Source organism: Pseudomonas sp. NFACC13-1, from assembly GCF_900104425.1.
Lineage (GTDB): Bacteria > Pseudomonadota > Gammaproteobacteria > Pseudomonadales > Pseudomonadaceae > Aquipseudomonas > Aquipseudomonas fluorescens_AA.
The window spans coordinates 51,548-138,615 of record NZ_FMXV01000018.1 but is presented as its reverse complement, the minus strand read 5'-3'; the positions used below and the strand labels follow the sequence as shown (position 1 = coordinate 138,615).

At 60.9% G+C, this 87,068-nt stretch carries 86 protein-coding genes and 1 pseudogene; 37 read left to right on the top strand and 50 right to left on the bottom strand.

The annotated features are described in order from the left end of the window. Positions 1 to 256 (bottom strand): helix-turn-helix domain-containing protein (locus tag BLQ55_RS21330; protein WP_143011763.1); only part of this gene is annotated, 256 nt, incomplete at its 3' end. A 209-nt stretch (positions 257 to 465) separates the two neighbouring features. After that, the gene (locus BLQ55_RS21325; RefSeq protein WP_092197096.1) at positions 466 to 900 is read right to left on the bottom strand and encodes a rhodanese-like domain-containing protein; all 435 of its coding nucleotides are present in this window, start codon (positions 898 to 900) and stop codon (positions 466 to 468) included. A gap of 103 nt (positions 901 to 1,003) precedes the next feature. On the opposite strand from BLQ55_RS21325, the gene ftrA reads away from it, so the two are divergent. After that, complete coding sequence (ftrA, locus tag BLQ55_RS21320) at positions 1,004 to 1,963, top strand: transcriptional regulator FtrA (protein ID WP_092197099.1); 960 nt, start codon at positions 1,004 to 1,006, stop codon at positions 1,961 to 1,963. A gap of 32 nt (positions 1,964 to 1,995) precedes the next feature. On the opposite strand, the gene cobF is transcribed toward ftrA, so the two are convergent. Beyond that, positions 1,996 to 2,754, bottom strand: coding sequence for a precorrin-6A synthase (deacetylating) (gene cobF, locus BLQ55_RS21315; protein ID WP_092256771.1), 759 nt, complete (start codon positions 2,752 to 2,754; stop codon positions 1,996 to 1,998). Beyond that, entirely contained in the window at positions 2,754 to 3,329 is a 576-nt protein-coding gene (locus tag BLQ55_RS21310) for a histidine phosphatase family protein (protein ID WP_092256768.1), read from the bottom strand. The genes cobF and BLQ55_RS21310 overlap by 1 nt, the downstream gene beginning before the upstream one ends. Positions 3,330 to 3,630: 301 nt before the next feature. On the opposite strand from BLQ55_RS21310, the gene BLQ55_RS21305 reads away from it, so the two are divergent. The 11 genes from BLQ55_RS21305 to BLQ55_RS21255 all read left to right on the top strand — a co-directional run bounded on the left by BLQ55_RS21305 (position 3,631) and on the right by BLQ55_RS21255 (position 13,764). Further along, positions 3,631 to 4,485, top strand: a complete 855-nt coding sequence (locus BLQ55_RS21305) for a MurR/RpiR family transcriptional regulator (RefSeq protein ID WP_092197109.1) — start codon at positions 3,631 to 3,633, stop codon at positions 4,483 to 4,485. Positions 4,486 to 4,487: 2 nt separating this feature from the next. Next, the gene (locus BLQ55_RS21300; protein ID WP_092256766.1) at positions 4,488 to 5,132 is read left to right on the top strand and encodes a cysteine hydrolase family protein; all 645 of its coding nucleotides are present in this window, start codon (positions 4,488 to 4,490) and stop codon (positions 5,130 to 5,132) included. Further along, entirely contained in the window at positions 5,129 to 6,481 is a 1,353-nt protein-coding gene (locus BLQ55_RS21295; RefSeq protein ID WP_092256763.1) for a type I glutamate--ammonia ligase, read from the top strand. The genes BLQ55_RS21300 and BLQ55_RS21295 overlap by 4 nt, the downstream gene beginning before the upstream one ends. After that, the gene (locus BLQ55_RS21290) at positions 6,465 to 7,217 is read left to right on the top strand and encodes an N-formylglutamate amidohydrolase (RefSeq protein ID WP_092197118.1); all 753 of its coding nucleotides are present in this window, start codon (positions 6,465 to 6,467) and stop codon (positions 7,215 to 7,217) included. The genes BLQ55_RS21295 and BLQ55_RS21290 overlap by 17 nt, the downstream gene beginning before the upstream one ends. Before the next feature lie 71 nt (positions 7,218 to 7,288). Then, complete coding sequence (locus BLQ55_RS21285) at positions 7,289 to 8,638, top strand: APC family permease (RefSeq protein ID WP_092256760.1); 1,350 nt, start codon at positions 7,289 to 7,291, stop codon at positions 8,636 to 8,638. 111 nt (positions 8,639 to 8,749) lie between these two features. Beyond that, complete coding sequence (locus BLQ55_RS21280) at positions 8,750 to 9,766, top strand: arginine N-succinyltransferase (protein ID WP_092256757.1); 1,017 nt, start codon at positions 8,750 to 8,752, stop codon at positions 9,764 to 9,766. Positions 9,767 to 9,827: 61 nt separating this feature from the next. Beyond that, entirely contained in the window at positions 9,828 to 10,862 is a 1,035-nt protein-coding gene (gene astA, locus BLQ55_RS21275; protein WP_092256752.1) for an arginine N-succinyltransferase, read from the top strand. 217 nt (positions 10,863 to 11,079) lie between these two features. After that, on the top strand, positions 11,080 to 11,853 hold the full coding sequence (locus BLQ55_RS21270) for a hypothetical protein (RefSeq protein WP_256326631.1): 774 nt from the start codon (positions 11,080 to 11,082) through the stop codon (positions 11,851 to 11,853). Next, a complete protein-coding gene (locus tag BLQ55_RS21265) occupies positions 11,850 to 12,491 on the top strand; it encodes a cupin domain-containing protein (protein WP_092256749.1) in 642 nt (213 codons plus the stop codon). The genes BLQ55_RS21270 and BLQ55_RS21265 overlap by 4 nt, the downstream gene beginning before the upstream one ends. 39 nt (positions 12,492 to 12,530) lie before the next feature. After that, entirely contained in the window at positions 12,531 to 12,713 is a 183-nt protein-coding gene (locus BLQ55_RS21260; RefSeq protein ID WP_092197133.1) for a hypothetical protein, read from the top strand. Between the two features lie 181 nt (positions 12,714 to 12,894). Further along, positions 12,895 to 13,764: an isocitrate lyase/PEP mutase family protein gene (locus BLQ55_RS21255; protein ID WP_092197136.1), complete on the top strand. Its 870-nt coding sequence runs from the start codon at positions 12,895 to 12,897 to the stop codon at positions 13,762 to 13,764. A gap of 218 nt (positions 13,765 to 13,982) precedes the next feature. Here the strand turns inward: BLQ55_RS21255 and BLQ55_RS21250 are convergent, their stop codons facing one another. Continuing rightward, positions 13,983 to 15,212 carry an acyl-CoA dehydrogenase gene (locus tag BLQ55_RS21250; RefSeq protein WP_053120907.1) on the bottom strand — a complete coding sequence of 410 codons (1,230 nt, stop codon included), beginning with the start codon at positions 15,210 to 15,212 and terminating at the stop codon, positions 13,983 to 13,985. 177 nt (positions 15,213 to 15,389) lie between these two features. On the opposite strand from BLQ55_RS21250, the gene BLQ55_RS21245 reads away from it, so the two are divergent. The 3 genes from BLQ55_RS21245 to BLQ55_RS21235 all read left to right on the top strand — a co-directional run bounded on the left by BLQ55_RS21245 (position 15,390) and on the right by BLQ55_RS21235 (position 17,965). Further along, complete coding sequence (locus tag BLQ55_RS21245; protein ID WP_060738293.1) at positions 15,390 to 16,319, top strand: LysR family transcriptional regulator; 930 nt, start codon at positions 15,390 to 15,392, stop codon at positions 16,317 to 16,319. A gap of 187 nt (positions 16,320 to 16,506) precedes the next feature. Continuing rightward, on the top strand, positions 16,507 to 16,908 hold the full coding sequence (locus BLQ55_RS21240; RefSeq protein ID WP_072405324.1) for a MerR family transcriptional regulator: 402 nt from the start codon (positions 16,507 to 16,509) through the stop codon (positions 16,906 to 16,908). 157 nt (positions 16,909 to 17,065) lie between these two features. Next, positions 17,066 to 17,965 (top strand): hydroxymethylglutaryl-CoA lyase, encoded by a 900-nt coding sequence (locus BLQ55_RS21235; RefSeq protein WP_092256746.1) that lies wholly within the window; start codon positions 17,066 to 17,068, stop codon positions 17,963 to 17,965. 652 nt (positions 17,966 to 18,617) lie between these two features. Here BLQ55_RS21235 and BLQ55_RS21230 read toward each other — a convergent pair. Then, entirely contained in the window at positions 18,618 to 20,315 is a 1,698-nt protein-coding gene (locus BLQ55_RS21230; protein WP_092256743.1) for an AMP-binding protein, read from the bottom strand. 196 nt (positions 20,316 to 20,511) lie between these two features. On the opposite strand from BLQ55_RS21230, the gene BLQ55_RS21225 reads away from it, so the two are divergent. The 4 genes from BLQ55_RS21225 to BLQ55_RS21210 are packed head-to-tail and all read left to right on the top strand — an operon-like array spanning position 20,512 to position 26,075. Beyond that, entirely contained in the window at positions 20,512 to 21,675 is a 1,164-nt protein-coding gene (locus BLQ55_RS21225; protein ID WP_092197146.1) for an isovaleryl-CoA dehydrogenase, read from the top strand. A gap of 11 nt (positions 21,676 to 21,686) precedes the next feature. Further along, on the top strand, positions 21,687 to 23,294 hold the full coding sequence (locus BLQ55_RS21220) for a carboxyl transferase domain-containing protein (protein ID WP_092256740.1): 1,608 nt from the start codon (positions 21,687 to 21,689) through the stop codon (positions 23,292 to 23,294). Between the two features lie 13 nt (positions 23,295 to 23,307). Continuing rightward, a complete protein-coding gene (locus BLQ55_RS21215) occupies positions 23,308 to 24,129 on the top strand; it encodes a gamma-carboxygeranoyl-CoA hydratase (protein WP_092197152.1) in 822 nt (273 codons plus the stop codon). Next, on the top strand, positions 24,126 to 26,075 hold the full coding sequence (locus BLQ55_RS21210; RefSeq protein ID WP_092256737.1) for an acetyl/propionyl/methylcrotonyl-CoA carboxylase subunit alpha: 1,950 nt from the start codon (positions 24,126 to 24,128) through the stop codon (positions 26,073 to 26,075). The genes BLQ55_RS21215 and BLQ55_RS21210 overlap by 4 nt, the downstream gene beginning before the upstream one ends. Before the next feature lie 29 nt (positions 26,076 to 26,104). On the opposite strand, the gene BLQ55_RS21205 is transcribed toward BLQ55_RS21210, so the two are convergent. Beyond that, positions 26,105 to 26,752 carry a LexA family protein gene (locus BLQ55_RS21205; RefSeq protein WP_092256734.1) on the bottom strand — a complete coding sequence of 216 codons (648 nt, stop codon included), beginning with the start codon at positions 26,750 to 26,752 and terminating at the stop codon, positions 26,105 to 26,107. 130 nt (positions 26,753 to 26,882) lie between these two features. Between BLQ55_RS21205 and BLQ55_RS21200 the strand changes: the two genes are divergently transcribed. Both BLQ55_RS21200 and BLQ55_RS21195 read left to right on the top strand, forming a co-directional pair. After that, positions 26,883 to 27,224 (top strand): DUF6124 family protein, encoded by a 342-nt coding sequence (locus BLQ55_RS21200; protein ID WP_092256731.1) that lies wholly within the window; start codon positions 26,883 to 26,885, stop codon positions 27,222 to 27,224. 495 nt (positions 27,225 to 27,719) lie between these two features. After that, entirely contained in the window at positions 27,720 to 28,871 is a 1,152-nt protein-coding gene (locus BLQ55_RS21195) for a M14 family metallopeptidase (RefSeq protein WP_092256728.1), read from the top strand. A 201-nt stretch (positions 28,872 to 29,072) separates the two neighbouring features. On the opposite strand, the gene BLQ55_RS21190 is transcribed toward BLQ55_RS21195, so the two are convergent. Together BLQ55_RS21190 and BLQ55_RS21185 are read right to left on the bottom strand one after the other, a co-directional pair. Continuing rightward, entirely contained in the window at positions 29,073 to 29,609 is a 537-nt protein-coding gene (locus BLQ55_RS21190; protein WP_092256724.1) for a cytochrome b, read from the bottom strand. After that, positions 29,606 to 30,688 carry a catalase family peroxidase gene (locus BLQ55_RS21185; protein WP_092256721.1) on the bottom strand — a complete coding sequence of 361 codons (1,083 nt, stop codon included), beginning with the start codon at positions 30,686 to 30,688 and terminating at the stop codon, positions 29,606 to 29,608. Before BLQ55_RS21185 ends, BLQ55_RS21190 begins: the two co-directional genes overlap by 4 nt. A gap of 167 nt (positions 30,689 to 30,855) precedes the next feature. Between BLQ55_RS21185 and BLQ55_RS21180 the strand changes: the two genes are divergently transcribed. Together BLQ55_RS21180 and BLQ55_RS21175 are read left to right on the top strand one after the other, a co-directional pair. Continuing rightward, positions 30,856 to 31,362, top strand: coding sequence for a sigma-70 family RNA polymerase sigma factor (locus tag BLQ55_RS21180; RefSeq protein ID WP_092197171.1), 507 nt, complete (start codon positions 30,856 to 30,858; stop codon positions 31,360 to 31,362). Then, positions 31,359 to 32,111, top strand: a complete 753-nt coding sequence (locus BLQ55_RS21175; RefSeq protein WP_092256718.1) for an anti-sigma factor family protein — start codon at positions 31,359 to 31,361, stop codon at positions 32,109 to 32,111. Before BLQ55_RS21180 ends, BLQ55_RS21175 begins: the two co-directional genes overlap by 4 nt. Before the next feature lie 134 nt (positions 32,112 to 32,245). Here BLQ55_RS21175 and BLQ55_RS21170 read toward each other — a convergent pair whose 3' ends face one another. Further along, positions 32,246 to 33,082 carry an IclR family transcriptional regulator gene (locus BLQ55_RS21170; protein WP_092256715.1) on the bottom strand — a complete coding sequence of 279 codons (837 nt, stop codon included), beginning with the start codon at positions 33,080 to 33,082 and terminating at the stop codon, positions 32,246 to 32,248. A gap of 247 nt (positions 33,083 to 33,329) precedes the next feature. Between BLQ55_RS21170 and BLQ55_RS21165 the strand changes: the two genes are divergently transcribed. From BLQ55_RS21165 to BLQ55_RS21130, 8 genes are all read left to right on the top strand, one after another. Further along, positions 33,330 to 34,355, top strand: coding sequence for an ABC transporter ATP-binding protein (locus tag BLQ55_RS21165; RefSeq protein ID WP_092256712.1), 1,026 nt, complete (start codon positions 33,330 to 33,332; stop codon positions 34,353 to 34,355). After that, complete coding sequence (locus BLQ55_RS21160) at positions 34,352 to 35,221, top strand: ABC transporter permease (protein ID WP_092256710.1); 870 nt, start codon at positions 34,352 to 34,354, stop codon at positions 35,219 to 35,221. The genes BLQ55_RS21165 and BLQ55_RS21160 overlap by 4 nt, the downstream gene beginning before the upstream one ends. A gap of 6 nt (positions 35,222 to 35,227) precedes the next feature. Continuing rightward, positions 35,228 to 36,022: an ABC transporter permease gene (locus tag BLQ55_RS21155; RefSeq protein ID WP_092256707.1), complete on the top strand. Its 795-nt coding sequence runs from the start codon at positions 35,228 to 35,230 to the stop codon at positions 36,020 to 36,022. Between the two features lie 7 nt (positions 36,023 to 36,029). Then, complete coding sequence (locus BLQ55_RS21150; RefSeq protein ID WP_092197190.1) at positions 36,030 to 36,320, top strand: (2Fe-2S)-binding protein; 291 nt, start codon at positions 36,030 to 36,032, stop codon at positions 36,318 to 36,320. Positions 36,321 to 36,486: 166 nt separating this feature from the next. Then, on the top strand, positions 36,487 to 37,842 hold the full coding sequence (locus tag BLQ55_RS21145) for an FAD/NAD(P)-dependent oxidoreductase (protein ID WP_092197193.1): 1,356 nt from the start codon (positions 36,487 to 36,489) through the stop codon (positions 37,840 to 37,842). Then, a complete protein-coding gene (locus BLQ55_RS21140) occupies positions 37,839 to 38,954 on the top strand; it encodes an NAD(P)/FAD-dependent oxidoreductase (RefSeq protein ID WP_092256704.1) in 1,116 nt (371 codons plus the stop codon). Before BLQ55_RS21145 ends, BLQ55_RS21140 begins: the two co-directional genes overlap by 4 nt. Before the next feature lie 18 nt (positions 38,955 to 38,972). Next, positions 38,973 to 40,034: an ABC transporter substrate-binding protein gene (locus tag BLQ55_RS21135; protein ID WP_092256700.1), complete on the top strand. Its 1,062-nt coding sequence runs from the start codon at positions 38,973 to 38,975 to the stop codon at positions 40,032 to 40,034. 271 nt (positions 40,035 to 40,305) lie between these two features. Further along, entirely contained in the window at positions 40,306 to 41,631 is a 1,326-nt protein-coding gene (locus tag BLQ55_RS21130; RefSeq protein ID WP_092256696.1) for a leucine-rich repeat-containing protein kinase family protein, read from the top strand. Positions 41,632 to 41,833: 202 nt separating this feature from the next. Here the strand turns inward: BLQ55_RS21130 and BLQ55_RS21125 are convergent, their stop codons facing one another. Further along, on the bottom strand, positions 41,834 to 42,538 hold the full coding sequence (locus BLQ55_RS21125; RefSeq protein ID WP_003183149.1) for a YebC/PmpR family DNA-binding transcriptional regulator: 705 nt from the start codon (positions 42,536 to 42,538) through the stop codon (positions 41,834 to 41,836). 219 nt (positions 42,539 to 42,757) lie between these two features. On the opposite strand from BLQ55_RS21125, the gene BLQ55_RS21120 reads away from it, so the two are divergent. Together BLQ55_RS21120 and BLQ55_RS21115 are read left to right on the top strand one after the other, a co-directional pair. After that, the gene (locus tag BLQ55_RS21120; RefSeq protein ID WP_092256693.1) at positions 42,758 to 44,164 is read left to right on the top strand and encodes a type VI secretion system Vgr family protein; all 1,407 of its coding nucleotides are present in this window, start codon (positions 42,758 to 42,760) and stop codon (positions 44,162 to 44,164) included. Between the two features lie 123 nt (positions 44,165 to 44,287). Beyond that, positions 44,288 to 44,836 carry a cytochrome b gene (locus tag BLQ55_RS21115; RefSeq protein ID WP_092256691.1) on the top strand — a complete coding sequence of 183 codons (549 nt, stop codon included), beginning with the start codon at positions 44,288 to 44,290 and terminating at the stop codon, positions 44,834 to 44,836. 7 nt (positions 44,837 to 44,843) lie between these two features. Here BLQ55_RS21115 and BLQ55_RS21110 read toward each other — a convergent pair whose 3' ends face one another. Beyond that, entirely contained in the window at positions 44,844 to 45,752 is a 909-nt protein-coding gene (locus BLQ55_RS21110) for a 1-aminocyclopropane-1-carboxylate deaminase/D-cysteine desulfhydrase (protein WP_092256688.1), read from the bottom strand. Between the two features lie 184 nt (positions 45,753 to 45,936). Further along, positions 45,937 to 47,976, bottom strand: a complete 2,040-nt coding sequence (locus tag BLQ55_RS21105; RefSeq protein WP_092256685.1) for an oxidoreductase — start codon at positions 47,974 to 47,976, stop codon at positions 45,937 to 45,939. A gap of 339 nt (positions 47,977 to 48,315) precedes the next feature. Here BLQ55_RS21105 and BLQ55_RS21100 point away from each other — a divergent pair, with 339 nt between their 5' ends. Together BLQ55_RS21100 and BLQ55_RS21095 are read left to right on the top strand one after the other, a co-directional pair. Beyond that, positions 48,316 to 49,446, top strand: a complete 1,131-nt coding sequence (locus BLQ55_RS21100; protein ID WP_092256681.1) for a carbon-nitrogen hydrolase family protein — start codon at positions 48,316 to 48,318, stop codon at positions 49,444 to 49,446. A gap of 2 nt (positions 49,447 to 49,448) precedes the next feature. After that, a complete protein-coding gene (locus BLQ55_RS21095; RefSeq protein ID WP_092197217.1) occupies positions 49,449 to 50,486 on the top strand; it encodes an AraC family transcriptional regulator in 1,038 nt (345 codons plus the stop codon). A gap of 280 nt (positions 50,487 to 50,766) precedes the next feature. On the opposite strand, the gene BLQ55_RS21090 is transcribed toward BLQ55_RS21095, so the two are convergent. The 7 genes from BLQ55_RS21090 to tig all read right to left on the bottom strand — a co-directional run bounded on the left by BLQ55_RS21090 (position 50,767) and on the right by tig (position 60,490). Beyond that, positions 50,767 to 51,636, bottom strand: a complete 870-nt coding sequence (locus tag BLQ55_RS21090) for a DUF2242 domain-containing protein (protein ID WP_092256678.1) — start codon at positions 51,634 to 51,636, stop codon at positions 50,767 to 50,769. Between the two features lie 340 nt (positions 51,637 to 51,976). Further along, complete coding sequence (locus BLQ55_RS21085) at positions 51,977 to 53,848, bottom strand: SurA N-terminal domain-containing protein (protein WP_092256675.1); 1,872 nt, start codon at positions 53,846 to 53,848, stop codon at positions 51,977 to 51,979. A 224-nt stretch (positions 53,849 to 54,072) separates the two neighbouring features. Continuing rightward, positions 54,073 to 54,345 carry an HU family DNA-binding protein gene (locus tag BLQ55_RS21075; RefSeq protein ID WP_003183171.1) on the bottom strand — a complete coding sequence of 91 codons (273 nt, stop codon included), beginning with the start codon at positions 54,343 to 54,345 and terminating at the stop codon, positions 54,073 to 54,075. 150 nt (positions 54,346 to 54,495) lie between these two features. Then, positions 54,496 to 56,892, bottom strand: a complete 2,397-nt coding sequence (gene lon, locus BLQ55_RS21070; protein WP_092256672.1) for an endopeptidase La — start codon at positions 56,890 to 56,892, stop codon at positions 54,496 to 54,498. A 161-nt stretch (positions 56,893 to 57,053) separates the two neighbouring features. Further along, on the bottom strand, positions 57,054 to 58,337 hold the full coding sequence (gene clpX, locus BLQ55_RS21065; protein WP_092256669.1) for an ATP-dependent Clp protease ATP-binding subunit ClpX: 1,284 nt from the start codon (positions 58,335 to 58,337) through the stop codon (positions 57,054 to 57,056). A gap of 107 nt (positions 58,338 to 58,444) precedes the next feature. After that, positions 58,445 to 59,086: an ATP-dependent Clp endopeptidase proteolytic subunit ClpP gene (clpP, locus tag BLQ55_RS21060; protein ID WP_003183177.1), complete on the bottom strand. Its 642-nt coding sequence runs from the start codon at positions 59,084 to 59,086 to the stop codon at positions 58,445 to 58,447. 93 nt (positions 59,087 to 59,179) lie between these two features. Beyond that, positions 59,180 to 60,490 carry a trigger factor gene (gene tig, locus BLQ55_RS21055; protein ID WP_092256666.1) on the bottom strand — a complete coding sequence of 437 codons (1,311 nt, stop codon included), beginning with the start codon at positions 60,488 to 60,490 and terminating at the stop codon, positions 59,180 to 59,182. 736 nt (positions 60,491 to 61,226) lie between these two features. On the opposite strand from tig, the gene BLQ55_RS21050 reads away from it, so the two are divergent. Together BLQ55_RS21050 and BLQ55_RS32225 are read left to right on the top strand one after the other, a co-directional pair. After that, on the top strand, positions 61,227 to 62,015 hold the full coding sequence (locus BLQ55_RS21050; RefSeq protein WP_176814234.1) for a hypothetical protein: 789 nt from the start codon (positions 61,227 to 61,229) through the stop codon (positions 62,013 to 62,015). Next, entirely contained in the window at positions 61,978 to 62,451 is a 474-nt protein-coding gene (locus BLQ55_RS32225) for a hypothetical protein (protein WP_176814233.1), read from the top strand. Before BLQ55_RS21050 ends, BLQ55_RS32225 begins: the two co-directional genes overlap by 38 nt. On the opposite strand, the gene BLQ55_RS21040 is transcribed toward BLQ55_RS32225, so the two are convergent. From BLQ55_RS21040 to BLQ55_RS20890, 30 genes and pseudogenes are all read right to left on the bottom strand, one after another. After that, on the bottom strand, positions 62,429 to 62,944 hold the full coding sequence (locus BLQ55_RS21040; RefSeq protein WP_092256663.1) for a lysis system i-spanin subunit Rz: 516 nt from the start codon (positions 62,942 to 62,944) through the stop codon (positions 62,429 to 62,431). The genes BLQ55_RS32225 and BLQ55_RS21040 overlap by 23 nt on opposite strands. Continuing rightward, a complete protein-coding gene (locus tag BLQ55_RS21035) occupies positions 62,941 to 63,366 on the bottom strand; it encodes a cell wall hydrolase (protein WP_092256660.1) in 426 nt (141 codons plus the stop codon). The genes BLQ55_RS21040 and BLQ55_RS21035 overlap by 4 nt, the downstream gene beginning before the upstream one ends. A gap of 301 nt (positions 63,367 to 63,667) precedes the next feature. Continuing rightward, complete coding sequence (locus BLQ55_RS32955) at positions 63,668 to 64,387, bottom strand: tail fiber assembly protein (RefSeq protein WP_371128547.1); 720 nt, start codon at positions 64,385 to 64,387, stop codon at positions 63,668 to 63,670. Further along, complete coding sequence (locus BLQ55_RS21020) at positions 64,384 to 65,490, bottom strand: hypothetical protein (protein ID WP_092256656.1); 1,107 nt, start codon at positions 65,488 to 65,490, stop codon at positions 64,384 to 64,386. Before BLQ55_RS21020 ends, BLQ55_RS32955 begins: the two co-directional genes overlap by 4 nt. A 19-nt stretch (positions 65,491 to 65,509) precedes the next feature. Beyond that, positions 65,510 to 66,187: a hypothetical protein gene (locus BLQ55_RS21015; RefSeq protein ID WP_092256653.1), complete on the bottom strand. Its 678-nt coding sequence runs from the start codon at positions 66,185 to 66,187 to the stop codon at positions 65,510 to 65,512. Continuing rightward, positions 66,184 to 66,498 (bottom strand): hypothetical protein, encoded by a 315-nt coding sequence (locus BLQ55_RS21010; RefSeq protein ID WP_092256784.1) that lies wholly within the window; start codon positions 66,496 to 66,498, stop codon positions 66,184 to 66,186. Before BLQ55_RS21010 ends, BLQ55_RS21015 begins: the two co-directional genes overlap by 4 nt. 8 nt (positions 66,499 to 66,506) lie before the next feature. Then, the gene (locus BLQ55_RS21005; RefSeq protein WP_092256650.1) at positions 66,507 to 70,109 is read right to left on the bottom strand and encodes a TipJ family phage tail tip protein; all 3,603 of its coding nucleotides are present in this window, start codon (positions 70,107 to 70,109) and stop codon (positions 66,507 to 66,509) included. A 55-nt stretch (positions 70,110 to 70,164) separates the two neighbouring features. After that, positions 70,165 to 70,752, bottom strand: coding sequence for a tail assembly protein (locus BLQ55_RS21000; RefSeq protein ID WP_092256647.1), 588 nt, complete (start codon positions 70,750 to 70,752; stop codon positions 70,165 to 70,167). Beyond that, a complete protein-coding gene (locus BLQ55_RS20995) occupies positions 70,749 to 71,531 on the bottom strand; it encodes a C40 family peptidase (protein WP_092256645.1) in 783 nt (260 codons plus the stop codon). The genes BLQ55_RS21000 and BLQ55_RS20995 overlap by 4 nt, the downstream gene beginning before the upstream one ends. A 2-nt stretch (positions 71,532 to 71,533) precedes the next feature. Further along, positions 71,534 to 72,235, bottom strand: coding sequence for a phage minor tail protein L (locus BLQ55_RS20990; protein ID WP_092256643.1), 702 nt, complete (start codon positions 72,233 to 72,235; stop codon positions 71,534 to 71,536). A gap of 54 nt (positions 72,236 to 72,289) precedes the next feature. Beyond that, on the bottom strand, positions 72,290 to 72,634 hold the full coding sequence (locus BLQ55_RS20985; protein ID WP_092256640.1) for a phage tail protein: 345 nt from the start codon (positions 72,632 to 72,634) through the stop codon (positions 72,290 to 72,292). Further along, a complete protein-coding gene (locus BLQ55_RS20980) occupies positions 72,634 to 75,207 on the bottom strand; it encodes a phage tail tape measure protein (protein WP_092256782.1) in 2,574 nt (857 codons plus the stop codon). Before BLQ55_RS20980 ends, BLQ55_RS20985 begins: the two co-directional genes overlap by 1 nt. A gap of 783 nt (positions 75,208 to 75,990) precedes the next feature. Continuing rightward, positions 75,991 to 76,416, bottom strand: coding sequence for a phage tail assembly chaperone family protein, TAC (locus tag BLQ55_RS20970; RefSeq protein ID WP_092256634.1), 426 nt, complete (start codon positions 76,414 to 76,416; stop codon positions 75,991 to 75,993). A 9-nt stretch (positions 76,417 to 76,425) separates the two neighbouring features. Next, complete coding sequence (locus tag BLQ55_RS32610) at positions 76,426 to 76,692, bottom strand: phage tail tube protein (RefSeq protein ID WP_256326632.1); 267 nt, start codon at positions 76,690 to 76,692, stop codon at positions 76,426 to 76,428. Between the two features lie 117 nt (positions 76,693 to 76,809). Next, positions 76,810 to 77,154: pseudogene (locus tag BLQ55_RS32605) on the bottom strand (phage tail tube protein); the annotation flags it as partial. A 62-nt stretch (positions 77,155 to 77,216) separates the two neighbouring features. Beyond that, a complete protein-coding gene (locus BLQ55_RS20960; protein WP_092256628.1) occupies positions 77,217 to 77,585 on the bottom strand; it encodes a tail completion protein gp17 in 369 nt (122 codons plus the stop codon). Next, the gene (locus BLQ55_RS20955) at positions 77,582 to 78,112 is read right to left on the bottom strand and encodes an HK97-gp10 family putative phage morphogenesis protein (protein WP_092256625.1); all 531 of its coding nucleotides are present in this window, start codon (positions 78,110 to 78,112) and stop codon (positions 77,582 to 77,584) included. Before BLQ55_RS20955 ends, BLQ55_RS20960 begins: the two co-directional genes overlap by 4 nt. Further along, complete coding sequence (locus tag BLQ55_RS20950) at positions 78,105 to 78,440, bottom strand: phage head closure protein (protein WP_092256622.1); 336 nt, start codon at positions 78,438 to 78,440, stop codon at positions 78,105 to 78,107. The genes BLQ55_RS20955 and BLQ55_RS20950 overlap by 8 nt, the downstream gene beginning before the upstream one ends. Then, positions 78,440 to 78,916 carry a head-tail connector protein gene (locus BLQ55_RS20945; protein WP_092256619.1) on the bottom strand — a complete coding sequence of 159 codons (477 nt, stop codon included), beginning with the start codon at positions 78,914 to 78,916 and terminating at the stop codon, positions 78,440 to 78,442. Before BLQ55_RS20945 ends, BLQ55_RS20950 begins: the two co-directional genes overlap by 1 nt. Before the next feature lie 2 nt (positions 78,917 to 78,918). Next, positions 78,919 to 79,176, bottom strand: a complete 258-nt coding sequence (locus BLQ55_RS20940; protein WP_092256616.1) for a hypothetical protein — start codon at positions 79,174 to 79,176, stop codon at positions 78,919 to 78,921. Positions 79,177 to 79,217: 41 nt separating this feature from the next. Next, the gene (locus BLQ55_RS20935; RefSeq protein WP_092256613.1) at positions 79,218 to 80,426 is read right to left on the bottom strand and encodes a phage major capsid protein; all 1,209 of its coding nucleotides are present in this window, start codon (positions 80,424 to 80,426) and stop codon (positions 79,218 to 79,220) included. A gap of 12 nt (positions 80,427 to 80,438) precedes the next feature. Beyond that, positions 80,439 to 81,311 carry a head maturation protease, ClpP-related gene (locus BLQ55_RS20930; RefSeq protein WP_092256610.1) on the bottom strand — a complete coding sequence of 291 codons (873 nt, stop codon included), beginning with the start codon at positions 81,309 to 81,311 and terminating at the stop codon, positions 80,439 to 80,441. Positions 81,312 to 81,314: 3 nt separating this feature from the next. After that, complete coding sequence (locus tag BLQ55_RS20925) at positions 81,315 to 82,613, bottom strand: phage portal protein (RefSeq protein WP_092256608.1); 1,299 nt, start codon at positions 82,611 to 82,613, stop codon at positions 81,315 to 81,317. Further along, positions 82,613 to 84,337, bottom strand: a complete 1,725-nt coding sequence (locus tag BLQ55_RS20920) for a terminase large subunit (RefSeq protein WP_092256605.1) — start codon at positions 84,335 to 84,337, stop codon at positions 82,613 to 82,615. Before BLQ55_RS20920 ends, BLQ55_RS20925 begins: the two co-directional genes overlap by 1 nt. Beyond that, on the bottom strand, positions 84,337 to 84,822 hold the full coding sequence (locus BLQ55_RS20915) for a phage terminase small subunit P27 family (protein ID WP_092177005.1): 486 nt from the start codon (positions 84,820 to 84,822) through the stop codon (positions 84,337 to 84,339). Before BLQ55_RS20915 ends, BLQ55_RS20920 begins: the two co-directional genes overlap by 1 nt. 160 nt (positions 84,823 to 84,982) lie before the next feature. Beyond that, positions 84,983 to 85,357, bottom strand: a complete 375-nt coding sequence (locus BLQ55_RS20910) for an HNH endonuclease signature motif containing protein (RefSeq protein WP_092176537.1) — start codon at positions 85,355 to 85,357, stop codon at positions 84,983 to 84,985. Further along, positions 85,348 to 85,533 (bottom strand): hypothetical protein, encoded by a 186-nt coding sequence (locus BLQ55_RS20905; protein ID WP_092256602.1) that lies wholly within the window; start codon positions 85,531 to 85,533, stop codon positions 85,348 to 85,350. The genes BLQ55_RS20910 and BLQ55_RS20905 overlap by 10 nt, the downstream gene beginning before the upstream one ends. Before the next feature lie 60 nt (positions 85,534 to 85,593). Further along, the gene (locus tag BLQ55_RS20900; protein WP_092256599.1) at positions 85,594 to 85,926 is read right to left on the bottom strand and encodes a phage holin, lambda family; all 333 of its coding nucleotides are present in this window, start codon (positions 85,924 to 85,926) and stop codon (positions 85,594 to 85,596) included. A gap of 199 nt (positions 85,927 to 86,125) precedes the next feature. Beyond that, a complete protein-coding gene (locus BLQ55_RS20895; RefSeq protein WP_092256596.1) occupies positions 86,126 to 86,689 on the bottom strand; it encodes a hypothetical protein in 564 nt (187 codons plus the stop codon). A 3-nt stretch (positions 86,690 to 86,692) separates the two neighbouring features. Then, on the bottom strand, positions 86,693 to 87,013 hold the full coding sequence (locus BLQ55_RS20890; RefSeq protein WP_092256593.1) for a hypothetical protein: 321 nt from the start codon (positions 87,011 to 87,013) through the stop codon (positions 86,693 to 86,695). Positions 87,014 to 87,068: the final 55 nt, after the last annotated feature.

The following is an 87,068-nucleotide window of genomic DNA, read 5'->3' as shown; positions in this document are numbered from 1 at the left end:
TTTCGCCAACAGAACGAAGCTCAATGATGGCCTGCCTCACAACCAGCGGTACCACATAGGTTTGGTTGTGCCGTCGGCGGCTACGTTCGTCGAGCCCACTGGGTCCCTCCAGCTCATAGCGCTCGACCCACTTGTAGCCAGTCTTTCGGCTGATCTGATAGTCCTGGCACAGCCGGCTAAAGCTGTGCTTTTCGGATAGATACTCAGCGATGAACATCACTTTGAGGTCCATAGGTTTCAGCTCTCTCCAGGGCATGGTCAGATCCTCGCGAAATCGACCCTGCCAGTTAAAAACTGTTACCTATGTGCGTGAACTGATTCGTAACCCATGTGGGTGAGTCATACCGGGGCAAAGACCTTTTGGTTACTTTTGGGGCGTTTGCCAAAAGTGACCCGCCGTAAGGGCGGAACCCTAAGTGGCCGTTACCGCAGCAACGGATATACACACAAACTATAAAAACCAAGTCAGCAGTCACAACGAATAGCCTGATCCGCCACACGCTCCACCGAGCCGGTCAGGCGAAAGCCTTCATCGAGCCAGCCCATGACGCCGCCGATCATTTCCTTGACCGGGTAACCCAAGGTTGCCAGGCGCACCGCCGCCTTGTTCGCGCCATTGCAATGGGGGCCGGCGCAATACACCACGAACAGGGTGGTCTTGGCATAGGCGGCCAATGCCTGGGCGGTGAGCGTGCGGGTTGGCAGGTTGATCGCCCCGGGTACGTGGCCGCGTTCGTAAGCCAGCGGTCCGCGTACATCCACCAGCACAAAGTCGACATTGCCGGCCTGTTGGCTGGCGTGAACATCGGAACAATCCGTTTCGAATGACAGGCGACGGCTGAAATGCTGTAGGGCGATATCGGAAGGGGCGGCAGGCACTTCGCGAACCAGGCTGGTCATGGGGGTGTACTCCAAGGGTAGATAAAGGCGTGAAGAGACTTTATCCCCCCCCGGCTTGCGGCTACAGTGGCGTACAAGACACTCTGTGGGAATTTTCCGACAAATGCAGCCTCTACCAGGTCTGGTCGCGATCCTCGCCTACGACGGCCTATGCACCTTTGAATTCGGCGTTGCCGTCGAGATCTTCGGATTGGAGCGGCCGGAATTCGATTTCCCCTGGTACGAGCATCGGATCGTCGCGGTCGATGACGGCCCGATGCGCGCCATGGGTGGCTTCCAGGTATTGGCCGATGGCGGCATGGAACTGCTCGAAACCGCCCGGACCATTGTCGTGCCAGGCTGGCGCAGCCGCAGCGAGCCACCTTCCGAGGCGTTGCTCGATGCACTACGCCGGGCCCACGCCCGTGGGGCGCGCCTACTTTCGATCTGCTCCGGGGCCTTCGTACTGGCCGCCGCCGGGCTGCTCGATGGCTTGGGCGCCACGACTCACTGGCGCTACACCGACGAACTGGCCGAGAGCTTTCCCGCCGTCCGGGTCGACCCGGATGTGCTGTACGTGGACTCGGGCCAGGTCATCACTTCGGCGGGCAGCGCCGCCGGCATCGATGCCTGCCTGCACCTGGTGGCACGGGATTATGGCGTCCAGGTCGCCAACACCGTGGCCCGCCGGTTGGTGATGTCACCGCAACGTACGGGCGGCCAGGCGCAGTTCATTCCCTCACCGGTCAGCCGTACGCCACGCAGCGACCTGTCGAGCGTCATGCAATGGGCCCGCGAGCGCCTGCACGCCCCCCTCGGTGTGCGCGAACTGGCCAGCCAGGCGGCCATGAGCGAACGCACCTTCCTGCGCCACTTCACCCAGGCCTGCGGCATGTCGCCCAAGGCCTGGCTGCAACACGAACGCCTGGCCCGGGCCCGCGAGCTGCTGGAAAGCACCGGCGACAACACCGACATTATCGCGCAACTGTGTGGCTACCGCTCGGTGGAGAGCTTTCGCGTGGCGTTTCGCAGCGTCGTGGGGTTGGCGCCGTCGGTGTATCGGGAGCGGTTTGGGCGGGGCTAAAAAGCCGGGGTTATGAAATCCTGTAGCAAGCCTCATTGAGGCTTACGCAACAAATACGTATCCATGATCCACCCATTGGCTTTTCGCGCGGCCTTGCGGGTGCGTTCGATGTCATCGGCCACATCCCCCAGCCGGCCGGCGATCAGGATTTCATCCGGCGTCCCCACATAGGCGCCCCAGTAAATCTGCGTATCGGGATCGCTCACCTGGCGATAGGCATCCTCGGCATCGAGCATCACCACCACGCTCGCCGCGTCGCCCATCTGCCCCGCTGCCAAGCGGCGTCCGGTGGTGATTTCCAGCGCACCACCAATGCTGTTCAACGGCACTTTGTGCCGGGCGGCCAGGGCCTGAACACTGGTGATGCCGGGGATCACCTCGAATTCGAAGGCGCAACGGCCCTCGTCGAGAATAGCCTGCAGGATGCGCACGGTACTGTCGTACAACGCCGGATCGCCCCACACCAGAAAACCGCCATGCTGCCCGTCGGACAGTTCTTCATCGATCAACCGTGCGAAGGTGGCCTGTTTCGCACGGTTCAGCGCTTCGACGCTGTCCGTGTAGCCCAGGTCGCCGCGTTGACGTTCCGGGCTGCAGGTTTCGACGAAACGGCAGGTGCGATCCACGATGTGGCGTCGACAGATTTCGCGCCGCAGGTCCAACAGTTTGTCCTTGGCCGGGCCCTTGTCCATGAGGAAGACCACGTCCAAACGGTTCAAGGCTTTCACGGCCTGCATCGTCAGGTGATCCGGATCGCCGGCCCCAATGCCAATGACTGACAACCTCTTCATCACGGCGACTCCTGGTCAGGTTCCTGGGTGCGCAAGCGCCATACGCCGTTGAAACGCAATTCCAGGGTGGACAACGGTTCAATGTCGATTCGATTGAAGGTGGCGGCCGGGCAGCCCAGGACGTTTATCAAGGCTGCGCGGATCACGAAGGGGTGGGTGACGGCCAGCAGATGCCCCGGTCGGGTTTCCAGGCTGGCCAGCCAATCCCCGACACGGCGACACAAGCGAGCGACGGATTCACCGCCATGGGGGGCCGCCTCGGCATCGTCGAGCCAGGTTTGCAGGGCCTGCGGTTCCACCTTGAGCAATTCATCGATGGATAACCCGCGCCAGCGTCCCAGATCGCAATCGGCCAGGGCCGGGTCCACCCGGGACTCGTCGCCGAACAACGCGGCCGTCTGGCGAGTGCGCAGTTCCGGCCCGCACAGCAGTTGCCGGACGTTTCGATAGCCATGCTCGACCTGCCCGCGTCGCCTCAGCCAGTCGGCGTCCAGCGCCTCATCCACGCTGAAGCGCGCCTGTTTCTGGGCAATGGTGCGGGCGTGGCAGATCAACGTCAGGCGAGTGGCTTGCACACTGGATTCTCGGGTAATCGAACGGGTCGCATGGAGGGGATATTCCCGGGTTTAGCTGTACAGCACCTTATACGAAATCAAATAAGTGAGACAAAAAGGCGTTATGTCCGACATGTCCAAGATGAAACGGCCGACATACTCATTCCACCTGGCCGAGACCAACTCCTACAAGGTTTTCGCACAACTTTGGAGCATTTTAAACGGAACGTAAAAACCGCTGGACATGTAGCACCAGCTACATAAATACTGTTTTCAGGAGTTATGAAAGAAATTCAACATTACATCCAGGCAAGGAGCACGGATGCCGCCCCTCAGAGACCTGATCACCGATCCCGGCCTGGTGTTGACGCCGTCGGAACGCAAGGTCGTCCGTGCCCTGCTCGATCACTACCCACGCAACGGCCTCGGGCCGATGTCACGCCTGGCGGACCATGCTGGCGTCAGCGACCCGACCATCGTACGGCTGGTGAAAAAACTCGGGTTTGGCGGTTATGCCGAATTCCAGGATGCGCTGCTCAGTGACATGGACCATCGCCTGCGCTCCCCTCGCACGCTGCTGCGACCCCGGGCCAAATTGCAGCAAGGCGATACCTGGAGCCAGTACCTGGCCGCCAGCCAACGCAACCTCGTCGACACCCAGGCCCTGACCCAACCCGAAGACGTGCGCATTCTCGTACAGTGGTTGCTCGACAGTCGCCACCAGGTGCATTGTTTCGGCGGGCGCTTCAGCAGCTTCCTGGCCCACTACCTGCTCAACCATTTGCGATTGCTGCGCGCCGGCTGCTTTGCCCTGGAAGACAACGCCCAACTGCCTGACCGCCTGTTCGACGTGCAGCGCCAGGACGTGGTGCTGATTTTCGATTACCGTCGCTACCAGGCCCAGGCCCTGCGCGTGGCCAGCGCGGCCAAGGCGCGGCACGCCCGGGTCGTCCTGTTCAGCGACGTCTATGCTTCGCCGTTGCGCGAGCTGGCCGACCTGATCATCAGCGCCCCGGTGGAATCGGCTTCGGCCTTCGACAGCCTGGTGCCGGCGCTGGCCCAGGTCGAAGCCCTGATCGCCTGCCTGACCCTGCAATGCCCCGAGCTGGCCGAACGCCTGGAAGGCATCGACGCCCTGCGCACCGAGTTCAACACGCACCTGCTGGAGGAAAAATAAGGATGTTCTCGCTCCCCCACCGCTCGCCCCGGGATTTGCCGTTCACCCGCCAGCACACGGCCCTGCTGTTGGTGGACATGCAACGCGCCTGGCTGGAACCGCAATTCGATGCTCACCTGCACAGCCCCGAGGCCGGGTATTTCCTCCAGCGGGCCCGCCAGCAGGTCATCCCCAACCAGCAGCGCTTGCTCGAGGCGATGCGCGCGGCACAGCACAACGTGTTGCACACCCACATCGAAAGCCTCACCGCCGATGGCCGCGACCGCTCCCTGGATCACAAGCTGTCGGACATGCACCTGCCCAAGGGCAGCCCCGAGGCGCAAATCATTGCCGAACTGGCGCCGCAGGAAAACGAAATCGTGCTGCCCAAGACCTCCTCCGGGGTGTTCAATTCCACCAACATCGATTACGTGCTGCGCAACCTGCAGACCCGGCACCTGATCGTCGCCGGAATCGTCACCGACCAGTGCGTCGACATGGCCGTGCGTGACGCCGCCGACCGCGGTTACCTGGTCACGCTGGTGGAAGACGCCTGCGCGACCTACACCGAACAACGGCACCTGGCGTGCCTGAACGCGATCAAGGGCTATTGCTGGATCACCGACACCGACACCGTACTCGCTCGTTTGCAGGAGATGCAGCCATGAGCCGTCTCGATGCCGCTGCCCTCCTCGCACCGCTGCCGGTCACGACCCTGGTGACCACCGACCTGATCGGCGTGACCCGCGGGCGCTCGTTCCCCAGCGATGAGTTGCCCCACTACGTCACCGCCGGTTGCGGCTGGGTGCCGGCCAACAGCGCGTTGACGCCCCAGGATGTCATCGCCTCGACCAACCCCTGGGGTGCCTATGGCGACCTGCGGCTGGTACCGGACCTGTCCAGCCGGGTGACCGTCAACAATGGCCCCGACGCCCAGGCACCGGCCCTGGACTTCATCCATTGCGATATCCGGGAGACCGACGGCCGGCCCTGGAGCGCCTGCCCGCGCACGCTGCTGCAGGACGAAGTGGAGCGTTATCGCAGCGAACTGGGCCTGCAGGTTTTCGCCGCGTTCGAACATGAATTCAACCTGTCTGCCACGCCTGCGCAGCCTGATCGCCTGGCCTTCAGCCTCCAGGCCCAGCGCCAGCAGGCCGGGTTCGCCGGGTGGCTGCTCAGTGCCCTGCGGGCCGGCGGCGTCGAGCCGGAAATGTTCCTGCCGGAATACGGCAAGCAGCAATACGAGATCACCTGCCGCCCGACCCTGGGCGTAGCCGCCGCCGATCGGGCGGTGAACGTACGGGAAATCACCCGCGAGATCGCCCGGCAGATGGGCCTGGACGTGAGTTTCGCCCCCAAGACCTCGGAAAATGCCGTGTGCAACGGCGTGCATCTGCATCTGAGCCTGCAAGACCTGAGCGCAGACCCGGTGCTGCATGACGCCGCCAGCAGCAATGGCTTGTCCAGCCTCGGCCAGCATTGGGCCGCGGGTGTGCTGCATTATCTGCCGGCGCTGTGCGCGCTGACCGCGCCGACGCCGTTGTCCTACGCACGCCTGCAACCTCATCATTGGAGCGCATCCTATGCATGCCTGGGACAGCGCAACCGCGAAGCGGCGCTGCGCATCTGCCCGACCGTGAGCCTGGGTGGCAAGCCGCTGGCGAACCAGTACAACCTGGAGTTCCGCGCCATGGACGCCACCGCCTCACCGCACCTGGCGATGGCCGCGCTGTTGATTGCCGGGCGGCTGGGCATCCAGCACCGATTGGCATTGAACGCTGTCACCGATGAAATACCCGATGAGCTGGATGAAACACAACGTCGCGCCCGTGGCATTATCGCCCTGCCGACAACCCTGGCCCAGGCACTGGACTGCCTGCGCCACAGCGGGGCGCTGCTCGAGGCCCTGCCCGGCCCGCTGGTCGAAACCTATTTCGCCTTGAAGGCCCAGGAGCAGGCCTTGACCCAGGCGCTCTCACCTGCCGAGCGTTGCGAGCACTATGCGCGAATCTATTGAATGTGCTGAATCAGGCCTCTACACCAGGCCGGCCTATCGACTGATCCGGGAGGAATCCGACCACCCGGTGCTGCTGGTGTGCGAACACGCCAGCCGTTTCATTCCCGTGGCGCTCAACGACCTGGGCCTGGATGAAACCGCGTCCCAGGAGCATATCGCCTGGGACATCGGCGCGCTGCTGCTGGCCGAACGCCTGTCCGAAACCCTCGGTGCGACCTTGCTGTCGGCCAATTACTCACGGCTGTTGATCGACCTCAACCGCCCGCTGCACGTGCCGGACAGCATTCCGGCCCAGAGCGAGATCTACCAGGTCCCGGGCAACCACGACCTGGACGAGGCCACGCGCGAGTATCGCCAGCAGTGCCTGTTCCATCCCTTTCATGATCGCTTGCGGGCACTGATCGACCGACGCCTGGCCGCCAACCGGCCGGTGCGCGTGGTGGGCATCCACAGTTTCACCCCGGTGTTCTATGGCCAGCCACGCGCCCTGGAAGCCGGCGTGCTGTTCGGCGAAGCCAAGGAGTACGCCCAGCGCATCGTCGACGGACTGAGCCGGCATTCGCTGCGGGCAGCGGGCAACCAGCCCTACAAGATCAACCCCCTGACCGACATGACGGTCCCGGTGCACGGCGATGGCCGCGGCCTGGATTCGGTGCTGATCGAAGTGCGCAACGACCAGTTGCGCAGCCCAGAAGGGGTACGGACCTGGAGCGCCTACCTGGCGCCCCTGCTGTAGCGGCAGCGGCAAGTTACCAGCGACAGACAGCAAGCAAGCGCCACCCACACAGCTGAAAAGGAAAACGGCTCATGAGCATTGAGGCATTTGGCTACAAGCAGGAATTGAAACGCGGCCTGTCGCTGACAGACCTGGTGGTATACGGGATGATTTTCATGATCCCCATCGCACCGTTCGGCGTGTATGGCTACGTCAACGCCGAAGCCCCAGGGATGGTGCCGCTGGCGTACATCATCGGCATGGTGGCGATGCTGTTTACCGCCTTGAGCTACGGCAGCATGGCCCGGGCCTTTCCGGTGGCAGGTTCGGTCTATTCCTACGCGCAACGAGGCCTTAACCCACACGTCGGGTTCATCGCTGGCTGGCTGATGCTGCTGGACTACCTGCTGATCCCGCCGCTGCTCTATGTCTACGCCGCCATGGCGCTGAACCATTTGTACCCGGACATTCCCAAGGTCGGTTTCATCCTGGCATTCCTGGTGAGCGCGACCTTCGTCAACCTGCGAGGTATCACGTTCACCGCACGGATGAACATCATTTTCCTGCTGGCACAGTTGGTGGTGCTGGGGATTTTCCTGTTCTACGCCTGGAATGCCCTGCACGGCGGGGCCGGACATGGCCAATTGACCCTGGCGCCGCTGTACAGCCCGGAACACTTCAACTTCGCCCTGCTGATGCAAGCCGTGTCCATCGCGGTCCTGTCGTTCCTGGGCTTCGACGCCATTTCCACCCTGGCCGAAGAAATCAAGGGCGACCCGGGCCGCAGCGTCGGCAAGGCCGCCTTGGTGACCTTGCTGGTGATGGGGGCGATTTTCGTGGTGCAGACCTGGATCGCCACCGATCTGGCAGCCGGCATGGGTTTCAAGTCCGCCGATACCGCCTTCTATGAAATCGCCGAATTGGCGGCCGGCGGTTGGCTGGCCACCTTGACCGCGGTGGCCACCGCCCTGGCCTGGGGTGTAGCGGTGGCGATCACCTCCCAGGCAGCGGTGTCGCGCCTGTTGTTCGGCATGGCCCGGGACGGCCAGTTGCCCAAGGTACTGGCCAAGGTCCATCCGAAACACAACACCCCCTACATGAGTATCTACCTGGTGGCGGTGCTGTCGTTGCTGATCTGCTACCTGTTCATCAACGCCGTGGACACCCTGACCTCCCTGGTCAACTTCGGCGCCCTGAGCGGCTTCATGTTGCTGCACATCACCGTCATCAACCATTACTGGCGCCGCCAGCGGTCCGGCCAATTGATTCGTCACTTGATCTGCCCACTGGTCGGCTTCGTGATCGTCGCGGCCATCATGTACAACATGGGCGTGGCCGCGCAGAAACTCGGCCTGATCTGGATCGCCGCGGGTGTGGTCTATTTGTGCCTGCTCAACAAATTCGGCAGTCGTACCGCCCTGCCCGATCCGGCGGGTCAATGAGAAATGGCGGTCGAAGGGTTCGGCCAGCCATGGTTGTAACGCGTGGACATCGACAGTGATCGTCAAGCCCGGTGCCGGTCACCGGGTTCTCTGGGAACAGGAGTGCAATCCATGCTGGCCTTACGTCCAGTTCAATTAGCCGATCTGCCGCAACTGCAACGACTGGCCCGTGACAGCCTGGTGGGCGTCACGTCGCTGCCGGACGATACCCGGCGGCTGGAGGAAAAAATCCTCGACTCGTGCGCCTCGTTCGCAGCCGAGGCGCACGGGCCGGGGGCAGAGAATTACTTTTTCGTCTTGCAGGACCTGGAATCCGGGCGCCTGGTCGGTTGTTCGGAAATCCTCTCCAGCACCGGTTGCAACGAACCGTTCTACAGCCTGCGCAACCGCCCGTTTTCCAGCGAATCCCGGGAGTTGAACATCCAGCACGGCGTACCTGCGTTGTCGCTGTGCCAGGACCTCAACGGGCAAACACTACTGCGTGGCTTCCACATCGATGCCGAACGGGTGCGCACGCCGGAATCAGAGCTGCTGTCCCGGGCCCGGCTGTTGTTCATCGCCGCCCACCCCCAGCGTTTTGCCGAATCGGTCATCACCGAAATCGTCGGTTTCAGCAGCGAAGACGGCCAGTCGCCCTTCTGGGACGCCATCGGCCAGCACTTCTTCGACCTGCCCTACGTCGAAGCCGAACGGTTGTGTGGCTTGCAAAGCCGGACCTTCCTCGCCGAGCTGATGCCGCAGTACCCAATCTACGTGCCCATGCTGCCGCCCGCAGCCCAGGCCTGCATCGGCCGGGTGCATCCCGACGGCCAGGAAGCCTTCGACATCCTCGAGCGCGAGGGTTTCGAAACCAACAGCTACGTCGACCTCTTCGACGGCGGGCCGACCTTGCATGCCCGTATCGCCAATATCCGTTCCATCGCCCACAGTCGCACCACTACGGCCTGGCAGAACTCGCAGATTGATGCACGGGGCCTGTACCTGGTGAGCAACGAGCACCTAGGCAACTACCGGGCCATCGTCGCCGAGCTGGACGTCCGCGCCGACGGCCCGGTGGCCCTGTCGCCCGCCATGCTGACGGCCCTGGACATCCGGGATGGCGCGCGGATCCGGGTGATTGCCCTATGAACCTCACGCGATGCCATGGCCTGCACCGACGTTTGGACCGACACGATGAAGGAGCTGCATCATGATTGTCCGTCCGGTGGCCATCACCGATCTGCCTGCCTTGCTGGACCTGGCCCGTTGCGCGGGCCCGGGGTTTACCAGCCTGCCGGCCAACGAAGAGCGCCTGGCCCACCGCATTCGCTGGGCCCAGCGGACCTTCGCCGGGCAAGTCGAACGTGCCGACGCCGACTACCTGTTCGTGCTCGAAGACGATGACCGGCAGGTGGTAGGTATCAGCGCCCTGACCGGGGCGGTGGGGCTGCGTGAGCCCTGGTACAACTATCGGGTCGGGGTCACGGTCAGCTCGGCGCCGGAGTTGGGAATCCAGCGGCAGATCCCTACGCTGTTTCTCAACAACGAGATGTCCGGGCAATCGGAAATCTGCTCGTTGTTCCTGCACCCCGAACAACGTCACGGGCACAACGGGCGCCTGCTGTCCCTGGCGCGCCTGCTGTTCGTGGCCGAGTTTTCCCAGCTGTTCGGCGAAAAACTTATTGCCGAGCTGCGGGGCCATGCCGACGAACAAGGCTGTTCGCCGTTCTGGGACAGCCTGGGACGGCATTTTTTCCAGAAGGATTTCAGCTACGCCGACCAGTTGTCCGGGATGGGCAACAAGTCGTTCATCGCCGAGCTGATGCCGCGCCAGCCGCTGTACACCTGCCTGCTCACCGAACAGGCCCAGGCAGTGATCGGCAAGGCTCACCCGAACACCGAACCAGCCCTGAAGATCCTCAATGCCGAGGGTTTCAGCCATAGGGGTTACATCGACATTTTCGACGGCGGCCCGGTGATCGAAGCGCCGGTGTCGAAAATCCGCAGCGTACGCGACAGCCAGGCGCTGACCCTGGCCATTGGCACTCCGGACGAACAAGCACCGGTCTGGCTGATCCACAACCGGCGCCTGGAAAACTGCCGCGTCACCAGCGCACGCGCACGCCTGCATGGCAACAGCCTTCTCGTCGATCGCCTCACCGCCAAACGCCTGCAAGTGCAACCGGGTGATACGGTGCGCGCCGTGGCGCTGCTCAGGCAGGGGCAGCAGGCCGTGGCGGCATAACCTTTCTCGCGCCTCGTAAACCAATGTCCGATCACCGCCGCCCCGGCGGCCGGTCTTATCGTCCTGCCAAAAGCGTAGCGTTACCGAGTTGCCCGTGCTGCCGCTTTAACAACTCAAGTATTGTTTATCGGCAATACTTCCCCACAATTCCATAATTGCCTCCACCCCCTCCCAAAACCATACTTGTGCCCATCGCCCTGCTTTAACGAACCCGCTCATGATCAAGACTCTGATTTCCAAGTACCTGCCGCCTGAAGAGATCGCAGCACAAATAAAAACATTGGACATGACCGCGCAAATCAACCAATTAATTGCCGAGCTGAACAGCCAGCCAACCTTTGCCGATGCCCGTTCTCGACGTGCAGCCATCATGAATATTACCAACTTGCACACGGCCACCATCACGTTGCATTGCACGAACATTGGCAATATCAGCATCAAGGCTCTGACATCCATCGGTGTCTCTTCGCAAGTGTATTCAATACCCGGCCAGAGTATTCTGTTTGCCGTTGATCGACCCTTCGAGGTACAGCGATATACCCTCAAGGGGCCTCGGCTTGAAAAGGCCGACACCGTACGCATAGATAAAAACAACCCGCTGGTGATCGACGGCAGCCAGACACTCTTTGACTATTGCCGCCCTGCGCAAACGAACACCGGGCTGATAGGCAGGGTCAATCTGCCGGACAGGAGTGCAGACATCGGCGTATTCGATCGTGCTTCGTTACGCAAGGTCGCCTGGCTGCCCCATGACGACAGCGCCGCCCGCTACCTGGTGAGCCTGGAACTGCTCGAAACGGTTCAAGACCCCGAACGCCGCCGCGTCGCCGGGGAGCTGGTCTACCACTATCACCCGGCCGTGGCGTGGAAAGCCTTCCAGATGCTCTACCGGGCCAATCCCCAGGACGCCTTGAGCTACATCCCGTTGCTGAAAAAACACCGGGATTCGCGCCTGGACAACTTGCTCCAACCGTTCGAGCAGGCGGCATGAAGCTGGAAGCCTTTGTCGAACGGTTGAAAAACCATGACCTGCGACGAGATAAATCCCGGATTATCGAAGACCTGCGGCAGTTGGCCAAGAATCGCACTTTGTTGAGCGATCATCTGCATGCCACGATCCAACGAGACGGCTTTGATACACGCAGCCGCCTCTATAACGCCTATGGGTTTGTCCTGCACCGCAATGACTCGTTCAGCCTTCGCTTGAATTTCTGGGCACCGGCAGCAACGGCTGATGAAAAAGAAACGTTCATCTATAACCTGAACCACAGTCACGACTTCGAGATTTATGCCGTCGGCTACAGCGGTGACGGTTATACCACTATCACCCGCGAGATACTCGACGACCTACCGTTGGAAAAGAATAAGAGACCGCGCCTGGGTAAAGAGCGACGACTAAAACTTGCACCCGGCGAAGTGCTGTACATGCCAGCACTCAAAGAAATCCATAGACAGATCCCGCCGATGTCGATGTCGGCGTCATTGAGCCTGTTCGTTCACCCGCAACATTGGCTCAAACTCGATGAAGCCTGGTGTTTCGATAAAAACTACCGACCACTTTACCCGGGTGTAGCGACGCAAGAAATCGCGTTATTCACAGACACATTGTCATTACTCAACACCGGATAGTCGTTTCGTTGTCCGGCATTTAAAAAGAAGGAAAATGCCATGAATGACCTGATGCAAGACTGGGATGAAACGCCCTTGTTGCGAGCCAGCACCCAGGTGATCGACACCGCAACGCAGTTGATCAACGAAACCCACTGCACAATCCCCGGGTTCCCCACTCGCTTCAACGTTGCAAACATCCACGAGATCAAGCAACTGTGGAGCATGCCAACCTCGGACTGAGCGACCCACCAAGGATGCTTTCGCTGGCCGCAGACCGACCGGGTTTGCGGCCTTTCCCATGCAGCGAAAACATCGCCCATGCACATTCGTCATCATCTTTGCGCTTGCCACGTGATAGCCTTTGGATCTTTCGGCGTTGACACTTTTGCTCAAGCCTTTCCATTCCATTGGTGGAACTCATATGTCCAGGCTTTCCCATCAAGATTTGCGTCGTAACTTTCGTCAACTGCTGGCTTCCAAGACCTGCTACCACACCGCCTCGGTGTTTGACCCGATGTCGGCGCGCATCGCCGCCGACCTGGGTTTTGAAGTAGGCATCCTGGGAGGCTCGGTCGCGTCGTTGCAAGTATTGGGCGCGCCGGACTTCGCCCTGATCACCCTCAGCGAATTTGCCGAACAGGCCACCCGTATCGGTCGCGTGGCCCAGTTGCCGGTCATTGCCGACGCCGATCATGGCTACGGCAATGCCCTGAACGTGATGCGCACCATCATCGAACTGGAACGGGCCGGCGTCGCGGCGCTGACCATCGAAGACACCTTGCTGCCGGCCCAGTTCGGACGTAAATCCACCGACCTGATCGGCGTAGCCGAAGGCGTCGGCAAGATTCGGGCAGCGCTGGAGGCACGCGTCGATCCGGAAATGGCGATCATCGCCCGGACCAACGCCGGGATCTTGCCGGTTCAGGAAATCATCAGCCGGACCCAGCAATATGAGCGTGCCGGGGCCGACGGGATTTGCATGGTGGGCGTGCAGGACTTCGATCATCTGGAAAAAATCAGTGAAAACCTGAAGGTGCCGTTGATGCTTGTCACCTACGGCAATCCGCTGCTGCGCGACGACAAGCGCCTGGCGGACCTGGGCGTACGCGTGACCATCGATGGCCATGGCGCCTACTTCGCCGCGATCAAGGCCACCTACGACAGCCTTCGCGAACAACGGCAGATCTTCACCCAGGCGTCGGACCTCAGCGCCACCGAACTGACCCACACCTACACCCAGCCCGAGGACTACATCCGTTGGGCCGAGGAGTACATGAGCGTCAAGGAGTAAGAAGGCTCACTGTCCTGGGGGCCACCATCGCGAGCAAGCTCGCTCCCACAGTGGGTTTGCGGTGCGACATCTATCTCGGGCACACCCCACACTCCCCTGTGGGAGCGAGCTTGCTCGCGATAGCGGTGGTCCAGCTTGCAATGTGCCAACGCCATCACGAGCAGACCCACAGTGGGTTGGTGGTGAGCGCGATGGCGTTGCCAGGGTGAAACAGGCCTTCAACGGCCGCTACGCAACATCTCCTTGGGCACGTACTTGCCGATCTCGAACTTGCCGATAGCCGCGCGGTGGACTTCATCCGGGCCGTCGGCCAGGCGCAGGGTGCGCTGCATGGCGTACATGTAGGCCAGCGGGAAATCGTTGGAAACCCCCGCGCCACCGTGGATCTGGATCGCCCGGTCGATGACCTTCAAGGCCACGTTCGGCGCGACGACCTTGATCTGGGCGATTTCACTTTTCGCCACCTTGTTGCCCACCGTGTCCATCATGTATGCCGCCTTCAACGTCAGCAGGCGCGCCATGTCGATCTCCATCCGCGAGTCGGCGATCTTATCGATGTTACCGCCCAGGCGCGCCAACGGCTGGCCGAAGGCGGTGCGGCTGACGGCACGTTTGCACATCAATTCCAAGGCGCGTTCGGCCATGCCGATGGAACGCATGCAATGGTGAATCCGGCCTGGACCGAGTCGACCCTGGGCTATTTCAAAACCGCGGCCTTCGCCCAGCAGGACGTTTTCGTATGGCACCCGCACGTTATCGAACAGCACTTCGGCATGCCCGTGAGGCGCATCGTCGTAGCCAAACACCGGCAACGGCCGGACGATCTTGACCCCGGGGGTGTCCACCGGGACCAGGATCATCGAGTGCTGGGCATGGCGCGGCGCATCGGGGTTGCTCAGGCCCATGAAGATCAGGATCTTGCAGCGCGGGTCGCAGGCACCCGAGGTCCACCATTTCTTGCCGTTGATCACCCACTGGTCGCCGTCACGCTCGGCGCGGGCAGCCATGTTGGTGGCGTCCGAAGAGGCCACGTCCGGCTCCGTCATGGCGAAGGCCGAACGAATCTCGCCGCGCAACAGCGGCTCGAGCCAGCGTTGCTTCTGTTCTTCGTTGGCGTAGCGCACCAGCACTTCCATGTTGCCGGTGTCCGGCGCCGAGCAGTTGAACGGCTCCGGCCCCAGCAGCGAGCGCCCCATGATCTCTGCCAGCGGCGCATATTCCAGATTGGTCAGGCCGGCGCCCAGCTCGGACTCCGGCAGGAACAGGTTCCACAGGCCTTCTGCCTTGGCCTTGGCCTTGAGCTCTTCCATGATGGCCGTGGGTTGCCAGCGGTCGCCCTCGGCCACTTGTCGTTCGAACACCGCTTCGGCCGGGTAGACGTAGGCGTCCATGAACGCCGTGACGCGTTCACGCAGTTCCTGAACCTTGGGGGAATAGGCAAAATCCATGAGCAGCACCTTCTTGGCAGAGGTTGTTTTAGGTCATGAAATCGATGCTAGTTCAGCTACGAAAATTTACCTAACCTATTCTCGGCGTGTATTAACATTCATCACCGATATATGTTTCACTGATTCGCATCGCCACCCGGCACCTCACAACAAGCCCAAGAACAAGAGTGCAGCGCCATGAATCTGAGCAAGGTCGACCTCAACCTTTTCATTGTCTTCGATGCGATCTACACCGAAGCCAACCTGACCCGCGCCGGGCAGATCGTCGGCATCACTCAGCCAGCCGTGTCCAATGCCCTGGCGCGTCTGCGCGAGACCTTCAACGACCCGCTCTTCGTGCGCACCGCCCAAGGGATGGTGCCGACGCCCATGGCCCAGAACATCATCGGCCCGGTGCGCAATGCCTTGTCGCTGCTGCGGGTGTCGGTGCAGGAAAGCCGGATATTCAACCCGCTGCAGGCCGTCAAGACCTACCGCATCAGCATGACCGACCTCACCGAAGGCGTGATCCTGCCGCTGCTGTTCCAGCGCCTGCGCCGCCTGGCGCCGACCGTGGCGATCGAGAGCTTCCTGTCCAAGCGCCGTGAAACCACCAAAGAACTGGCCGCTGGCCGCCTCGACTTCGCCGTGGACGCGCCGCTCAACACCGACCCACAGGTACGCCACGTCAAGTTGATGGAAGATCGCTACGTGTGCGCCATGCGCAAGGGCCATCCGCTGGCGGGCAAGGAAAAGATCACCCTCGATGATTACCTGGCCCAGACCCACGTGCACATTTCCAGCCGCCGCAACGGGCTGGGGTACGTCGACCTGGCCCTCGGCAAGATGGGCATCCAGCGCAAGATCGCCCTGCGTTCCCAGCATTACCTGATGGCCTCCCAGGTGCTGCAGCAGACCGACATGGTCATGACCGTCCCCGAGCGCTTTGCACGGCGTCACGATTTGCATGCCTTCCTGCTCCCGGTCAACGACGTGCCACCGGTGGAGACCCACCTCTACTGGCACGAAAGCACCGACCAGGACCCGGCCAACCGCTGGATGCGCGAGCAGATGATCGAGCTGTGCCAACAGGTGACGGCCCATGAGAAGAAGCTCGATAAGGTTTAAGAGATCGAAACGGTGGGAGCGAGCTTGCTCGCGATAGCGGTAGACCGGCCAATATCCATGGTGACTGATCCGACGCCATCGCGAGCAAGCTCGCTCCCACAGGTTTTGTGTGCAGAACCTCATTGCTTGACGCGAACGTCAACCTGCCTTTAGCTTAACGCCAGCCCCTTTCGTTTCGAGCGCTTCCATGAGCAGCCAGACCTACAGCATCTCCGACCTCGCCCGCGAATTGGATATCACCACCCGGGCCATCCGTTTCTATGAAGAACAAGGCCTGTTGAGCCCGGAGCGACGGGGCCAGGAGCGCATTTATTCGCCGCGGGACAAGGTCAGCCTGAAGCTGATCCTGCGCGGCAAGCGCATTGGCTTTTCCCTGGCCGAGTGCCGCGAGTTGATCGAACTCTACGACCCCTCCAGCGGCAATCAGAAACAGTTGCACAGCATGCTGGCGAAAATCGCCGAGCGCCGGGAACAGCTCGAACAGCAATTGCTGGACATCGAACAGATGAAGCTGGAACTCGACACCGCCGAAGAACGCTGTATCCAGGCGTTGGAGCAGACGATCGAGGGCGAGGAAATCGTCCAGTAACACAACCTGCCCCTGTGGGAGCGAGCCTGCTCGCGATAGCGATACAACGGACAACATCGATGTTGACTGACATACCGCTATCGCGAGCAGGCTCGCTCCCACAAGGGATACATCATCGGTCTCGACATCATTGGCAACTCATTACAGGTCAATCCCCATGTCCCTCCCCTCCTTTGTACGCTTGATCGAAGTCGGCCCCCGCGACGGACTGCAGAACGAAGCACAACCCATCAGCGTCGCCGACAAGGTGCGCCTGGTGGATGCCCTGAGCGCCGCCGGCCTGGGCTATATAGAGGTCGGCAGTTTCGTCTCGCCCAAGTGGGTGCCGCAAATGGCCGGGTCCGCCGAGGTGTTCGCGCAGATCCAGCGCAAGCCCGGTGTGACCTATGGCGCCCTGGCGCCGAACCTGCGGGGGTTTGAAGATGCGCTGGCGGCGGGCGTGAAAGAGGTGGCGGTGTTCGCCGCCGCGTCCGAAGCGTTTTCCCAGCGCAACATCAACTGCTCCATCAAGGACAGCCTGGAGCGCTTCGCGCCGATCATGGCGGCCGCAAAACAGCACGGTGTCAGTGTGCGCGGCTACGTGTCCTGCGTGCTGGGTTGCCCCTATGAAGGGGCGGTCAAGCCTGAACAGGTGGCGTGGGTCGCCCGGGAGCTGTATGCGATGGGCTGCTATGAGGTCTCCCTGGGCGACACCATCGGCACAGGTACCGCTGGCGCCACACGCAGGCTATTCGAAGTGGTAGGCGCCGAAGTGCCCCGGGACAAACTCGCTGGACACTTCCACGATACCTACGGCCAGGCCATGGCCAATGTCTACGCCAGCCTGCTGGAAGGCATCGCGGTGTTCGACAGCTCCATCGCCGGCCTTGGCGGTTGCCCGTACGCCAAGGGCGCCAGCGGTAACGTCGCCACCGAAGACGTGCTGTACCTGCTCGATGGGTTGGGTATCGAAACCGGTGTCGACCTGGACGCACTGATCGCCGCGGGCCGGCAGATTTGTAATGTGCTCGGCCGCCCGACGGGTTCGCGCGTGGCCAAGGCCCGCAACGCACACTGAGGTGTTACCGCCGGCTTTGTAACAGGGGCGAAACGAGTAACACGGAAACAATTTGTCAGGTTTTGTCGGTCAGACTTTTCAGGCGAAAACCACAAGCATTTGATTTATATAGACTTTTAAAAGTTGGCACGCCACCTGCTATATCTCTTGCATAACAAGAATAAAAAAACGCAGCAAACCCAATAAAAACAAGACGAAACGACTCTGACATAACAAAAACAACACGGCAGAGACGCAGCTAACAGATTTTTTTGGAGAAGATGTGCTTTTCAGGGTGCTTCCAGGAGCAACCCGCAACCGGGCAGAGAACAATAAAACTACCTTCAGGTAGCTCCCGAATCGGTTGGATCGCCAGGCGAAAAAGCAGATCAGCGCTCAAAAAAATACGTTTGCTCTTGATCCCGGATGGGGATCGCCAAAAACAGCGGTAAAGGGCCACGGCTACCAAAAACAACAACAGGCCGCCCCTCAATAATAAAAAAGAGCACGCGACGACAAAATTAAAGGGGAGCTTCGGCTCCCCTTTGTGCTTTCCGGATCCCCCTATTTCCCCGTGGGAGCGAGCCTGCTCGCGATAGCGGAGTGTCAGACAACTCGGTTGCCGACGGATGTACCGCCATCGCGAGCAGGCTCGCTCCCACAAGTGTTGCCCCTAGTTTTGCTTACCGCGCAGCTCTTCGATACTGATCTCGCGCATACGGAATTTCTGGATCTTGCCGGTGACTGTCATGGGGAATTCTTCGACGAATTTGAAATGACGCGGCGTCTTGAAGTGGGCGATGCGCTCCTTGCACCAGCCTTGCAGCTCTTGCTCAGTGGCGCTGTGGCCAGGATGAAACTTGATCCACGCCACGACTTCTTCGCCATAGCGTGGACACGGGATGCCGATCACTTGCACGTCCGCCACCGCCGGGTGGGTGAAGAAGAACTCCTCCAGCTCACGGGGGTAAATATTCTCCCCACCACGGATGATCATGTCCTTGTTGCGCCCGACGATGCAGACGTAGCCCTGCTCATCCATGGTCGCCAAGTCGCCGGTGTGCATCCAGCCATCCGGGTCGATGGCATCGGCGGTGCCCTTGGGGTTGTTCCAGTAGCCGAGCATCACGCTGTAGCCACGGGTACACAATTCACCGACAGCGCCACGCGGGACGAGATTGCCCGCCTCATCGATAATCTTGCTTTCCAGCTGCGGCTGGGTGCGGCCGACGGTGGTTACACGCAACTCCAGTTCGTCTGAAGGACCGGTCTGCAACGACACCGGGCTGGTTTCCGTCATGCCGTAGGCAATCTGCACTTCGGCCATGTGCATTTCGTTGATGACCCGTCGCATCACTTCGATGGGACAGGTGGCCCCGGCCATGATGCCCGTGCGCAGGCTGGACAGGTCGTAGTCGCCTCGCTGCGGCTGGTCCAGCAGGGCGATGAACATCGTGGGCACGCCATACAACGCAGTGGCTTTTTCTTCGGCCACGGCCTTGAGCGTCAGCAACGGGTCGAAGGCATCGTTGGGGTAGATCATGGTGCTGCCATGGGTCATGCAGCCCAGGTTACCCATGACCATGCCGAAGCAATGGTAGAGCGGCACCGGGATCACCAGGCGGTCGCCAGCCGTCAGGCCCAGGCTTTCACCAACCATATACCCGTTGTTGAGAATGTTGTGATGGCTGAGGGTTGCGCCTTTGGGAAAGCCCGTGGTGCCGGAGGTGTACTGGATATTCACCGGCTGATCGAAGTGCAGGCTGGATTGACGCTCGGCCAGTTGTCCAGGCGTTACCGCCGCGCCCAGGGCGGCCAATTGCGACCAGGGCAGGAAGCCTGAGGGTGGCTGGGGATCGAGGCTGATCACGCCGCGCAACTCCGGCAGGCGCTCACTCTGCATCTGGCCGATCGGTTGCTCCGCCAGCTCCGGTGCCAACGCTTGCAGCATGGCGTGATAATCCGAGGCCTTGAACGCGCCGGCGCACACCAGCCATTGGCATCCTGATTGTTTGAGCACGTACTCGAGTTCGGAAACGCGATAAGCCGGATTGATGTTGACCAGAATCACGCCGAGCTTCGCACTGGCGAACTGGCTGATACACCACTGGGCGCAATTGGGCGCCCACACACCGAGGCGATCGCCGGTTTTCAAGCCTAGCGCCAACAAGGCTCGGGCATGCAGATCGACGGCCTCGGCCAGTTGTTGCCAGGTATAGCGAAGCGATTGATGGCGAACCACCAACGCCTCGCCCTCCGGATAACGGGCCACCGTCTGGTCGAAAACCTCGCCGATGGTTTGGGCCAGCAAGGCCTTGGCCGCGGAACCACGGGTGTAGCTGAGCTGCGAACGCGAACCGGGTTGATCCATAACGCCCCCTCTTGTCTTTATTAGTGGGTGTAGCGGTAACCTGATGCAACAACATGCCTTTCTGGGCACTTACTCTGGACCAAGTTGACGTTAACGTAAAGGTCGATTGACAGTCTGTCGCCACACGCTTACGTTAACGTAAAGGTGAGAGCCACTCCTCGCTCTCCGCACCCGATAAAAAAGCCAAAGGTGTCCCATGAGCTACCCTTCCCTGAACTTTGCCCTCGGCGAAACCATCGACATGTTGCGCGACCAGGTGCAGGCCTTCGTCAAGGCCGAGCTGGCCCCCCGGGCAGCGCAGATCGATATCGACAACCTGTTTCCCGCCGACATGTGGCGCAAGTTCGGTGACATGGGCCTGCTGGGCATCACCGTACCGGAAGAATACGGCGGCGCTGGCCTGGGCTATCTGGCCCACGTGGTGGCGATGGAGGAAATCAGCCGCGGCTCGGCCTCGGTCGCCCTCTCCTACGGCGCCCACTCCAACCTCTGCGTGAACCAGATCAACCGCAACGGCAATCACGAACAGAAAACCAAGTACCTGCCCAGGTTGATCAGCGGCGAACACGTCGGCGCCTTGGCGATGAGCGAACCGAACGCCGGCTCCGACGTGGTTTCGATGAAACTGCGAGCCGACAAGCGTGGCGACCGTTACGTGCTCAACGGCAGCAAGACCTGGATCACCAACGGTCCCGATGCCAACACCTATGTGATCTATGCCAAGACCGACCTGGAAAAGGGGCCTCACGGCATCACCGCCTTCATCGTCGAGCGCGACTGGAAAGGCTTCAGCCGCAGCAATAAATTCGACAAGCTCGGCATGCGCGGTTCCAACACGTGCGAGCTGTTTTTCGATGACGTCGAGGTGCCGGAAGAAAACATCCTCGGCGCGCTCAACGGTGGCGTGAAAGTCCTGATGAGCGGCCTCGACTACGAGCGCGTGGTGCTGTCCGGCGGCCCGACCGGGATCATGCAGGCCTGCATGGACCTGATCGTGCCCTACATCCATGACCGCAAACAGTTCGGCCAGAGCATCGGCGAATTCCAGCTGATCCAGGGCAAGGTCGCGGACATGTACACCCAGCTCAACGCCAGCCGCGCCTACCTGTATGCGGTGGCCCAGGCTTGCGAGCGCGGTGAAACCACCCGCAAGGACGCCGCCGGGGTGATCCTCTACAGCGCCGAACGCGCCACGCAAATGGCCCTCGACGCCATCCAGATCCTGGGGGGCAATGGCTACATCAATGAATTCCCCGCTGGTCGTCTGCTGCGTGACGCCAAGCTGTACGAAATCGGTGCTGGCACCAGTGAGATTCGTCGGATGTTGATCGGCCGCGAACTGTTCAACGAAACCCGCTAACGGAGCTGACCATGGCCACGCTGCACACTCAGCTCAACCCGCGTTCGCCGGAGTTCATCGCCAACCGCGAGGCGATGCTCGGGCACGTCGAGGCCCTGCGCGCCCTGCTCGCGCAAATCCGCCAGGGCGGCGGCCTCAAGGCCCAGGAGCGGCACACCTCACGGGGCAAGTTGCTCCCCCGTGAACGCATCAACCGGCTGCTGGACCCGGGCTCGCCGTTTCTGGAAATCAGCCCATTGGCGGCCCACGAAGTCTATGGCGAAGACGTGCCGGCGGCCGGCGTGATTGCCGGCATCGGCCGCGTGGAAGGCGTCGAATGCATGATTGTCGCCAACGACGCGACGGTCAAAGGTGGCTCCTACTACCCATTGACGGTGAAAAAACACCTGCGCGCCCAGACCATCGCCCAGCAGAATCGCTTGCCGTGCATTTACCTGGTGGATTCCGGCGGCGCCAACCTGCCGCGCCAGGATGAAGTGTTCCCGGACCGCGAGCACTTCGGCAGGATCTTCTTCAACCAGGCCAACATGAGCGCCCAGGGCATCCCGCAGATCGCCGTGGTGATGGGTTCCTGCACCGCCGGTGGCGCCTATGTACCGGCCATGGCGGACGAGGCGATCATGGTCCGCCAGCAGGCGACGATTTTCCTCGCCGGCCCACCCTTGGTGAAGGCCGCCACCGGCGAGGTGGTCAGTGCCGAAGACCTGGGCGGTGCCGATGTGCACTGCAAGATCTCCGGCGTGGCGGATCACTACGCCGACAGCGACGAACATGCCCTGGCCCTGGCCCGCCGCAGCGTGGCCAACCTCAACTGGCGCAAACTCGGTGAGCTGCAGCATCGCCAGCCCATCGCCCCGCTGTATTCGAGTGACGAGCTGTACGGTGTGGTGTCGGCCGACGCCAAGCAGCCGTTCGATGTGCGGGAGGTGATCGCGCGCCTGGTGGACGGTTCGGTGTTCGATGAGTTCAAGGCGCTGTTCGGCACGACCCTGGTGTGTGGTTTCGCTCATTTGCATGGCTACCCGGTCGCGATCCTGGCCAACAATGGCATTCTCTTCGCCGAGGCCGCGCAGAAAGGCGCGCACTTCATCGAGCTGGCCTGCCAACGCGGCATCCCGCTGCTGTTCCTGCAGAACATCACCGGCTTCATGGTCGGGCAGAAATACGAAGCCGGCGGTATCGCCAAGCACGGCGCCAAACTGGTCACCGCCGTGGCTTGCGCGCGAGTGCCGAAATTCACGGTCATCATCGGTGGCAGTTTTGGTGCGGGCAACTACGGCATGTGCGGCCGCGCCTATGACCCACGATTCCTGTGGATGTGGCCAAACGCGCGGATCGGCGTGATGGGTGCGGAGCAGGCGGCCGGCGTACTCGTGCAGGTCAAGCGTGAACAGGCCGAACGCAGTGGCCACCCCTTCAGTGCCGAGCAGGAAGCCGAGATCAAGCAACCGATCCTCGATCAGTACGAAGAACAGGGGCACCCCTATTACTCCAGCGCACGGCTGTGGGACGACGGCGTCATCGACCCGGCCCAGACCCGCGATGTACTGGGCCTGGCCTTGTCCGCGTCACTGAACGCGCCTATCGAACCGAGCCGCTTCGGCGTGTTCCGGATGTAAACGAGGAATGCCCATGGACAATTTCAACACCCTCGAACTGCACACCGACCTACGGGGCGTTGCCACCCTGTGGCTCAGCCGCGAGTCGAAAAACAACGCGTTCAACGCCGAAATGATCCGCGAACTGATCCTCGCCCTGGACCACGTCAGCAGCGATCCTAACCTGCGCTTCCTGCTGATCCGCGGTCGTGGCAAGCATTTCAGCGCCGGCGCCGACCTGGCCTGGATGCAGCAATCGGCCGAGCTCGACTACCACACCAACCTCGATGACGCCCGGGAACTGGCAGAGCTGATGTACAACCTCGCCAAACTGAAAATTCCTACGCTGGCCGTCGTTCAGGGTGCGGCGTTTGGCGGCGCGCTGGGGCTTATCAGTGCTTGCGACATGGCCATTGGCGCCGATGAAGCACAGTTCTGCCTGTCGGAAGTGCGCATTGGCCTGGCGCCGGCGGTGATCAGCCCGTTCGTGGTGCAAGCCATCGGCGAGCGGGCGGCGCGTCGTTATGCCCTGACGGCTGAACGCTTCGACGGGCAACGTGCGAAAGAGATCGGTTTGCTGTCGGAAAGTTACCCGGCCGAGACCCTGGACCAGCGGGTCGAACAGTGGATCGACAACCTGTTGCTCAACAGTCCGGCCGCCATGCGCGCCAGCAAGGAACTGCTGCGTGAAGTCGGCAACGGCGCCCTTACCCCGGCGCTGCGGCGCTACACCGAAAACGCCATCGCCCGCATCCGTGTCAGCCCGGAGGGCCAGGAAGGCCTGCGCGCCTTCCTGCAAAAACGTGCGCCGAACTGGCAAGCCGAGTCGAATAATCACAAGGAGCCGCGTCGATGAGCGCCCCTGCCCTCACCACGTTGCTGGTGGCCAACCGTGGCGAAATCGCCTGCCGCGTCATGCGCACCGCCAAGGCCATGGGCCTGACCACCGTTGCCGTACACAGCGCCACCGACCGTGATGCCCGCCACAGCCGTGAAGCCGACATTCGCGTCGACCTGGGCGGCAGCAAGGCCGCCGACAGTTACTTGCAAATCGACAAACTGATCGCCGCAGCGAAAGCCAGCGGCGCCCAAGCCATCCACCCCGGTTATGGCTTTCTGTCCGAGAACGCCGGGTTCGCCCGGGCGATTGAAAACGCCGGGCTGATCTTCCTCGGTCCGCCGGCTTCGGCCATCGACGCCATGGGCAGCAAATCGGCGGCCAAGACGCTGATGGAAACCGCCGGCGTGCCCCTGGTGCCCGGTTATCACGGCGAAGCCCAGGACCTGGAGACCTTTCGCGATGCCGCCGAGCGCATCGGCTACCCGGTGTTGCTCAAGGCCACCGCCGGCGGTGGCGGCAAAGGCATGAAAGTCGTCGAGGATGTCAGCCAACTGGCCGAAGCCCTGGCCTCGGCCCAGCGCGAAGCACAGTCCTCGTTCGGCGACTCACGGATGCTGGTGGAAAAATACCTGCTCAAGCCGCGCCATGTGGAGATCCAGGTCTTTGCCGATCAACACGGCAACTGCCTGTACCTCAACGAGCGCGATTGCTCGATCCAACGCCGCCACCAGAAAGTCGTGGAAGAAGCCCCCGCCCCCGGCCTGACCCCGCAACTGCGCCGGGCGATGGGGGAAGCCGCCGTGCGCGCGGCCCAGGCGATCGGTTATGTCGGGGCCGGTACGGTGGAGTTCCTGCTGAATGCCCGGGGCGAGTTTTTCTTCATGGAAATGAACACCCGGTTGCAGGTCGAGCATCCGGTCACCGAGGCGATCACCGGGCTCGACCTGGTGGCCTGGCAGATCCGCGTCGCCCAAGGCGAGCCATTGCCCATCACTCAAGCGCAAGTGCCGCTGCTCGGTCACGCCATCGAAGTGCGGCTGTATGCCGAAGACCCGGCCAACGATTTCCTGCCGGCCACCGGGCGGCTGGCGTTGTATCGCGAGTCGGCCGACGGGCCGGGGCGGCGGGTCGACAGCGGGGTTGAAGAAGGCGATGAAATCTCGCCGTTCTACGACCCGATGCTCGGCAAGCTGATTGCCTGGGGTGAAGACCGTGAGCAGGCGCGTTTGCGGCTGTTGAGCATGCTCGATGAATTTGTCATTGGCGGGCTGAAAACCAATATCGGGTTTCTGCGCCGAATCGTCGCCCATCCCGCTTTCGCGGCGGCAGAGCTGGACACCGGATTTATCCCACGTTACCAGGCGCAATTACTGCCAGAGCCCGGCGAATTGGATGACGCGTTCTGGTTCGCCGCCGCCCAAGGGGTCGCCTTGAGCCTGTCACCGCACGTACGCGGCGATGACGCCGGCTCACCGTGGGCCAGCCCCACCGGGATGCGCCTGGGGTTGCCGAGGGAAACCACCCTGCACCTGAGCTGTGAAGGTCAGGATCGTGCGCTGACGCTGGACGTCACAGCCCATTGCGCGGAACTCGAGGGTGAGCGACTGACGATCGAGCACCACGGTGTACGCCGCCGCCATCGGGCCATTCGCCAGGTCGACAGCCTGTACCTGCAATGGGAAGGTGACTTGCATCGGATCGACCTGTACGACCCGCTGGCCGCCGCCGAAGCCAGCCACAGCCATCAAGGCGGCCTGGCCGCGCCCATGAACGGCAGCATCGTGCGGGTCTTGGTGGGTGTCGGCCAGACGGTGGAAGCCGGGGCTCAACTGGTGGTACTGGAGGCCATGAAAATGGAGCACAGCATTCGTGCGCCCAAGGCCGGCGTGATCAAGGCGCTGTATTGCCAGGAAGGCGAAATGGTCAGCGAGGGCAGTGCCCTGGTGGCGTTCGAAGAATAGGTATCGGCCCGCTCCCAGGGCCGATCCAGTCAGAACCTGATGGTGGCCTGCACCACCACACCGATGATGCGGCATTGCTCGGTGTACAGGTTTTTCGGGTAAGTCGGATTGAGCGGAACCAGGTAACGCTGCCCGCTCTCTTCGATCAGTTTGCGAAAGGTCGCGTCACTGCTACCGGGCAGGCAGGCGACCACCAGTTTGCCGGGCACCGCCTCGATGGCCGGATCCACCAGGATCGACATGCCCTCGGGAATGCTCAACCCACTGGGTGCGGTCATCGCATCGCCCACCACCACCAGCCAGAATGCATCGCCCCGGGCGTGGTAGTCCGTCAGTTCGTAGCGCGCCTGGCTGTAGGCGCCGGGATCGCCTTCGCGAACCTCGCCAACCTCGTGCCACTCACTGACCGGGTAACGGAAGTACGGATTGTACTTCTGCGCCAGGGCCATGCCTTCTTCGGTGGAGGTGTCCGGCTCGCGGATCACCATGGCCACTTCCAGAAACTCCAGCCCCAGTTCCCGCAGGACCCGGTTCATGTCGTCGACACTGGGCTGCCGGCGCTTGGTCAGCCAATGGCCGACGCCGCCCTGGGACATTCCCAACCGCTCTGCGAGCACCACTTGCGTGATGCGCAGCTCCTTCATCTTGGCCTTGACCAACTCTATCCATTTATCCATGTGCGGCACGATACGTGGGTGGCTCCGACCCGCAAAACACAAATTGTAGTATTTAAATTGTCGTCACAATTACGGTAAGTACTATTCTGGACTCAGGCGTTCAGTCCCTCACACGGAGATTTTCATCACCATGGAAACACCCAATACAGACCAGCCCAGCAGCCCTTTCGACGGCACGTTCCCTTCACTGCAGGATTGCCCGGCGGCCAAACGCGCCCTCGATTACTACTTGAAACCAGGTGTTTCGCCAGCCCAGGCAGAACATCGCTTTTTCGAGGTCAGCCACAGCGTCAGCGCGGAAGAAGCCCTGGTCCATGCGTGCGACCTGCTGCGCTGTGCAGCGGCGACCGCCCATGAGTCGGCCAACCAGTTGAATGGTTCGAGCCGTGACCTGGCATTCTCGGTGGTACACATGATCGATCTGGTCAAGGTGATGCTTGACCGATCCCTGGATGGCTACCCTACTCGCTAGCGGTAACCCTTGGGAATGTCGTCGCGAACGCGGACGACGAGAAAATTTTTTCCAATCGATGCGATAAAATCATTTGACTTGCAAATGATAATGATTATTATTGCATCAGCTGGTCGCGAGATCAGTCGATAGGCCAGAAGACCTTAGGTCGGACTTCTGGAATATCTCCTCATCAGGCTAATCACGGTTTTTGACCCGGCTTTTTGCCGGGTCTTTTTTTGCCGATTTTTCGGCTTATGTCTTCAGGCTAATGAAGTCTTTTGGGGTGCTGCCAATTCGTTGGCGGCGATGATAGCAAATGAATATCCGTTTACAAGCGTCACCCCACCACACGGCCGAAAACTATCGACATCCAGCACTTGAGAATCAATTGCAGACTCTCTAAGCTGGCCCAGCGTCCAGGGAGGACGCCCCCTCGTTTACGTGACGTAAATCGTCCCGGTTTCCCCTTTCTTGCGTGTAAAGTAACGGCCATGAAAATCCTTTCCAGGAATCGTGACCGTGGCTAAATCTTCCTTTGATATCAGCGCCAATTTCGACAGCGGCAACATCGAAGTCGTCGACATCAGCAACCCGTTGCAGTCGTTACTCAAGATCAGGCCCGACACCCGCAGCGCCCATTTCCAGTGGTTCCACTTCAAGGCCAGCGGCTTGCACGTCGGCCAGGAATATTCCTTCCGCCTGCTCAACGCCAGTCAATCGTCTTACAACAAGGCCTGGACGGGCTACCAGACCGTTGCCTCCTACGATCACGTCAATTGGTTCCGCATTCCGACCCAGTTTGAAGGCGACGCCCTGCGCTTTCATCTGGAAGCCGAACAACCCCATGCCTGGTTCGCCTACTTCGAACCCTACAGCCGTGGCCGCCATGACTGGCTGATCGAACAAGCGCAGCACAAGGCCGGCACCGAGCTATTGGCCGTTGGTAAAAGCGTGGAAGGCCGTGACATTCAATTGCTGCGCAAGGGCAGCGGTGCCGAAGGCCGGCGCAAAATCTGGATCATCGCCCAGCAGCACCCCGGCGAGCACATGGCCGAGTGGTTCATGGAAGGCGTGATCGAACGCCTCCAGCAGCATGACGATGGGCAACTGAACCGGTTGCTCGCCAAGGCCGACCTGTACCTGGTGCCGAACATGAACCCGGACGGCGCGTTCCACGGTCATCTGCGCACCAACGCCATGGGGCAGGACCTCAACCGCGCCTGGCAGAACGCCAGTCCGGAAATCAGCCCCGAAGTCTTTTTCGTACAGCAACAAATGGAAAAGTACGGCGTCGATCTGTTCCTCGACGCTCACGGCGATGAGGAAATTCCCCATGTCTTCACCGCCGGTTGCGAAGGCAACCCGGGCTACACGCCGCGCATCGCCGAACTCGAAGCGCGCTTTCGCAGCCATCTCAAGCACCAGACCAAAGACTTCCAGACCGCTCACGGCTACACCCGCGACGAACCGGGCCAGGCCAACATGACCCTGGCTTGTAACGCGGTCGGGCAGAAATATGACTGCCTGTCCCTGACCCTGGAAATGCCATTCAAGGACCATGACGACCACCCGAACCCGATCACCGGCTGGTCCGGCAAACGCTCGATGCAGCTTGGCAAGGATGTGTTGAGCACCATCGAGGCCATGGTTGACGAATTGCGCTGATCCAACGACCTGATCAACCCTATCCAAAGTGGACACGCTGGGTGGGAGCAAGCTTTGCCCCCACCCTCATCTAAGTCCCCTGAATCCCTGTGGGAGCGAGCCCGCTCGCGATAGCGGCGGGTCAGCTTGCAGAGATGTTGGCTGTGCTGCCGTCATCGCGAGCAAGCTCGCTCCCACAGTATTTTGAGTCGTTCACCCACTTCAGCCCTTGCCGCGCAACATACTGTCCAACACCTCATCCCGGCGCACCCACGCGTGAAACAGCGCCGCCGCCAGATGCACCAGCACAGTCAGGAACAACAAATAAGCCAGGTACCCGTGGGCCTTGCGCAGCAGTGCGAACGTCTGGGCGTGGGCGGGCAGGATCGAAGGCAGTTGCAACCAGTTACCGAGCATCACCGGATCCCCCGCCGCCGAAATCATACCCCAGCCCAACAGTGGTAAAACCAGCATCAAGGCGTACAACAGCACATGGGAGGCGTTTGCCGCCAACACTTGCCAGCCCGGCAGATCGGCCGGCAGCGGTGGTTGGCGGGTAGTAAAACGCACCACCAGGCGCACGATCACCAACAGCAAAATCGCGATGCCCAATGGTTTGTGCAACTGCAGCAGCCATTCATGACGTGCGGACACCGAAGCGACCATGCCGGCGCCGATAAACAGCATCGTGATGATCATCAATGCCATCAGCCAGTGCAGCAGCCGAGCCAGCGGTGCGAAGTGACGAGGGGCGCTCATGGGCGGGACTCCTGGGTGGCGGGCAATTGGCTCACTTCGCTGGTACGCCGCAGATAGGAGCTGGCATAAGCAGCGGAACGCGCGACCAACAGCGGATCGTCAGACCCTTCGATCCCGTGGGGCAGGATCAGCGGGTCATAATTGATGTCGCGGCATTCGCCGTTGTCCTGCGCCTGGGTGCGCTCCAGCACCAGCGTGCCGGCGTTGAGCACCTTGCGGTCAGCGGGCCAGACCTTGCTGGCGTCGTTCACCGGGTCCCCCGGGTTGGCCAAGGTGATGTTCAGTTGCCAGCGCAACGGCCCGGCGGCGAGACGCTTCGCCAAGTCTTGTTCGAGGAAGTCGGCGCCCTGGGGTGGCGTCGCATCGGCAGCGTCCTGGCTCAGCGGTACCACGCCCCAGCGCACGGCCTGGCGCTGCCCGGCGGGGTTGACCAGATAGAAGGCGTTGATGCCGTTGTAGGTTTCGGTGGCATAGCTGGCCGACGGCTTGGCGGTCTTGATCCATTGCAGGAACGGCGCGGCTTCGGGATGCGCGGCAAAAAACGCCGGTACGGCCGCGGGATTCGGTTTCCCTGTGGCAGGGTCCGGCGACTGGGCTTGCTGGAGTTGGTAGAAGGCTTCGGGAGTGCCCACCGGAAACACGGGCATGCTGTTCATGCCGGTGCGCCATTGCTGGCCGTTGGCCTGGGTGAAACGCAACGCCAGGCTGCGAATCGGCACACTGCCGTCCGGTGCATAAGGGTTGCCGCTGGGCAAGGCGAAACGCCCAACCACGGGCGTTTGCGGCAGCGAGAACACCTGGGCGCTGGAATAGGCGCTGGCCTCGCCCGAGCTTTGGAAATAACCCGCGACGCAGACCCCTTTCGAGTGGTTGCGTCGAAAGCCCGGGTGAACGCCGTTGTTTTTTTCCAAGACATTGACCAGTGCATCAGGTGTCAGACGCTGTGGGTCAAGGCTGCCATTGACGTAGGCAAACAGCCCGGCCAGCGCCGCAACAATCACGGCAATGCCGCTCAGGCGCAGTGTCAGGGCGGCGCCACTCAAGGGCGGCCGGCTCGCCGAGGGTGAAGGATCAACCATGAGAAAGCTCCAGGGCTCGAGGCCATTTGTTGGAAAGGATCCGTCAGACGAAGGCCTGGCAGGTTTATTCCCACGCCTCGTATTTATTTTTCCTGCACTGGAATAATCTCGTTCGCGGATCGTCTTTCCAGTCCCGGCGCAGTGACTGCCTACAGAAACCACCTTCCATGAATGCACTCGACGAACAGTTGCGCGAACTCATCCCCAGGCTACGGCGCTTTGCCGTGTCGCTGACGCGCAACCCGAGCAACGCCGACGACTTGGTGCAGATGTGCCTGGAGCGGGCGTTGTCCAAATGGCACGACAAGCGCCCGGACGGCGATCTGCGGGCCTGGCTGTTTTCGATCCTGTATCGGCAGTTTCTCGATGGCCATCGCCGCTCCCGCCGGTACGCGCGCATGCTGGAGTTTTTCACCGGCCGCGACGATGCCCACCCTTCGGCCGAGCGTAGCGTGATCGCACAGTCGTCTTTGCAGGCCTTCGATCAGCTCACGACGGAGCAGCGTGCACTGTTGTTGTGGGTGTCGGTGGAAGGCTTGAGCTACCAGCAAGTCGCCGACATCCTCGGCGTGCCGACCGGCACGGTGATGTCCCGCCTGTCCCGCGCCCGCCAGGCCCTGCGCCAACTCAGCGATGGCGAAATCACCCGCCCCACCCTGCGGATACTCAAATGATCAGCATCCCCCCCAGCGACAGCGACCTGCACGCCTACGTCGATCGCCAACTGAGCGAGGCCGACCGGCGCCTGGTGGAGACCTACCTGGTCAACCAACCCGAAGTCGCCGCCCACGTCCGGGCCTGGCAACAGGACGCGCAGCACCTGCGCACGGCCCTGAGCGGAACCTTGCAACAACCGCCCAACCCGGACCTCGACCCGGCCATGATTCGCCAGCGCCTGAAACACCGCGCCCATCGCCACCTGGCCAGCGCCGCGGTGTTGCTGCTGGCTGTCAGCGTGGGTGGCTTCGGTGGCTGGCAGGCGCGGCAAATGACCCTGCTCAGTGCCGCAGCGCCCATGGCCGATGCCCTCCAGGCGTACCGGTTGATTGCCCAGCAGGGCATCCTTCCAGCCGATTACCAGACCGGCGACGAGCAGCACATGCAAGATTGGCTCGACCGCTACTTCACCCAGGCCGACCGGCTGCCCGACCTGTCCAGCGCCGGTTTCAAACCGGTCAGCGGGCGTTTGCTCAGCACCGAGCAAGGCGCGGCGGCGATGGTGGTCTATCAGGACTCCAGCGGTCAGAAAATCAGCTTCTACGTGCGCCCGCCCGGCCCGAAAAACTTCCTGCTGCCCCGGGGCAGTCGCCGCGACGGCGAGTTGCAAGCCGAATACTGGTCCGGGCCGGGCTACAACTATGCGATGGTCATACCGAGTGACACGCCGACGATGCAAAGACTTAAGCAGACATTGGACTTCTGATCCGCGCAGATCCCTGTGGGAGCGAGCTTGCTCGTGATAGCGGTGTGTCAGTCAACATCATTGCTAACTGAACGGCCGCCATCGCGAGCAAGCTCGCTCCCACAAAGGGATCCGCGGTGATCTTGAGGCAGTGTTCAGCCCTGCCCAAACACCTGCGAAGGCCTGCGCAGCAGCGGGTCGAACGGGTTGATTCGCGGCCCGATCAGGGCCGCCTCGCGCTTGAGCATGTCCACCACCGTCGGCAGGCGATCGGGCCCCAGCCGGTCACTCACGGTTGCCACGCTCAAGGCGGCCACGGCCCGGCCATCACGGTCCAGGATCGGCACGGCCACCCCGGCCATGCCTTGCAATACGCCGGTGTTGCGCCCGGCGTAGCCCAGCGCGCGCACGTTCTCCACTTCCGAACGCAGGAAGACTTCGTCGTACAGATGGAAATCCTTGAGCCGTGGCAGGTTGTATTGAATCACCGTGTCGCGCTCCTCTTGCGGCAGGAACGCCAGGATCGCCAGGCTGCCCTGCCCCACGCCCAACGCCACGCGGCCACCAATGTCACCGGTGAACGTGCGGATCGGAAACGGCCCCTCGCTGCGGTCCAGGCAGATGGCATCGAAGCCACTGCGGGCGAGCAGAAACAGCGAGTCCCCCAAGGACGCCGACAACCGCAGCATGGCCGGGCGCACCAGGTCGCGCAGGTTGCCGGTATTGCCGGCGCGGGCCGCCAGGGCGAAGAACTCCAGGCTCAGCCGATAGCGTTTGCTGCGGGCATCCTGCTCGACCATGCCCTCTTCCATCAGGCTGCGCAGCAAGCGATGCGTGGTGGGCTGGGACAGGCCGATGCGCTGGGCCAATTGCGTCACTCGCTCGCCGCCTTCGGCGGTGTCACCCAAGCTGCGCAACACGGCAAACAGCCTGGAGACCGCTCCGACACCGACTTCGTTCTTCTCGTTATTCCGATCAGTGGAATCAACCATGCAATTTCTCACTACTAAATTTATTCACTGAATAAAACTAAAAATAGTCTTCACCTCAGTGAAATAGTCCATTGAGCCCATCCTATTCTTCGTCCTACTCTTCGTCCAGACAGGGGCGATTCGAACAACAGCGGCAGCCGACTCGAGGTCGAGCGCCAACGCACCCCAGCAGCACCCTTTCGTATCTGCCCATACAAAAAAGCGCGCCCTTGCGGCGACGCATAACAATCCCAGGTGGAGCGCAGCGATGGCTTTTGTGCAACTTGAAAGACTTGGCAAACGCTACGGCGACATCGACGCCGTGGTCGCCACCAACCTGTCGGTGGAAAAAGGCGAGTTTGTCTCGCTACTGGGGCCTTCCGGCTGCGGCAAGACCACCACCCTGCAAATGATTGCCGGCTTCGTCGAAGTCAGCAGCGGGCGCATCTTGCTGGACGGTCGCGACATTACCCACGCCAAGCCCGCCAGCCGTGGTCTGGGGGTGGTGTTCCAGAGCTACGCGCTGTTTCCCCACATGACCGTCAGGGACAACGTGGCCTTCGGCCTGCGCATGCGCAAAGTGGCCAACGCCGAACTGCAACAACGGGTGGACCGGGTGTTGAAACTGGTCCGCCTGGACCACCACGCCGACCGCTACCCACGAGAACTCTCGGGCGGTCAGCGCCAACGCGTGGCACTGGCCCGGGCTTTGGTGATCGAACCGCCGGTGCTGCTGCTCGACGAGCCGCTGTCCAACCTCGACGCCAACCTGCGCGAAGAGATGCAATACGAAATTCGCCGCATCCAGCACGAAGTCGGAATCACCACACTGATGGTGACCCACGACCAGTCCGAAGCCTTGTCGATCAGTGACCGGGTCGTGGTGATGCAGGCCGGGCGCATCACCCAGATCGACGCGCCGTACACCCTTTACGAGCACCCGCGCACCGAGTTCATTTCCAGCTTCGTCGGCAAAGCCAACCTGCTGCCCGGCATGCGGGACAGTGCGGGCGTCGTTCAAGCCTGCGGCCAGGCCGATGGCGAGCTGACCCTGAGCCTGCGCCCGGAAAAAATCGACCTGTGCGAGGCCGGTTCAGGGCGACTGCAAGGCACCCTCGTCAGCCGTTTCTTCCTGGGCAGCCAATGGCTGTACGGCGTGTCCACCAGCCTGGGGGAACTCTGCGTGGTACGCCGCAACGACGGCTCGGCGCCCTTGGTCGAAGGCACGGCGGTGGGCCTGGACTGGGATCCGGCACTGCTGCGGGTGCTGAGCGTGGACGAGGTGCCGGCATGAAGCTGATCGATGCGATGCGCCGTGGTCGGCAAGGCTACCTGATGTCGGCACCGGCCCTGGCCTTGTACCTGGGCTTGCTGGTGATTCCCTTGGGCTTGACCGTGGTCCTGTCGTTCAACGTCTTCGACTACAGTTCGGGCATCGACGGCAACACCTACACCCTCGCGCACTACACCAGCCTGCTGGGTGATCCGTACTTCTACGAGATCTTTTTGCGCACATTCTGGATCAGCGCCCTGACCACTGTTTTGTGCGTGCTGATCGGCGTGCCCGAGGCGTACATCCTCAGCCGCATGGGCGCGCCGTGGCGCTCGATTTTCCTGATCCTGATTCTCACGCCGCTGCTGATTTCGGTGGTGGTGCGGGCCTTCGGCTGGAGCCTGTTGCTCGGCGCCGACGGCCTGGTCAACCAGGCCCTGCAAGCCTTCGGCGGTGCGCCGATGAAGCTGCTCTATACACCGTTCGCCGTGGTCATCGCCCTGGTCCACGTGATGCTGCCGTTCATGATCATTCCAGTCTGGACCTCGTTGCAGAAACTCGACCCGGCCGCCGAACAGGCCGCGCTGTCCCTGGGGGCGAGCCAGTTCACGGTGATCCGCAAAGTAGTGTTGCCGCAAATCATGCCCGGCGTATTGTCCGGCACCCTCATTGTGTTCGGCCTCGCCGCCAGCTCCTTCGCGATTCCCGGCCTGCTCGGCGGACGGCGCTTGAAGATGGTCGCCACGTTGATCTACGACCAGTACCTGTCGGAGCTGAACTGGCCGATGGGCGCGGCCATCGCCGTCGCGCTGCTGCTGCTCAACCTGCTGATCATGCTGTCGTGGAACCGGATGATCGAAGGCCGCTACAAGAAGTCATTGGGATAATTCGTCATGTCCAGAAACGGTCCTTTCGCGCTGCTGTTCCACGCCTTGGTGGTGGTCTTCATGCTTGCGCCACTGATGGTGGTCTGCCTCGTCGCCTTCACCCCGGAAAACACCCTGAGCCTGCCGACCACCGAGTTTTCCCTGCGCTGGTTTCGCGCGGTGTTCGAACGCGCGGATTTTGTCGACGCGTTCTACAACAGCTTGGTCCTGGCGTTCTGCGCGGCCTCCCTGGCGACGTTGATTGCAGTGCCGGCGGCCCTGGCGATCACCCGGTTGGAGTTCCCGGGGCGGGATTTCTTCAACGGCCTGTTCCTGTCGCCGATCATCATTCCACACCTGGTGCTGGGGGTCGCCTTGCTGCGCCTGTTTGCGCTGATGGGCGTGAACGGCAGCTTCGCCTGGTTGATCTTCGCTCATGTGCTGGTGATCACGCCGTATGTGCTGCGCCTGGTGCTGGCCTCGGCCATCGGCCTGGACCGCAGTGCCGAACAGGCCGCGCAATCGTTGGGGGCCGGGCGCTTCACGCTATTCCGGCAAATCACCTTGCCAATGATCCTGCCGGGGGTCGCCGGGGGCTGGCTGCTGGCATTCATCAACAGTTTCGATGAAGTCACGCTGTCGATCTTCGTCACCTCGCCGGCCACGCAAACCTTGCCGGTGCGCATGTACGTGTACGCCACCGAATCCATCGATCCGATGATGGCGGCGGTGTCGGCGCTGGTCATCGGGCTCACCGCGCTGACCATGATTCTGCTCGACCGGGTCTATGGCCTGGATCGGGTCCTGGTAGGCAAACAATGAGGGTGTCATGGCACTGCTGAAACGACTGGCCGAAGGCGACCGCCCGGCCCTGGACTTCACCCTCGACGGCCAGCCCGCCACCGGGCTGCTGGGGGACACGCTGCTGACCGCCGTGCTGACCTGCGGCGAACACCTGCGCGGCAGTGACTTCAGCGCCGAGCCCCGGGCCGGCTTCTGCCTGATGGGCGCCTGCCAGGACTGCTGGGTGCGCCTGGGCGACGGCCGCCGCGTGCGCGCCTGCTCGACCCTGCTGGAAGCCGGGCAGCACATCAGCCGCGAACCGGGGCGCCAGGTATGAACACTGTCGACAGGCATGGCCTCATCGCGAGCAAGCTCGCTCCCACAGGGGGACTGCGGCGTGCACAAAACCAATATCCACGACAGATCCCATGTGGGAGCGAGCTTGCTCGCGATGACGGCTCCGACAACCCCACGAATCCCCCGGCCCTGCCCGTGAGGTGGCGATGAAACCGATAGCCATCATCGGCGCCGGCCCGGCCGGTATTCGCGCCGCGCAAACCCTGGTCGCCCATGGCCTGTACCCGGTCCTGCTGGATGAAGCCGCCCGCGGTGGCGGACAGATCTATCGGCGCCAACCGGCCAACTTCAAGCGCTCGCCCGCCAAGCTCTATGGCTTCGAAGCGCACAAGGCCAGCGCCCTCCACCAGACCCTCGACGAGTTGCGCGAACAGCTCGATTACCGTCCCGACACCCTGGTGTGGAACGCCGAAGCCGGCATGCTGGACACTTTGCATGAAGGTCGCGCCGATCGTCTTGAATACGCCAGCGTGATCGTCGCCACCGGCGCCACCGACCGGGTCCTGCCCGTGCCGGGATGGACCCTGCCCGGGGTCTACAGCCTGGGCGCGGCGCAGATCGCGCTGAAATTCCAGGGGTGCGCCATCGGCGAACGAGTGGTGTTCGCCGGCAGCGGTCCCTTGTTGTATCTGGTGGCGTATCAGTACGCCAAGGCCGGCGCCAACGTGGTCGCGGTGCTCGACAGTTCGCCCTTCAGCGCCCAGGCCCGCGCCCTGCCCGGCCTGCTGGTGCAACCGGCCACCCTCGCCAAGGGGCTCTACTACCGCGCCTGGCTGACCGCCCACGGCATCAGTGTGCACCAAGGCGCGAATCTGTCGTGTATCAGCGGCGAACGCCGGGTCCAGTCACTAAAATGGCGCAACGCAAAAGGCGAGCGAACTCTCGACTGCGACGCGGTGGCCTTCGCCCACGGCTTGCGCAGCGAAACTCAACTGGCAGATCTGCTGGGCTGCGAGTTTTCCTGGAGCGCCCTCAACCGCGCCTGGCTACCACTGCGGGACCACGCTGGGCGCAGTAGTGTGCCCGGGGTTTATCTGGCGGGTGACGGTGCCGGAATCATGGGCGCCGACGCCGCCGAGATGGCCGGTGAACGCGCGGCCCTGGCCTTACTTGAAGACATCGGTTACTTGATCGACCCGCAGCGTTGCACGCAACTGGAAGAAGCCCTCGAGCGCATCGGCCGATTCCGGGAAGGCCTGGAGCGCGCCTTTGCCTTTCCTGAACACTGGGCCGCCGACGCTGCCGATCACCTGATGATCTGCCGCTGCGAAGAAGTCAGCGCGGGCGATATCCGCCGGGTGGTGGGCGAAGGCCATTGGGAGATCAACCGGGTCAAGGCACATTGCCGGGTCGGCATGGGTCGCTGCCAGGGGCGGATGTGCGGTGCCGCTGCCGCGGAAATCATTGCCTGCGAAAGTGGCCGCGCCGTCGCCAGCATCGGCCGCTTGCGAGCCCAGGCACCGATCAAGCCCGTGCCGTTCGGCCTGGAGGTCGAGCCATGATCGAAGTGGATGCAGTGATCATTGGGGGCGGTATCGTCGGCGCCTCGGCCGCGTTGTTCCTGAGCCAGGCCGGACGCCAGGTGGCGTTGCTGGAACGAGACTTCTGCGGCTCGCACTCCAGCGGCGTGAACTACGGCGGTGTGCGCCGCCAGGGCCGCCCCCTGTCGCAACTGCCCCTGTCGCAACGGGCCCATGAAATCTGGCACCAATTGCCCCGGTTGATCGGCATCGACGGCGAATACCAGCGCAGCGGTCATCTGAAGCTGGCCCGCAGCGCTGAAGACCTGCAAGCGCTGCACGACTACGCCGTCGCCAGCCAAGGCTTCGGCCTGGATTTGCAACTGCTCGATCGCACGGCCCTGCGCGCGCGTTTTCCGTGGGTCGGCGCCGTCGCGGTGGGGGCGTCGCTGTGCCCGGATGACGGCCATGCCAATCCACGCCTGGTATCCCCCGCCTTCGCCCAGGCCGCTCGCCGCCAGGGTGCGCAAGTCCATGAACAGTGCACCGTCGGCACTGTGGCGCACGACGGCCAACGCTTTGTCGTACACACCGCAACGGGCCTGACATTCCACGCGCCCTGGCTGCTGAACTGCGCCGGAGCCTGGGCCAGCCAGTTCGCCGCGCAATTCGGCGAAGCGGTGCCGATGCACACCGGACACCCGGCGATGTTGGTCACCGAACCCTTGCCCCTGGTCATGGACGCCAGCACCGGCGTCGAGGGCGGCGGTATCTACGCCCGCCAGGTCTCGCGCGGCAATTGCGTGCTGGGAGGCGGCCAAGGCTTTGCCCTGGATGCCGCTCGCGCCCGGCCCGGCCAGAACGCCGTGCTGGAAATCCTGCGCCAGGCCGTCGAGCTCTACCCGTTTTTGGAAGGCGCCCAGGCGATTCGCACCTGGAGCGGCACCGAAGGTTACCTGCCCGATCGCCAACCGGTGATCGGCCACAGCAGCACCCAGCCCGGTCTATTGCACGCGTTCGGCTTTGCCGGCGCGGGCTTCCAGATCGGCCCGGCGGTGGGCCAGGCGCTCACCGAGATCATCTGCAGCGGGGCTTCGACCACGCCGCTGGATGCGTTTTCCATCACCCGGTTTCACTCCATCTCCGTTGCTTGATAGAGGAAGGTCGTGCCAATGAATAACGTCAAACGCAGTGCACTGTTCGGTTTCTGCTCGCTGGGTTCCGCTTGCCTGGGCGCCCTGTTCCCGGTCACCCAGGCGTTGGCCGAGCCGACGCTTTACCTGGGCATGAACGGCGGCACCATGGAGCGGCTCTACGCCGATAAAGTCTTGCCGGCATTCGAGAAAGCCAACAATGTCAAAGTGGTCATCGTGCCCGGTACTTCCGCCGACATCCTGGCGAAAGTCCAGGCCAGCAAAGGCAACCCGCAGATGCACGTGATGTTCCTCGATGACGGCATCATGTACCGCGCCATCGCCATGGGGCTGTGCGACAAGCTCGAGGACAACCCGACCCTGGCGCAGATCCCGGCCAAGGGACGTATCAAGGATCAGGCCGTGGCCGTCAGCCTCGGGGTGACGGGGCTGGCCTACAACACCCGGCTGTTCAAGGAAAAAGGCTGGAATGCACCCACTTCATGGATGGACCTGGCCGATCCGCGCTTCAAGGACAAAGTGGTGTTCCAGTCGATGGCCTCGTCCACCTTCGGCCTGCACGGCTTTTTGATGTTCAACCGGATCCAGGGCGGCAGCGAAACTGACGTCGAGCCAGGTTTCAAGGCGTGGCCGAACACGGTGGGACGCAACGTGCTGGAGTACATCCCGAGCTCGGCGAAGATATCCGAAATGCTACAGACCGATGAAGCCGCGCTGTTCCCACTGACACCGACCCAGGTGACCGCGCTGAAACTCAAGGGCATGCCCGTCGAATATGCCCAGCCGAAGGAAGGCGCCGTGGTCCTCAACGTCGCCGAATGCACCATTGCGCAAAACACCCAGCCGGAACTGGCGCAAAAGCTCGCCGCTTTCCTGCTGACCCCGCAAGCCCAGGCCATTGCCCTGGAAGAAGGCGACCAGATCCCTTCCAATCCCAACACCCCGACCACCGACAAGACCCGTGGCCAGGTGGAGGCGATGAAGCGCTACCTGGAAACAGCGATTGCCGTGGATTGGGACCAGGTCAACGAGCAACGCCCGGCCTGGAACGCCCGTTGGAACCGCAGTATCGAGCGCTAGAGGGAATTTTGCAGTTATCATGCGGCATCTCACAATCAGTTGAACCGATGACCTGTGGCGAGGCAGCCTGCTCCCGCTGGGTTCTGTAGGAGCTGGCGGAGCCTGCGATCTTTTGATCTTTCACTTGGGACTCAAGCGCCAGGGGAAAGATCGCAGCCTCGTTGCACTCGGCAGCTCCTACATAGCTCCTACAGCGCCGCCCAGCGGGAGCAAGCTCCCTCGCCACAGGTGTGTCCGCGTTTTTTCTTCTTGACCGACAGCGAATCCTGCCATGCACACCCTCGCCCAACTACGCGCCGGCCAGCTCTCGGGCATCACCCGGCTGGACCTGGCCTGCGGCTTGACGCAGTTTCCCCGGGAAATCTTCGAGCTGGCCGATTCCCTCGAGATCCTCAACCTCAGCGGCAATCAGTTGGACACGCTGCCCGACGACCTGCATCGGCTGCCTCGCCTGCGCGTGCTGTTCTGTTCCGACAACCGCTTCACTGAACTGCCCGAATGCCTGGGCCGTTGCAGCGCATTGACCATGGTCGGTTTCAAGGCCAACCGCATCACCCGCGTCACGGGCGCCGCGTTGCCACCAGGGCTGCGCTGGCTGATCCTGACCGACAACGACATCAGCCACTTGCCGGATGAGCTGGGCCAATGCCCGCACCTGCAAAAACTGATGCTGGCCGGCAACCGTTTGCAGCAGTTACCGGCGAGCCTGGGCCAGTGTCATCGCCTGGAACTGCTGCGCATCGCCGCCAACCAACTGACCGAGCTGCCGCCATGGTTGCTGGAGCTGCCGAGCCTCAGTTGGCTGGCCTACGCCGGCAACCCCCTGGAAACCCAGGCCGATGCCGCAGCCTTGAACACCACGACGCCCATCGACTGGTCGCAACTGACGCTGCAACGACCACTGGGTGAAGGCGCCTCCGGAGTGATTCACCAAGCGCTCTGGCAGGCGCCCGGCCAGATGGCGCGAAACGTCGCGGTGAAGCTGTACAAAGGCCAGATGACCAGCGACGGCTCCCCCCTGCATGAAATGCATGCCTGCATCACAGCCGGTCGACACCCAAACCTGATTGACGTGTCGGGCCAGGTCGCCGGGCACCCCGAGCAACAGGCCGGGCTGGTCATGGCACTGATCGAGCCCAGCTATCGCAACCTCGCCGGGCTGCCGAGCCTGGCGTCATGCACCCGCGACGTGTATGCCGATGAACTGCGCCTGAACGCCCCGGTGGCCTTGCGCATCGCCCACGGCATCGCCTCGGTGGCGGCGCACCTGCACCGCCAGGGCATTACCCATGGGGATCTGTACGGGCACAATATCCTGTGCAATGACCAGGGCGATTGCTTGCTGGGGGACTTTGGCGCGGCGTCGTTCCACGCCACGGCCGACACCGTGCAAACCCGCGCACTGCAACGCATCGAGGTACGGGCCTTCGGGATCTTGCTGGGGGAATTGCTGGCGCGGATCGAACCGACGCCCAGTGCGCAGGATCTTGCATGGCTGCTGGATTTGGAGGCGCGCTGCTGTCAGGCGGAGGTGCTGGCACGGCCGGGGTTCGATGAGATTGAAGGCTTACTGCGCGAGTTCAAACACAGCGGTTGAGCCAGCAGCACCAACCTGTCAAGCACACCATCTATTGTGGCGAGGGGATTTATCCCCGCTGGGCTGCGCAGCAGCCCCCTAAATCCTGCAGAGTCAGGCAGACATACTCAAGTCGTCTGGTTTTCGGGCCGCTTCGCGGCCCAGCGGGGATAAATCCCCTCGCCACATGTCCATCATGTCCCTGACCCAAACAGCGTGGTGCTTAACCCGCCAACCCGACAAACATGTCCTGCACGTCGTCATGGTTGTCGAGGCCTTCGAGGAAGGCTTCGACTTCAGCCATCTGCTCGTCGGTCAAGCCGCTGACCGGGTTCTTCGGCTGGTAGCCCAGCTTGGCCGACAACACGGTGAAGCCCTGCTCCGGCAAAGCCTTCTGCACAGCATCGAGGTCGGCAGGATCGGTGAGGAACAACGTCGCGCCGTCTTCGCCCGGCTCGAAATCCTGGGCACCGGCCTCGATGGCGGCCATCTCCGGATCGGCGTCCGGGCTGTCCGGCGCGGCTTCGATCATGCCGACGTGGTTGAAGTCCCACGCCACCGAACCCGAGGCGCCCAGTTGGCCCTTGCGGAACGCGACGCGAATTTCAGCGACGGTACGGTTGATGTTATCGGTCACGCATTCAACGATCAGCGGCACCTGGTGCGGCGCGAACCCTTCGTAGGTGACGCGGTGGTACTGCACGGTTTCACCGAGCTGGCCAGAACCTTTCTTGATCGCACGTTCCAGGGTCTCGCGGGGCATCGAGGCCTTCTTCGCCTGCTCGACCACCAGACGCAAGTGCGCGTTGGTCGCGGTATCGGCACCGTTACGCGCGGCAATGGTGATTTCCTTCACCAGTTTGCCGAAGATCTTGCCCTTGGCGTTGGCAGCCGCTTCTTTGTGTTTAACCTTCCACTGTGCGCCCATTACTCACTCTCTTGTCTGACGCGCCGAGACATCTGCCGGCCGGCGCTGTGGCGCAAGTTTATACGGCCTAAACCGGCTGATCGACCAAAAAATTCAGCCTGCCGGATCGACATTTTCACAGTGTGTTGTAGGGCTTTTCTGAAATAGCGGCTCGCAAGCACCGTTCCCCCCCGTGGTTTCGTACCCTCTGGGCCTCTGTCCCTGCCAGTAGGAGGCGCGATGCGCAACGACATGGAAAGTCCCTTCAGCCTGACGCTCACGCAAAACGACTTGCAGCTGCAAGTCTTGCGCTTCAATGGCCGCGAAGCCCTCAACCAGCCGTACCGCTTTGACCTCGAACTGATCGGCCTGGCCCCACCGATAAACCCCGACCTGCTATTGGGGCATCCGGCGTTCCTGCGCCTGGACGGCGATTCGGGCATCCATGGGGTTGTCCACAGCGTCAGCCTGAGTGCTTCGGCACCGCGGCGCATCGGCTACCGCTTGACGTTGGTGCCTTACCTGCTGCGATTGGAACAAGGCCCGCGGCGCCGGGTTTTCCATCGGCTCAGCGTGGTGCAGTTGCTGCAACGCCTGCTGGAAGACAACGCTCTGCCCGCTGACAGTTACCGTTTCGAGCTGCCCCATGGGCAGTATCCGTGTCGCCCATTCTGCATCCAGTACGACGAAAGCGACCTGGCCCTCCTGCAACGGCTGTGTGAGGAAGAAGGCATTCATTACCACTTCGAACACACGCCCCAGGGCCACGTCCTGGTGTTTGCCGAAGACCCGAAGAGTTTCCCCGCGCGCCCCGTCGAGTTGCCCATGCGCCCGAACGACAACTCGATACCAGCCATCAAGCGCTTGTATTTGCGCCATCACGCGATGGTGCCTGGCGTGCCTGTCGGGTTCCGTGACCGGGGGGCGACCGAAACCGAGGCCCCGGCGGCGAATCAACCCCTCGAGCAGATCGACCATGAGGCGATGCACGGCGACCCGGCCCTGACTCACCGTTACCAGGCCGGACGCCGCCATCTGGAACGGTTGCGCTGTCGGCAACGGGAAATCCATGGCCACAGTGATCAACCGGCCCTGCACAGCGGCGACATCGTGCAGATCTGCGAACACCCGGTTTCCACCTTCAACGATCAATGGCTGATCACCGAGGTCCAGCATCGCGGGCGGCAGTTTTCGATCCTTGAACCGGACCTGCCCACCACTCCGTCGGCCCGTGACTACCGCAACCGCTTCACCGCCATTCCCTGGTCCACCGTGTTCAGGCCGGCCCTCAAGCACCTCAAACCATGCATTCCCGGGTATCACCTGGCCCACGTACTCGGCCGCACCGGCCAGCCGGCCCCGTTCGATGAGCGCGGCCACGTGAGTGTCAGCCTCTGGGCACCGGACCAGGAAGGCATCACGCTGCCCGTGTCGCGACTGACGCTGGGCGACAGCCCTCCCCTGATGGCCGGCAGCGAAGTGCTGGTGAGCTTTCTCGATGGCGACCCCGACCGACCGGTGCTGTGCCCCGGGGCTGTCGATACCGGCGCAGGACACGCCGCCGCCCCACCGAAACCATCCCTTGGCAATCACGATGCCGGGCTGCTGTTGGACTGGCTGCTGAACCCGCCAGACTTCACACCCTGATCCTGCCTTTTGGCTTCTTGCCAGCAAACCTGATCTGGTTCATGCAAACCCAGCGAAACGGGCTTACAGTAAAGACACGCCGCGTTAGACGGCGCTCGACCCTGATTGTTGGAGATACCCGCAATGCCCTGGAAAAACTCGGAAAGCCGCTACAGTACCGTCACGGTAACTTTGCATTGGCTGATGCTGGTCCTGCTGGCCGTGGTTTATGCCTGCATTGAGTTGCGGGGAATTTTCCCCAAGGGCAGCGGCGGCCGGACACTGATCAAGGAAGCGCATTTCATGCTCGGCCTGACGGTGTTCGTGCTGGTCTGGCTGCGCCTGTTCGCCCGCAGCATGGGCAAGGCACCGGCGATTTTCCCGGCATCGCCTGCCTGGCAAACCGTCCTCGCCCGCCTGATGCACTGGACGCTGTACCTGTTCATGATCGCCATGCCGCTGCTGGGTTGGCTGATCACCAGCGCCGAAGGGCACCAGGTGATGTTCTACGGTTTCGATCTGCCGTTGCTCATCAATCAAGACAAGGATTTCGCCAAGCAACTGGAAGGCTGGCACGTGCTGGGCGGCACCATCGGCTATTGGCTGATTGGCCTGCATGCCTTGGCGGGGCTGTATCACCACTATGTGGTACGGGACAACACGCTGCTGCGGATGATGCCCAAACGCGGCTGATCGCCCGTCAATCGAACCCTCGGCGGCCTTGCAAACCGCCGGTGTGGACAAAGACCAGGCGCGTGCCGGGGACAAAGCCTCCCGCCTCGACCCGTGCCTTGAGCACCATCAAGGCTTTGCCGGTGTACAACGGCTCCAGTTCGATGGCCGCCGTGGTTTCGATGAAGGCCGTGAGCTCGGCATCGACCCGGGCGAACCCGCCACGGCTGCCGTCGAACAACTCATGACGCAGGCTGGAAAGCCCCGCTTCTCCCACGATGCGCTCGACCTGCCGGGCCACGCCATGGTCCGGGGGCACGGCCAGCACGCCGTAGACCGGGCGCTCGCCCGCTTCGGCCAGCACCAGTCCGGCCAGCGATGTTCCAGTACCGCAAGCCAACCACCAGCCGTGATAATCCGCCCATCCCAGCGCGGCCAATTGTTCACGGACACTGGCCACCCACGTCATGCAGCCTTGCGCCCCAGGCAATCCCGAACCGCCCTCGGGCACCGGATGCAAATGTGGATAGCGAATCTGCCACGGCTCCCAGAAATCCGCTGCGTGCCGCTCCCGGTATCCGCCATACCCCAACCAGTGCAGGTCCATGCCAAACGCTTTCAGGTCGCGCACCGTCGGCGTGTCCCGGGGGTGACCGCGCAATAGCCCGGCCGTGGGAAAGCCGAAGCGCTTGCCGGCCGCCGCCAGCGCATGCAAATGGTTGGAATACGCACCGCCCAGGCTCATGACCCCTTCGGCCCCGGCCTCACGGGCGGCGCGCAGATGCGGGACCAGCTTGAACCACTTGTTGCCGCTGATCAGCGGATCGATCCGGTCCAGGCGCAACACCGCTACTTCGACACCGGCACGGGCGAGCCAGTCCAGGTGAAGGGGTTCGAGTCGGGGTTGGGGATGCCAGTCGAGGGCGGGAAGCAGCATGGCGGCAGATCGGGTGGAAAACGGGCCGGTATCTTAACAGCTGGCGGGGGACTTCAGGTTCACCCCTCCCCACTGTGGGAGCGAGCTTGCTCGCGATAGCGGCAGATCAGCCAACATCCATGCAACTGACTCACCACAATCGCGAGCAGGCTCGCTCCCACAAGGGTTTTCCTGGGATTGATCCTTACAACTGCGCCGCCAACCGCGAACCCTGGTTGATCGCCCGCTTGGCATCCAGTTCCGCCGCCACGTCGGCACCGCCGATGAGGTGAACGGTCTGCCCCGCCGCTTCCAGGCCTTCCTGCAGCTCACGCAGCGGATCCTGGCCGGCGCAGATCACGATGTTATCCACCGCCAGAACTTGCGGCTCGCCGGTTTCGCCGATGCGGATGTGCAGCCCGTCATCGTCGATCTTCAGGTATTCGACGCTGTTGAGCATCTGCACCTGCTTGTTCTTCAGGCCCGTGCGATGAATCCAGCCGGTGGTCTTGCCCAGGCTGTCACCGACCTTCGAGGTCTTGCGTTGCAGCAGGAACACCTGGCGCGCCGGTGCATGGGGTTCAGCCTTGATCCCGGCCACGCCGCCGCGGGCCTCGAGGTGGGTGTCGATGCCCCACTCCTTCCAGAACGCTTCGCGGTCCTGGCTGGTGGCGACGCCCTGGTGAACCAGGAACTCCGACACGTCGAAGCCAATACCGCCGGCACCGATCACTGCGACGCTGCGGCCCACCGGCTTACGCTCGAGGATCACGTCCAGGTAGCTCAAGACCTTGGCATGCTCCACTCCGGGAATCGCCGGCACGCGTGGGGCGATGCCGGTGGCGAGGATGATCTCGTCGTAGCCGCCCGCCACCAATTGCGCCACATCCACCCGCGTGTCGAGGCACAGCTCGACATGGCTGGTCTGCAATTTGCGCTTGAAGTAGCGCAGGGTTTCGAAGAACTCTTCCTTGCCCGGCACGCGCTTGGCGACGTTGAACTGACCACCGATTTCACTGGCCGAATCGAACAGCGTCACCTGGTGCCCACGTTCGGCCGCCACCGTGGCCGCGGACAACCCGGCCGGGCCGGCACCGACCACGGCGATTTTCTTCACGTGGGTCACTGGCAGGTAGTTCAGCTCGGTTTCATGGCAAGCCCGTGGGTTGACCAGGCAAGTGGTGAGCTTGCCGCCAAAGGTATGGTCCAGGCACGCCTGGTTGCAGCCGATGCAGGTGTTGATTTCATCGCTGCGACCGGCAGCGGCCTTGTTGACGAACTCTGGATCGGCCAGGAACGGCCGCGCCATGGAGACCATGTCGGCATCGCCTTCGGCCAGGATCTGCTCGGCCACTTCGGGGGTGTTGATGCGGTTGGTGGTGATCAGCGGGATGCTCACCGAACCACGCAGCTTGGCCGTGACTTTGCTGAACGCCGCCCGCGGAACCTTGGTGGCGATGGTGGGAATTCGTGCTTCGTGCCAACCGATACCGGTGTTGATGATCGTCGCGCCGGCCTGCTCGATGGCCTTGGCCAACCGGACGATTTCGTCCCAGGTGCTGCCACCGTCCACCAGATCGAGCATCGACAGGCGAAAAATGATGATGAAATTCGGGCCCACCGCTTCGCGCACCCGACGGACGATTTCCACCGGTAGGCGCATGCGGTTTTCATAGCTGCCACCCCAACGGTCGGTACGGTGGTTGGTGTGGGCCGCCAGGAACTGGTTAATGAAATAACCTTCCGAGCCCATGATCTCGACGCCGTCGTATTCGGCCTTCTGGGCCAGGACCGAACAGGTGACGAAATCGCTGATCTGCTTCTCGATACCCTCCTCGTCCAGTTCCTTGGGCTTGAATGGATTGATCGGCGCCTGGATCGCGCTCGGTGCCACTTGCTTGGGGCTGTAGGCGTAGCGCCCGGCGTGAAGAATCTGCATGCAGATCTTGCCACCGGCCTCGTGCACGGCCCGGGTCACGATCCGGTGCTTGAGCGCCTCTTCTTCCGTGGTCAACTTGGCCGCGCCGGAGTAGACCCCGCCCTCGTCGTTCGGCCCGATCCCACCGGTGACCATCAGGCCCACGCCGCCCCGGGCGCGCTCGGCAAAATACGCCGCCATGCGTTCGAAGCCGCCGGGTTTCTCTTCCAGGCCGGTGTGCATCGAGCCCATCAGGGTACGGTTGCGCAACGTGGTGAAACCCAGGTCCAGCGGGGCCAGCAGATGCGGGTAATGGGAGGCGGTCATCGGTAACTCCACAACGGGCGATCACGGAAAAAGCACAAGCTCTGCGGCTTGCGTCTGTCATGACCCACAGCGTAGGAGTCCGGACGCGGGCGCTCAATGACCGTAACTGACAATTTAATGATCCAGATGTGCAGCGCGCCGATCAGCTGCCGGGGGGATCGAAGGTCACCCAGCACCTCATCAATGCTGTTCAGATAATTCCTTGGACACCTTCTGCAGGTGCTTGCCGGGCTTACAAATCAGCGCCTGCCCTTCGCTAATCCCTTGTTTTACCGTACCCTGCCCCGTAGCTCCTGATGAAAAATCACGAACCTGCACACGGCCGCTGACTGTTCCCCCATGCGCAAATTTCTGTACCTGCTGTTTTCACTGGCCTTGATTGCCGCCCTGGTCACCTACGCACTGTGGACGACCGATCGTCCTGCGGGTCATTACCTGTCAGACCTGCGTATCAACCTGGCGGTCGACCAGGGCACGCCCGCCGACCGCGGCAACCTGCTGGGCATCCAGCCCGAACTGTTCCCCACCGACTACCAGAGCCCCGAGCGCCTGCACCGTAAACTGGCGGCCTACCTGCAGGCGGCTCGCGACCAGGGTTTTCTCAATGCCAAGACCGTGGTGGTCCTGCCCGAGCACATCGGCACCTGGCTGATGGTCGGTGGCGAAAAAGACGAGTTGTACCAGGCCACCACCCTGAAGGAAGCCATGCACTGGCTGGCGGTCAGCAATCCGCTGGCGTTTATCCAGGCGCTCGTCAGCGCTCAAGGCGATAACCGCCTGGAGGATGCCTACCTGCGCATGAAGGCCGATAGCATGGCCCGCGACTATCAAGCGCTGTTCGGCGGGCTGGCCAAGGAGTTCGGCGTCACCCTGGTGGCCGGCTCCATCGTGCTGCCCGAGCCCAGCATCAGCGACGGCGAGCTGAAGATTGGCCGCGGCGCCCTGTACAACAGCAGCCTGGTGTTCAGCAGCGATGGCCGGCCGATCGGCCAGCCACAACGCCAACGACATCCGGTATTCGAACAGCGGGATGTGCTGGGCGCCGACCATCCGGCCCCCCCCCTCGTCATAGACACCCCCGCCGGGCGCCTGGGCGTACTGATCGGCAGCGACAGCTGGTACCCGCTCCACTACCGGCAGCTCAACGAACAGGGCGCGCAACTGATCGCGGTGCCCGCCTTCGTCATCGGTCGCGGCGCCTGGGACAAGCCCTGGAGCGGGTATAAAGGCCTGTCCACACCGAGCGAAGTGAGCCTCAAGCCCGGTGAAGTAAGCGAGGGGCAAGCCTGGCATCGCCTGACACTGACCGGCCAATTGCCCATCAGCCAGGCCCGGGGCGGTGTCAGCGTATTCCTGCGTGGCCAGTTCTGGGACAGCGGCAGCGCCGGCCAGAGTTTCATCAGCCACAACGGCCAGCACTTCCCCGATGGCGAAGCCCATGGCGCTCGCCTGCTTAACCTGTGGTTGTGACCATGAAACCGCAGCCGATGCGCCTGGGGGACCTGTCAGTAGGCTTCGTCCACAGCCTGGCTGACGCAATTGCCAGCCATGGGCAAGACCCCAAGCCCTTGCTGGAGCAGTACGGCCTAGATGCCGCGCGCCTGGCCGAGCCCGGCGCACGCCTGTCGATCCCACGCTACATGCGCCTGGGCCACGCCGCGATTCAACAGACCCAGGACCCGGCCCTGGGCCTGCGCATGGGCCAACTCGGGCGCTTGAGCCAAGCCGGGCTGGCGGGCGTTACCGCTGCCCAGGCGCCGACCGTGCGCGAGGCGGCCCGCTGCATGATCCGTTTCGAGCCGTTGTATGGTTCCAACTATCGCGGCCAATCGAGTTTTCATGAGGATGCCCGCGGCGCTTGGCTACGGTTCTATTCCATCAGCCCGTATAACGCCTACAACCGCTTCGTCGTGGATTCGATCATCGCCGGCTGGCTGGCCCAACTGTCCAGCGTCAGCGGCATCGCGCTGCGGCCCGAACGCATCGACATCGAATTCGAGGAACCGGCGTACCTGGAGGCTTACCGCACGCTCGGTGACTGCCCGATCCAGTTTGGCGCCGAACAGAATCAACTGCGACTGGGCCTGGACAGCCTCGCCCAACGCAACCCACAGCATTGCCCCAGCACCTGGCACCATATGGTTCAATTGTGTGAACGGGAATTGGAACAACTGACCCGCACCCGCAGCCTGCGTGAGCGCATCATTCAACTGCTGGGACCGTTGCTCAGCGGGGGCCGGGAACCCGACCTGGAAGAAGTGGCGGCCCGCCTGAAACTGCCGACCTGGACCCTGCGGCGCAAGCTGGCCGAGGAAGGCACGCAATTTCGCGCCATCCTCAACGACACCCGCCGCGACTTGGCCATGACCTACATACGCGATACCGAACTGGCGTTCGGCGAAATCGCCTACTTGTTGGGGTTTGCCTCAGCCGAGGCCTTTCAACGAGCCTTCAAACGCTGGAACGACCAGACGCCCGGGGAGTTTCGTCGTAGTCACAGAGGGCGCTGAGCTTAAAGCGCTAGCTTGCTCTCCTACAACTCCGTTGCATCTTCGGCGGGTTCCAGCGGGTCCAGTTCATAGGCCTGGTATTCCAGCAGCTCTTCCTGATAATCGTCCATTACGTGTCCTTCCCCTGTCATTGAATCCAATGCCTGATGGCGCTGGCATCAGCATAAAGCTGCTTTATGAACAAAACATGAAGCAAAGGCTTCATGAATTAAACGTAGCACAGGGTCGGGAAATTACCGCGTGAAGTGTGACAGGGCGTAACACCCTGCCACGGGGACCTTCAGGAAGCCGGAAGCGGCTGGATCGGCTCGCTCGGGGCCGGCAATGAACTGGACGGTGGTGGTGGCGGTGTCACGGTTTCCGTCGTCGGCGCAGACTCGAACGACTCAGGCGCAATCGGCGCTGGCTCGCTCGGCGGTACGACGGGCTCCGACACCGCAGGGGCGGTTTCGACGGGGGCCGGCGCGGCCTCGTTTACCGGCGTGGTTGCAGGTGCCGACGCAGGCGCTGCAACTGGAGCCGGAGCCGGCATCAAGGCAGCCGGTTCAGCCTTGGGTTCCGGGACACCCAGCTCGGTTTTTGGCTTATCGGCATTCTCAGCCTTCTCGGCAGCTTTCTTCGCTTCGGGGGGCAGGAACAGCTCCACCAAGGCAAAGAAACGCTCATAGAACTTGGCCGCCGACACGGTTTCGCTGGCGACCTTGACCATCGAATCGTCCGAAGAGCCGATCGGCATCGACACCGAACCCAGCACGCCCACGCCCAGGCTGGCGGAGTTGTTGGTTTTCTTCAGGGCATAACGGTCCTGCAAGGCGTTGGCGAACATGGTCGCACGGTGTCCGGCACCGCCGTCCTCGGCACAGACCAGGTTGAAACTGATCTCCATATGGGTCTCGCCGGTCTGCTGGAAACTCTTGTGGCCACTGACGAGCTTCGGATCGCTGCTGGTGATGATGTAGCCCTGGCTGAGCAACGCCCGGCGCCCGGCCTCGCAGGTCGCCGCGTCGCTCACTGGATAAGTGCGCGAGAACGTGCCGGAATCGTCGAAGTTCTCGTGCTCGTAGATGGCGGCTTTCTTCGACGAGCAACCGGCTGCGGCGGCCAGCACCAATGCAAGCCCGACGGTGCGCATGTGAAATGATTTGAACATTGAACATCCTGAGAAAAACGGTCCGGGGCGTATTGTGCAACAGAACGCGACCTGGCAGCGTGGCTAATCTTGTTTCAATGGGGTTACAAGTCTACTGGGGGTTGTTTGCAGGAAAAAGACGCCAAGTCGGCAGATCGACGAACACCCACTTTTGGGCAACAGGCAGATACAAAAACCCTGGCATTTTGGCCTGATACCGTCACTTGAACTGTTACCGAGACATGGATATACCCCACCCGCCCCGAAAAAAAACCAAAAAAACGGCGCTTCCCATTTCTGAAGAAGCGCCGTCTTTTCAAGTGAGCAGCATCACAGCCAGCTCTGGAGAAGCATCAAGCGATTAGAAACGCTTGATATCCGCCTGACTCTCCAACTGCTTGCGATAGGCCGCGAAGTCCTGCTGGCCCACACGGGACGCAAGGTAGCGACGATATTCCGCTTTCTCTTCGTCAGTCGGTGCCGCCGCTTCGTTCACGCCGTTCAGACGCACAACCACCAGGCTGCCGTCAGGCAAGGTCACGCTGCTGAACGTCGGCTTGTCCTTGGACTCAGGCTTGGGCATGCGGAACAGTGCTTGCAGCACCGCCGGGTCGATGCCTTCCTGGTTGCGGGTGGCCGCCTCGATGGCTTTCCAGCCTTGGCCGTCAACCGGTTTGTCCAGTGCCGTCTTGCCGTCACGCAGGCTGGCGATCAGCTCGTCGGCGCGGGTCTTGGCCGCTGCGCTGGCGTGTTCCTTGGCCAATTGAGCACGAATCGGCCCGGCCACCTTGTCCAGCGGCAGTTGCTCTGGCTTGCGGTGCTCCTTGGCACGCAGTACCACGACGGTTTCCGGGTCCAGCTCGATGGCGGTGCTGTTGGCACCTTCATCCAGCACTTCCGGGCTGAACGCCGCAGTGACCACGGCGCGATTGGCCGCAATCCCTTCACCGCCTTCACGACCGAACGGGGCCGATGTGTGGACGGTCAGCTTCAAGTCCTGAGCCGGCTGCGCCAGGTCGGACGCTTCGAACGAGGCATCCTCCAGTTGCTTGGTCGCCTCCACGAAACGCTGCTCCACCTGCTGAGTCTTCAGCTCGCGAGTCAGCTTGTCCTTGAGACTGGCGAAGGTCGGCACTTCGGGCGCTTCGACACCCAGCAGCTTGATCAGGTGCAGACCGAAATCGGTGCGGACCGGTGCCGAGACCTGGTCCTTGCCCAAGGCGTACAAGGCCTTTTCGAATTCCGGATCGTAGACGCCTGGGCCGGCATAGCCGAGATCGCCGCCATTGCTCGCCGACCCCGGATCCTGGGAAAACTCCTTCGCCAGGGCTTCAAACGATTCGCCTTTGGCCAGGCGAGCCTGGACCTCTTCGATCTTCGCCTTGGCCTGGGCTTCGGTCACCTTGTCGTTCACTTCGATCAGGATGTGCGCAGCGCGACGCTGCTCGGACAGGTTGGCGATTTCTTTCTGATAGGCCGCTTGCAGGTCTTCGTCCTTGACGCTGACCTGATCGAAGAAAGAGGCTTTCTTCAGCTCGAGGTAATCGATGACCACCTGGTCAGGCGTCATGAATTCCTTGGCGTGTTGGTCGTAGTAAGCCCTGACCTCATCATCGGTCAGCTTCACCGACGCAGGATCGGCCTTGATGTTCAAGGTGGCGAAATCACGGGTCTGCTTTTCCAGGCGGGCGAATGCCAACACTTGGGCATCGGTGACAAAACCGCTGCCCGCCAGGCCGGCGCGCAACTGACCGATCAGCATTTCCTGGGCCAGCATCTGGCGGAATTGCATGCGGCTGTAACCCAACTGGCGGATCACCTGATCGAAACGCTCGGGGCTGAATTTGCCATCGACCTGGAACTCAGGCGTTTGCAGGATGACTTGATCGAGCGCAGCTTCCGAGAAAGCGAATTTCGCATCGTGTGCGCCTTGCAGCAACAACTTGCGGTCGATCAGGCCCTTGAGCGCCGAATCGCGCAGCATTTTTTCGTCCAGCAGGGAGGCATCGAAATCCTTGCCCAGCTGTTGCATGAGCTGGCGACGTTGCATGTCGACCGCCTGGCTCAGCTCGTTCTGGCTGATATTTTCGCCGTTGACCTTGGCCGCGTCGTTACTGTTGGTAGTGGCTTTGAAAATGGCATCGAAACCGGTCAACGCCATCAATGCGACGATGACCCCGATGATGGTCTTGGCAATCCAGCCTTGTGAATTGTCCCTGATATTCTGCAGCATGCGTCCCCCAGAAACGGTTGAACTTCAAATTTAGGCAACCGTGGAGCGTGGGTAGAATCCGGATAGAAGAAAGGCGCATCCGAGGATGCGCCTTCTCGTAACTGGCGGAGCGGACCGGGCTCGAACCTGCAAGCCCTGGCGTCACAAACCGGTAGCAACCGGTCGCATTACCGCTCCGCTGCCAAGCCAGGCATGACCCCGACCCGGATAAACTCAACGAAACCTTAGTTAACGGCTTCTTTCAGTGCTTTACCAGCTTTGAAACCTGGCTTCTTGGCAGCAGGAATCTCCAGCGTCTTGCCGGTCTGCGGGTTGCGACCGGTACGAGCTGGGCGATCAGTCACGGAGAAGGTGCCGAAACCAACCAGAACAACGGAGTCGCCAGCCTTGAGAGCGCCAGTGACGGATTCGATTACAGCGTCCAGCGCACGGCCAGCAGCAGCTTTCGGGATATCAGCGGATGCAGCGATAGCATCAATCAGTTCCGACTTGTTCACTCTAAGTCCCCTTATATCTATTTGAGATGATTCTAAGTTTTTTTTGGTGAAAGCAAAAACGAGTGCTGAATGGCCTGCAGACACTTAAGAGCCGCTTTATAACAAGGGCTCTAAAAAACTGTCAAGGAAGGCCCCCCAGGCAAATGCGTGTTAATGCGTGCTAATTCTTTCCTTAGAGTCAGACTCCCGCTTTTCTTCCTTCGCGACAATCTCCGGAGCCACATCCGGCAAGGGCTCCGGCGCGTATTGCAGCGCAATTTGCAGGACCTCGTCAATCCATTTAACCGGTTTGATCTGAAGATCTTGCTTAATGTTGTCAGGAATTTCCTTCAGATCGCGGACATTCTCTTCGGGAATGATCACGATCTTGATCCCGCCACGGTGCGCCGCCAGCAGTTTTTCCTTCAGCCCACCAATCGCCAGAACCTGGCCGCGCAGCGTGATTTCACCCGTCATGGCGACGTCGGCGCGCACCGGGATGCCGGTCAATGCCGAGACCAGGGCCGTGCACATGCCTACGCCGGCGCTTGGGCCGTCCTTGGGCGTAGCCCCTTCAGGCATGTGGATGTGCGTGTCGCGCTTCTCATGGAAGTCCAGGGGAATGCCCAGGCTTCGGGCACGACTGCGCACCACCGTCAGCGCCGCGGTGATCGACTCGACCATCACGTCGCCCAGGGAACCGGTCTTGATCAGTTGCCCCTTGCCCGGTACCACGGCCGCTTCGATGGTCAGCAACTCGCCACCGACCTGAGTCCACGCCAGGCCAGTCACCTGGCCGATCTGGTCCTGCTGCTCGGCCAGGCCGTAGCGGAACTTGCGCACACCCAGGAAGTGCTCCAGCATGTCCGCAGTGACCTTGACCGCGAAACGTTTTTCCAGCGCATGTTCCTTGACCGCCTTGCGGCAGACCTTGGCAATCTGCCGCTCCAGGCCACGCACGCCGGCTTCGCGGGTGTAGTAGCGGATGATGTCGCGAATCGCTTCCTCGTCGAATTCCAGCTCGCCCTTTTTCAGGCCATTGGCCTGGATCTGCTTGGGCGAAAGGTACTTCACGGCGATGTTGATCTTCTCGTCCTCGGTATAGCCCGGTAGACGGATCACCTCCATCCGGTCCAGCAATGCCGGCGGAATGTTCATGGAGTTGGAAGTGCAGAGGAACATCACGTCCGACAGGTCGTAGTCGACCTCGAGGTAGTGATCGTTGAAGTTGTGATTCTGCTCAGGATCGAGCACTTCGAGCAACGCAGAGGCGGGATCGCCGCGCATATCGCTGCCCATCTTGTCGATTTCGTCCAAAAGGAACAGCGGGTTGCGCACGCCGACCTTTGTCATTTTTTGAATCAATCTTCCTGGCATCGAACCGATGTAGGTCCGGCGATGACCACGAATTTCCGCCTCGTCGCGCACGCCACCCAGGGCCATGCGTACGAATTTGCGGTTGGTCGCGTGGGCAATCGACTCCGCGAGGGAGGTTTTACCGACCCCGGGAGGGCCGACCAGGCACAGGACCGGGCCGCGAATCTTTTTCACGCGCTTCTGTACGGCGAGATACTCAAGGATGCGTTCCTTGACCTCTTCCAGACCGTAATGATCGGCGTCGAGGATGTCTTCGGCGCGCGCCAGGTCCAGACGCACCTTGCTCTGGGCTTTCCACGGCACCTGGACCAGCCAGTCGATGTAGGAACGCACCACGGTGGCTTCGGCAGACATCGGCGACATTTGCTTGAGCTTGTTCAACTCGGCCTGAGCCTTGGCCAAGGCATCCTTGGGCAAGCCAGCGGCATCGATGCGCTTTTTCAGCTCTTCGATTTCATTGTGACCTTCGTCGCCATCGCCCAGCTCTTTCTGAATGGCCTTCATCTGCTCATTCAGGTAGTACTCGCGCTGGCTGCGCTCCATCTGCTTCTTGACGCGACCGCGAATGCGTTTCTCGACCTGCAACAGATCGATCTCGCCGTCGAGCAATGCCAACACGTGCTCGACACGGGCCGACAGGTCGATGATCTCGAGAATTTCCTGCTTCTGCTCGATCTTGAGGGCCATGTGGGCCGCCATCGTATCGACCAGCCGCCCAGGCTCGTCGATGCTGTTGAGCGACGACAGGACCTCCGCTGGCACCTTCTTGCCCAGCTGCACGTATTGTTCGAACTGTGACAGCAGGCTGCGGACAAACACCTCTGACTCACGCTCGGGCGCATCGACTTCTTCGATCAGCGACACCTCGGCACGGCAATGACCGTCCACCTCGCTGAAACGTTCGACAGTCCCGCGCTGCTCGCCTTCGACCAGGACCTTGACGGTACCGTCGGGCAACTTGAGCAATTGCAGAACCGTTGCAATCGTACCTACGCGATACAGTGCGTCTTCGCCGGGATCATCGTCGGCTGGATTTCTCTGAGCCAGCAGAAGAATCTGCTTGTCACCCGTCATCGCAGCCTCGAGGGCTTCGATGGACTTCTCGCGCCCCACGAACAGCGGGATAACCATGTGCGGATACACCACGACATCGCGCAATGGCAGGAGAGGCAATTCGATGGTTGTCTTCATGATTTCGCCTCTACGGCGGCCCTAGGGCCGGAAACAGATGGAAGTAAGCTTGAAACCAAGATGGGGGCAGCCTTGAAAAAAAACAAGCGCTAAGACACGTCTAAAACGCGCTAAAAGCAAAGGGGCCCGAAGGCCCCTTCTTTGTTCCGGCAGCGGAACGCTTATGCGTCCGGTGCGGCCTTGGCAGTCTTCTCATTGTTTTCGTAGATATACAATGGTTTGGACTTGCCTTCTATAACGCTTTCGTCGATCACGACTTTACTCACCTCGGACTGCGAGGGGATCTCATACATCGTGTCGAGCAATACGCCTTCGAGAATCGAGCGCAACCCACGGGCACCGGTCTTACGCTCCAGGGCACGCTTGGCGACCGATTTCAGCGCGTCGGAACGGAATTCCAGGTCTACACCTTCCATTTCGAACAGCTTGGCATACTGCTTGGTCAGGGCGTTTTTCGGCTCGGTCAGAATCTGCATCAACGCCGCTTCATCCAACTCATCCAACGTCGCCAGGACTGGCAGACGACCGACGAATTCCGGGATCAGACCGAACTTGACCAAATCGTCAGGTTCGACTTCACGCAGGGACTCACCGACCTTCTTGCCCTCTTCCTTGCTGCGTACTTCGGCATTGAAGCCGATGCCACCACGGGTGGAACGGTTTTGAATAACCTTTTCCAGGCCGGAGAACGCACCACCGCAGATGAACAGGATGTTACGGGTGTCGACCTGCAGGAATTCCTGCTGCGGATGCTTGCGACCACCTTGGGGTGGAACGGAAGCGACCGTGCCTTCGATCAACTTGAGCAAGGCCTGCTGCACGCCCTCACCGGAAACATCCCGGGTGATGGACGGGTTGTCGGACTTGCGGGAAATCTTGTCGATTTCATCGATGTAGACAATACCCATCTGGGCTTTTTCCACATCGTAGTCGCACTTCTGCAACAACTTCTGAATGATGTTCTCGACGTCTTCACCTACATAACCCGCCTCGGTGAGGGTGGTTGCGTCGGCGATGGTGAACGGAACGTTCAGCAAACGAGCCAGGGTTTCGGCAAGCAGGGTCTTACCCGAGCCTGTCGGGCCGATCAGCAGGATGTTGCTCTTGCCGAGTTCGACCTCGTCATTCTTTTTGTCACGCTGGTTCAGGCGCTTGTAGTGGTTGTACACCGCTACGGCCAGTACCTTTTTCGCACGCTCCTGACCAATCACATACTGATCAAGGATGCCGCTGATTTCTTTAGGCGAAGGCAATTTATGCGCGCTGCTCTCGGCCTGGGCTTCCTGCACCTCCTCGCGGATGATGTCATTGCACAGGTCGACGCACTCGTCGCAAATGAAGACCGAGGGGCCGGCAATCAATTTGCGCACTTCATGCTGGCTTTTGCCACAGAAGGAGCAATAAAGCAGTTTGCCGTTGTCCTCGCCGTTGCGGGTGTCAGTCATTCGATCGATCCAAATCCGATAGGCTTGCAACACAAGATGAAGGCAATTGCGGGCTTTTTCAAGCCCGCCGGCGGCCGGTCATCCCAACCACCTGCATTTTGAGCGGCTTAGGCAGGCATTTGACGCTTGTTGATCACAGAGTCGATCAGGCCGTATTCGGCTGCACGCTCGGCGCTCATGAAGTTGTCACGCTCGGTATCGCGCTCAATGGTTTCGAGGCTCTGGCCGGTGTGATGGGCCAGCAACGAGTTCAGGCGCGAACGAATGTGGAGGATTTCCTTGGCATGGATGTCGATATCCGACGCCTGGCCCTGGAAGCCACCCAATGGCTGGTGAATCATCATCCGCGAGTTAGGCAGGCAGTGACGCTTGCCCGCTGCGCCGCCGGCGAGCAGGAAGGCACCCATGCTGCAGGCCTGACCGATGCAGATGGTGGAGACGTCTGGCTTGATGAACTGCATGGTGTCGTAGATCGACATGCCCGCAGTCACCGAACCGCCCGGTGAGTTGATGTACAGATGGATATCCTTGTCCGGGTTTTCCGCTTCAAGGAACAACAGCTGCGCCGCGACCAGGTTGGCCATGTAGTCTTCAACGGGGCCGATCAGGAAGATGACGCGTTCCTTGAGCAGACGCGAGTAGATGTCATAGGCACGTTCGCCGCGGGCGGACTGCTCGATAACCATCGGGACCAGGCCGCCTGCGGCCTGGATGTCAGAGCTCTGCTGATAAAAAGAATTGCGGGACATGTCTCGCAGTCACTCCCAAATAGTTATGTCTTGAATACGCATAAGCCAGCACGAAGGCTGGCTTATGGGTGTTTATTTCTTACCGCAGAACCATCAATCGGCTTGTGGAGCTTCCACCGGCTTGACCGCTTCTTCGTAAGAGACCGCTTTATCGGTCACGCTAGCTTTCTGCAGAACAGTATCCACAACTTGTTCTTCCAGCACAACCGAACGGACTTCGTTCAGTTGCTGGTCGTTCTTGTAGTACCAGGACACGACTTGCTCAGGCTCTTGATAGGCCGAGGCCATTTCCTGGATCAGCTCACGAACGCGGGCTTCGTCAGGCTTGAGCTCGAACTGCTTGACCACTTCGGCAACGATCAGGCCCAGCACGACGCGGCGCTTGGCCTGCTCTTCGAACAGCTCCGCCGGCAGTTGGTCCGGCTTGATGTTGCCGCCGAACTGCTGAACAGCCTGCACCCGCAGACGGTTCACTTCGTTGTCCAGCAGGGCCTTTGGCACTTCGATCGGGTTGGAGGCCAGCAGACCGTCCATGACTTGGTTCTTGACCTTGGACTTGATGGCCTGGCGCAGCTCGCGCTCCATGTTCTTGCGAACTTCGGCGCGGAAACCTTCCAGACCGGTTTCCTTGATGCCGAACTGGGCGAAGAACTCTTCGTTCAGCTCAGGCAGCTTCGGCTCGGAAACGCTGTTGACGGTCACGGTGAACTCGGCGGCTTTGCCAGCCAGGTCCAGGTTCTGGTAATCCTCGGGGAAGGTCACGTTCAGAACGCGCTCTTCACCGGCCTTGGCGCCAACCAGGCCGTCTTCGAAACCAGGAATCATGCGACCGGAGCCCAGCACCAGCTGGGTGGCCTTGGCGGAACCACCCGCGAACTCTTCTCCGTCGACCTTGCCGACGAAGTCGATGTTCAGTTGGTCTTCGTTCTGGGCAGCACGCTCGGTCACTTCGAAACGGGTGTTCTGCTTGCGCAGGATGTCCAGCATCTTGTCCAGGTCGGCATCCGACACGTCAGCGCTCAGGCGCTCGACAGCGATGGACTCGAAACCGGCAACCGTGAACTCCGGGAACACTTCGAACGTGGCGACGAATTCCAGGTCCTTGCCTTTTTCCAGCACTTTAGGCTCGACGGACGGCGCACCGGCGGGGTTCAGCTTCTGCTCGACGACCGCTTCGTAGAACGAAGACTGGATCACGTCGCCCACGGCTTCCTGACGCGCATCAGCTTCGTAACGCTGACGGATCACGCTCATTGGCACTTTGCCTGGGCGGAAACCTGGGATTTTGGCCTTTTGGGCAGTCTGCTGCAGACGCTTGTTGACCTGAGTCTCGATGCGCTCAGCCGGCACGGTGATGCTCATGCGGCGCTCAAGAGCAGAAGTATTTTCAACAGAAACTTGCATGGATATTCCTCGTTGCACAGACGTTGGCCGGGCGTTTCCGACCCCAGAATCAAGGGCATGCATTCTAGTAGGTCAAACTCAAGAAGTCACCCTACTGAAAACGCGCTGGAAACAGGCGCCGGATTTAGGCTGGGGCAAACAGTCATGCCCCAGCCGGATTGCAAATACAGTCGATTCAGTCCAAGGCTCTGCGCCAGCGCTTCTATATATAGAAGCGACTTGTCCGGTCGCACAGTGCCCCGCCCCCACAAGGAGACCAACGGGCATACCGTGCATCATCACGAAACACATTCGCGACAAGCCGACCACTGCGCACAACCGCAAAAACAGCAACGACGCCAAACACAGAACCACCAAAAACAAAAACGGCGCAGCCCCTTTCAGGTACTGCGCCGTTTTCTGCTATTTAAATAGCCACTTGTATGGTGCGGACGGAGAGACTCGAACTCTCACACCTTGCGGCGCTGGAACCTAAATCATGCGCCTTTAGGTAAAGACAAGCAATATCAATAGGTTACGACGCCCGCAACCGTCACAACCGTTCAGATTTAGCGCTTCATGTCACATCGTATCACGGCGTGTGACACATTCTCATCACACGGCTATTTTATCCCGCCTCCGGCGTCCTGCCGACCGCTCACACCCAAACCCCTACAGCTCGTCGCCTCACCCTCGCCCGAATTGTCGAGCCTCGATTACTGTACATCCAAACAGTAGTCAGCCAGCGATCCCAACCATGAACTTTGACCAAGCCAAAGCGCTGAGACTTCAACTTTGGCGAACGACCCTTGATGACCACGAATTCCGAATGGAAAACCCTGAGGCTCACAGATCAAGCCTGCATGAAACCAGCGCCAGGCTCGCCGAGGAAGGCTTGATTGACCGCATGCAGCAGTTGGAAATGGATGAAATGGCGGATGCCGCTTACTGGCACGCCGTGGAGGAGCTGCAGTCAAACCCAGTCATGTACCGCGGCGCATGTGGATATGACGTGGTACCACGGGATGGCGGCCCAAGGATCGGGACGATATTTCATTCAGTCCTTCGCCTGGAAGAAAGCAGCGCGGAAAAGCCGCGTCCCTATGATGGAAAAGTCTACCGGGACAAATCGGGGCTGGTACTCAATTACAGCTTCGCCATAGCCACCGGCCGTATAGAAGGCCTCAGCCTGACGATGGATGACGGTCGACAGTTCGACCTGATTGAGACGAAGCGAATGGTCTCGGGCAAGGTGTACGAAGCGATTGATGACCCAGATGTCTATCGATGGATGGTCGATGTTGTCCAGGTCGCGACCGAGAACCGTGATATTGAAATCGTGCAGAGGCTCAGGCCTTTCCTGGAGCTGGCGAGGTTTGTCCAATGCTCGAAGTGCCTGGATCAGTTCGGCGTACGTGAGGACTGCGAGCCTTGTAACGGCTTGGGCTTCGTCGAAAAGCCTCGATGCTCAAGCAAACTTCCTGTGAATGGCCAGGGTCCACTGAGAAATGCAGAATCAGGGGATCGTAATGTGCGGCGGAGTTGAAGCGGCGGACAAAAACAGAGCGTATGAACGGGTGAAGGTGTACTTCCCGAACCCCAAGGCTGCGTTTCCCGTGGTGCTTGAAGACGGGACCGACCTTGGATGGGTGCGATGGGGCCGGCGCCGTGAGGAGAAAGGCACCGGCCCATCAGGAGGGTGGGCGAAGCTGGAGACGGTGGAGCGTGGTGGATGGGAGAAGTATCACCCGCAACGGGCCCTGGGGCTCGTGCAGCGCTACATGGAGAAGGATGGGGAGCGGGTTTCGCACTGGTTCGACATGAACGAAGGCTTCGGGCTGGAATGCCTGGTGCTGGGCGAGGACGAGAACCGACGGGTCTACGTCGTCACTACCTCGCCGCCTGATGAGTACGCCTGGATTCACGATCGGTGGCCGATGATAGGACGGCTTCCCACGCCTATCGCGGATTCAACTCCCTGACATATGCCTGGCAAGCCTTCAGTGCGATCAGCCCCCGGTCGCCGGCGTCGGTGATGGCGACAATTCTTTGAGCATGCGCTGGGTCAAGTTGGGCTCGACGGGCTCCATGAACCACGCCGACGGCGCCGGCGGTGGCAGGCACTGCGTTGCAACCGGCTGGATCCTCGGCAAGGAGGACTGACAGCCGGACATCAGCAGTGGCAATGCGATCGCGCAGGCGATCTTGAGTGGTTTGAGCATCGCTCAGTTCCTTGTGGTGTGTTTGTTCGCTGGCTGACAGCCGCTGTTCCAGAGCCAGGCGCTTGCCCTGCTCCGCCTGGACCTGGGCCGCGGCTGCACTGCTGATCTTGTCCAGATCGGACTGGTGCAGGCCGGCCTGCTCCGCCAGCCGCTTCCCGTAGCGCCAGTCCTGAATCTTCCATGTCGCGCTCATGGCCAGGATCAGCGCCACGGCCACGCCGGCGATCATCAGCTTCAGCGTGGCGGGATTCATGGCACATCCTTGAAGAAGACGTGATTGCCCAGGCGGAAGGTCTGGGTTGCATCCTTGGCCCAGGCCGGCGGCTTCGGCATCGTCGTGGCGTAGTAGTGGGTCGCGCCCTTGGTGATGTCGGGCTCGGCGCCGGAGATCACCAGGTCAGCCGCCCGCTGCGCCTGGGCGAACTGCTTCGGCGGGATCGGCTTGGCGCCGCTCAGGTAGGGATAGTTCGGGTCGTTCTTGTTCCAGCAACTGAACTGGTATGGTGCCTGGCACACGCCGGCATAGCCCTCCCCCCACCAGGACTTGGACCGGCCGTCGTCCACCCGGTTGCGAATGGTCCATGCCACCGCAATCTGCCCGGCCAGGCCTTCGCCCCGGGCTTCGCCCCACAGCGTACGGGCCAAGATGTCGCGGTCCTTCTCGGAAACGGTCATACTTTTCTCCAGGCAATAAAAAGCCCGAAGAATCGGGCTACAATTGAACATTTAATGGGGTGCCGCCAATGCAACAAATTTGCGTTTTGAATGCGACGATTTCTTCTTTAAGAGAGCATGGCGGAGTAGATATCTTGGTTGAGGGGCTCGAGCCATTCCCCATCAACCTTGACAGAATTACACCCGCTGATATCGAAAGGGTCGCCGCATGGGCTGGCGAAAAAGCCGTAGAAAAAGCTCCCTATGGAGCAATAGGCCTTAGGCTCTGCGCGGGTAATTACTGATCGGTGATCGAGTCAGCTCAGATGGTTTTGGCGGCGCCCAGCATAGGCGCGGCGATGATTTCAGGAATCGGCGGCTCTACCGGCCACACCGGTGCCTGGTACCAAGTCGGCTGAACCGTGACCTTGCCCAGGTCATACTTGTACTTCTTCCAGGCCTTCAGCGTGATCAGCAGCGCGGCCTGCTCGGCCTCCTCCTCGGGCGTTGCCTCACCGACGTCGATGCCGAATCCAATGGTGTCGATGCGATCCTGAATACGGGCGATCTGCGCCATCGCTGCAGCGTTCTTCGCAGAAAGCTGCGCCTTCACTTCGGCTAATTCCTGCTCAAGCAAAGCGGCAGCCTTCATGGCACGGGTGATCAGCTTCGTCCAGTCGATGGCAGGTTCGATGATCTCGGCAGTTGGGTCAGGGCTGGGCGGAATATACAACTCGCCGGCGGGCATCTTTGGAGGCGGGAACACTACCAAGCCGTCGGCGACATTCCACAGTGGGTTGGGGAACGCCTGCTCCTGGCTGTAATTCGAAGGAACCGGGAAAAGCAGACGGATGCAAAGCTCTCCGCCCTGGCGGGTGATGTCATCGACGAACCACACTGAGTCGATTGATCCGAGCGGCAAGGTGTCCCCCTCGGCTATGTTGGACAGGTCAAACCGTTCGTTGTTGATGGTCAGCGTGTCACCGCTCTTCACGACTGTGAAAGTTGCGGCGCCGACCTGTGGCAGCAGCTCAATCTTCATTCGTACCACCTCCCATGAGCCACATAGCCTGGATACATTGATGAGTTCGAAGCCTGGCCGTACACGATGTGCGTAACCGTCGAAGCGGTCACTAAACCGATCGTCCCCCACCCGCGTCCAGATCCGGCCCCTGAGCCTCCAGAAATTTGGAATCGCGAAGCATCACTACAGGCTGGCGGTGAACTGAACGCATGCGGAAAGGTGAAGCTCGTGAAGCCGGAACCGATGAAAACGCTGCCAGCAGCACTGGATGCTGTCGCCGCTGTAGTCGACCAACCGGAACAAATCAGTGTCCCGCAGGCGTATTTCGAAAACGTTCCCGTGGTCGTGGTGCCGCGCTGCAGAAGCGCTCCCGTTGGGACGCCGCCAACTTGTGATACTGCGCCCACCGAGTTCTTGGTGGTGAATATCTCGAACCAATCAATCGATGAGGCGCCCGTGGTGTACCACCCTTCAAAAATGCGACCGACCGAAGCTGCAAAGATCGTATAGAAGGTGTCGTTAGTGGAGTATCGCTTGGCAAAGGCCATGAAACCGCTGGCCGTGGAGAAAGGGGAACCAACAGTCGTCCCGCCAACACCTCGGTAGAGCCCAGACGGCAAGTGAGTCAGCAGCGTGGGCATAACCGGCAACGTCAGGACGCTGCCCAATCCATGCGCCCCATTGAGCATCAGGCGGCCGGCAGTTGAATCACTGGTGCTGGTTTGCGGAGCCAGGCCCAGGGCGGTTTGGGCCTCCGCCTGAGTGGTGCCTCCGGTGCCGCCTTTGGTCACCGGCAGAACGTCGTAGTTGCCGGTGGTCTTAAGGGCGGCCAACTGAGCGCCATATGTGTTTACGATTTCACGCAGTGCATCGGCTGAAGCCTTGTTGTATCCCTGAACTGGCTTCAGTACATAGCTGCCCCCGGAGACGGTGGGCCCTTCGTACGGCGGATAGATGGATATGGCTGTATCGCTGCCGAGACCAGTTACTTCGTAAACTTTCCCGTTCGGGCCTCGAAATTCATCGCCTACGCGGCATCCAGCGGTCCACGCCGTGCCTGTTCCGATCACAGCAGTTGAATTCAGGGTGGCGGAGACCGTCCCAGTCTTGTACCAGGTCATGAAGTATTCCTTCAGTTAATTAATTTGAAAGCTTCGCGAAAACAGCCGGCATGAAAAAAGCAAATGGGTTAGAAAATCCGTCTGTCACTGCATATAAAATCCCAGCAGAAAAGTCCCACATTGTGTAAACGTTTCTGCCGGATCCGGCGCCGGTTACCATCCTCATGCCAAACGTATTGATAAGGAGATACTCGTTTTCAGGAAAACTGAATGGAACAGTGTAGAAACTCTTCGTCGATCCCGTCCCTCCAGTTTCAGATCTAACGTAAGTCCAGTTTTGAAACGCCCTTACGAACAGTGCGCTTGGAGTTCCGGAATCGAACAGCAGATTTGAAGATCCATCCCAAAGCCTCAAGCCGTAGGTGCTGACTGGCTGCGCACCAAATGTCGCAGCAAAGTAACGGCCGTTTGGCTGAGCCGTTGATACATTTGCAGTCCTAACATAGAACCCAGTCCACGCCCCAGGAGAGCCGAGCACCTGAACTTTAGAAATGACACCAAGACCTCCAGTGTTCGGCCTGCAAAAGACTAGCGGTGGCTCTACACTGGTTATAACCAGTGGAAAGATTGTGGTAGACCCTAGATTAAACTCCTCAGTTGGTGCGTAAGTTCCCTTGCAAATTACATTCAGCCGAGAGAATTCAGAATCAATTACTACCTCGTTGCTGTTGTTTGTAAATGTTAGTCCATATGTCATGTCGCGAACCTTATAACCATGAGGCGCATGGTTCCAGATGTAGCCAAACTAGCTTCAAAGGTGCGCGTGTAGTTGTAAACGCGAGCCGCCCCGGAGACCATTTCAGTCTCAAACTGTTCTTCTGTGTCCCAGTTATAGGGGCCGTTTGGAATTACGATTGCAACGGCATTTGAAGCTGTACATCCGGGAACGGAAAAGCTTTGCATGACCTTTGCTTCATTTGGGAATGTGACGAGCGTCGAAAGCACGATTCGCATCGTGAACGAGTTCTCGTCCATCTGGAGCGCCCCGTCGGCGCCCCATAACCTCAGTCCATAGCTCATGCATCCATATCCCCCAGTTGCACTCGCTTGACGCCGTTTTGGTCATAGACCTTGATGGCTCGGCTGGTCATGGTCAGACGACCACCGCCCGGGGCTGGGCCGTTGAACTCCAGGTTCCCGGCTTTATCCAGCCGCCACCCCTGTGACCCGGCGACATAGTTGTCGGATTGCAGGTACTGGCCGATCTTCAGCATCGTGATGCTGCCGTCCTGGATGAAGGCAGAGTTCATGAACACCTGGCCGCCCTGAACCGCAAACGGAACAGAGATAGCTCCGCCTGCGATGGTGTTGACGATGGCGAAACGGTCGGCACTGACCAGGAACTGGCTTTGCAGACCTGCTGAGGTGTTCTCGATGCCCAGGCCGATGCCGGCCGCGATGTACTGCCCACCAGAGGTCAGCTGCATCTTCACCGACCACATGGTGCTCAGCTTACCGCTGGTATCCGCATAGGCAGACGACGTCTGCTGGATAGCGGCAGTATTCGAGCCGACCGTGGCCCTCAGCTGTTCTATCTTCGTCGAAGTCGCGGAATCGTTCGTGGACACCACCTCTTCAAGGGTGGTCAGGCTTGCAGCGTTCTGGCCGATCTGCGCGTCGAAGGTCACGAGCCGCCGAGCCGTTGCTTCGCTCTCATTCGCTCGAACGCTGGTTTCCTGCGCGATTGCCGCCGTGCTGGTCCACCCCTTGATGGCATCCGCCAGCTCGCCCTCCCCGTTGTCGTCGCGATACGAGGCCCGCAGCGCTTCGAAGGACGTGGCCTGGGCCGTGACAATGCCGTCGATCTCGGTGATGTCGGCGGTGTTGGTTGCCACCTGCTGCGCCAGGCCGTTGGCAGTCGATACCGACTGACCTACGTCGATCCAGTAGGTGGTGTTCGGCGGCGGGTTGCCAGCCGGCACATCCTGCTTGGCCTGATAGATGCGGTCTGACTCCACCACCATCTGACCGATCAGGTAGGTCTTGGTCGATACATATCCACCAAGTCCTTCTAGGTTGTCGATCTGCTCTTGGAGACCAGGAATTTTGTTGATCTCGTCCAGCAGATCCTGGCCCAGTTCCGTTTCCGTGATCTTGCCGGCGAGCAGGCCCAAGATTGGCCCAGCATCCGAGCTGGCCTGGCCCAGGACACCGTTGCCGACTGGGTACCACGGACCGACGTTCCCGGTGCGGTCGACCAGGCGCGCCCAGAAGAAGAACGACGCACCCGCCAGCAGGCTCTGCATGCTGTAGTCACTCTGGGGGTAAGCCAGGTCGGCAAGCTTCGTAGCAGCCCCCAGATCATTCGCCGGGCCGTACCAGATCTCTGTCCGTTGGGTGTCCTCGGCGCCAGCGGGGAAGCCCCACTTGAGGCCGATTCCCAACAGCAGCGACGTTGCCGTCAGGTGGCTGACCGCCGGCGGCAGGCCGGTCTTCCCTTCCAGGTCGGTCAGCGCCGAGGTGGTCGGGATGGAGGAAACGTTCATTGCGCTGACAGCGCGCACCCTGGCCATGTACTGGCCGGAGTAGATACCGCGAACGTCCACCAGCAGCTCGCCAGTGCGCGGAACCTTGATCCATTCCCGGGCACCCCACCGCCACTCGACGTCATATCCCACAGCGCCAGGCGCCGCATCCCAGGCAATGGTCATGGCCGTGACGGCGATGCCCTGCTCGATGACCACGTGCTGGCTGATCAGCACCCGGGCCGGTGCGTCCTGCGTGCCGATCGGAATGCCGCTGATCGGCCGAGGATCGACCACGGCGCCGTTGTCGATGAAAGGGAACTTGCTCGGCTCGTGCTGAATAACTTCCAGCTGGTACTGGTGCCACTCAGGCCGGGTGACGTTGCGAACGTAGAACTGCATGACCTTCAGATCGTCGAAGTCGATCACCCAGCCGCATTCAGGCTCGGGCACTTCGCTGTAGTTCGCCGCCACGGTTACGGCCCGGCCAGCCACCGAGCTGATGACTCGGGCCTCAGACTTGCCGCTGGGCAGGTTGAGGTAGAGCCGCGCACCGGTCGGGATAGTCACGTCACGGTCAAGCGTCACGACCCGCCCGGCGACGGACGAAACACGCCCACCATTCGCTCGGCCGGCAAGCATCGGATCGCCCACGGCAATGATCTGCCCGGGTTTTGGGATTCCACCGTCCAGGCCGACCCGGAACGTAGCGCCTCGGGTTTGCAGCTGCTCGGTCATCAACGCCCATTGACCGGCGCGCTGCGTCTGGCCCAGGGAGGTAGAGCCGATCGCCTCGACGCCCAGTTCTCGGACAGAGCCCAGTTCGCTCAGCGCCTCGTTATCGAACACCGGCTCCTTGTCGGTTTCGAATCCTTGGTCGGGGTTGTCCCAGGACACCATCGCTACGGTGTGGCGATCACGCCAGCGGGTGCCGTCGTACTTGATGGCACCGTTGTTGAGTATCTGCGACGGGCTATAGCTGAAAACTGGATCGCCAGGCATATCGGCATTGACGACGATCTGGCTGCCATCCCAGTAAGCCATCCCGTGGAAGATCGAGGCCAAGTCCTGCAACACCGCGTAGGCCTCGGCCTGTTTCTGGAAATACAGGTTGCAGGTGAAGCGAGGCTCCTGGCCACCCTTGCCGTCGGGAACCATCTGGTCGCAATACTGGGCGATCCGGTACAGGGACCACCGATCCACCATGGTCGCGTCGATGCGCTCGCCCAGGCCGTAGTACGGGTGCAACACCAGGTCATAGAAGATCCAGGCAGGGTTATTGGTGTAGGCCTCCTTGAAGGTGCCATCCCAGATCCCGCCGCTGGTACCGGCGCCTGCTGTGGCGTAGGTCCGGGTCTCAGGGTTGTAGTTGGTCGGCACGCGCACGATGCGCCCGCGCATCAGCACTGCAATCTTGGCGATATCGCCGCCGAACTGCTGGGCGTCGTACTCGATGCAGCCTACCGACGTCAGCGGGTACTCCTGGTCGCTGTCGACAAGCTCGGCGACAGCCTCGACGAACATGCTGTCCTGTACCAGCGAACTGTTCGCCTCTGGCGTCAGGCGCCGCGCGCGCAAAGTCCACTGATTGCCGTCGGGCAGCTCGATCCGGTGGGAGCGCTCGTACTTGGTGACGTTCTTGCGGTCGACGAAGGATGTCAGCACCGTGACAAAGGGACCGTTGTCGGTCGAGACATCCACGGCGTATTCAATCCGGACGCCGTTGATGTTGCCGCTGGCGTCCTGGCTCTGCAGCGTGGGCCAACTGAAGCGCAAGCGGGCCGCATCAATCATGGAGTTGTTGATACTGTGGAGCCACGGCGTGGTGGTGCGCAACTCTTGGCCAACGGCAATTTCGTTGCTCGACTCCGTGACGCCCGCCAGGCGTTCCTGGTTCAACTCGCCGGAACGGAACTGCCATTTCACTCCTGGATAGTTGATGGTTCCGTCCTGGGCCTGAATAGGGGTTCCGTCGAGACGCACGGAGCGCAGCCCATCAACTGGACCCACGATGGGGCCCCAACTCCAGATGTAGACCAACCTGGCCGTGGCCAGGGATGGAACGCTATTGGAAGCGATGCTCGGCTGCTTCGGTTTCGACTGGCCGCCCTTTGCCCCCCTGACAGCCCTGGCCTTCTTCGCAACTGCGCTCATGCGCTCCTCCAAAAATGCAAAAACCCGCCGAAGCGGGTTGGGTGTTACCAAAAAATCAGATGTTGTCCTGGGTGTAGATCCCCCCGGACTCGACGGCGCCCCCAATCTCCCGCTCTCCATAAAGCAGGGGGTATGGGTTGCCCTGGGCGATGGTCGTCACGGCAGAACCGAAGCCATAGCTTGGGTTGTTGCCGTCTTCGTTCTTGTCCGCCGTGTTGGCTTTCGTGGTGGGTGAAAGCATCTGCACCACGCCGCCCATCGCAACGCCGGCGCCGGCGACGAGCAAGCCCATGCCAAGGCCCGTGGTCGTGCCACCGGTGAAGAGGCCGGCCACGATCAGCGCCACGCCCAGAATCGTCTGGAAGATGCCCGCCGACTTGCTGCCCTGGATGATGGGCATGATGCGGATGACCTCGGCGCCAGCGCCTTTAAGGTCGAGCTCCTGCTCGCCGATGTTGCGTTCATCGATAAACACCGCGAACACCAGGCCGCGCTCCTCGGCGGTGCGCAGGAATTTCTCGAACCCAGGCTTCATCACGCACAGGGCATTCATCGCATCCCGGAACCCGTGCAGGTCCAGCCGGTACTGGCGGCCGAAGCGTTTGCCCAGCACGCCGCCCAGTTTGATAGTGGTCATGGTCATGGCCGGTAGTCCTTGTGCCGCAGGATCAATTTCACCCGGTTGGCCATGGACCAGCCATAAACCTCGCGACTGGCCAGCCGGCCTGGCATGTGGTGATAAATAAACGGGCCTGAGCCGCCCAGAGCGGGCGCTGGCTCGCTGTGCAGCGATGGGTCATCCCCCAGGTAAATAGCCGCATGGTTCGGGTGAAAACAGGGCCGGCCTGGGGTCGGAACCTGAAGCACCAGCATATCCCCGCGGCGCGCCGTCTCGACCTGGTAGAAACCGGTGGACTTGAAGTTGTCCTCGTACAGGCTCGGGCCGGTCTCGTCTTCCCACCAAAGGTCCTGGCGCTCGAAGTTCGGCAGTGGCAGGTTGGCCTCGCGGGCGTACCAATCGCGGCAAGCGCCCCAACAGTCCAGCAGGCCGTGGGAGAAGTCCCGGCCAAGCAGCGGAGCCTGGAAGCCCGTCGGCTTGAACCAGGCGAACTCCCCGCCCGGCCAACCAACGATGCCCCACGGCAGCTCATGCAATTCACAGCTCACGCGATCGGCCATGCTTGGCGTGGGCGCTTTGTCTGGGTGGCTGTGGATGATCGCCAGCACTTCCCCCAGGTCCTCGGCCGCGGCCTGGTCCCGCTCATCGATCTGGAAGTTTTCCCGCTCCGACTTGGCCCGGTTGGCACACGGCACATACTGGCGGCCGGCATCGGTCTTGATCAGCAAGCCGCACGCTTCGCCCGGGTAGGCACGTTCCGCATGGGCGCGGATCTCGTCCTGCAATTTTTGATTGATGCGCATGGTTACCTCGAACTTGCGATCAGGCTTGCGCCCATGGAGCCGCCAAAACGGCGCGTGTTCGCCCTGAGCTTGCAGCTGCTCCACCACCCGCCGCACTGGTCCAGGGCCGGGTTGTCGGTGGGCTCATTCTTCTTGGTGAACATCGCGGTGCCGGTGTAGGCGCACGCCTCGCCCCGGTACCCACCGCGGCACGCCCACCTGCAGAGCTTGGTGATCTGCTGGGACGGCAGCATCTGCCCTTCCATGTCGGTGGGACTGGACATCGAGAACGTCACCGAGTCGAAGCTTTCTTCGGTCTTCTGCTCGATGTACCAGAGGTTTCGCCTGCTCTGGTTGCTGGCGGTGGGGTTTCCATCCGGGAAGTTCGCCGCGTCCAGGTAGTGCCGGAAAGTTTCAATGACCGTGCACTTTGCCCCGGCCAAGTCGCGGAACTGCAAGCACAGTGCAGTGATTGCCCCGCGCACACCGCCGAGCTCGTTGGCGATTTGCAGGGTTGGGGACGCCGGCCGGCCATCGCCGCGGATGTCGAAACCCTTCGCCGTGATCTGGATCGGGGAATACAGCTGCCCCTGCCAGATGATGTCGCCCTCCTGGGCATGGCCATGAAACCGCCACAGGTTCGCACCCAGGCGCGTGGCGTCGAGCTCGAAAAGCCGGATCTGGTTGCCCGGCTCGAGCTTTTGGATATCACTGTTGTAATTCATGGGGCTCCAGAAACAACAAACCCCGCACTTGGCGGGGTCGGTGGTCGAGGTGGATCAGGGCCTATAGACCTGCTTGAAGGTTGCAGACAGAGTGAAAATTCCAGCGCCGCCGGCAGTCAGCTTGTAGCCGTTGGCGCTGTATCTGCCCTGGGCTCCGCCCGGCGGCGTCCAGAGAAACGACTTGTAGCCTTCGTGCCGATCGAGGAAATCACGGATCCCCAAAAGGTCATCGCCTGCGACCAAACGGCCTACGGCGCTGATATCCCAGGATTGCGACTTCGTGTTGATTCCGATCCCGCCGGCCTGGACGTATCCGTCGCCGAACTCGTTCTCCCAGGTTCGCTGCGCTATGTCGCCGGCGGCACCGACCCGGGTGCAGTAAGTGAAGGTTTCAACCATCACACACGCCTCCAGAGAACGCCGCCTTGCAACGTCTCACCTTGAATGATGCGGATGACCTCGGCGGTGAAAGCCTGGCCCATTGATTCGCCTTGCTGCTGGGCTTCCTGATCGCTCATTCCCTTCTGTGCCTGGACGGTGATCGGGGCGTTGATGCTGATCGCCGCAGCGCCCGAGCTGGCTCCAGCGGATCCGGAATTGATTCGCTCAAGGGTGCGATCAAGCTTGGCGCTGGTTTCTGCCGTGGTTACCCGCTCCCCCTTCTCCAAAAGCCAGGTGCCAGTTTCTGGGACCGCGTCGATGCCATCGTGGGCCATGCCGGCAAGCGCGGCGCTTGATACTGCCGCGACCATGGGAATGGTTGCCGTCTGGGCCGCCAGGGCAGCCCCTGGTGCCAGTGCTGGACCAACAATCGGAATGGCCGCAGTGGATGCATAAGCGGCAAGCGCGGCCTGTGCGGATGTCGCCTGAGCGTTGGCTACCATGGCAAGTCCCGCTGCGCTTTGCGTGGTCTTTCCAACAATCAGTTGGACGGCCTGGTACACCAGCCACTGTGCGGCCATGTCAGAGAGGGCGTTAACCATCGATTTGCCAAAACCGGCAATCATGTCACCCAGAGCGTCACCTGCATCCTCCGCCCCAGTTGCGACATCAGAAAAGAAAGTGCCGAGATTGCTGCTAGCACTGCCCAAGGCTGACGAAGTCAAATCCGCGGCCATCTGTGAATAATCTTCAGCAGCATCCGCAAAGTTGGCCCAGGCCTCATTGACACCATCCATCCAGTTGGATTGGGCAGCATCAAGACTTTCGTAATACTCGTGCTGCAGCTCCATTCGCTCTGTCAGAGCGTCCTTGAGCATTCCGGTCTCAGTTGCGTACAGATCCGCCGTTATATCCCCCGCGTTCAGCTGCTTTTGCAGGTCGGCCATCTGCTCGTTGTAGTCCTGCTGAATCGCCAGGTCCTGCTGGAGCCGATCCCGGGCTTTGTCGCCCATCCCTGCCCCGGCCAGCTCCATGTCAAACCCTGATTTTGTCGTGGCGTTCGTTGCCTTCAGGTTTGCCAGGAATGCAGCAGATTTTGCTTCGTCTTCATTCGCAACCTTGAGCTTCTGGAGTGCATCCAGTTCCCGGGCCAATCCTTGCAGACGCTTCTGCTGGTCAGCGTTGATACCGACGAGCTTGCCTGATGCGATCTCGAAGCGAAGCTTGTCCACCTCAGTCGCTTTTTTCTGAGCATCCGCCGAGGTATTGATCAGGGCAATTTGCCGTTGAAGATCGGTCTCTGAGCTCTTGAAGGTATCGTTGATTTTCTTCGCCGAGGCCTCGGCCTCTTGAGCAGCCTTCTTCGCCTTTTCGCGAGCGGCTGGATCAATACCAGTGCCAGTGCCGGGGGTGACGCCCTTAGTGGCTGCTGCTACCTCAGCGGCGGCCTTCTTGGCGTTTGCTACGTACTCCTTGAACCGATCGCCAGCTAAAGGCTTTTCAAGATTCTCCTTGATTTTGTCTGCCGCTTGGGCGGCGATGCTGAACTGAATCTGAGCATCAGAAGCAAAGGCTGCCGCATTGATTTTGAATTGCTTCGAGGTATCACCAAACGTCAACAATCCGAGCGCACTATTGGCCTGAGCCGCAAGATTATTGGTATGTCCAACTGCCGTGGAAAACATCCCGACCAGCGTGTTGGCAACTATGTCGAACACTCGAATCACACCATCGCCGGCGCTGGCAAGAAACGCTCCAGTCTCAACAAGTTTGTCTCCGAGATCACCGACCTGTCCTTTAAGGCCTCCAGCATCCTTTGCGGATTGGTTCATGTCCTTTGAAAACTGAGCGAGCACAGGAAGAAACTCGGCCGCCAGCATGGTCGTGCCCGCGGTGATGTATTGCCCAAGACCTTGCAGTTCAATGCCGAATTGTTTAGCCGCGGCAATGGTGCTCTCATCCATCACCACGCCTGCATTCAGTGCTGCCTGGCCAAGTTCATCAAAGGCCTTCCCACTATTGCGCAGAAGAGGAACCAGTGCCGTGGAATCATCCGCGATGGACTCCATGTAGAACGTCATTTCCTGCTGACTGACGTTCGCTTTCTCAAGGCTGGTAACGTAAAGGGCCAGAGCATCCTTACTGTTCAGCTTTTTGAAACTCTCGGCGGTAACCCCCACCTTCGGTGCGATGTTCTCGAAAAAATCCTTCAACTCGCCCGCCCCGGTACTGGCGAAGTCCCCGAGCTTGTCGTTTGTGTCTTTGAAAATGTCGGAAAGCTTGTCTTGCTCAACGCCTACGCTTTTCGCCGCAGCCGCATATTTTTGAAAATCAGTGGTCCCCAAGCCCGCCAGCGCAGATTGGTTAGATATCTCTTTGGCCACACTCGCAGAGTGCACTACCAAAGCGGCCAGCACTGCAGGGATGCTACCTATCGCTGTGCCGACTCCCTTCGCCAGACTGCTGAACGACTTGGCAATCTCATCATTACGCTTCTTCGCCTCTCGGCTGGCCTTGTCTAGCGGCCCCGTAAAGGCGCCGATCTTGGCCACCAGATCCAGCGTCAACGTGCCAAGGGATTTGCTGGCCATTTGGTTATCTCCAGACATAAAAAACCCGCTAACGCGGGCTTTCATCATTGGTGGAACTTATTTAGCGGGGCATTTGGAATTCCATATCTTATCGAAGTTCTGACTCTGCCCCCGCAATATCACTACTTTTGAAGAGGAGTCGTATATAAATGCGCTGTCTCCGGAGTACCCTCCAAAAGAATTTTTTGCATTTACATAGCCACACACTGTCCCCCCTCGGTTCACTACCTCGCCAAACCGGACAGACTCAGGATCCTTCATCCGTTCAGTAACAGAATTTTTCGCGACAATGATCTCAAGTTGTCGCTGTCTTCCCTGCTCAGCGATGGCGGCCTCCTCAGGGGACATTTTTGGTCGAGGCGGCTCATACGGCTTATTAACAGAGTTTGATACAAAGTTGAAAACCAGCAAAGCGAAACATCCGCCGACAACCCAAGTAAGAAAACTGGTTTTTCGTCTCGGCTTAGCGCCGCAACTCGGACAAAACGCCGCACTCGTCGAAATTATCGACTTGCATTCCTTGCACTTTGCTAGAGCCACTTTGAATCCCCCAAAAACTGGAACTCTACCAGTGTCAGGCCCATGTCTCCATCGCCTCGGCCAGCGTCAGCACTCGCTCACCCGCATGAGGCATGAAATCCTCCGGCTTGAAACCACCGTCCTTGGTGATCCTGTTCGCGTACATGGATGTCAAGACTGCCAGGCTTCGCTCGACTCGCAGTCCAACATTCAAAGACCCGCGCTCCTTGCGATACTTCGCCCACCGATTGAACTCGCGAAGGCTCAGTCTTTCCTGCGCTTCCGCGATCGTGCAGCCGAAGGTGATGGCGAGTTCGTGCCAGAGCTCTTCAAGGCCGGCGAGCTCGTCGTCTTTCCCAAGTTGTTCACCTCGAAGATAGCGGCCAGCAGCGCCACCGTCAGGCGGCCGTCCAGCGCCCCTCGCTGGGGATCCGCATCACCGGTGATATCGCCGACGGTGAAAATAGCTGCCCCGTTTTCATCGCACACGCTTGCGGCTATGCGCCCGGCCAAGCTGTCGTGCTTGCCGTTCAAAGCCGTCACATCGCTGATTGCTGCCTGATAGCCAAGCGGGCGGATGAAAACGGTGGCAGAGAGCTCTTCATCGCCCTGCGACCACTTGATTTCCTTCTCCACCGGTCGGCCAGTGAAGGCGCCGACCGACTTGAGACTTTCGAGTGTCAGTTTCATCGAGCCCCCTTAAGCGCTGGTCTTGCGGATCCAGGCCGAACCGCCGGAACGCTGGATGGAAGCTGCCGTGGTCACCACGCTGTTCGCCGCAAAATCGAACGGGAAGTCAGAGACGTACCCGTCGAAAACAAACCAGGTTCGGGTGTTTGGCAGGCTGAGCCCGCCATCGCCAAGCTCAGCAGTGGCCGCTGCACCGCTACCGGCGCCGCCGGTAAAAGCAACGGTCGGGACCGAGGTGTAACCAGACCCCGGATTGGTGATCGTGATGCCAGTCACCGCGCCGCCAGAGATACTTGCGGTCGCCGTGGCTCCGGTACCACCACCGCCAGTCAAAGCGACGGTTGGGGCGCTGGTGTACCCGGTACCACCGGAGCTAATTTCGATGGACGAAACGGTTCCGACAACACCAACCGTAGGCTCGATGTCGACGCCATCAGACCAGCCAACCGCCCAGCTGATGCTCTCGATGCTGTCGTCTTCGGACAACTGATGCAGGCGAACGTGGGATGCGTTGCGCGGATCAGCATTCAGCGTCAACGATGCCTGGCCAGGGGTACGCAGACCGCGCATATAGGTCCGCACCTTGTTACTCAGGCACGTGGTTTCGATCTGGTCAGCAGGGTTGCCGCCGGGGTTGAAAGCGGTAGCGCATTCGATTTCAAGGATTTCGAAGACGGCCGGATTCGCAATGGTGGGCACGAGCGCGTAGATCTGGGTTCCTTGGGAAAGGATCGACATGGCGTTCTCCAAATGTCGGGCATAAAAAACCCGCACTCGGCGGGCTGGTTTCTGGGGTTTGGTTATCGGCGGACTATCCAGTCCACGCTGAAGCTGTAGCGGTATCGGCCTGTTTCGCTGTCTCGGTCCTCACCGTTGTAGCTGGCCACCGAGGCGGACAGCTCCACGGCATACTCCAGCGCCTGACCCGCAGCACGAGCTTCGGCAGCCGAGGCGGCGTAGACATCGATCTGCAGGGTGTGGCTCTCGACGTCTGGGCGGCCTGCCAGGTAGTTGTCAGGCGAACCGTTGATGATCTGCCAGACGCAATACGTGCCCGCGGGGTTGTCCGGGGCTAGGCCGAACAGATAGAGCCTGGTCGGATTCACGCCGAGCAGCGCGGTCACTGCCGGGTCGGCCGCAGCCACTTGGAAAATTGGTGGATACTTCATGGGCCCGCCTTCTTGGCTGCACGCTTAATGGCCCGGTCCAGGGTCTTATCGAACTCCGACACAAACATGGCCGTGGCCGCCTCTATGTTGTCCGCCAGGGCCTTTCGCATGAACGGCTTCGCGGCCATCTTCGACGTACCGAACTCCAAGAACCGCCAGTAGAAGGTATTCCCGCCAGGGTTGCTTTGGTCGCCCCCGGTCTCGAAGGTGCCACCGGCACGCCCACGGCGGGTGTGATAGTTATTCTTCTGCTTGGCGCCGCCGAGTACCCCAACACGGAAACCGAGGTCGCCACTCTGTTTGAACAGGCGATTGTTCCAGCGCAGCGCGACGTTCTTGGCGATTTCGGTGGAAGTCGAAGGATCGTTCAGGAGCTCCGCATTCTGGCGCGCTGCCTCAGCGACCAATTGAGCCGCCTTCCTGAGTGCCGCGCGACCGCCCTTGCGCCTGGTGTCGTAGCTGATAGCGTCAAACTTCCCCAGCAACGACTCAAGGCCGCCAATCTTGAACTCGATCACATCAGCCATCATTGACCCCTTCGCTGCAGGGCAGCGTTAGATAATCGAGGCCACTCTTCGGGTCGGGTAGCACGCCCTGGATGTTGTAGATCTTGCCGCGATGGATGATGCGCATCGTTGCCTCCACTCCCTCACGCCGACGAATACCAATCCGCGCGGTGACTTCAACCTGGGTAGCCGCTGCGGCAATGAACTCGCGAGCTGACAACGGCTCAACGCTGGCTGGCACCTTCGCCCAAACCTCGACCCAGGTCTTCACCATTTCTCCGGTGACAGGATCCTGCGCGAAGGTCGGGCGCTGGAAGTCCACCCTGTGCCGTAGCTTACCGGCCCTCATCACACACCCATCCGGATGCGGTATGGCATCAGCAGAGACTTCGATGCGTGGGGCAACTCTTCGGCCGTCACGCCGACGACGACCTCCTCACGATTCGCGAAGAGGTGGCCCAACTTCAACAGGCAGGCCGCTGTAATCGCCGCATTGATGACGATCCCGTTCGCGACCATGTCGATTTCGGCGATCGTGTTGGTATAGCGCTCCAGGGCTTGGTCCTTGAGCCTGCACCTGTCTGTAAGATTCTCAACGGCATTAGCGGCATCTGCCGCGATCGCGAGCACACCTCGGGCATCACGGGTGCGCTGAATCACATCGAGCTGCGCCTCGTCCAAGGCGGCCTGATCGACATAGAACCGGCGATGCAGGAACTGCTGTGCGGCCTCCTCGGCAGCATCTAACTGAGCCTGGACTAGTGCTTGGTCTTCCGGCTCCGCCAGCAGATGCTTCATCGCAAGTTCAATGTCGATCACGCTCATGCTCAGTCAGCCTTTTTCTTGTCGTGGTTCTTCGCCTTGGTACCGCTCTTAGGATCGGTAGCGACATTGGCAGAGGTCACGGGTGTTGACTCGACTTCAGAACCGGTCAAATCAACCACCGCGGTATCCTTGCCGTCGTCCAGTTCGGCATAGCCTTTCTGAAGCAACTCCCGCCCGTGCTGTTCCCCTGTCAAGAACGAGGTTCCTTCGACCAGTGTTTTACCGCCGAGGTACAGCGGTTTGAGGGTCTTCAATTTCATGTCGGCCTCCGGAGGGCCGCCGCTCGGGCGGCCCCGCTACATCAAGGGGTTGGAGTGGCGAAGGTGCCGTAGATGAACGCTTCCGGACGCTTGACCGCCAGCGCAAGACGCTCTTCGCAACGGATCGAGATCATGTTCTTCTCGAAGTCGTCGGCGTTCTCGGTGGAGATCACTACGTTGGCATCTTCGCGGTCGAAGATCTGGGCGCCGGTTTGGAATGCACCTGTCAGGAATTTGCCCAGGAAAGCAGCAAGCTCAGTAGCGACCACCGGCAGACCCCACAGCGTTGGGCCAGCCAGGCTCAGCGGGTTGCCGATGATGTAGCGGCCCAAGGTGTCCTTGGTCAGCTCGATCTTGGCCCAGTCGGTGAAGTGCAGCACGTGGCCGCTGGCCGGGAGGCGTGCGAGCTGCGACTGCAGCATGGCCAGACGCAGCTGGTCGATTGGGGTCATAGCGTCAGGCTCGAAGGCGGCCGAGTAGGCTTCGGCCTGCGGCACGATGCCGTGTAGGTGAACGCCGGTTCCATCACCGAACAAAATCTCGGATTCTTCAGCGTATTTCAGGCCGTAACGCATTTCGGCGTCGATGGTCGATTGCAGCTGAGCGAAGTCATCCAGGATCTGCTTCGAGGCCTTGAACATGTGCGCGATGGTGGTCACCGGCGTGATCTTGGTGTTGAACTGGATGTCGCTGTACGGTTTGGTGGTATTTTCAGCAACAACACGGGCTGCATTGGTAAAGCCTGTTTGCTGAACCCAGAAGATCGCTGGGGAAGTGGTGCGGCCTGGGGCGATCAGATCACGGATGAACAGGCGCTGCTTAGGCATCACGTCGATGCCTGGCAAGCGCTTAGGTTCAACTACACCTTCGGCGACACCGGTGCTCAGCAGCGCTGCGTTAACCGGAACGCTGACGCGGCGATTGCCTTGAATGCTTTTGGCAAACTCAGCGAGGGCTTCGCTCTTGATGACGGTACCGCCCAGTGTCTCGCGCTGAGAAGCCGCGGCTTGGGTAGGAATTCGGGCGAACTCCTGCTCCAGCTCGCCGAGCTGGGCCTTCAGCTGCTTCTCGGCTTCGGTGAGAGTGTTAAATTTGAGTGCCATTTCATCAACGGCGGCCTTGGTTTCAGCAGACAAAGTGCCGGCCTTTTTCGCTTCGCCGAGTGCGGCTTCCGCTTTCGCGCTGAAATCGCTGGAAGCCTTTTCGAGATCGGCACTCATCTTGGCAAGCAACTGGGCTTGATCGGACATGGTTTCGTTTCCTTAATTGGTAGCGGCTGCCGAGAAGCGAGCGAGCGCTCGTTCCAGTTCGGCGATTGGTTCGGCCAAATTGGCCAGGTTGTCGGCAGCGTCTTGCGTACCGGGCTCGGCAGCGCAAGGCGTGCCGGACTTGATTTCTTGAATTAGTGAGCGTCGTTCGCTACGGGGCATGCCCTGCTTAGCGAGAATCAGATCGAGCTTTCGTGCCGCGATCAGGCCAACTTGTGCCTTGGTGCCTTCCTTGATGGAATCGGACTCGAGAAGAGAATCAGCGAAGCCTTGCTCAACGGCAGCGGAGCCCCCGATCCAAGTTTCCGCGTCCATCAACTTTTGCATCGACTTCAGATCACTGCCGGTGCGAGCGGAGTAGATATCGCCCATGGCCGCGTCGAACGGCTCCATCATGTCGGCCACTTCGCGGAACTGGTGGCGGTTGCCCGCGGCGATGGTCCAGCCGTTGTGGATCATCAGGAAGCCCGAGCGCGCCACCTGTAGGTCATCGGCGGCCATGGCAATGATTGAGGCAGCAGAGGCGGCCAGGCCGAGCACCTTCACGGTCACGTGGCCCTTGTACTCTCGGAGGATGTTGTAGATTGCGAGCCCCTCGAACATGTCCCCACCCGGGGAGTTCATGTTCACGGTCACGTCTGCCCCGTCCATGCTGCGCAGCGCGGCCGAGACCCGCTTGGCGGTAACGCCTTCACCGGACCAGGGATCGAAGCCGATCGCATCAAGCATGGAAATGGTGTTCTTGGCATCACCATCAGCAGCCTGGATGGTTGAGTTCCAGCGCTCCATTGCCTGAGGCATCAGATCAAAGGAAACGCCCGCGCACGGGCGACCCACCGGCGCTGCCGGAAGGCTACGAATTGTCATGGGTCAATCTCCAGAACTGCCGGGGGATCGGCTTTTATCGTTTGGGGTAAGCCAGTCGGAAAGCGCCGCTCTGACTCGCTCGCCGCTGTCTGCGCCTTGTCCAAGCTGTTCGATGGGCAACAGGTTCGACTGAACGGTGTACACGTCACCGCCTGGGATCGGCGGAAGGTTTTCCAAGCGACGCACCTCATTGCGGCTCATCCAGCCGTTCTGTAGGCAGATGTTGTAGTAACTGGCCCGGCCCTGGCTGTCAGCACGTAGCAGGCCTTCAACGGCGAATTCGGCAAAATAGCGATCGTCGCGGTCCAGCAGGCAGCGGCCGATTTCCTGCTCAATGTTTTCAAGCAGAGGCCGAAGGCAGTTGGTAAGGAACTGCAGGTTCTGGCCCTCAACGCTCGATGCCCAGCTGCTCTGCTTGTCCATGTGCCCGACCATAAACGGTGGCACCCGGAACCACCGGCAGACTTCCTCGATACCATAGGCGCGGGACTCAAGCATCTGAGCGGCCTCAGGGTTCATGGTGATGCCCTGGTACTTCAGACCCGCCTCGGCCACCATGATCTTGCCGGCGTTCTTGGAACCCATGAATGCCTGCAGGCTGGCTCGAAGCTGCTCCCGCTGCTCGGGTTTAAGAGCGGCATCGCTGCTCAATATCCCCGACGCCTGCATGCCCTGCGCAAATACCTTGGCCGCCGCCTCTTCAGCAGAAATAGCGGCGCCCATGATTTCCTTCCCGGTGGAAACCGGAAGCATCCCGCACACCCCGTCCAGGCCGAAGCCGCGGATATGCATCAGGTCAGACTCTGCGATCACCCTGGGCTTTCCGTCGATCGTGTACGTGTACTCGAGGCGCCCCGTATCCAGGCGCTTGACCGTCATTAGCTGCGGCAGCAGCGGGTTAAGGGCTACGATTCGCGTGCCGATGCGCTTCTTCTCGACAAAGGCGTTCCCGCGCAAACAGATGCTGGCGACTACCATCAGCATGAAGCGACCTGGCGTCATCTCTGCGTTCGGACGTTTCGTGAGGATGTCGTAGAGCGGGTGGCTCGTGGCGGCGATACGACTGCCATCGACGCCACGCTCATACAGCCGCAGCGGCAAAGTGGAAACTGTCTCCGAAAGCAACCTCACGCACGACCACACAGCTGATAGCTGGAGCGCCTTGTCCACTGTTACAACCTGGCCGCTCGCGGACGTACCGAACCATTCCTGCCAAAACGCTTTGTCGTTCAGACCTACGGGCACGCCGAGCCAGCTCTGCAGGGCCGACCTGACCCGCCCGGGCTTCTTTTCGCGCGCCATTAAATGCCTACCATGATTGGGTTTTCGTAGAAGCCGCTGGTATCAGGCTCACCGGCGTTTGCCAGGACCCGACCTATGGCCATGATCAGCGCAACCGCGCCGTCGATCTTGTTGTCATCGCCCTGCTTGATCGGTCGCACGACATCGTCATTGCCGGGCATGTTTTTGCCGATCACGTTGGCGATACACCAGGTCATGATTGGGTTACCGTCGTGATGGAACCGGCCGGCGGTGATCGCCGCCTCGAGTTCCTTCATGGGGTCCGACATGTTGGTGTAGTTCTGCGTGATGGTTATTGGGTTGAAGCCCTCGTCATCTAGGTCATGACTCAAGCCCGTCGCGCCGTGCGGGTCAATAGGCGACTCGCGCAGCGGCGCGTGGTGATTCGCCTCCTTGGTGTCCTCGAGGATTTCGCGGTAATCGATCTCGGCGCCGTCGGTCACCTCCAAATGCTTGGAGTTCACCCAAGCCTGGAACCGTTCAGACATACGCTTGTTATCGGTGTTGAAAGCGGTGTCGTAAGGCACCCAGAACTTCGGCGCGACGCTGTAGTAATGCGTCTTCCCATCGATCACTCGCCAGAACAGCCGCGCTCGCGAGTTCATGTCCAGTTTGCGCGCCAAGTCGAAGCCTGCGATCCACTCCTGCCCTTCGAACTGCTCAAGCGTAAGAGTCGTGTCCTCGCAGGATTTCCAGTCTTCCATGTTGAAGAAACCGGATTTCGCGCTCACCCAAAGGTTGAGGTGCTTCGTTTTGAACGTGTTTGCGAACCGCGCCGAGCGAATGGCCCGGGCCTGTTGGCTTTCCAAATACTCTTGGAATACCGAAACTCCGTGGTTCGGGTTGGCCTTGGCCAGCATCTTTGTATCGGTCCAGTCATCGCCTTCATCGAGCGTCCAGATCCAGCCGAACAATTCATCGTCAGGCACGGTTCCGGCCAACATTTCCACCACCTGGCGGCGCTTGTCGTAGCAAGGCCCTTCGATATCGGCGCCGGCGGTGGTGATGATGAACATCAGCGGCTGCCGGCGTGCGCCCATCCCAGTGAGCATGGTGTCGTACTGGGCCGATGTCGGGTGTTCGTGGTATTCGTCGACGATCGCGCAGCTGGGTGATGCACCGTCGCCTGGGTTGCCAATCAGTGGTTCGAAGCGACTGAAGTCGGACGGGATGTTCATGTTCGAGGCGTTTACCTCGATGCCCGCGGCCTCAACCAGCATGGGCGACTTACTGACCATGAGCTTGGCAGGACGGAAAACTTCCCAGGCTTGCTTTTCCGTTGTCGCGCCTGCGTACACCTCGGCGCCGAACTCGCCATCAGCCACGAACATGCTGATGCCCACACCGCCGGCGACAACAGACTTCCCGTTCTTGCGCGGCACTTCCCAGTAGCTCTCGCGGAACCGGCGGTGCCCTCCCTTCTTCTTGACCCAACCAAACGTCACCGCCAGGCCGAACAGCTGCCAGGGCTCCAGCGATATCAACTGGCGCTTGAAGGCCCATTCACCCTTGGTGTGAGGCAGAAGCTGGATCAGCTTCAGCTTCTTCTCCGCCTTTGCTGGATCGAACTTGAAGCGGAATGCGCGCTTTCGGCTAGCAGCCAGGTCATCGAAGTGGCGTTGAATCGCCTGATGGATATATCGGCACGCCGGTACTTTCCCCCGCAGAACAGACCGAGCCCACGCCATCGCCTTGTCGACGTTGGAGTGCGTGGCTTTGGTCATCAGGAACTCAGTAGTTTGGCGAATTCGTTGGTTGAGGTTTGCTTGTTACCGCCGATGATCCTGGTGCGACTGGATGGGTCCAGTCCCAGCAGCGAGCCAAAGGTCACCAGTTGCCGCATCGATTCGTTCGCAGCGGTGAGTGCCGGGTTCTTCATGGGGCTGCCCTGGGCGGACTCGACCACGATGCCAAACTGTTGGACCGCTTCCTCTGCCATCCGCCACTTGTCGTAGGCGGTGCAGAACGCTTCGACGTTGTGCAAATCAGTGAGCGCAACAACATGCTCGCGCAATAATTCAGGTATTAGCATCCGCCACATGGTCGCAGCCCGAGGGCTCAGCCAGTCCGGCGGGTCAATATTTGTGACGGTGGAAAACTGCGGTTCGGCCTCGTTCAAGGCCCGCTTACCGGGGTTCCCAGCTAGTTTCTTCTGGGCCGTCGGCTTGGGTTTGCGACCACGGCCGGCGACCGTGGCGGTGCCCCCCATCGCGCAACTCCTGATTTTTTAATTTCGCGGTCGTGAAAGAAAGGCTGAGGGCGCGGTCTAGAAGCCAAAGGGCCTGGACTTTTGACCCACCCCCACCCCATGAGCGCGAATCTCTCTCATTTGGCTGGATTTCACTGTTTTTTCGGTGGTGTTCTGCTTTTCAGCGCCGCGCATTGCCGAACCCACCGTCTTCAGCCGCCGTCTTGGCCGAATGACATGGGCCGCACAGGCTCTGCCAGTTGGTCTTATCCCAGAACAGAACCATGTCGTTGCGGTGGGGAATGATGTGGTCAACATCCGTGGCCACGACCACCAAGCCGCGTTCGGTACAGTGTCGGCACAGTGGATGCTTCGCCAGCCAGCCAGCCCTGGCCTGCTGCCACTTGTAGTTGTAGTGGCGCTTGGTGCTGCTCTCGCGTGGCCTGGCACGGGCCGCACTCTTCAGTAAGTGAGCGTGCTCGTCGCAGTATCGGGGGTTGCGCGTGAGCGTATTGCACCCTTGGGCGTTGCACGGCTTCTTTGGCCTTAGAGGCATGGGGTGCCATCCATGTAAGTCAGCGGCAGCGCATCAGGATCTTCCGGCTCATCAGCCATTGCCTGGATCAACATCAACTGTTGGTCGGCCATCCGTTGCAGCAGTGCGGTCTGCCTCCCCTGCTCGGCCAGTATCTGGCTCAACAGGTTTGCCAAGGATTTGAGCTGCTCGCTCATATGCAAGCCTCTTCATCTTAATGATCCATTCGCGCCGGGCGGCGCATCCACTGCAGGCCATTACTCTGGCTTGCGGCTTGGCAGCTTGAAGTCTGTGACCCGGTCGGCAATGGAACGAATCTTCTCGACACCCAGGAAGCCAACCCAGCCACCAACGAAGGTAGCCATGCTCTGTGGGAGCGAGAAGAACTCAAGTCCACTGATGATCGTCAGGGCGAGTCCGCCGCAGATCGCGCCTTCCACGATCATCTGGCGGCGGGTGCCGCCACCATAGGTGATCCGCAGGACAGCCATTGCACAGGACAACGAGGCGGCATAGAGGATTGGCGAATGCTGGCTCAACCACGCAAGCGCTATCGCCAAGGTGTCTGGTTTGTCTGGCATGTTCGGCATCTCAGCTTCCTCCCTTTCGGGGAGCGAATAGATCCGGCTCCTGGCTCACTCCCAATTCGGAACGATGGGTGTGCAGGAGCCGAAAACGAAAAAGCCCCGCTCAGTGGCGGGGCTTTATGTGTGTCGTTGCGTTCGCTGGAGTATCACGACACGCAAGATCGACATGATGGGGTTAATTTACGGCCAGTCGGCCAACTGGTCAAGCGGCATCTACAAAGATTTGCTCACTGTCGAATATCTCGGTCGCGTGGATCACAGCCTGCTCTTCGAGCTTCTCCAGACGCTTGTGGATTCCGCCTCGCCAGTTGCGTCGGGTTCGCTCCGGTGAACCCGCCAGATCCCATGTGTTCATGTCATAGAACTCGGCTGGCAGCACGATCATATCCGTGGAGCGCTTGCCTACCTGCACGCCCTTCAGCTTCGGTATGGCCCAGGCCGTCAGAGCCTTATAGATGAACAGCTGCGGTGCCGGCGAAACCATGCGAGCGACCAGGCGGCCAATGGCGCCGACCTTGTTGGCCTTGTGGGTGGAGTACTTCGCCACCAGCACATCCCACTGAGCCGGCTCAAGCTGGCGGTGCAGTAGCGCATACAGGCAGCAGTCATAATCGAACTTGTCCCGCACTGATAGCGTGCTGCCGGTGCCACCCTGTCGCAGGTCTGCGTCGATCAGCTTCTGCCAGGACTGCTTGGTGCTGTTGTCGATGTTGTCCGCTGCCAGCACCCGCACCAGGGTGCCCATCACGTCTTTGTACATAGCCATGGCTCAATCCCCTGTGTAATTGGTGCCGCCGGCGCCGCGGCGATTGCTCTGCTCATACTGAGCCGACGGGCACGATGTGGGCCCAGGGCGGCTCATCAGCTTGATCTGTTGCTCAGCAGCCTGAAGGCGAATGCTCAACTGCGTCACCAGTACCTCCAGCGGCAGCGCCTCGCCGGTTTCGGCGGTGACCCAGCCCGAGGCATTGCACTGCACGCAGGCCAACTCATGGAATACCCCACTGATCACCGCCTTGCCTCGGCATGCCGGGCACTTGGCAAGGTCTAGTAGGGCCGCGCGGAAGGCTGGGCCGTGGGACTTCTTCATTTGGCCGGCACCTGCTCGACTGGACAAAAGATCACCCGGGTGCCAAGGCCTGGAA

What these genes read in the sequence shown, in the direction of transcription:
- BLQ55_RS21215 (WP_092197152.1), top strand. Translation starts at nt 23,308, where the DNA reads ATGGACAATTTCAACACCCTCGAACTGCACACCGACCTACGGGGCGTT.
- BLQ55_RS20940 (WP_092256616.1), bottom strand. Translation starts at nt 79,176, where the DNA reads ATGAAATTGAAGACCCTCAAACCGCTGTACCTCGGCGGTAAAACACTG.
- astA (WP_092256752.1), top strand. Translation starts at nt 9,828, where the DNA reads ATGATTGTCCGTCCGGTGGCCATCACCGATCTGCCTGCCTTGCTGGAC.
- BLQ55_RS21140 (WP_092256704.1), top strand. Translation starts at nt 37,839, where the DNA reads ATGATCGAAGTGGATGCAGTGATCATTGGGGGCGGTATCGTCGGCGCC.
- ftrA (WP_092197099.1), top strand. Translation starts at nt 1,004, where the DNA reads ATGCAGCCTCTACCAGGTCTGGTCGCGATCCTCGCCTACGACGGCCTA.
- BLQ55_RS20990 (WP_092256643.1), bottom strand. Translation starts at nt 72,235, where the DNA reads ATGAATTACAACAGTGATATCCAAAAGCTCGAGCCGGGCAACCAGATC.
- BLQ55_RS21090 (WP_092256678.1), bottom strand. Translation starts at nt 51,636, where the DNA reads ATGTTCAAATCATTTCACATGCGCACCGTCGGGCTTGCATTGGTGCTG.
- BLQ55_RS21120 (WP_092256693.1), top strand. Translation starts at nt 42,758, where the DNA reads ATGCGCAACGACATGGAAAGTCCCTTCAGCCTGACGCTCACGCAAAAC.
- BLQ55_RS20910 (WP_092176537.1), bottom strand. Translation starts at nt 85,357, where the DNA reads ATGCCTCTAAGGCCAAAGAAGCCGTGCAACGCCCAAGGGTGCAATACG.
- cobF (WP_092256771.1), bottom strand. Translation starts at nt 2,754, where the DNA reads ATGAAGAGGTTGTCAGTCATTGGCATTGGGGCCGGCGATCCGGATCAC.
- BLQ55_RS21290 (WP_092197118.1), top strand. Translation starts at nt 6,465, where the DNA reads ATGCGCGAATCTATTGAATGTGCTGAATCAGGCCTCTACACCAGGCCG.
- tig (WP_092256666.1), bottom strand. Translation starts at nt 60,490, where the DNA reads ATGCAAGTTTCTGTTGAAAATACTTCTGCTCTTGAGCGCCGCATGAGC.
- lon (WP_092256672.1), bottom strand. Translation starts at nt 56,892, where the DNA reads ATGAAGACAACCATCGAATTGCCTCTCCTGCCATTGCGCGATGTCGTG.
- BLQ55_RS21150 (WP_092197190.1), top strand. Translation starts at nt 36,030, where the DNA reads ATGGCACTGCTGAAACGACTGGCCGAAGGCGACCGCCCGGCCCTGGAC.
- BLQ55_RS20920 (WP_092256605.1), bottom strand. Translation starts at nt 84,337, where the DNA reads ATGACCAAAGCCACGCACTCCAACGTCGACAAGGCGATGGCGTGGGCT.
- BLQ55_RS21130 (WP_092256696.1), top strand. Translation starts at nt 40,306, where the DNA reads ATGCACACCCTCGCCCAACTACGCGCCGGCCAGCTCTCGGGCATCACC.
- BLQ55_RS21085 (WP_092256675.1), bottom strand. Translation starts at nt 53,848, where the DNA reads ATGCTGCAGAATATCAGGGACAATTCACAAGGCTGGATTGCCAAGACC.
- BLQ55_RS32955 (WP_371128547.1), bottom strand. Translation starts at nt 64,387, where the DNA reads ATGAAGATTGAGCTGCTGCCACAGGTCGGCGCCGCAACTTTCACAGTC.
- BLQ55_RS21180 (WP_092197171.1), top strand. Translation starts at nt 30,856, where the DNA reads ATGAATGCACTCGACGAACAGTTGCGCGAACTCATCCCCAGGCTACGG.
- BLQ55_RS21115 (WP_092256691.1), top strand. Translation starts at nt 44,288, where the DNA reads ATGCCCTGGAAAAACTCGGAAAGCCGCTACAGTACCGTCACGGTAACT.
- BLQ55_RS21160 (WP_092256710.1), top strand. Translation starts at nt 34,352, where the DNA reads ATGAAGCTGATCGATGCGATGCGCCGTGGTCGGCAAGGCTACCTGATG.
- BLQ55_RS20915 (WP_092177005.1), bottom strand. Translation starts at nt 84,822, where the DNA reads ATGGGGGGCACCGCCACGGTCGCCGGCCGTGGTCGCAAACCCAAGCCG.
- BLQ55_RS21015 (WP_092256653.1), bottom strand. Translation starts at nt 66,187, where the DNA reads ATGACATATGGACTAACATTTACAAACAACAGCAACGAGGTAGTAATT.
- BLQ55_RS21035 (WP_092256660.1), bottom strand. Translation starts at nt 63,366, where the DNA reads ATGACCGTTTCCGAGAAGGACCGCGACATCTTGGCCCGTACGCTGTGG.
- BLQ55_RS21300 (WP_092256766.1), top strand. Translation starts at nt 4,488, where the DNA reads ATGTTCTCGCTCCCCCACCGCTCGCCCCGGGATTTGCCGTTCACCCGC.
- BLQ55_RS21240 (WP_072405324.1), top strand. Translation starts at nt 16,507, where the DNA reads ATGAGCAGCCAGACCTACAGCATCTCCGACCTCGCCCGCGAATTGGAT.
- BLQ55_RS21185 (WP_092256721.1), bottom strand. Translation starts at nt 30,688, where the DNA reads ATGGTTGATCCTTCACCCTCGGCGAGCCGGCCGCCCTTGAGTGGCGCC.
- BLQ55_RS21280 (WP_092256757.1), top strand. Translation starts at nt 8,750, where the DNA reads ATGCTGGCCTTACGTCCAGTTCAATTAGCCGATCTGCCGCAACTGCAA.
- BLQ55_RS21165 (WP_092256712.1), top strand. Translation starts at nt 33,330, where the DNA reads ATGGCTTTTGTGCAACTTGAAAGACTTGGCAAACGCTACGGCGACATC.
- BLQ55_RS20980 (WP_092256782.1), bottom strand. Translation starts at nt 75,207, where the DNA reads ATGGCCAGCAAATCCCTTGGCACGTTGACGCTGGATCTGGTGGCCAAG.
- BLQ55_RS20900 (WP_092256599.1), bottom strand. Translation starts at nt 85,926, where the DNA reads ATGCCGAACATGCCAGACAAACCAGACACCTTGGCGATAGCGCTTGCG.
- BLQ55_RS21110 (WP_092256688.1), bottom strand. Translation starts at nt 45,752, where the DNA reads ATGCTGCTTCCCGCCCTCGACTGGCATCCCCAACCCCGACTCGAACCC.
- BLQ55_RS21155 (WP_092256707.1), top strand. Translation starts at nt 35,228, where the DNA reads ATGTCCAGAAACGGTCCTTTCGCGCTGCTGTTCCACGCCTTGGTGGTG.
- BLQ55_RS20995 (WP_092256645.1), bottom strand. Translation starts at nt 71,531, where the DNA reads ATGCGCATCAATCAAAAATTGCAGGACGAGATCCGCGCCCATGCGGAA.
- BLQ55_RS21260 (WP_092197133.1), top strand. Translation starts at nt 12,531, where the DNA reads ATGAATGACCTGATGCAAGACTGGGATGAAACGCCCTTGTTGCGAGCC.
- BLQ55_RS21270 (WP_256326631.1), top strand. Translation starts at nt 11,080, where the DNA reads ATGATCAAGACTCTGATTTCCAAGTACCTGCCGCCTGAAGAGATCGCA.
- BLQ55_RS21285 (WP_092256760.1), top strand. Translation starts at nt 7,289, where the DNA reads ATGAGCATTGAGGCATTTGGCTACAAGCAGGAATTGAAACGCGGCCTG.
- BLQ55_RS21175 (WP_092256718.1), top strand. Translation starts at nt 31,359, where the DNA reads ATGATCAGCATCCCCCCCAGCGACAGCGACCTGCACGCCTACGTCGAT.
- BLQ55_RS21145 (WP_092197193.1), top strand. Translation starts at nt 36,487, where the DNA reads ATGAAACCGATAGCCATCATCGGCGCCGGCCCGGCCGGTATTCGCGCC.
- BLQ55_RS20960 (WP_092256628.1), bottom strand. Translation starts at nt 77,585, where the DNA reads ATGAAGTATCCACCAATTTTCCAAGTGGCTGCGGCCGACCCGGCAGTG.
- BLQ55_RS21210 (WP_092256737.1), top strand. Translation starts at nt 24,126, where the DNA reads ATGAGCGCCCCTGCCCTCACCACGTTGCTGGTGGCCAACCGTGGCGAA.
- BLQ55_RS20950 (WP_092256622.1), bottom strand. Translation starts at nt 78,440, where the DNA reads ATGAGGGCCGGTAAGCTACGGCACAGGGTGGACTTCCAGCGCCCGACC.
- BLQ55_RS20895 (WP_092256596.1), bottom strand. Translation starts at nt 86,689, where the DNA reads ATGGCTATGTACAAAGACGTGATGGGCACCCTGGTGCGGGTGCTGGCA.
- BLQ55_RS20985 (WP_092256640.1), bottom strand. Translation starts at nt 72,634, where the DNA reads ATGGTTGAAACCTTCACTTACTGCACCCGGGTCGGTGCCGCCGGCGAC.
- BLQ55_RS20905 (WP_092256602.1), bottom strand. Translation starts at nt 85,533, where the DNA reads ATGAGCGAGCAGCTCAAATCCTTGGCAAACCTGTTGAGCCAGATACTG.
- BLQ55_RS20945 (WP_092256619.1), bottom strand. Translation starts at nt 78,916, where the DNA reads ATGAGCGTGATCGACATTGAACTTGCGATGAAGCATCTGCTGGCGGAG.
- BLQ55_RS21245 (WP_060738293.1), top strand. Translation starts at nt 15,390, where the DNA reads ATGAATCTGAGCAAGGTCGACCTCAACCTTTTCATTGTCTTCGATGCG.
- BLQ55_RS21095 (WP_092197217.1), top strand. Translation starts at nt 49,449, where the DNA reads ATGAAACCGCAGCCGATGCGCCTGGGGGACCTGTCAGTAGGCTTCGTC.
- BLQ55_RS21265 (WP_092256749.1), top strand. Translation starts at nt 11,850, where the DNA reads ATGAAGCTGGAAGCCTTTGTCGAACGGTTGAAAAACCATGACCTGCGA.
- BLQ55_RS21050 (WP_176814234.1), top strand. Translation starts at nt 61,227, where the DNA reads ATGAACTTTGACCAAGCCAAAGCGCTGAGACTTCAACTTTGGCGAACG.
- BLQ55_RS20890 (WP_092256593.1), bottom strand. Translation starts at nt 87,013, where the DNA reads ATGAAGAAGTCCCACGGCCCAGCCTTCCGCGCGGCCCTACTAGACCTT.
- BLQ55_RS21230 (WP_092256743.1), bottom strand. Translation starts at nt 20,315, where the DNA reads ATGGATCAACCCGGTTCGCGTTCGCAGCTCAGCTACACCCGTGGTTCC.
- BLQ55_RS21100 (WP_092256681.1), top strand. Translation starts at nt 48,316, where the DNA reads ATGCGCAAATTTCTGTACCTGCTGTTTTCACTGGCCTTGATTGCCGCC.
- BLQ55_RS21170 (WP_092256715.1), bottom strand. Translation starts at nt 33,082, where the DNA reads ATGGTTGATTCCACTGATCGGAATAACGAGAAGAACGAAGTCGGTGTC.
- BLQ55_RS21295 (WP_092256763.1), top strand. Translation starts at nt 5,129, where the DNA reads ATGAGCCGTCTCGATGCCGCTGCCCTCCTCGCACCGCTGCCGGTCACG.
- BLQ55_RS21205 (WP_092256734.1), bottom strand. Translation starts at nt 26,752, where the DNA reads ATGGATAAATGGATAGAGTTGGTCAAGGCCAAGATGAAGGAGCTGCGC.
- BLQ55_RS21200 (WP_092256731.1), top strand. Translation starts at nt 26,883, where the DNA reads ATGGAAACACCCAATACAGACCAGCCCAGCAGCCCTTTCGACGGCACG.
- BLQ55_RS21105 (WP_092256685.1), bottom strand. Translation starts at nt 47,976, where the DNA reads ATGACCGCCTCCCATTACCCGCATCTGCTGGCCCCGCTGGACCTGGGT.
- BLQ55_RS20925 (WP_092256608.1), bottom strand. Translation starts at nt 82,613, where the DNA reads ATGGCGCGCGAAAAGAAGCCCGGGCGGGTCAGGTCGGCCCTGCAGAGC.
- BLQ55_RS20930 (WP_092256610.1), bottom strand. Translation starts at nt 81,311, where the DNA reads ATGACAATTCGTAGCCTTCCGGCAGCGCCGGTGGGTCGCCCGTGCGCG.
- BLQ55_RS21220 (WP_092256740.1), top strand. Translation starts at nt 21,687, where the DNA reads ATGGCCACGCTGCACACTCAGCTCAACCCGCGTTCGCCGGAGTTCATC.
- BLQ55_RS32225 (WP_176814233.1), top strand. Translation starts at nt 61,978, where the DNA reads ATGCAGAATCAGGGGATCGTAATGTGCGGCGGAGTTGAAGCGGCGGAC.
- BLQ55_RS21250 (WP_053120907.1), bottom strand. Translation starts at nt 15,212, where the DNA reads ATGGATTTTGCCTATTCCCCCAAGGTTCAGGAACTGCGTGAACGCGTC.
- BLQ55_RS21190 (WP_092256724.1), bottom strand. Translation starts at nt 29,609, where the DNA reads ATGAGCGCCCCTCGTCACTTCGCACCGCTGGCTCGGCTGCTGCACTGG.
- BLQ55_RS21005 (WP_092256650.1), bottom strand. Translation starts at nt 70,109, where the DNA reads ATGAGCGCAGTTGCGAAGAAGGCCAGGGCTGTCAGGGGGGCAAAGGGC.
- clpX (WP_092256669.1), bottom strand. Translation starts at nt 58,337, where the DNA reads ATGACTGACACCCGCAACGGCGAGGACAACGGCAAACTGCTTTATTGC.
- BLQ55_RS20970 (WP_092256634.1), bottom strand. Translation starts at nt 76,416, where the DNA reads ATGAAACTGACACTCGAAAGTCTCAAGTCGGTCGGCGCCTTCACTGGC.
- clpP (WP_003183177.1), bottom strand. Translation starts at nt 59,086, where the DNA reads ATGTCCCGCAATTCTTTTTATCAGCAGAGCTCTGACATCCAGGCCGCA.
- BLQ55_RS21255 (WP_092197136.1), top strand. Translation starts at nt 12,895, where the DNA reads ATGTCCAGGCTTTCCCATCAAGATTTGCGTCGTAACTTTCGTCAACTG.
- BLQ55_RS21225 (WP_092197146.1), top strand. Translation starts at nt 20,512, where the DNA reads ATGAGCTACCCTTCCCTGAACTTTGCCCTCGGCGAAACCATCGACATG.
- BLQ55_RS21305 (WP_092197109.1), top strand. Translation starts at nt 3,631, where the DNA reads ATGCCGCCCCTCAGAGACCTGATCACCGATCCCGGCCTGGTGTTGACG.
- BLQ55_RS20955 (WP_092256625.1), bottom strand. Translation starts at nt 78,112, where the DNA reads ATGGCTGATGTGATCGAGTTCAAGATTGGCGGCCTTGAGTCGTTGCTG.
- BLQ55_RS20935 (WP_092256613.1), bottom strand. Translation starts at nt 80,426, where the DNA reads ATGTCCGATCAAGCCCAGTTGCTTGCCAAGATGAGTGCCGATCTCGAA.
- BLQ55_RS21040 (WP_092256663.1), bottom strand. Translation starts at nt 62,944, where the DNA reads ATGAATCCCGCCACGCTGAAGCTGATGATCGCCGGCGTGGCCGTGGCG.
- BLQ55_RS21235 (WP_092256746.1), top strand. Translation starts at nt 17,066, where the DNA reads ATGTCCCTCCCCTCCTTTGTACGCTTGATCGAAGTCGGCCCCCGCGAC.
- BLQ55_RS21125 (WP_003183149.1), bottom strand. Translation starts at nt 42,538, where the DNA reads ATGGGCGCACAGTGGAAGGTTAAACACAAAGAAGCGGCTGCCAACGCC.
- BLQ55_RS21020 (WP_092256656.1), bottom strand. Translation starts at nt 65,490, where the DNA reads ATGACCTGGTACAAGACTGGGACGGTCTCCGCCACCCTGAATTCAACT.
- BLQ55_RS21135 (WP_092256700.1), top strand. Translation starts at nt 38,973, where the DNA reads ATGAATAACGTCAAACGCAGTGCACTGTTCGGTTTCTGCTCGCTGGGT.
- BLQ55_RS21325 (WP_092197096.1), bottom strand. Translation starts at nt 900, where the DNA reads ATGACCAGCCTGGTTCGCGAAGTGCCTGCCGCCCCTTCCGATATCGCC.
- BLQ55_RS21000 (WP_092256647.1), bottom strand. Translation starts at nt 70,752, where the DNA reads ATGACCATGACCACTATCAAACTGGGCGGCGTGCTGGGCAAACGCTTC.